The sequence below is a fragment of the Helicobacter cholecystus genome, assembly GCF_003364215.1.
GTDB lineage: Bacteria > Campylobacterota > Campylobacteria > Campylobacterales > Helicobacteraceae > Helicobacter_G > Helicobacter_G cholecystus.
Genome location: NZ_NXLU01000006.1, coordinates 1 through 92,504, shown reverse-complemented (window position 1 = coordinate 92,504; position 92,504 = coordinate 1). Strand labels below are relative to the sequence as shown.

Genomic DNA, 92,504 nt, shown 5'->3' with positions numbered 1-92,504 from the left:
CCTGCGACCAATCGGTTATGAGCCGAGTGCTCTGACCAGCTGAGCTAAAGATCCGAATTTTTTTGGGGAGGGCGTATTATACTTAAGATCAAATCGAAAAGCAAGTAAATTTTCTAGAATTGCTAACATGATAATAAAAGTTAAAAAGCTTGTTCCTCCATAGCTAAAGAGTGGAAGAGGTAATCCTACAACAGGTGCAAAGCCAATAGTCATAGCAATATTAACACTCATATATACAAAAAATAATATCCCCACACAACTTGCCACAACTCTTAGAAAATAATCTTTGAGATTAAGGAGTGTGTAAGAGAGAATATGAAAGATAAGGATCATATAAATTGTGATTAATGTTAATCCCCCAATAAATCCAAAACGTTCTATGTAATAGGCAAAGATAAAATCGCTTGTAGCAATGGGGAGAAATTTGAGCTGAGATTGTGTTGCTTGATTTTTTTGCTTTCCTCTTGCACCTCCAGCACCAATGGCGATGATAGATTGTGTGACTTGATGGGAGGGCTTTTCTCCTAGAAAATCATGAATACGTTTTTTTTGATAATCTCTAATTCCATATTGATAAATAAGTGGAGAAGAGATTGAAAAAACAATGATGAGTGTGATCCAAATTTTTTTATTCACCCCAATTAAAAATAAAGCTCCAAATCCCATAAAAAGCACAGTAAGTGCAGTTCCAAGATCAGGCTGTTGTAAGATGATGAAAAAAGGAACAAGAATAAAGGCTGAGATTCTAAAAAATTCTCTCCAATCATATCCATCTTTAGGAGGTGGATTTTGTCTAATGACAAGGGCAAGCATAAGCATTAAAGCGATTTTAAAAATCTCACTGGGTTGAATTGAAAAAGAAGTAAAGGGAATTTCAATCCAACGTTGAGCACCTAATTTTTTTGTGCCTAAAAATTCTACAAGGATCAGCAATCCCAAACAAAACCAATAAAAAAAATAAATACTTTTTGAGAGTTTTCTAAAAGGGATAAAAAAAACAAAATATGCAATCATAAAGGACCCACCAATATAGATGAGTTGTTTATAAACAAGAGAACTCCCAAGCTCATAAATCAAAAATAAAGAGATCCCTATAATAGGCAAAATAAGCACGGGAATCAAAAAATCAAAATGTGCTAAGATTCTACGATTAAAAAACAAAAACAATCCTAAAAAGTCTAAAGTTATTATCAATGAAAAAGTTTATTATAACTTCTAAAGATATAGATATCAGTGAAAAATTAAGATTAGACCACTTTCTCACCTCTGCTTTGCAAGAGAGTAAAAGCCAAGTCCATCAAGTGATCAAAAAAGGGCTAGTTTTGCTTAATTCTAAGCCTTGCAATAAAAATGGGATATTTTTAAAAGAGGGGGATTGTCTCTGTGTTTTATCTCCCCAAAAAGAGGAGCAAGAGAGTAAAAGTGATTTTATTGGTGAGATTGCTATTTTGTATGAAGATGAAGATGTGCTTGTTTTAAATAAGCCCCCACATCTTGTAGTGCATTCGGCTCCAAGTGTTAAGGAGGCGACCTTAGTGGATTATCTTAAAAGCAGAGGATTTAAGCTTTCAAATCTTGCAGGAGAAGAACGCTATGGAATTGTCCATCGTCTTGATAAACCCACAAGTGGCGCTATCGCAATTGCTAAGAGTAATCAAGCTCATAATGTGCTGAGTGAGCAACTTAAGCATAAGATAATGGGACGCTATTATTTAGCAATTACAGATTTGCCCCTTAAAGATAGGGTAGATGTGGAGTGCAATATGGGTAGAAATCCTAATCATCGCTTAAAAATGGCAAAACTCTTTGAGGGACGTTATTCTAAAACAAGCTTTATCCCCTTGCTCCAAGGAAGAGAAGGGTCGCTATGTGTGGCTAAACTCTATACGGGCAGAACACATCAAATTCGCCTTCATCTTGAAACTCTCTCTCGCCATATTTTAGGTGATGAACTTTATGGAAAAAAAGATCACACCTCTTTGCGCTTAATGTTGCACGCTTATATGATGTATTTTACTCACCCCATTTCAAAAGAACCTATATTTATCCAAGCCCCACTTTTTGAAGATATGATAGGATTCTTAAAACAAAATTTTTTAATGGAGGAAGTGAATGAGGCTATCTCTAAAAAACATATACTGCATTGTTTTGGGGATTGTTTTTAGTGGATGTGCAGATTTATTTTTTAACCCAACAACTAATTTATCTCTGGTTCCTTTAAGTGAAGTGAGAATTATGCCTGATGTAAGCTCCATTGCTTTTGAGTGGAAGCTTAATGAAAAAGATAAAAGTATTAAAGGTTTTGTCATCTATCGTAAGGCAAAAGAAGAAAAAGAGTTTAAACGCATAGCTATTATTGCTAATCCTTTTGCAACGCATTTTGTAGATAAGGGATTAAAGAATGAAAGCATTTATTACTATCAGTTTGCAACCTTGGGAGCTAATGATACGATTTCTGCACGATCTAAAATTTTTGCAGCCAAAACTTCTTTTATCCAACCCTTAGAAATGGCTTATGCAAGTAAGGATACTCCAAGAATGATTAAAATCCTTTGGAATCCCCATCCTAATCCAAGTGTCAATGGCTACATTATAGAAAAAAAGATTGATGGGCAGTGGAGAGAGATTGCAGAAGTGTCCAATCGCTTAAATATTGAGTATTTTGATACAAATTTAGCTGATGGAAGCACTTATGAATATCGTGTGGCAAGTATTGATTTTAATGGGATTAAGGGGCGTTATTCTCCTGTGGTTTCAGCAACAACAAAATATCCCCCAGCACCTTTAAATAATATCACTGCCTCAAAAGATGTTCCCAAACTCATTATCATCAAATGGGATGCTTCAAAACAATCTGATATTTCACATTATGCAATTTATGCCTCACAAGAAGAAAAAGGAAAATATAAAAAAGTAGGGGAGAGTAAAAATACTTATTTTGAGTTTAAGACAGAAGATAATGGTGCGGTATGGTTTTTTAAAGTTGTGGGAGTTGATGAATATGGGATTGCAGGATCGCTTGCCCAAGTGCCTGTAATGGGGGTTTCTCTCACTCCTCCCCCTCCACCTGTGATTAAGGGGGCTAGTGTTGTAGATGAGAAGGCTGTGATTGGTTGGGAAACTCCAAGTTCAAGGGTAAGCGCAGTTTATGTTTATCGCAAAGAGGGGAGTTTTGGAAATCCTCTTAAGTTTAGGGTTGCAAACAATGAAACAAAGTTTGTGGATAAAGAAATGGAGAAGGGAAAGACATATACATATTGGGTAGAGTTTGTTGATGTCAATCAAATTCCAAGTGAACCTTCTCAGACCTTTAAGCTTACGCTTCCTTAAGGAATCTTATGCCTCACGCTCTCGCTTCACAAGTTTATCTTCCCCCATTTCCTTTTGAAAATGAGGGATATGAGTTTAAATACTTTGTTGAAAAACTCAATGATCCTTCTCATAGTTTGATTTTTACACGTTTTGGGAAATATGAATTTTTTATCCAGAAACGCTTTAGGCATAAGCATAATGATTATATTTTAAAGTGTGAAAAACTTTCCCACTCTATTCCTACAGGGATTTATAAGGGTGCGATTAGAGCACTTTGTGCTTTTTTTAAAGAATATATTACACATCATAATCTTAATAATGATTCCTTGCGTCAAACTTTGCAATCCCCTTATCAAAAAAGTATTTGGGATTTTTTAAATTTCTCTACACCCTTTGAACTAGAGATTGGCTTTGGGTCAGGACGTCATATTTTACAAAAAGCCAAAACTAACCCACAGACCCTTTTTGTAGGTATTGAGATTCACACGCCTTCAATTGAGCAGGTATTGCGACAGATTGAAATTTTGGGATTAAATAATCTGTATATTGTTAATTTTGATGCAAGAATTTTTCTTGAGCTTATTGCTTCAAATGTGGTGGGAGCTATTTATGTGCATTTCCCTGTTCCTTGGGGTAAAAAACCCCATAGAAGAGTGTGGAGCGATCGATTTTTACAAGAGAGTATGAGGGTTTTAAAAAAAGGAGGGAGCTTAGAGTTAAGAAGTGATGATGAAGATTATTTTAATTATGCTTTAGGCATTTCACTCAATCACTCACTCCTAGATCTTAGAGTAAGAAAAAATTTTAATCATAGAGTTGTAAGTAAATATGAGCAACGATGGAGAAAGCAAGAAAAAAATATTTATGATCTTTTTGTGTATGCTTTGAGTGATTCAGAGCCTAGGCAAGAGATTGAACGTTTTTGTTTCCCTGAAGTGCAAAAACTAAAGAGAAGTTTTGATACAATCCCTTTAAAAGTTATTCAGAAAGATTTCTTTCTACACATTGATAGTATTTTTCAACATTCAAATCGTTGCGTCTTAAAACTCAGTTTTGGAGATTTTAATCAACCACAAAGTAAGTTTGTTGTAATTGATGATGATGGCGCAAGGTATATCAGTGCAGATCCTTTGCCAACTTTGGCAAGCTATCAAGCTCATCAAGAATTATTAAGGCAAATAAGGAGAGATAATTGAGTGCAATCATAGAGGCAAAAAATCTTGAGCTCTATTATAAGAAAACAGAGCCAGTCATTAAGAGTGCAAATTTTATGATCAATAAGGGGGATTTTGTTTTTGTTGTTGGAGAGAGTGGAAGTGGAAAAAGCACTTTACTTAAATCTCTTTATGGTGCGCTTAAGATTAGAGGAGGGGAGTTGAAGGTGGGGGGGATTAATATGAAAGCTCCTAGTAATTCTGATATTTTAAAACTTAGAAAAAGTATTGGAATTGTTTTTCAAGATTATAAACTGATTGAAGAGTGGAATGTAGAGGATAATGTCAAACTCCCTTTGCAAATTAATGAATACTCCAAAGAAGTTTGCAATCAACGCACACAAAAACTCCTTAAGCATACCAATATGGCACATAAAGCCTCAAAATATCCTTTAGAGCTTAGTGGTGGAGAACAACAGAGGGTAGCAATGGCAAGAGCACTTGTGCATAACCCTTTTTTAATCCTTGCAGATGAGCCTACTGGAAATCTTGATGAGTATTCAAGCTCTTTAGTATGGAAGCTTCTTAAAGGAGCTAATGAGCAGCTTGGAATTACAGTGCTTGTTGTTACACATCAAATTCCAAGTATGCTTGATATAGTAAGTAAAAAAATCCTTATTGATGATGGAGTAGTTTATGAGGTTCATTAAACAACACCTTTCACTGATTTTTCCCCTTGTGATGTTGCTCTTTAGCCTTGAGAGTGCAATGCTTGTCAATCGTGCAGTGCTAGAACATGAAAAAAAGCTCTCCCAAGATTACTCTATTGTCATTGCATCAAAAACACCTATTAGTTTTACACAGCTTCAAAGCAAGATTAAAGAAGTCAAAGATATGCGTGAGATTGATCCTCAAGTGGTTTTAAAAGAATTAGAGCATACAATTTCTGCTGAAAATTTAGATTTTCTTAAAAGTCAGCTCCCTTTGTTTTACTCTATTACTTTGTTTATTTTTCCTAATCAAAGCGAGCTTAAACGCATTAATACGGCCTTACTTTCTATCCCTGGGGTACAAAAAGCTGAACTTTTTGCCAAAACGCACTCTAAGGTTTATCGGTTACTTTTATTGCTTAAAAAAAGTATTTTATTTTTTGGTGGATTATTGGGGATTTTAAGTATTGTGCTTATGGTTAAACAAGTTGAAATTTGGCATTTACAACACTCTAAACGTATGGAGATTATGAGCTATCTTGGAGCACCAAGTTGGACTAAAAATAAGATTTTATTCAAGCTTGCTATTATAGATTCGTTTATTTCATCTTTCTTTGTCATTGTGGGGATTTTTTATGTACTTGAAAGTCAAGAGTTTTATACACTTTTTACTTCACTTCAAATTGATAATGTGATTTTTACACCGGTGAGAGATTTTCTTTCACTTTTGCTTGTCTCTGTTGTGATTTCAGTGCTTTCAGCGATTATTGTTATTGTGCGACAAAAGGATTATTAAGTTGAAAAAGTGTTTTATTCTTTTTTGTTGTTTTACTTTTTTGGTTTCTTCAAATATCGATAAAGATATCAAAAAAAATCAAGCCAAGATTGCTAACACAATTAAAGAACAAGCGCGTATTAATAAAAAAATCCAAGAGCTTGGAGAGGAAATTACTTCTCAAAATACAGAGATTAATGCATTGATCAGTCAGATTCAAATTTTAGAAAAAGAGATTGAGGATAATCGTGGGAGATTCTCTGAACAAGAAAAAGAGCTTAAGATCACACAAGAAAAACATCAAGAGCTCCAAGAACGTGATGCAACAATCCAAAAGCAAATCACAGCCTTGATTACCCAAGAATTGGCTTTTAAAGTGATTGCCAATAAAGAGCAAGTAAGTGGAGTTGAGGATATGCTCTTAGAAGAGCTCTTTAATACACTCAGTAAAAATGCAAAACTTCAAATCAACACTCTTACAGAAGAAAAAAAGATTTTGAGTGAAAATATTCAAAAATATTCTAATGAAATTAGAAAGCTTCAAGGACTGATTAAAACCCAAGTGGATAAACGCAAACAGCTTGCAGAAGGAATAAAAAAGCGTAATAAAATGATTGAAAAATTTGAGGGAGATATCCAAAACTATAATCAAAAGCTTTCTCAAATTGTCCAAGAGAGAGAAAGTCTTGATGAGATTTTAGAAAAACTTAATATTAAAAAAAGAGATATGCAAGAGCGTGAAAGACAAAAAGCTTTAGCAAAAGCACAGAGTGAGGATAAAAAATCGCTCAATGCTCCTTTAGAGGTTAAGAAGGTGGGAAGTTCATATCGCCAAGTTTCTACAACAAAATATAAGGGAAGCAAAACAATTGCACCTCTAGATTCTTATCGAATTGAACAGCGTTTTGGGGCATATTTTGATCCTGTATATAAAATCAAAGTCTTTAATGAAGCTTTGGTTTTAGCACCGAAGAATAAAAATGCCAATGTGAAAAGCGTTCTTGGAGGGAAGATTGTTTTTGCAAAAAATACTCCTATGCTTAAAAAAGTTGTCATTATTGAGCATCCTAATCAGATGCATACTATTTATGCTCATCTTGATAAGATTGCACCAACTGTAAGACCAGGATTAAGAGTCCCTAAGGGATATGTGATTGGAAAGGTGGATGATAGGCTTAATTTTGAGGTTACAATTAAGGATCAATATATCAATCCTTTAGAATTAATCAAAAAATAATTTAAAATTTTAAACCTTTTGTCGATATAGACATATCAATCTAGGTTCAAGGAGGAACAAATGGTAGAAATGCAAAATAACCTATCCGCATTTGCTCAAGATAGAATTATTGATTTAGCAAAGCAATATGGAAAAGAAACTTCTTTATCTCCTAAACAAAAAGAAATTCAAACCCAACTTGATGAAGGAGAGAAAAAAAAGCTCAAAGAAGAATTGGTTGAACTTACAAAAAAACTCAATAATGAAATGAAGGGCTTAAATACAGATGTAAGCTTCAGTTATAATGACACGGTTGAAGGATTACTTGTAACTGTAAAAGAGGCAGGTGGAGATAGAGTAATTAGAGAAATTCCCTCAAAAGAAGCCATTGAGCTAATGAAAAAGATGCAAGATCTTGTAGGAATTATCTTTGATAAAAAGGGATAATTCCTTTTAAGTTCTCTAAGGTAGGTTAAGCTTATGGCAATGGGAAAACTCAGCTCTCTAGGTGTAGGAAGCAATGTTTTAAATTATGATGTCATTGAAAAGCTCAAAAAAGCTGATGAAAAAGCAATGATTGAGCCAATTGATAAAAAGATGAAGGACAATATCGAGAAGCAAGCAGAACTTAGCGGTATTATCGGAATGCTTAATGGAATGCGTGGCAGTGCTCAGAGTCTTTCAGATTATTCAACTTATATTGGGCGTAAGGTCAATGTCCTTGGAGATGCAGTACGTGCTACAGCAAATGCAGGTGTACCTATTCAGGATATTAATATTGAAGTCAAGCAAATTGCAAAAAATGATATTAATGAGGTGGGGACAAAGTTTGAAGATCGTAACAGTGTGTTTTGTGAAGAGGATACGACTTTAGCCTTTTATGCACGCGGTCAATATTTTAAAATTCCTATTAAAGCAGGAACAACTTTAGGCGAAGTTGCTCAACTTGTCACAGATAAATCTGGTGGAAATGCAGTGGGTGTAGTGATGAAAACAGGCGGAGCCAATCCCTATCAGTTGATGATTAATTCTAAACAAACAGGGGAAGAGAATAAAATTTATTTTGGTTCTACTTTACAATCTGATGAAATTGCTTCGGGACCTCAAGAGCTGGGTGAGGGGGATTTGGAACTTGTGCTTAAAGATGTAAATGGATTGGATCAATCTGTAATAGTTACGATGCCAAAAACAGAAGAAAATGCTAAAAGTTCCCATAATGCAAGAGCCTTAAAAGAAGCAATTAAAAAGGCAATTGAAGAGAATGCTGAACTCTCAGAACTTTTAGGAAGTGATATTAATATTGGAGTGGGTTTAGGAGGAAAATCTCTTGTCATCAATGATAGAAGAGGCTATCAAATCCAAGTTTTTGGGAACAAAGCTAAAGAAATTGGATTTAAAAAGACAGAAACTCCTGTTGAAAATCTTGTGACAAGCTCAAGTGCAGTTGAGGGTGGGAAACTTACAGGAAACATAAATATTAATGGAATTCCACTTAATCTTGCAGAATTTACACAGAGTAAAAATACTGGGGAGCAAAATGCACAAGCCATTGCTCAAGCAATTAATAATATTGCAGGAGTTTATGCCTATGTTAATGATAAGGGGGGGTTGGTGATTAATTCTGATAGTGGGGAAGTGTATATTAAGACTGAAGATGAAGCAAGTCGTGAAAATTTAAAAAAACTTGGATTATCTGAGGGAACTTTTGCGCAATACAGCAAAACCCAAGAGCAAACCTTTAAGCTTAAAAATATTCAATCAGCCCAAGATGCTGAGTTGATTTATAATGGAGTAAGTATTACACGAGGTTCAAATACAATTAATGATATTGTTGCTGGAGTAAATCTTGAACTTGTAAGTACAACTCCTGAAGGAAGTCCTGCAACAGTCAGTATTACTGCTGATAATGAAACAATTATTGAAGATATTAAGGGCTTTGTAGAAAAATATAATGAATTGATGCCAAAGCTTGCAGAAGTTACACGTTATGACCCTGACACTCAAACTGCAGGAATTTTTAATGGGGTGAGTTTTATTCGTATGATTCGCTCCAGTGTGAATAAAATTTTTTCAATGAGTTCAGGAAGTGGGTTAGAAATTCAAAGTTTGATTAAATATGGATTGAGTATTGACGATAATAGTAAAATGAGTTTTGATGAGTCAAAACTTCGTAGTGCCTTAAGTGCTAATCCTGACGCAGTCAGAGAGTTCTTTATCGGTATGGATAAAACAGTCTTGGGAAAAGAAACTCGCGTAGGTGGAGTTTTTAGAGTTTTAAATGAGGATTTAGATTCCATGGTTAAAGGGTCAAATTCTACTCTTAAACTCTATGAACAATCTCTTACAAGAGATGATAAGCGTTTGCGTGAGGATAGAAAAAGAACTATGGAAAGGCTGAATGCTCGCTATGACAGTATGGCGGAGCGTTTTGCAGCTTATGATAGTCAAATTGCCAAAACCGATAATTCTTTCAAAAGTGTTCAGATGATGATCAATCAGGCAACAAAAGGAAAATAAGAAGGAATAAATGATGGTCAGAGGGAATGCCTATAGTCTTTATCAACAAAGTTCAGTTTCAATCGAATCTCCTGCAAAGCTTATTGAAATGCTTTATGAAGGGATTTTACGCTTTGCTTCTCAGGCTAAACGCTATATTGAAGCAGAAGATATTGAAAAGAAAATTTACTATATTAATCGGACGACAGATATTTTTAGTGAGTTAATCAATTCTCTAGACTATGATCGTGGGGGTGATGTTGCCCACTATCTTTCAGGACTTTATACTCACCAAATTAAGCTTTTAGCCCAAGCAAATATTAGAAATGATGGTGAGAAAATTGATACAGTCATTCGTGTAGCAAGAGGTTTGCTTGATGCGTGGAGGGAGATTAATCAAAATGAATTGGCTAGATAGTTTGAAGATTGCATTACTCCTTGAGGATTCTCAAAAAGCCTTTGAACTTAGCACTAATCTTCCCTCTGAAGGCTTTAAAAGTTTAGAGGAAATGCTGATGGCAAGAGAAATGATTGCCCAAACTACAGAGCTTTTGAAAAAAGAAAAAGAGCGCTTAAGAATTGCAATGCAACAAATCAAAACAGCTCAAAAATTTATTCAAGAGTAGGGGTTTTTGAGAGTTTTTTTTCTTAGTGGTTCAGATACTGATGTAGGTAAAACCTTTATTGCATCCCAACTTGTTGTATATTTTCAATCCCTTGGGCTTAAAGCCCTGACTATTAAACCCATTGAAACTGGCGTAAGAGATTTTCCCTATGATGGATCAGTGCATTTAAAAGATGCTCAAAAACTCTTCCCCAATATGCTTATACAAGATATTGTGCTTTATACCTTCCCTCTACCAGCCTCACCCTTTGTTGCAGATACAGAGAAAAGAATAGATTGTGAGAAGATTTTTTCTCATATTGCAAGTTTTCAAGATAAATTAGATGTTTTAATCATTGAGGGGGCTGGAGGAGTGTTTGTCCCTATAAAAAAAGATTATTTTATGCTTGATTTTGCCTATGAGCTTCAAGAGAAATTTAACAGTGAGGTGATTTTTGTTTGTGATGATGCTCTAGGGATGATTAATCGCCTCTTAAGCGGTCATTCAATTCTAAACAGCCATCGATTATCTCATCATCTTTATATTAATCTTAGAAATGAAAAAACTTTTCAAGAAATTTCTTTGCCTTTTTTGCTCAAAAGTTCTCTTATCTATAGCCTAGAGCTAAAAAATCTTGTTACTTCTTTAAAGGTATTTGAGTAGAATCACGCTTTATTTTTACTTTCAAGGATTGTAATGGATTTTCTCTCTCTCGCCAAAACCTATCAAACTCCGCTTTATGTGTATGATTTTGACAAGATACAAAAGAATTTTTTAGAATTTAAAAATGCTTTTGCAGGGAGAAAATCACTGATTTGCTATGCACTGAAAGCTAATTCTAATCTTTCCTTAATCGCTCATCTTGCCTCTCTTGGAGCAGGAGCGGATTGTGTGTCTATTGGGGAGGTTAAACGCGCCTTGCTTGCTGGAATCCCAAGATATAAAATTATCTTTAGTGGTGTAGGTAAAAGAGATGATGAGATCAAAGAAGCTCTCAAAGAGGATATTTTATTTCTCAATCTTGAAAGCTATGAAGAAATGCGTAGGGTAGAGAGTATCGCTCACTCTTTAGGGGTAAAAGCTAGAATTTCAGTGCGGGTTAATCCCAATATCGATGCTAAAACCCACCCCTATATTTCTACAGGGCTTTATGAAAATAAATTTGGCGTAGAGCTTGAGGTGGCAAAAGAAATGTATCTTTGTGCTAAGGCTTCTAAATATCTTCAAGCAGTGGGTGTGCATTTTCATATCGGTTCTCAAATCTGTGATTTGGGTGCAATTACACAGGCTGCTCAAAAGATTGCAGAGTTTTTAAAATCACTTCTAGCCCTTAAACTTGAAATTAAGTTTTTTGATATTGGAGGGGGTTTGGGGATACGCTATGAAAATGAAGAGATTATTAAGCTTTATGATTATGCCCAAAGCATACTCTCTAGCCTTAAAGATTGTGAACCTACAATTATATGTGAGCCAGGGAGAAGGATAGTAGGGGATAGTGGATATTTTCTTACTCAAGTGATTGGAGAAAAACGCAATAAGCATAAACGTTTTGTCATTGTTGATGGAGGAATGAATGATTTTATACGCCCCTCACTTTACCAAGCTTCTCATAACTCTTTTGTAGTGGGGAAAGAGAATGAAGATACTTTAGAGTGTGACATTGTAGGACCAATTTGTGAGAGCGGGGATTATCTGGCCAAAAATACTCAGCTTCCACTCACTCAAATTGGGGATTTGATTGTGTTTAAGGATGCTGGGGCTTATGGATACACTATGGCAAGCAATTATAATACTCGCCCACGTCCTGCAGAAGTTGCAATGATGAATCAAAAAGTCAAACTTATTAAAAATAGAGAGAATTTACAATCTTTGTGGGCAGATGAGTGGGAGCTTTTAAAATCATGACATTAGAGGATTTGAGAAAAGAGATTGATAAGCTTGATGATGAGATGATCGCACTTTTAGAAAAAAGGGTGCAAGTTGTTAAACAAATTGGCAAGCTTAAAGTTAAACTTAATCAAGAGGTTTATAATCCAAAACGTGAAGAAGAGATTCTTAGACGTTTGCAATCTCTCAGTTCCCTTCCTCCTCATCAAATCAAGATGTTTTATCAAAATATTTTTACACTCACTAAAGTTTTACAAGAGGAGAAATTATGAATTTTAAGCCTATCGTTTTACAGGATAAATCTCTGCTTGATGCATATTTTGCACCAAAAACAGAACATCCATTTTCAGATTTTAACTTTAGCAATCTTTTTATTTGGCGTTTTGCAAGGGAAATTAGCTATTGTTTAAATAATGATTTTTTGCTCATTAAGACTTGCTATCCTCAAGATGAACCTTATTTTTTCTATCCCTTCTCTCTTACCCCTAGAAGTGAAAAAGAGAGAAAAGAGGTTTTAAGCACTTTACTTACCCACTATCCTAAAGCCACTTTTAAGTCTCTTACTCAAGAGCAGGCACAGGAATTAGATAAATTTTTTCCTTCAAGATTTACACTCTCTCCTAATCGTGATCGTTTTGATTATGTTTATAGTATTTCTGAGCTTATTAACTTAAGTGGTAGAAAATATCATAAGAAAAAAAATCATCTCAATAAATTTTTTCAATCCAACCCTGATTTTAGTTTTGAACTCCTCACCCCTCATAATGCCTTAGAAGTAGAGAAAACTTATGAGCGATGGTATGAGGATAACCCTCTTAAAGATGAGGCATTAGAGAGCGAGAAGAGGGGAATCTTCTCTTGTTTGCAAAATTTCTCTTCTCTTGATATTGTGGGAGGTTTGATTAGAGTCAAAGGTGAGATTGCAGCATTTGCATTAGGAGAGGCTGTGGATGCTCAAAATGTTGTGATACATATAGAAAAGGCAAATATAGCTGTTGCGGGGATTTATCAAGCGATTAATCAGCAATTTTTGCTTCACGCCTTTAGCTCTTATATTTGGGTTAATCGTGAAGAGGATTTAGGGATTGAGGGGTTAAGAAAGGCAAAACTCTCCTATCAGCCTTCTGTTTTACTAGAAAAATATGAAGCCAAGTAGTGTTTTTGGTCCTTTTGCTTATGAGGAGAAGATCTTAGAGCTAGTTGCTTATGATTATGAGGGATTAAAGGAACTTTTTTTTAGAATTGAGGAGTTAAGGCAGAAATATTTTTGTCTTGGATTTCTTGCTTATGAGGCTTATAAAGCCTTTGATGATCACTCTTTTACTTCTACAACCCCCTTAGCGTATTTTGGAATTTTCTCATTTCGCTCATCTTTTACTCCCCCTAAAAGCAATGATGTTTTCACTCCACTTTTTCCCCAATGGATTGCAAAGGAAGAGTATTTACATAAGATAGAGCAACTCAAAGAGCAAATTAAAGAGGGTAATACCTATCAAGGCAATCTCACTACAACTTTTTACTGCTCTAGCACTTTGAGCTCTTATGAGATTTTCCTCTCACTTTTGTACAAGCAAGATACACATTATCGTTGTTTTTTGCCTACGCCCTTTGGGGATGTGATTTCTTTCTCTCCTGAGCTATTTTTCTCTATTCAGAATGAAGACATCATCACAAAACCAATGAAAGGCACAATGCCAAGAGGCCAGAGTGAAAAAGAAGATCAAGCAAATAAAGAGTTTTTAAGAAATGATCTAAAAAATCGTAGTGAAAATGTAATGATTGTAGATTTACTCAGAAATGATCTGAGTAAAATTGCTCAAAAAGCTAGTGTAAAAGTGCCCCATCTCTTTGAGATAGAGACCTATCCTACACTTTTTCAAATGACTTCAACCATTACAGCCAAACTTAAGAAGACAGAGCTTTTAGAGGTATTTCAAGCACTTTTTCCTTGTGGATCTATTAGCGGTGCACCCAAGAGAAGCACATTAGAGATTTTGCATAGGCTAGAGGGAAAAGAGAGGGGGGTATATTGTGGGGCATTGGGGGTGGTGGAAAAAGAGAGGGCACTCTTTTCAATCCCTATTCGCACCTTATTCAAGCAAGAAAATAAAATCAGCTATGGAGTAGGAAGTGGGATAGTATGGGATAGCGTGGGGGAGAGTGAGTATGAAGAGTTAAAAACTAAGATGAGCTTTCTTTCTGTCAATTTTGATTTGATTGAAACAATGCTTTATGAAAATCACAAAATCCCATTTTTACAAAAACATCTCTCTCGTCTGTATTCAAGTGCTCAAGCTTTAGGTTTTTCTTTCCCAAAAGACCTAGAGCAAGAGCTTAGAGCTTTAGAGTTTGAAGGAAAATTTATCTTAAGAGTGACACTGAAAAGAGGGGGAGAATATACATTGCATATTCAAGAATTTATCCCTCACACAAGCAATGCCATTATCTTAAAAAAAAGAGAGGGTAAAAGTGATCTTTATCCCTATAAAACAACTTATCGTCCGTGGGCTGAGGGAATAGAGTATGGCAAGGTTTTTGATGCAGTGTTCTATGATGAGAGAGGTTATTTGAGCGAGGGTTCACGCAGTAATTTACTCTTAGAGATAGAGGGAAAACTTTATACTCCAAAATTTGATGGAAACTTTCTAAAAGGGATCTATAGAGAGGAAATGATTAGGTGTGGGCAAGTGAGTGAGCGTGAGCTAAAAGTTGAAGATTTAAAGAGTGCAAGTAAAATCTTTTGTGTAAATTCTGTAAGAGGCAGGGTTGAGGTTAATTTGATTGAGATATACTCTAAACTTTCGTAAAGTCCCCATTTGGAGCATAGATTGAGAGTTGGTGTTTCTCTAGTATTATCTGCTTTATTTTTGCAAGTTGTTAGTGCTGAAATCTGTCCTACGGCTAAGACAAACGAAGATTTACAGGTGAATGCAGGGAGTATTTGTGAAATCTCTAACATCCAAGAAGTCAAAGATAAGGTTACTAATGATGGAACAATTATCTTTACTTCTAGTAGCTCAGGGATTACTTTTGATGGCACAACTCCAACACTGAGTATTGGAACCAGTGACACAGCTAGAGGACTGATTGAAGTTAGAAGTGATGCCTTTATTGATGCCTCAAAAACAACTACAAGTAATGGGGAATTTAAGATTGAGGGGCAAGATATTAACATTCATCAAGATCGCTCCCTCACTCTTAAAGCAACCAAAATTACTTTTGGTGATTCTAATAAATCTGTTGGCGTAAGTGGAAATAGCTATGTAGCAAATTCAACAAGCTATAAGAATTTAATTTTAGATACAACAAGTGAGATTACACTCAAAGATCTTTCTCTTACTCATGTAAGAATGAGTGGTATGGCTCTTAAAACACTCACAAATACAAAACTTACACTTAAGAATTCTTATATTACCAGTGATACGGATCTGACAATCAAAAGCGATACCTCCAATGCCTCAACTTTTGTCATTGCTAAGGGAAGTGTCAATACAATTTCTGCTCAAAAAATTATTTTTAATTCAAATAATGCGACCCATAGCTTTAAAGGTGAGGGAATTGTTGACTTCCAAGCCAATGAGATTACGCTTGGGGATTCAAGTGTCACAGCCACACTTAAGCAAGAAAAGAGTGAAAAAGAAGGGCAAACAAGTGTGGGATTTATCGCTGATAACAAGCTTTTAGCCACAAAGCTAGAAGTTGATGGGCTTAAAATGCAAGTGATTAAAAATAGCGAAGCGATTTTAAGCAATGTCAATTCTACCTTTAAGGGCGCCACACTCCAAGCCTTAGATAGGGACAATAAGGATCAAATCCTAGTGATTGAAAATGGCAATAGCACTCCAAGCACTAGTGGGAAGATTGAAATTGGGACAATTCAAATCAATGGGGAGCAAGAGAGCATAACAAGCTTTATAGGCAGTGAGATTAAAATCTATGGCCAAGAGATTACGATTAATGGTGATGCCGACAAGTCCAATACTTTGGTGCTTCAGAGCATTAATGATGCAGGAAATATCACATTAGGAAAAAAGAATACTGATTCAGCTACTCCACCACCCCCAGCAACAAACAAAGATGGAGAAGTTATTATTAAGGGACAAACTTCAACCTCTAAAGATACCAACTCTAGCAAGATTCTTCAACTCAAAGGTGCCAATACAATCATTGGTGGAAGTGTGACACTCCAAGATTTAAGCATTCAAACTCATAGCCTTAAAGAGGGAATGGTATTTTCTCAAGGAAGTGATGGAGAACTCACTCTTAAGGGCATTACTCTAACTTCAGGAATTAAAGATACTCAAGATAAGGGAAATTACCAATCCCTTAGTTTTAGCTCAGAGAAGATTGGAAAAATGACATTCAGCGACTCTGCCTCCACATTTAAAGCTTCAGAATTTGCCTTTGGTAATCAAGAAATTACATTAAGCAATAGTTCTTCAGGAAGTTCTGCTAGCTCTACAAATGGAGCTATTTTATCTTTGTATGCTATGGGGAAAACTTCTCTTGATTCAAATTTGGGTGAGGGAATGGGAGTGTTTTTATTTGATAATACAACCATTAAAGACAATTCCAATGCCAAACTTGCTCTCTACAGTAAAGAGGGGGCAAAAATCATAGCTCATCACCTTATCCTTGATGGTGTAAGCCTTCAAACCTATGCTTTAGGAAGTGTAAGAGAAAATACTAAAAACCCTATTGATCTCTCTTTGGCAGGCAATGATCTCACCATTAAAAATAATGTCAGCATTGAGACGCAAAAATTTCTTTATGCAGAGGGTAAGCAAGGCATTGGTTCAGATATTACAATCATAGGAAGCTCTAGCACTAATGCTTTGACCCTCAAAGCAGATGAGGATTCAGACTCCTTTACTTTAGGGGGAACAATCACACTGGATAATTCAGGCAATGGAGGGAGTGGCTCTCTTCTTAAAATTGAACTTAATGGTAAAAAAACAGAAGATAAGACTTTGGATTTAATCATTAATGGAGGGCTTACAGCGATTGGAAAAGTCAATGGTGGCTCTAGTGTTACAACCACTCTTAAGGCAAAAAGCTTTAACTTTGGCGAGGGGATTGTGGTGAGTTCGATTAATGGAACTCTAAGTTTTGAATCAGCTGATAGTGGGGAGATTGATCTTTCTAGAGGTGAGGTGATTCTTAAAGGGCTTTCAAATGCTGAGGCATCAATCACTAAGAGTAATGGAGGGGCGCTTAAGCTTGGAGATGTTTTTGCACTAGGGAAAACAAAAATAGAAAATGCAACCTTTATGGATTCTCATGTGAGTGTTGAATCTTATGGAAGTGGAGCAGATACTTTAACGCTTAAAAATACTTCAGAGATTTCAGAAATTGCAAGTATTGATCTTAAAGATGCAAAGATTGAGGTTAAAAGTGATAATAATGGAGGGGTGCTTAAGCTTAATAATGGAGCAGTGATCACCTCAAGAGGGACTTCAGAGATCAATGCTTCAAGTATTAGCACACAGAGTGGCACTTACTCTTTAAATATTCAAAATGGCACGTTGATTCTTAAGGAAAACTCAAGCTCTGCTTCTAGCTCTTTAGGCTCTGTGACCTTGGGGGTTGAGGGAGTAGGGGGAGGAAATTTGATTATGTCAAATTCTTCTTCTAATAACGACTTTTCAACCCCCCTCATCACTTCTTATAAAGACTCCACCATTACTGCAAAGCAATTGAATTTTAATGATAAGGCGATTGATTTCACTTCCACAGGAGGGGAGCTTAAACTTATTTCAAAAGATACCAATAATGGGGATACACTCACAATCAAAAGTGGGGTGATTAACCTCAACAATGGAGCATTGGGCTATTATAAAAGCAATGGAGTAACAGAGTTAAAAAATTTAACACTGCATAATGGGGACTCATCAGTCAGTATTAATTCTCAAGGAGATTCTTTTATTCAAGCAAATGAGTTGGATTTATCTAAAAATACAATCACCTCAATCGGAGGGTTTTTAAAACTTAGGGGTTTAAAAGATAATTCTTCAGTGGGGAATGTAACTATTGGCGATCATGGGGGAATTTCTGCACTTAAAAATGAGACTTATACAACACTTAAAATTGCCCAAGATAGCTCTCTTACTCTTCAGGCTAATGTGCCTTTTACTTCAAGCAACAATCTTTTAGGTGGTGGAAAGTTTGGAGTTTTACATGCTAAGAGCTTGGAGTTTGAGGGTAGTGGTGGGGTGGATAATCCCCTTATAAAAATTGAGATTTTGCAAAAGCCTATTGTTGGTGAAGAAGCCTTTACCTTAAGGGAAGGAAAGCAGGTTGTCGTAGAAACAAGTGAGGGAATTTTTAAAGGAGTAAATGGCAACACTAGAGATGATGTAACACAAAATAAATCTTCTATTAGTCTAGATGATATTCTTCTAGCACCTACAGGCTATCAATCTCTTAATCTCACTGCCCAATTTCTTGATGCTCAAGGAAAAGAGAGTACGCAGGAGGCAAAGAGTATACAAGTCACTCTCAAAGCCCTTGGAGGCAGTGCATGGGATAAATCAGAATCTATTAGCGATCCTCTTGCACAAAAGCAAATGCAAACCCTTATAAAAACAGGGAGAAATGAAGAAATCCTAGATAATATTTTGTCCTCAAATAATGCCTTTAAAGCTGGATTTTCTGTGCTTATTGAACAAGGAGATGTGGTGAATGTTGGTAATGCACTCAATTATATCAGCGACACTTACACATCCCTTGCCAATAGTGTGATTTATAATGATCGTATCCAAACTCAACTTACCCAAATGCGTTTTACAAATATTGTCAATCGCCTTGCCCGTGGTAAAAATCCCTATAAGGGACAAGAAGAACTTGCACGTTTTATTCGCTCTTATCATAATGTGGCCTATGCTTTGAATGATGAGGAATTACCAAACCAAGAAGATATTCTTAACAAGGGTGAGCTTTGGGCAAGTTATGATGGATCAATGGCTACGGGAAATGGGGCAAATAGCATTGTTAATGGGGTGATGGTGGGGTATGACTATGATTTAAGTGAGAATATTTTGCTTGGAGGCTTAGTGCAATATGGCTATGGCTCTTTTGATGGAAACTATCTTCATACCTCTTCTAATAATGTGGCATTAGCACTTTATACAAGAATGTATTTTGGGAGCAATGAGCTTGATATTATCGTATCTGAGAATTTCGGATTTAATACTACAAATATCAAAGTAGGGGCAACAATTATGCCCCAACAGCTTAATGGAGCGATGAAATATGATTTATTTAAAACCACAGCATCACTGCTTTATGGTTATACTTTTGATGTAGGTGAGGAAGAGAGCCCTTATTATCTTAAACCCCTTGTAGGCATGGAGCTTTCTTATCTCTATGAAAAAGAAGGAATCAGTGATTCTCTTGTTCCCCTGTATGCTTCTGCAATGCATGCATTTAAGACAACTTTGAGTGTGGGAATGGAGATGAGAAAATATTTTAGCCCTGAGAATTATATTTTTCTTATCCCTAGGGTTATGCGTGATCTTTATAATGGAGGAAGTGATGCACAAGTGGGATTTGTGGATGTGAAAAAAATGACCTATACTCCAAACTATGCATCTGCAACTTCTTTGGAATTGCAAGCAGGAGGAGAGGGTAAAATAGGAGAAAATTTATCAATCAATGGGAGTTTAGGCTTTAGGCTAGGGGTGGAAAAAACAGAGTTGCTTACTAATTGGAGCGTAGGCTTAAAATATAAGTTTTAAGGATTGAGATGTGAGAAAAAGTTATATTGCATTGAGTTTAGTTCTCTCTCAAGCATTATGTGCAGATACAGATTTAATCGCAGATTTTGGGAATAATTCAACAAGTCTTAATGTAACAAAGCCCAAAAATTCACAAGTTCAAAGAGATCAATCTCAACAGGACCTTGATCAAAAGGCAGTCTATGGAGTAGATTGGAGTGGAGGCACAAGCTATCTTAATTTAAAAACCAATGACTTAACTTTTAGCTTCAAAGATGATTCACGCACAGCACAAAATCTTGTTTTAAGTGATGGACTTACAATTAGAAATAATGTTGCCTCAAGTGGTGAGAGCAAGACTCAAGCTAAAATCACTATTGCTAAAGATGGCAGTTCTCTTAAAACTCTTCTTATAGGACAAAACTCTGCACCAAACAATAAAATTACAATTGGCAGTGATATTAATTTATTGCTTGAAAGCTTTAGTGATGTTAAAGTGATTTCAAATCTTTATCTTGGAATAGGTTCAGTCTTTGATGTTTCTAATATAGATACTTTTAGTAATAATGGGGGAATTGTGCTTGAGGGAAGTGATTCCACGCTTAAGGTCAAAGATACACTCACTAATAATGGAGTGATAATGATGAAAGAGGGGTCAAAGATTACTTCTATTTCAAATCTCTCGATCACTGCTAATTCTCAAGATCAAAAAAATGGCTCAATCCTCATTCAAGGTAGTGCAGAAATTAATTCAGGAGTCAAGAATCTTACAATCACAAATCAAGATATTACTTTGCAAAATCTTGTAAGCAAACAAGATGGAAAAATTACTACTACCCCTTCAATCCTTGCACTTAAAAGCACAAATAATAGTGGTACATTGACATTGGGGGATAGCAATAAGGAGGTGAGTATTACAGGAGAGATTGGCAATCAAGACCCTAGTAATATTTCAAACTCTGAGATTCCTCAAGGAAGTGAAATCGGAAAGCTTGTGATTGAAGGCTTTAGTGCCATTGATCTTAAAAATGCAAATTTTAAAAATATTACTCTTGAGAGCACAAGTGTGAGTAGCCTTGATTTAAACATGGGAAAACTTAGCTTAGAGAATACAAGCATCAAACTCTCATCAACTTCAACACTTAAAAATAGTGATACGAGTAATCCCTCCACAATCACACTTAAAAGCCATAACAGTATTAGCGTAGGGGATGAGGGGACACTTAGCATTACAGGCAATCATAGTTTTTCAGGTGAGGGGACACTTGATTTTGTGGGAAAAGTGATTAATTTAGGGGATAGCTTAAATTTAAGTACTACTGGTCTTCAAGGATCTGTAAAAATTGGAGTGAGTGCAAAAGAGAAGATTGCAACAAATAATTTCACACTTACAGATCTTACTCTCCAGGCCATAGAATCTCAAATCACTAATACTTCAATCACCCTCTCAAATGCCACTTTACAAGGCATTAATCATAATGCAGAGCTTTCAGAATTAAACATTACAAAAAATGGCAGTAATGGAAGTATCAAGGTTTTAAATGGTCAAACAGCTACACTTGAGGGAAGTGGGATTGTCTTAAATGGACAAGATATGAGTTTAGAGAATTCTGGGAGTGGGAAAACCACCTTGATTTTAAAGGCAGGAAGTGGGGGAATTACTTTTAATGGTGGAGAGAATGGATCAAAGATAGAGGGCAAAAGCTCTGATATGAGTAAAAATCTTCTTTTTCTCCAATCCTCTTCCTTGATTACTCAAGGAAAGGTGACATTAGAGAATATCGTTGTGATGAGTGATAGAGATGTAAGTATCATAGGGACAGAAGCAAAAGATACAAATGGAAGCAAAGGATTATTCATCACTCAAGGCTCAAACTCTAATGCCTCAACACTCTTTATTGGAAATCAAGCAAATGGAGAAACAAGATTTTATACCCTCACTCTTGCCTCCCAAGGATTAGAAGAAAATCAACAAGCCTATGTTAAAATTGATGCAGGGAGTGCTAATCCTAGTGCGGTAGATTTTCGAGCTTCAAGCTTTATATTCCAAAATCAAGAGATTGATCTTGCTACAAGTGCATCAGGGACAAAATTAAGGCTTTTTGCCTATGGAGATGGTCTAATTGATGCAAAATTTCTAGAAATGAAGCAGGGGAATCCTTCAGCACAACTCTCAAGCAGTGGGGCATTTAATTTCTCTAATACTACTTTTAGCGATGGGAGCTCATCAAAGGTAGAATTGTATGCAGGAAATGGGGGGGTTCATCTGCTTCCAATTAATCTTACACTTAAAAATGTTTCCCTTGACGCCAAGATTATTGATGATAATGGCGGAAATAATTTTAATACCCTCAATCTCTCAACAAAGGGTTCAATCAATATTTTAGGAACTTCTACAATAGAGGCCAGTAAGTTTGTTTATGGAGATGAGCAAGGCATTGGTGTGGATTTATTGATTGGAAATGAGAGCACTAAAGGAAGTCTTGTACTTAAAGCAACTAGCGGGAGTGAAGAGAATTTTGCTATTGGGGGAGAGATTGCCCTTGATTTGAGAGGAAATGGTGGGGCTTCAAATGTCGATATTGAAATTACTAATGGCACAGCAAAAAAACTCAGTGACAATACTTTGGGATTGACTTTTAAGGGAGGAGGATTGAGTATTATTGGAAGCAATGGTAATCATTCCTCCACTTATACATTTAAGGCAAAGACTTTTAAATTTGAGGAGTTAAAAGAGGGGGATCATACTCTCATTGCCTCTCCTTTTATTAAGGTGCAAAATGCACAACTCACACTCAATGGCGATTCAAGTATGAGTGAAATTGATGTAATAGGAACAACTTACTTACTTGGAGACTCTGCTGGATCCTCTGAAACTAAGCTTCTTGCTACCAATAATGGAAATACAAGTGGAGCTCAAGTCACTCTTAAGCTTCATGATATAGAGGCCACAGGTAAGGCAAGTATTGCAGAGAATAAACTCAGTTTTGAAAATAGCAATATTAAGGTAAGCAATAGTGATAACTCACAAGGATTGCTTCTTGTGGATAAAACTACTTCAAGTAATGGAAATGCTATTTCTGGAACTATTAACTCAATCACTCTTGAGAGTGGAAAATTGCAGATTAAACAAGATTCAAGTCAAGCTGAAATTACTCTTAGGGCTGATGCACTTCTAACCTCTAGTGGGATTTCATCACTGAGTATAAAGAGTATTAAGGTTGCAGAGAGTGGGCTTTACTCTCTTAAGGTAAATGATGGTGTATTCACACTCACAGAAGAGAGTGCAGGCAGTGGCCTTGGGGCAATCACTTTAGGAAGTGAGGAAACTCCTTTAAATGGGGCAGGAGGAATTTTTGAATACAAAAAGAATGGAGGTTATAATTCTCTTACATTTAAAGATCATCTGACTTCTTATGGAAACTCTTCTATCATCGCAGATACTTTCACACTTAATGCCAAGGAGGATCAGAGCAATTATGCCCTAAGCTCTACAGGGGGAATGCTTACATTTCAAGCACAGCAGAGCACAGATCCTTTAGAAATCACAACAGATCTGACACTTAAAAATGGGGGCTTTAAATATGTGGATAAAGAGGGGCAAAATGCAGAGCTTAGATTTGGAGCCAAAAGCAGTATTACCTCAAGCGGTGAGAGTGTAATTGAGGCAAAAAATCTAGATATTAATGGGGTAAATCTTACAAGCACCCAAGGGACTTTGAGTCTTAAGGGCATTAACTCTAGCACAAAGGTGGGGAAGGTGAGTGTAGGAGATGCTGGGGTGCTAAGAGCACAAGGGGGTAATTCTAGACTTGCTACACTTAGAGTAAATGATAGCATTGCTTTAAGTGCTTCAGTGCCTTATATCACTCCAAGTGAGCCTTTGGGAAAAGGGGTTTTTGGGCAAGTTGTTGCAGAATCGATTCTTTTTGAATCTCAAGACACTTCTTCGCTCATTACTCTCTCTCTTACCCAAGCATCACAAACAAGTACAATGAGTGATTCTCTTTTTGCATTACGTGAGGGGGGGATTATATTGATTGATACAAATAGCGGGATTAAGAAAAAGATTTCTAGCGCAGAGTATGGAAATATTACTTTAGAAGATGTAAAAAGTAGCCTTGGAGCCTTTTCCTCTATCTCTCTTACTCCTTATTTCAAATATGGCACAGATCTGCAGGGTAAAGAGATTGTAGAGGATTTGATGCTCAATCTTAAAGTCACTCAAAATGATGTAACCCAACTTTTAGAGAGCATTAAAGACCCAAATAAAAAAGCACAAATGCAGTCTCTTCTTTCTTCTGGAAATAATGCCTTAGTCATTCAATCCATTATGAACTCAAAAGATAATCCTCTTAAAACAGGTATGGCACTTTATATCTCTAATGGAAATGTTGAAATTGTTGCCAATACTTTAGAGTATGTAACGGGGGCATTTATTGGGCTTAATGATAGTTTATACGCTTCTCATAAAATTGCTAATGGGCTGAATATGGTTAAGGCAATTAATGTAGAAAATCGAATGGTGAGAGCAAAAAATCCCTATCTTGCTAAGCTTGAAGTTGCTAAATTGCTTAAACGTGCTATAGGTGTAGCTTATGCAAGCAATGATGATGAGATTTTATTAGAAGAAGAGAGTGGGATTAAAGAGGGTGAGCTATGGGTAAGTTTTGATGGAGCAATGGGATTTTCTAAAACTTTAGGGAATGTGAGTGTTTATGGCTTTAGTGGAGGATATGATACCCTCTTAGGGGAGCAGAAAAACTATTTACTCGGATTTTATTTTGGTTATGGTTATGGTGCCTATAGTGCAAATTTTACAACCAACAATTCTCATAATGTTTCTTTAGGTTTTTACTCTCGTATGAGTTTTGAGAATAATGAGGTTGATTTGATTGCTTCTCAGAGCATTGGTTTAAATACAGCCTCTATTGATTATGGTGCAACAAACTCTTATGTGGCTCAAATGCTTAAACAGAGCATTAATTATAATTTCTATACCACAAATATTGAAGCACGTTATGGCTATGTCTTTAATGTAGGGGAAAAAGAAAGTCCTTATTATTTCCGCCCCTTTGGAGGGATTAATTTTGCAATGGTGATCAATTCTGAGGGAAGAGGAGATGGAGAAGCAGCGATTGGAATAAATTCTTTAACTACTTATCAATTAGGGGTGAATATGGGAGTGGAAATGAGGAAATATTTTGGAGAGAATTATATTTTCCTTCTTCCTATGCTTGAAAAAGGCTTACTTAATGATGGAAGTGGCACTAAAATTGGATTTGTGGGATCTGCAAGTATTGGATACAATCTCCCTTACACTGTGGATACAGCAATGTCAGTATATCTTGGGGGTCAGGGAAATGTGGGCGAGAATATTGCAATAAGTGGTGGAGCAGGAGTAAAGGTAGGATTACAAAGTAAAGAGGTTTCAACTAACTGGAATGTGGGAATTAGATATAAATTCTAGTGCTCACTTAAAAGCCTAATTTGCTCTATGCTTTGAGTGAAATTAGGCTTTTTAAGATTTTTAATGGGCTGAAGCATTTGGGGGTTTTTTTCAAAATAATTTTGTAAGATTTCAATCTTTTTGGCAATATCCTCATAATAGTTTTGGGCCATTTGATTACGTGTGCGATTTTTCTCCCAGCTAAAGCCTTTGTTATAGGATTTAATCATAGCTTTCCAATTGTTCTTTCTAATCTTTTTCCAATATAAAAGTTCCTCTAATGCAATTTGACTAGCAAACTCTAGATCACGAATAAGCCGTTCTGCAACCATATTGCGTCTAAAAGAAGTGTTTTGCTTTTTGTAATGACGTTTAATGACATTAGGAAGATAAGCATGATAGATTCCAGCAGAAGGGTCATCAAAATTGATGCGATACAATCCTGCGCAAGATTCTTTCCATGCAATTGCAGCCATTGTATAGCCTAGATCATGGTTTTTCCCATAATGGTAGGCATAGCGAATGGTTTGAAGCTGATCTTTATCAAACTTTTGGATGTTTATACAAGGATCATCAGTGTTTGCATAAAGCACCAAGAATCCGCATAAAATGCAAGAAAATAGCAGAATTTTTTTCAATTTAAGCCTTTTTGTTTAGATAAAATTATCACTAAAAAAAGCCAAATATCGACACAAAGGATAGTTTTTGAAAACAGAAGTGTTAATAGAGATTTTAAGTGAAGAGCTTCCAGCTATTCCTTTTCTTAAAGAAGAGCCAAATATTTTGCAAAAATGGAATAAGAAGCTTGAAGAATATTTTTTATCCAGTGAATTTGAATTTTTTTATACACCAAGAAGAATGGTTTTACTTTGCAGGGAATTTCCACTTAAGCAAGAAGATCAGTATATTGAGCTTTTTGGTCCTCCTGTAGAGATTGCTTATATTGATGCAGATAAGAGCAAGGGATTGAGTAAGGCAGGAGAGGGATTTGTAAAAAAATGTGGGGAAGGTGAAATTTCTACAATAAATAAAGAGGGCAAAGAAGTGCTTTATTTTAGTAGAGTAAAAGAGGGAAGGAAGAGTTGTGAGCTTTTACCCAATATGATTAAAGAGTGGTTAGAGTCTTTAAATTTTGGAAAAAGTATGAGATGGGGGGATTTGAGTGAGAGTTTTATTAGGCCTATTCGTAATATTGCAGTGTTGTTTGGAGGGAAAGGGATAGAGTTTGAAATCTTTGGGATTAGAAGTAGGCTTGAAACTTTTGTGCATCGTGATTGTGGATTTGAGCCCAGAGAGTTTAAGAGCATTGAAGAGTTTAAGAGTATTCTCTTAGAAAATGGTATAACCCTTGATCCTAAACAAAGAGAGAGTAAGATTTTAAAAGATTTTAAAGCCCTAGAGGTGCAATACAAAATTGAAATTGAAATTGATGCGGAGCTTTTGGCAGAGGTGGTGGCCATTACTGAGTATCCAAGAGCCCTATTGGGAGTGTTTGATGAAGAATTTTTAAGTTTGCCCCAAGAGGTGATTATCACTTCAATGAAAGAAAATCAACGTTACTTTGCTATTTATAAAGAGGGCAAACTCTATAATGGTTTTATTGTAGTGATTAACTCCATGAGTGAATCCGTCGAACAAATTATTAAGGGAAATCAAAAAGTTCTTAGAGCAAGATTGAGTGATGCAATGTTTTTCTATCATAATGACCTTAAGAGACCATTGCAAAGTTATGATTTAAGCAGGATCTCTTTTGTTGAGGGGCTTGGGAGCATTGCAGATAAGGTAGAACGTGAAAGCAAGATTGCAGAGTATCTTTTTACGCATAATGCATGCAATCCTGATTGCTTAAAGAGATTGCTAGAGGCTGTAAAAATTTCAAAGTCTGATCTTCTTTGTGAAATGGTAGGAGAGTTCCCAGAACTTCAGGGAGTGATGGGTAAGTATTATGCACTTGAAGAGATGAAAAAAGGCGTCCCTCTAAGAGATGAGCAAATTGCAAAAAGTATAGCAGAGCAATACCTTCCTAATGGAGAGGGGGATAGATTGCCTAGTGATAAATTTAGCTCCATTGTTGCACTCTCCTATCGCCTTGATAGTATTTTTGCGCTCTTTAGTATAGGCAAGATTCCAAGTGGCTCAAAAGATCCTTTTGCGCTTAGACGATCTGGAAATGCGATTATTAGAATTATTAATGAGCAAAATATTGCTTTAAGTTTGCATGCTTTACAAGAGATGGCAAGACTTTGTTCTTATACAAGCTTTGATATAGAGAGAGTGTGGGGGTTTTTATTAGAGAGAATTGAGGGTGTCATTAAAATTAATGCTTCAATTTTGCGGAGCGTGATTGCTGGAAAAGAAAGAGAATTAGGAGGCATTATTAAAAAAGCTCTTGCATTAAATGAAGTCTTTGAAGGGAGTGATAAGGAGGCTTTGATCTCTACATTTAAACGTGTTGCAAATATTACAAAAGACATGAAGGAAGCTAAAGCAGTTTGCAAAGACTTATTAGAAGTTAAAGAGGAAAGAGAGCTTTTAGAATTTGCCTATAGAATTAAAGAACAAGAATTTGCGAACATTTTAGAATATATTCAAGCACTTTTTACGCTCAAAACTCCACTTGAAGCATTTTTTGACCATGTGATGGTCAATGTTGAGAATGAAGTTTTAAGAGAAAATCGTAAGGCATTGATCTATGAAATTTATGAAATGTTCTTAGAAGTAGGAGATATTAAAGAAATTGCTTTTTAATCATCAAAGAGTGGGTTAAATCATTGATAAAGATCAAAAATTAGAGTTTTAAAAAATCTACTCTTGGTCGATATTGTAGGAAATTATAAATTTAAGATTATTTTTTAGGAGTAAGGATGAAAAAGATTTGCACTAGTTTGGTTTTAGCGACATGTTTGGTTGGAGCTTTGAATGCAGCACCAGTAAAAAAACCATCAAGCAATGGAGCAAAGAATCTTCAAAAAGGTTCAATCACTAATGGTGTAAAAGCTACAGGGAGCGTTCAACGTTGGATGCTTTTTAATGAAGGGTCAATTGGAGGGTCTTGGAGCAAAATTGGAAAAAGTGAATTTGTTTCACTTGATTTTGGCTATGCAACTTCTATTACAACAATTGCTACTGCTGGTGGATTAAGAGGGATTTTTGGTGTAAATTTTGAATTCCCTCTCTATCTCTCTGCAGCAGGATATTCCAATGCTTTAAAAACTGATAGAAATTTTTCTGATGTATTAGGATGGGGAGCAATTGTTCCTTTGAGTGTGGGAATTGATGTAGGTGGATTTCAACTTACAGGACTTGTAGGATATTCTTATCATAGTATTAAAGAAGAGTTTAATGGCAATGGTGTAAGTAACGCAAAAATGCTCACACAATATCATGGTGTTGTTTATGGTGCTTCATTGGGATATCGAATCGCAAATATTATCAATCTTAAAGCCCATGCACTCTTTGGGAAGCTAAAGAATGATTGGAGAAGCACAGAGAATGAGGTTCTTCGCCAAGAAGAAGTAACAAGTAATAAAAAATATAACTATATGAACCTAGGAGCCTCTGTCTCTATCGTATTTTAATCTCTAAACCCCTCCAATGAGGGTATAGAGCTTAAAAAGGACATTGACACAAAGTCCTGAAAGAATCCCTGCAAGTGCATCATCTCCGACAACACCTAACCCCCCCTTGATTTTTTTGTCAATCATTCCAATTAAAGAAGGCTTTGTAATATCAAATAATCTAAAAAAAGCAAAACATAATACAATGCTTATCCAAGAAAAGGGTGTGATTGCAAGAGCAATCCATACTCCTACAAGTTCATCAATGACAATATGTTTATCATCATGAATCCCTCTCATAGCCTCATAAGTATCAATTTCCTTAATTGCAATTCCTGCAATTAGAAGTGTGAGTAAAAAAAGTGTATTGTGCGAAAATGCAACAATAGGAAGAGCTAAAAGAGTGGCTAAAAGAGTGCCAACTGTGCCAGGAGCTTTGGGTGAAAGCCCACTATAAAAAAGTGTAAGAAAACAAAAGCGTATTTTATTTGACATGACAGAGTTCAGAGAGCCTTTCATAAAATTTTTCATCTTCTTCTTGAATGAGGCCATTTTGTATCATTAAATCTTGATAAAGTTTATTGAGCTTCTTGAGTTGGTTGGGAAAAAGATAGGCCAAAATCATAGCAGAGACCTCTTTGCGTATAAAAACTTCTGGCGGCATAATTCCCATTTTTAAAAGCTCAAAAAAGTTTTTAGAACTATAAGCGATATGGTGATGGGGTCCATGAGGGCAGATTTTTGTATTTTTAATGGTGTTACAAGTATCACAATAAATATATTCACTCAAAAGTTTAATATCAAGGTTTATTCCTTGGATTTGATCCATAATTGTGCAGATTTGATTACCTTCATAAAATGTGCTTAGATCGGAGCTCCCAAGACTTGCTACAAATTCTGTGCAACCATAGTTTTTGCAAATAAGAGCATTAAGAATCATCCGATTTTGTCCTGCTAAAAGATAAGTATAATCAAGCGGAACAATAAGAATTTTATGTGAGGGTAAGAAGTTTTCTACCACATATTGCACACTTTTTAATCTTAGAGGGTAGGGGAGAAGCCAGCTATTGTGGTGGGGAAGAAAAATAATTAACATATCATTGTGCATAAGTGTTTCTTGTAGGATTTTTTCATGCACCATATGGATGGGATTAGCATTAAGCATCACACCACAAATCTTTTTTGCTTTTAAAGCTTTAATTTTTTCTTCAATAAGTTTTTTGATGGAATTAATTTTTTGACTCTTAATAGTGTAATCTCCATAGATTCCAAAATTTCCAAGTCTTTGATAAATTCTTGCAGTATCAGTATGTCCCATATCCCCACCCATAATCTTTTTGATACGCTCATCTTTATTGATGGGAAAAACTTCTTTAACAAGCATTTCTCCTACTTTGGTTTTTTGCACATAAAGATCAACCTCTTCTCCAATTTGCAAGCTTTTCATTACCTCTTGATTGCGTCGCCCATTGGGGCTAAGAATCAAAGGGGAGGGGAAAGAGCATCCATTAAAAAGCCCCGTTTTATTGACTTCTTGAATTTGTTCTTGATTCATTAACCCATTGACAGGTGTTAAAATCCCTTCTTTAACCATTTCTAAGATAGAAAAGGCTTCTTGATCAATATGTATCTGTTTCTTTTTTTCGTTCAAGTCTATACCTTTTTCTTTTTTCCCATAAATTCTTACGACTAATTCCCATTTTCTCTGCTAATTTTGCATCAGAATAAATATTTTCAAATTTTTGAATCACTCGCTTTTCATACTCCTTGATTGGGAGAATATTTCCCTCAAGATCCGAAAAACTTTCATTATAGGCTAGATCAATAACTTGAGGGAATTGTATGTCTTCATCAGTAATAATTGATACAATAACATTTTTTCCAGAAATTTTATTTAATAATTCTTTAAATTCATTCTTTTTTAGATTCTCTGAATGTGTAATGTATAAAGTAATGTCTTTGGAAATATTTTGCAATATGTCTTTCCAGCGATAAAGTTTAAGAGTTGAAAATTTTAGGGCGAGCTTCCTTTCTTTTGCATATTTAATGACATAAACATCTACTGCTTTTTGAGAATTGCTTTTAATCACAAAGGGTGGATGATATTTGCTTGTATCCATTAATGTTATTTCACTTTCTAAGAAGGAAAAATATTCTTCATAAAAAATAAGTTGGCGTGTCAGATTAAGATAGTCTTTTTGATGATTAATTTTTCTTATAAGTTCATCAATCATAAAGGGTTTAAGGATGTAATCTTTTGCTCCAGCTTTAAGAGGTTTTGTTACAGTGTCTTCACTAACATAGGCAATCATCATAATGATAATAGCCTGAGAGTTTTGGCGAATAAACATTTCGCAAAGTGATCCTCCGGCATTAGAAGAGAGTAAAATAATATTAAATTTATCTTTTTGCATAGCTTCATGAATTGTTGAAACGATATGGCATTCATAACCTAGACTTCCTAATCTTGTTGCAATACTTTGAGCTAAATAAATCTCATTTTCTATCACCAATACAGTCATTGTTTGCTCCAATCAATAAATTGCATATTGACACAACTTATAACACAAACTCCCTCACCTCTTCCAACAAAGCCCATTTCTTCTCCTGTGGTTGCCTTAATATTAATTGCATGTTTAGGAAGATGAAGGAGGGTAGAGAGCGAGGATTTGATTGCATCTTTGTGAGGAGAGATTTTAGGAGTTTGGGCAAGAATGCTCAGATCAAGATTGATGATCTCATACCCTACAGCACGTGAAAATTCAAAAACTTCTTTTAAAAGAAGCTTGGAATCTGCATTTTTAAAATTCTCCTGTGTATCAGGAAACCACTCTCCAATATCTCCAGCACCTATTGCACCCAAGATTGCATCAGTGATTGAGTGCAGGAGCACATCCCCATCGCTATGAGCTTTAAAACCGAAATCATAAGGGAGTTGCACACCTCCTAAAACCATAGGTTTATTGGGAGTAAATGCATGGATATCAATTCCTTGTCCTACAAAATTCATCTTATCAGGCGGTGGAAGGGTAAGAGAAGAGAGTTCGTAGCTATAGGTGAGTTTATTCATAAGCGGTGAACCTAGAATATAGCCCACTTTTTCTCCAAGAGCAGTAATTGCACTGCTTTCATCGCCAAAATCACCATTTTGCAAAGCTTTTTTAAGAATCTGTGTTTTAGAGAGTTGAGGAGTTTGGATTTGTTTAAGATGATCACGGTTAAGATAGCCGTTTTTAGAGCAAAAGGTTGTATCAACGACAGGAAGATAAGGTGCTACACAACACAGAGTTGGATCATTGCTTAAAGCTTTAAATAAAGAATTAATCACTTCTTCTTGGGGATTGTAACGAGCAATATCGCTAATAAGCACATAGGGGGTTATAACTTCTTTAAGAGCATTAAGAATGGATTGGGTTCGTGTTTTTCCTCCACACACAATAGGATAGGATGTGTAGTTTTGCATAAAAAAACATTCTTTATCAGATGCAGTTAAAAAAATATTATTAAAACCAAAGCGGATAAATTTATTTAAAACTTTCAGCCACAAAGGATCACAACCACTTCTTAACCATTGTTTTTTAGGTAGATTTGATTGTGAGCAAAAACGAGAGGAATCCCCAGCCCCCAAAAGAATTAATGTTGTATTTTCTTTAAAATGTGATTTATACTCCATTGATTTTTACCCTCTAGGTTATTAAAATCTTATTAAATTGAGTTATTCTACAAGATATTTAAAAGCTTTGTATAATTATTGCTCCAAAAATGGGCAAAGAAATAAAGATATATTACAAAAGGAAATGAAATGAAAGAAAAAATTCAAGAAGCGCTCAAAGGAGTGAAATATTCTAATTTTGATAAAGATATTTTGACCTTCGGATTTGTAAAGAACATTGTTTTAGAAAATGATGGAGCAAAAATTTATCTTGAAATTCCTTCGAGTTCACCAGAAGTTTCAAATATGCTTAGAGATTCTATTCTTAAAGCACTTCAACCCTTAGGATTAAGTGAAGTATTAGTTGAGATTAAAACCCCACAAGTGCAAGAAAAGAAAGTAGAAAAAAAGAATATTGCCCCACAAATTAAGCATTTTGTCATGATAAGTTCAGGGAAGGGGGGAGTAGGAAAATCTACAACTAGTGTAAATCTTGCTATTGCACTTGCTCAAAGTGGGAAAAGAGTGGGATTGCTTGATGCAGATATTTATGGGCCAAATATTCCCAGAATGCTTGGACTTAATCAAACACGACCCCAAGTGAGTGAAGAATTAAAAAAACTTGCACCCCTCAAAGCTTATGGGGTAGAGATGATGAGCATGGGTGTATTGTATGAGGAGGGGCAAAGCTTAATTTGGCGAGGACCAATGATTATGAGAGCAATTGAGCAACTTCTTACGGATGTACTTTGGAGTGAGCTTGATGTGCTTGTGATTGATATGCCACCAGGGACAGGTGATGCACAGCTTACTTTGGCTCAAAGTGTGCCTGTGAGTGCAGGAATTACTGTAAGCACTCCTCAAAGTGTGAGTTTAGATGATAGTGAAAGAAGTTTAGATATGTTTAAAAAACTCAATATTCCTATTGCAGGAATTATTGAGAATATGAGTGGATTTATTTGTCCAAATTGTGGACAAGAGTATGATATTTTTGGTAAAGGAACAACAGGGGCATTGGCTACTAAATTTGCTACTGAAGTTTTGGCACAAGTTCCTCTTGAGCCACAGGTTAGAGAAGGAGGGGATAGCGGAAAGCCTATTGCATTTTTTCAGCCTACAAGCAAAAGTGCCCAAGAGTATCTAAAAGCTTCTCAAAAGCTTCTTGCATTTCTTGATGAGGTAGAGAGTAGGGGTGGTGTGGATAATGCTTCTATTCAGCCTACACAAGATCATTCTCATTTACATTAAATTATCTCCTCTTTAAGAGGAGATTATTGATAAGAATTTATCCTAAAATAGCGAAGAAGAGCATAAAATAATAAGATTCCAAAAGGAATAAGCACTCCTATTTCTGGGTGAATAATGCCTCCAATACTAAATTTTGAAATTGAAAAGAAAATTCCCCAAATCACTAGAGATAAAATCACCAAGCCAAAAGTAAGTAAGGCAAGATTACCATATCGTGCAAGCGAGGGGATGTAAGATGCAATAATAATGATGCATAAGGGCACAAAGAGAGGGATTAAAATAAAACTGTATAAAATTGCTCTTACTTTTTCAAAATCAAGTTTTTGAGAGATGAGAATCTTGGCTGATGTGATTGCATCAATGATAGAAACTGTAGGACGATCTTTGCTAAAGGTGTCAAGAACTTTAGGACGAAAGTTACGCAAAATTTTGAGTTCTTTGAGTTTTTTTTGTGTAAGAATATCTTCATTATAAGAGAAACGATTATTGTCAATTCCAATGATTTGTGCGTTTTCAAGAACCCAATATCCTCCAGAAAATATAGCCTTGTCTGATTGAATAAAGGTTGTAAGCTTTCCATTTCTTAGTTCAAATACTTTCAATCCCTCAGCTTTATTGAGTAGAGGAAAAACTTTTTGGAAATACACATAATCATCATTATATTTTACAAAAATATCCTCTTGTGCATTTTGCAGAGCATTCTTATTAACAATGACCTCTGCTTTTTCTTGTGCATAAACAAAGGGGGTGGTATTCAATCCAATATAACCCAGGGTAATGCTGAGACTTAAAAAAAGTACAGGAGAGAGAATTTTACGTCTTGAATATCCCAAAGCCAATAGTGCAGAGAGTTGGGAGGTTTTAAGAAAACTTACATAAAATAAAATACTTCCCAAGATTAAAGAAAGTGGAAGGGTGTAATTAAGTGCATAGAGTGCATCATAAACAAAAAATAAGATTAAAAAGTTTGCAGAATCAGGAAGTTTATCGGCATATTTGATTGTATCTGCACCTATGAAAAAAAATTCCAATCCCAAAAAAATAATCAAAAAAAACTTTAAATAGTTTTTTCCAATAAAAAAGAAGGCTTTCATATTTTGACTTTGTGGGTATATTTATTTTGCAAGAGTATAAGATCTTTTGAAGTCAGAAATTCTTGCAGGGCTTGAGTACAAGAGGAAATAAGCTCCGTAGGAGAAGAGGTAAAATCACTCAGCACATAAGAGGCAACATCTTCTTTTTTTTCAGGCCGTCCAATTCCACATCTGGCACGATAGTATTCATTTCCACAAAGTCTATCGATAGATTTTAATCCATTATGTCCACCATTTCCTCCCCCAAATTTAAAGCGTAATTCTCCTGATGCTAAATCTAAATCATCATGCACGACAAAAAATGTTTGGACCTTAAAATAATTTTTAATCATTTGCACTGCTTCACCAGAGCAATTCATAAAAGTGGCAGGTTTGCAAAGGATAAAATTTGGGTTTTTTGCAATAAGGGATTTAAAATTTTTATCCTCTTTAAAAATAAGAGAAAAATTTGAGGCTAGGTTGTCTAAAACCATAAAACCTATATTATGACGATTATTTGTATATTGTCGGCCAGGATTCCCCAGTCCGACAATAAGAAGAGGTTGCATATTATTTGGCTTTAATTACACCAACAACGGCAACAGAATCTTTTTCAATGATTTTTACACCATTATGGGCAGGTAAATCTCTAATCAGGATTGCATCACCAGTATCAAGATCTGTTACATCTAGATCATAGAAGTTAGGAAGATTTTCAGGCGCAGCTTCAACAGCTACTCTTTTTTTAGAGATCATTAAAACACCTTTATTTTTAAGACCTTTTGCACTCCCATGAGTTTTTACAGGAATTTTGTATTTTGCAACAACACCCTTTTGAGCCATCATTAAATCAACATGCAAAAGATCATTAGTGATAGGATCTTTTTGATATTCTTGAACAACAACATCAATTTCTCTTCCATCTACTTTTACAGGGAAAATCAAAGTTGTTTTACTTTTGACTGCCTTGATAAAATCATTGCGCTTAAATGCACAATGGATATTTTCTTGCCCTTTTCCGTAGATATTGGCAATTAGATAACCATCATTCTTCAACGCTTTTGCGTTTGATTTTGAAATACTCTCTCTAATTTGTCCTTCTAGCATTTGCTATCCTTTCTTTTTTGTAAAATAAAAGAGCTAATTATACGCCATATTTCTTTAAATTTTTAGTGGATTTGAAATGGAAAAAAAGGTTATAGTTATATTTCTGAAAATATATGCAAGCAACATTGGATAAATTTTACAATGCAAAGGAAGAAATATGGGAAAATGGCTTATGGCTATTGCCATTGTATTTGGGTTTTGGGGATGTTCAAAAGATGTTAATCCTTATGAAGGTTTTAAGGCTTACTATTTTGGAGATTATCATAAAGCCTTTCAGATCTATAACCAAGCTTGTATGTCTGGGGATTCTTTTATGTGTTACAACGTAGCGGGGATGTATGAGAATGGTCTTTCTGTTAAAAAAGATACAATGAAGGCATTTAAACACTACACACAGGCCTGTAATGCCGGAGTTGCAATTGCATGCAATGCTGCTGGAAAAATGCTTAAAGAAGGGGTTGGGATTAGACAAGGTCTCTCAAGAGCTGTACAATTTTATATTCTTGCTTGCCAGAATGGAATGGCCTTAGGTTGTTATTCAGCTGGAACAATGTATTACAACAAAGAGGGTGTTCAAGAAGATAAACCTATGACTAAAGAGTTCTTTGGAAAGGCATGTGATTTGGGTGATGAAAAGGGGTGTGATATTTATAAGCGTCTGAATGAAGCGGGATATTAACCCTTTTAGAGTTTTATAATTTTTGCTCCAAATCCTCCCATTTGAGGGGGAGCATCATCAAAGCTTACAATTTTTGGATGTGTAGAGAGAAAGTCTTTAATCACTTTAGAGAGGATTCCACCTCCAATTCCATGATAGATTACAACTTCATCATATCCTGCAAGCAAACAATCAGAAATGAATTTATCGGCCTTTTGTAATGCTTCCTCTGCTCTCAATCCATGCAAGTCTAAGCTGATTCCTACAGGGTTTTTTGGAAGAGTAGTTTTGCTTTTAGGGCTTGGAAGTGGCGTATTAGATGCACTACAGGCCTGAAGCATATGAGCCTGCACTTTAAGCTTAAAACCATCATCGCATTCTATAAGATAGAGTGAGCCACTTTTTCCCTTGATTACTCCGCGACTCTTACCGTAGCGAATCCGATCTCCTATTTTAAACTCTTTTGGAATTTGGGTTTGCTGGATTAGGGGGGTATGTGCTTGTTTGAGAATGGAGTTGGATTTATTCATATTTTGATGCATTGCACTTAGGGTTTTAGCTTCTTTTTTAAGTTCTTTTAAGGCTTCTTGGTAGATTTGTTCTAATTGGTGTTTTTGTTTTTGAAGCTCTTGAGCATTGTTTGTAATTTGCTCTTGAAGTTCAATGTATTTCTTATGTATCTTTTGATTTTGTTCTTGAAGTTTTCTTTTTTCTTCATGAAGTTCAAGTTCTAAGATTGTGGATTTTTCTATAAGGGTATTAAGTTTTTGCTTATCTTCTCCATAATGCTCCCTTGCTTTTTGAATCAAAGAAGGGGGAATGTGGTAACGCAGAGCTGTTTCAAAAGCATAGCTTTTGCCAATACTGCCTTTAAGAAAGCAAAAAGTAGGAATTTGATTTTTTTCATCAAAAAGTGCTGCATAAAGCTCTGTTTGAGGATGAGAGGCCATAAGAGAGGCTAGACGTTTGTGATGTGTGGTGATGATAATCTTTGCTCCCTTATTTAAAAAGTGCTCTAAAATTTCTTTATATAAGCTTGAGGCCTCATCAGCATCTGTCCCTAATTCAATTTCATCAATGGCTAAAAGCAGTGATGGGGTATTAAGAAGAGAAGAGATTTCAAGCATTCTTCCTGCAAAGGTGGAGATATCATCTTTACTGCTTTGCGGATCAGAGATAATGGCATCAATATGCTTAAAACTTCCAATCCTAGAATGTGATGCATTAATTTTTTGAGGGAGAAGGTATTGGGTGAGGAATACGCTTGCGAGGACGGATTTTAAAAGCATTGTTTTTCCCCCAGCATTCACCCCTGTAATCATTAAAAGGTTTTTTTTAAACTCCAAGTTGAGGAGTTTTGGATTTTTGAGATTAGGATGAGCATAATCTTTAAGAATGATTTCTGAACCATGATGCTTAAAGACAAATTCTAAATTTTTTTCTCTTGCAAACAGAATTCTTGCATACAGATGATCAAGCTGATCAAAGGCTTTATTGATAAATTTTAAAAATACCAATTCTTTGCTTAATTCTTTGCTTAATTCTTTACAAATTGAGTAAATTTGGGTTTGATAAAGATCTTTAAGATTACTCTCTTTTTCTTTGAGTTTAAGAATACTCTCAGGGCAGAGGTAAAAAAATCCATTTCCAGAACGAGAGAGAATCATTCCTTTGATGAAGTGATTAAACCCTGCTTTGAGTAAAAGACATTCACTATTATTGATGAGATGCACCTGTTTATCGACTAAATAAGGGGCAAGAGAGGTTTGAGAAAGAGTGGAGCTAAGAGAGGATTTAATTTGAGATTGGATAGAATTAAGAGAAGATTTGATTTGGTCAAGTTCAGGAAAAATTCCCTCTTTAATCTCTCCATCCTCTTGAAAAAATCTCGCTATTTTAACAAGATTGCTAGGAAGATTGATTTTATCTATCCACTCCCTAAAAACCCCTATCTTAGGAAGTGAGTTGAGAGTTTTAATTGCATGGAAAAAAAGAAGGATTTTTCCAAATTCAAAAATATCCTCTAAGTGTAAAACCCCATTTTTTTGTAAATGTAAAAGTTGAGTATCTAAATTTTTAATTTTAGGAGGAGTAGGGAGGGTGAGGGGTTCTAAATCTTTAAGGAGTTGAGAGTAAATTTTATAGTCTCCCTCAAATGCAATACTTTTTTCTCTGGCGAAAAAACTACTGAAAGAATGAAGAAATTCATTGAGATCAAGTTTTTTAGCTAGGGATTGGACTTTAGACATGATTTTCTCTAAGCTGATAGGTAATATCTCCAGCACCAAATCCAATGATTAATCCCTTATCAAGGATTTCAAGAAGTTTGTCTTCCTCATAGAGGTAAATCTTGCCTTCTTTTTGCTGGATATGAGAGGCAAAAGTAGGTGTATAAGAGGAAAAGAGTGTGGAGAAGTCAATCTCAACATGCTTTTCTCCAGCTTTCCATACAGGCAAAATAATCAAGCGATCACAGCCCTTAAAACATTGGATGAATGCTTCTTGGTTATCTAGGAATCTTGAGTATTTATGAGGTTGCCAAATACAAATTACAGGAAGATTTTGATGAGCCTGTGTATAAATTTTAACTGCTTGAAGGGTGGTTTTAATTTCTGTGGGGTGATGAGCATAATCATCAATAATAATGCAAGGACTTTTGCTTACAATATCAAAACGTTTTTTAATTCCTTTATAATTTTTAAGATTATTTTTAATATTTTGGAGTGGAAGCTCATCAAGTGAGGCTAAAATTGCTAATGAGGCATTGAGTGCTGTATGTTCCCCAAATCCCCATACCTCAAATTCTCCAAAATCTTTGAGGCAAAAGCGTGTGTAGGGATGATCATCTCTAAGAAAATAATTAATATTTGTAATATCGCGTTGGGGATAAAGGCGAATAGCCTCAATGTCAAGTTTGGAAAGAAAGGGGTCATCCATATTAATCACACGCTTTTTAGCTTTAAATAAAAAATCCTTATAGCATCCATAAAATTCATCTAAATTATGGTTGTAGTTCTCCATATGTTCAGGCTCTGTATTAGTGACAATTGCACAATATGGATTGGAGTTTAAAAAGCTTTTATCACTCTCGTCTGCTTCAAAAATAAGACTTTGACTTGGAACTTCTCGTACATTACAATCAAACTCCTTACTCTCAGCCCCAATAATTGCTCCAAAATGTGGAAGAATACTACTTAAAATGGCTGTGGTCGTGCTTTTTCCATGGGCTCCACAAACACTAAATACTCTTTTATCTTGTAGGATTTTCTCCAATGCATCTTTTCTAGAAAGAATAGGAATATTTTGTTTTTTTGCTTCTATGATTTCGATATTATCAGGCTTGATAATTGCAGAGTGGATGATTAAATCTTGTGCATCTATGGCATCTTTTGTATGAGGGATTGTAATCTTTGCTCCATCTTTTTGGAGTTTTTTAACATTTTTATTTGTAGCAATATCTGACCCACTAATTTGCACACCCTGAGATTTCAAATAACGTGCAAGTCCTGAGATTCCAATCCCGCCAATACCAATAAAATGCACTTTCATTTATCCTACCTTTTTAAATATGTTTTTATTGTGCTTAATGCTTTTTTGATGATATTCTCTTCATATACTAGAGCAATTCTTACAAAGCCACTGCCTTCACCCTCCGAACCTAAGAAACTCCCAGGCAAGAGCATAATTCCTTCCTTGTGATAGAGAGTTTTACAAAACTCTAACTCATCACCTACTTTTAGCCAGATGTAAAAGCTATAAGGAGAAATGAAGGTGTCATCAAAAACTTCTCTTGCAATTTTAAGATTTTTTGCATAGATTTGACGAGTGTTTTCACTGCTAAGATTCCAAGCTACCCTAGAAGCCTCTTGTAAGGGGAGGGGAATAGCACATCCACAATAGGTGCGATAAAGTCCATAGTGCTTAAGTATTTCTTCATCTCCAGCAATTAGCCCACTCCTTAATCCAGGAGCACAAGAGCGTTTAGAGATGGAATTGAGTGCTAAAATATTTTTAAAATTTATATTTCCTTCTGCAATACAGGCTTGCAAAATACTATGAGGTGGAGTGTTTTCATAAATTTCACTGTAGCATTCATCGCTTAGGATAACAAAATTATATTCTAGAGCCAATCTTACCCATTCTCTTAACTCATCAAGAGAGAGTGTTGCACCTGTAGGATTGTTGGGGGAGTTAAGGATAACAAGTTGAACCTTTTGAAGTTGTTCTTTATTTAAAGAGGGTTTGAAGTGGTTGCTTTCTCTAAGTGGCATCAAAAAGACTTTAGCCCTGCAGGCAAGAGCTGAGCCTTCATAAATTTGATAAAAAGGATTGGGATATGCCATACAAGGATTTTTCTCTCCAAAAAGTAAAAATTGAGGGAAATTGAAAAGCACTTCTCTTGTACCAAAAGTTGGAATAATTTGACTTGGGGTAAGTGAGAGGGCAAAGCGTTTTTGGATAAAGTGCAGTTGAGCTTCTTTGAGATAATCTTCACCTTTACTTTTAGGATATTTTTGCAAAAGAGAGGTATGGGCTTTAAGGGCATTTTGGATTTGTATAGGGGTTTGAAACCTGGGTTCACCAATGGTGAGATTAATGATTTCTTGGGTTAGAGGGGTAATATTTTCAAGCAATTTATTTAATTTCTCAAAAGGATAGGTTTGAAATTGTGTTAACACGGTTTTCCTTCTTATAAAGATGGTTATCAAGCAAAATTAAATGTTATTTTATAATGAAAAAAGCAATAGAGCCCCGACTATCCTCCAAGGGAAGGAAAGAGAGATAGTCTAAGTTATAAAGATTAAAGAAAATATTCAATAAGATTAATCTTAGTAGAATAATCAACCCTTATTAAGGCTCTATGATATTTCTTAAGAAAAGAAATATCATAAAATTTTACTTAAATTTAGATAATTAAGATTAATGGGAATTTATTTTATATTGATTAGAATGAGGATAAACTAAGCAGTGTTTTTTCTAAAACTCTTGATTTTTTATAAAAACCTTGCTAAAATCTCAACCTCATAATTGCGGGAATAGCTCAGTGGTAGAGCACAACCTTGCCAAGGTTGGGGCCGCGAGTTCGATCCTCGTTTCCCGCTCCATTTTAAAAATAAGCTCTTTGATACAATATTAAATGTGCTTAGAAGCCCGGGTGGTGGAATGGTAGACACAAGGGACTTAAAATCCCTCGAACATTGCGTTCGTGCCGGTTCAAGTCCGGCTTCGGGCACCATTTTAGTGTGGCGACATAGCCAAGTGGTAAGGCATGGGCCTGCAAAGCCTTGATTCCTCGGTTCGAATCCGAGTGTCGCCTCCATATTTAGTTTTTATCGGGAGATGGCTGAGTGGTCGAAAGCGGCGGTCTTGAAAACCGTTGAGGGTCACACCTCCGGGGGTTCGAATCCCTCTCTCCCGGCCATAATCCTCTGTTTACTCTCTTAGAGTTTTTGATTTCTCTTTTTTAATTTTGCTTATCTAGGAAAATAGGGTCACTAAAGCTATTGGCATGGATATTGCTGAAGGCATTTTTAAGAGAGACAAAGAAATTTGGATTTTCTTTTTCAAGTTCCGCAAGGAAATTTTTTGTTGCCTCTCTTGCAATAGGCGGTTTATCTGATCCTGGTCGACGTGCAGGGCAGGTGCAAGCTGGAGCTGTGGGAACATTTTGAGAGAGAACAAAATCTCTTGTTTGTCGCTCACGCACATGAATAAGAGGACGAATGACATAGAGTCCATTTTCTGCTTTGTAAATGGGTGCCATACTTCTTAAAGCTCCATTATAAGTAAGATTCATAAAAAAACTTTCTGCCGCATCATCAAGATGATGAGCAATTGCAACTTTGTTATAGTTGAGTTCAAGTGCTTGAGTATAAAGTGCTCCTCGACGCATCCTAGAGCAGAAACTACAATATGAACTTCCTTCACGTCTTTTTTCCACAATCGTATCCATAATAGTAGTGTAATAGACTTGATGATTGATTCCTTGTTCTTTGCAGAGATTCTCTAGCCAGGTATAATCTTCCCCCATACCATAATGGACAGTCATTGCAAGGTATTCAAACTTAAAAGGGGCATGACGTTTCATTCTTTCAAGCAAACAAGCCAAAAGAATAGAATCTTTTCCACCGCTTAATCCCAAAAGAACTCGGTCTCCCTCTTTAATCAGATTGTAAGCCGCATTTGTTCGTCCAACAGTGCTTAAGATTTTTTTACTGATTTCATAAGTCATTTAAATTTCTCCTTAATGGCCTCTTCATTGATAATCTGTGGATCATATTTGATACAGAGTGTATCTCCTGCTAAATAAAGATCCTCTATTCCATTAAATCTTGAAGCCTTATTTAAATCTTTAATCCCTTTTAAGAAGAGTGTTTTGCATTTTTTAGGATTTTTTAATCCTAGACCTAGAGCAAGAATCCAAAGACAAGAGATGAGTGCTATAAGTAAGGAGAGCCAAAAAATTCCAATATAATTATAAAGTACCCCCCCTAAAACTGCCCCCATAAATGAACCTAAGAATCCAAAAGTAGTAAATAATCCAAGTGCAGAGCTTCTTTGAGAAGCCCTAGGATATTTGCTTGCTAAAGATTGCATAATCGGTTCGTGAATATCAAATCCAATGAAAAATACAATGATTCCAATCACAAAAAGCCAAAGAGATTGGATGTAATCTGAGTAGAAAAAGAGTACAAAACAGAAAATAAAAGCAATAATTCCAGCAATCATCACATTTTTATAGTGTCCATATTTTTCTGCAAAAATACTTGCAGGAGCCATTGCTAAAATCCCTATTATTCCAGCAGGTGCGTAAAATTTCCATAAATCGCTCTCAGAGATTGCAAAATCTTTATGAAGCACAAGCGGGATAATGACAAAAGCCAAATTTGCAAGAGCTTTTTGCAGAAATGAACTCATATACATCATCCATAAATTTTTATCTTTAAGATAGTGTTTTAAATGTGTATCTGATAGGTAAGAGTAGGTAATTTTGGAAGATTTTGGAACCTTAAAAAGTAAAATGAGTAAAGAGAGCAAAGAGCAGAGGGCTGCAATATAAAAAAGGACATTTAGCCCAAAACTTCCCCCAATAAGAGGACCAATAAGCATTGAAAGTAAAAAACTTATAGAAATTGCACCTCCCATTATTGCCATAGCTTTTGTGCGATGTTCTTCTGGTGTAAGATCAGAAATGAGTGCACTAATTAAAGAGCTAATTGCACCCATTCCTTGAATCAACCTCCCAGCAACGAGCCAGTAGATAGTTTCACTCATCGCACAAATTAAAGATCCAATGACAAATACAATCAATCCAAAGGCAATAATGGCTCTTTTATCAAATTTATCCCCCAAGATACCAAAAGGAGTTTGGAAGATAATTTGTGTGAGTGCATATCCTCCTACTGCAAGCCCAATCATTAGGGGTGTGGCTCCAAGTGAATTGACATAAACTGCAATTGTTGGAATAACTAAAAATAAACCTAAGAATCTAAGAGCAGAAATTAGACTCAAAGGCAATGTGGATTTGAATAAACTCATAGTAATTAGACCTTAAATTTGGAGGTTTTTGACTAAAATTTCGGCATTGTATCTAAAAAAAATTGACTTTTAAGAGGGAAAAATGAAAATTATTTTAGCAAGTGCAAATGCCAAAAAAATCAAAGAAATTGAAGCAATTTTAGGGATAGAAAAGATTATGAGTTATCAAGAGCTTCTTGGAGATTTTGAGATTATTGAAGAGGGTCAAAGTTTTAGCCAAAATGCGTGGATTAAAGCAAGGACGATTGAAAACAAAATCCAGAAGTTGGAGGGAGATTATTTAGTGATTGCAGATGATAGTGGATTATGTGTTGATGCTTTAAACGGCATGCCTATGATTTATTCGGCTAGATTTGCAAATATTAAGGCAAGTTTAAAAGAGCTTAGAGAGGGAGATTTTCAAATCCCTATAAAGGGGGGAAGTGATGAGGCAAATAATCTTAAGCTATTAAGCTATTTGTCAAAAATTGGAGGAGAGAGTGATGCTAAATTTGTATGCACTTTAGCAGTGTGTGGAAGAGTGAGAGGAGAGAGAGTGGAGGGGGAATTTTATGGAGAGTTGGAAGGAAAAGTGGTGAGTGCACCTCTTAATCCTAAGGCTTTTGGATATGATCCACTCTTCATTCCCAAAGGTTATACTGTTACATTAGATAAGATCAAAGAGAAAAACACTCTTTCTCATCGATTTTATGCATTGCAAAAATTTAAAGCCTTTTATAAAGAGATTTTATGAATGCTCTTTTTGCGACATATAAGCCTGCAGGAGTGAGCAGTAATCACTTTTTAATGAAGTTAAAGAGAAAGTATCAATTTCTTAAATGCGGATATTCTGGAACGCTTGATCCTTTTGCCTCAGGACTTTTGCTTGTGGGGGTTGGAAGTTATACTAAGCTCTTTGACTATTTGGATAAGAGCATCAAATCTTATGAAACTACGCTTTGGCTAGGGGTGGAGAGTGAGAGTTTGGATATTGAGCGTATTGAGAGTGTGAAGTGTGTTAAAGAGCTAGATAGAGATAGAGTGAATGAGATCTTAAAGAGTTTTATAGGAAAAATTAAATATATACCTCCTAAGTTTAGTGCCAAGCATATTAAGGGTAAAAGAGCTTATGAATTAGCAAGAAGCGGAATAGAATTTGAATTGCAAGAGTGCGAAATGGAGATTTTTGCAATAGAATTGCTCTCCTATAATCACCCTTTTATAAGTTTTAGGGTGGAAGTGAGTGAAGGGGCATACATTAGAAGTTTGGGTGAGATGATTGCTCAGAGATTGGGAGTAAAAGGAGCTTTAAGTGCATTAAAAAGAGTGGGTGAGGGGAGTGTGAAAATAGAAAGAGAAGAGATCAAACCGCTTGATATTTTCTCTCATCTTACACCTAAAAGAATTTCTTTAGATGAATACAAATGTGATTTTAAAAATGGAAAAAAAATAAAATTAAAGAATCAAAACCTTTTAATCCATACACCTTATTTGGTTATTTTTGATGATTTTTTCTCTATAATTGAAATTAATAAAAATCAAGAAGTCAAATATCGGTTAAATAGGATGCCTAGATGCTAATCTTGTCAAGAAAAGAGGAAGAAAGTGTAGTAATTGGAGATAATATTGTGATCAAAATCATCTCTATTGATAAAGGAAATGTTAAGCTTGGGTTTGATGCTCCGCCTCAGATGTTGATTTTACGCTCTGAACTTAAGGATGCGGTTGTATGCGAAAATAAAAGAGCTACAACATTTCTTAATCAAGCACAGCTTGAGGCTATTTCTAAACACATTAAAAAATGAAAATCTTTCCCAAACTCAATATTTTTTTAAATATTCTTCCTCCACTTGAAGGAGGAATGCACCCCCTATTTTCACGTTTTGTTCTTGCTTACGGGGAACTTTATGATGAGATGGAAATTTTGGAGGGCGTAAAGAATTTTGAGATTAAAGGAGAGTTTTCTTGCCCTATGCAAGCTAATCTCATCTATAAGGCTAAAGAAGCGCTTAAGAGAGAATTTCCTATGCATTGTACTTATTTTGAAAGTTTAAGAGTGGAGGTGCAAAAAAATATTCCACAAGGTGCAGGGCTTGGAGGAGGAAGTGCGGATGCTGGAGCATTTTTATGTGAAATGGCAAGAAGGTTGCAACTTCCAAAGGATATACTCAAAAATATCGCCCCCACAATTGGCTCAGATGTGAGTTTTTTTGTCAATGAGTTTGAGAGTGCCAATGTAATGGGAAGCGGAGAGATTGTTCAAGAATTTACAGAAAATACTCATTACACCTATGAGATTTTTACTCCTGAGATTTTTTGCAATACAGCTAAAGTCTATCAAGCTTTTGACTTTCTTTTACAAAATCAAAAAATTCAAAGTGTGCCCAAAGTAGATTTTCTTAATCTCTCAAGTATTGAGCTTTTATCAAGATTTTCTCCTTTAGAGCTTAATGATCTTTTTATCCCTGCTTTAAGTCTATACCCTCAATTAGAAGTAATGAGTAAGGATTTGGGAGAGGGGTGGTTTTTTAGTGGGAGTGGGAGTAGTTTTTTTAGAGTAAAGGGATTGGGATGAAGATGATTGCTAAAAATAAAAAAGCTTTTTTTGATTATGAAATTTTAGAAAAATATGAAGCTGGCATTGTGCTTAGTGGCTCGGAGGTGAAGTCTATTAGGGCAGGGAGAGTAAATCTTAAGGATAGTTTTATAAAAATTGTCAAAGGTGAAGCATTTTTATTTCATGCACATATTTCATATCTACAAACTACTCATACATTTTTTAGACCCAATGAAACAAGAGAGAGAAAGCTTTTGCTTCATCGCAAAGAGATTGATAAATTATTAGGGAAAATCTCACAAGAGGGTTTAACTCTTGTGCCATTAGTGCTCTATTTTAATAAACATAATAGAGTAAAAGTTAGCATTGCCCTTGCTAAGGGAAAAAATCTCCACGATAAAAGAGAGACCTTGAAAAGAAAAATCTTAGATCGTGAAGCACAAATGGCTTTAAAAAAATATAGATAGGATAGACAATGAAAGAATGGATAGATTATGGAGTGCTAGGATTTTTATGCTTTTTAAGTGTAGTTGTTGTAGGCATTGCATTGGAGAGAATCTGGTTTTATGCAACAATGCGTGTGAGTGATTATGATGATAAAAGAGTGCTTGAAATGGATTTGCATAAACGCTTAACTTTAATTGCAACAATTGGCTCAAATGCTCCTTATGTAGGATTGCTTGGGACTGTAGCTGGCATTATGGTTACTTTCTTAGAGCTTGGAAGTAATGCAGATACCCAAGGCATTATGGTTGGTCTCTCTTTAGCTCTTAAGGCTACGGCAATGGGGCTTATTGTGGCTATCCCCTCAATTGTGTCTTATAATTTTTTGCTTAGAAAATCAGAGGTGATTATCAAGCAATGGGAAATCTATCATCACCCAGAGCAAAGGGGTTAGAATGAAAAAAATGGATTCAATGAATCTTGTTCCATTTATTGATATTATGCTTGTTTTGCTTGTTATTGTTTTAACAAGTGCTACATTTGTTAATACCAGTAAGGTTCCTATAGATATCCCCAAATCTCAACAAGATGGCAAAGACTTGCAAGAGATTGAGAAGAAAGAAATTGTTATTTCTATTAATAAAGGTGGGAAATTTTTTTGGGGAAATGAGCTTGTTGCATTCTCTACTTTAAGCTCAAGAGTGGCAAGTCTAGATAAAAAGACTCAAATTACTCTTAAGGGTGATAAAAAAAGTGAATTTGATGCTTTTGTGCAAGTTATGCAGCTTTTGCAAAAAAATAAATTAGATAAAGTCTATATTTTGGTGCAAGATAAAGCAAAAACTTAGACAAAAAAAGGCATAATTACCCTTTTTTATTTCTAAGAATGAAGGATTGTAGATGAAAAGAACTTATCAACCTCATAACACTCCACGCAAGAGAACACATGGTTTTCGCGTAAGAATGAAGACAAAAAATGGTCGAAAAGTGATTAATGCAAGAAGAGCAAAAGGCAGAAAGAGACTTTCAGTCTAAGCAATGATAACACTTAAAAACAAGGTAGAATTTGACTTTGTTTATAAAAATGGTAGAAGGCATTATGGGGAGTTTTTTAATCTCTATGCCCTAAGCCTTAGACATTCATTCCAAAATAAAACATTTTCTTACAAAGAAAAAAAGATTTTTAATCATTTTCTTGGACTTCCCAAAAATTTAATATTTGGTCTTAGTGTTTCTAAAAAGGTTGGAAACTCTCCACAACGTAATCTAGTTAAACGCCGTTTTCGTGGATTTTGCCGCAATTATGCACATCTTTTTCCACAAATGATTGTAGTTTTTATGGCAAAAGAAGGAGTGCAAAAAATGCCCTACGTTGAGTTTGAAACAGAGATTTTAGAGTTTTTGTCCAAGACTAGAGGGAAACATCATGCTTTGTGCATTTGATTTGTTTTTAAAAAAGATCTTTTGGATTTTTATAAGAGTGTATCAGCGATTTATCTCCCCCCTTACACCCCCTTCTTGTCGTTACCATCCTTCTTGTTCCTCATATTCTTTAATACTTTTTGAATTAACTCCTAGTTTTTATGCTCTGTTTTTCTCTATAATAAGAATTCTTAAATGCAACCAATTTTTTAAAGGTGGTTTTGACTATCCCTGTATTAGCATTTTGCTAAAAAGAGTGGAGTATAAGCCAATCAAAATTTCTTATTGGTTAATCCCTTGTAAGAGTGTTGTAACCCCTTTGTTTGTTTGCAAGCCGATTAAAATTCGAGCCTATATCATTAAGGATTTTTTATGAACCCAAATCAGGATAATTCATTTTCAATGATAAGAATGCTTGGAGCTGTGGCTCTAACATTTGCTTTTTTTAGTGCCTATTCTTATTTTTTTCCACAAGAAAAACCCACGCAAATCCAAGAGAGTAAAGCAATCCAAGCTCCTAATGTAGAAAAACAACAAATACATTCCCCCACTCAAAATTCCCCAACATCACTAAAAGCTAAAACTCCACTGCTTAGAGTATCTTCAAAAGATTTTGAAATTGAGTTTGATTCATTGGGACGGATTGAGCAAATCTATCTTAAAGACAAAAAATTTGCTAAGCCACAAAGCCAAAATCTTTTTTCTAAGCTTTTGGGTAAAAAACAACAAAATAGATCTATTGATAAAGTGCCCTTGCTTGATAGTTCACTCACTCGCCCTCTTGAAGTAAGATTTGCAGATGATCAAATCAATCAAAAAGCCTTCAGCACCGCTTATAGCACACAAACTTCAGAGATAAGCATCACTGATAAGCCTGTAAGCTTTGAACTAATCCAAAATCTTGGAAGTGAAACTTTGAAAAAAACTATCACAATTTACCCTAATCTCAGCTATGAGCTAAAAATTACTTCTAGTAATCCTATGAGTAAATTTTTTCTCACCAATGGCGCAAGACCTGTTGCAGATAGTGATGAGTATGCATTCTTAGGCACAATTTTACAAAATGGTGGGACACTTGAAAAATTTGAAAAAGATGATGTTGAAGGTGTGGAAACTTTTAAAGATGTAGCATTTTTAGCAAGTGTGGATCGCTATTTTACAACCTTGCTTTATGAAAAAAAAGGAAAATTTGAGGTTTTTGTAGATGGTAAGATTCCTTCTATTAGTCCTATTGGATTTATTTTGATTGAGGGGAGCAAAGAGTTGGGGGGATATATTGGTCCAAAAAATTATCAAGATCTCAAAACCCTTTATGCACCGCTTGGAGATGTTGTTGAGTATGGTCTAATTACATTCTTTGCTAAACCTCTTTTCTTACTTTTAGAAGTTTTGCATAATCTTTGTGGAAATTGGGGTTGGGCGATTGTATTGCTTACAATCCTTGTGCGTATCGCGCTTTTCCCGCTTAGCTATAAGGGAATGATTGGAATGCAAAAGCTCAAAGATTTAGCTCCTGAGATGAAGAGAATCCAGACTCAATATAAAGAAGATCCTCAAAAAATGCAAAAGCATATTATGGAGCTTTATAAGAAAAATGGTGCAAATCCTTTAGGAGGATGTTTGCCATTACTTCTTCAAATTCCTGTGTTTTTTGCAATCTATAAGGTTCTTTATTGTGCTGTAGAACTCAAGGCTGAGCCATGGATTTTTTGGATTCATGATCTCTCAGTGATTGATCCCTACTATATCTTACCGCTTGTAATGGGTGCAACAATGTATATTTCACAGATTATGACACCTGCAACCTATACTGATCCAATGCAAGAGAAAGTTTTTAAACTCTTACCATTATTTTTTACAATTTTCTTTATTATTTTCCCATTTCCAGCAGGTTTGGTATTGTATTGGAGTGTAAATAATGTTCTTTCTATTGTTCAACAAATTATTATTAATAGAATTGTCAAAAAACAAAAGGAATTAAAACAATGAAACGATTCAGTGCAGAGAGTGTCCAAGAAGCAATCAGTAATGCAGCAATTTATTTTGGATGCCCAAAAGAAGATATAGAATATGAAATTGCTATTGAGTCTTCAAAAGGATTTTTAGGTATTGGACGCAAAGATGCGGTGATTGTCGCTAGAAAAAGAGAAAAAGAAAATTATCCTGAGTTCAAAGAGGTATTTAAACCTCAACAAGAAGAATATACAGTAGATAAATCCTATTATGCTCAAAAAGATACTTGCACACAGATTGAAAAAAACTTCTTCCAAGAGCGTCTTACTTCCAGTCAATTATGTGATGAGATTTCACAAGAAGTTGATAAGCTTTTTGCACTCCTTCCTTATAATATTGATTCTGTTAAAGTAAGAATGGAAGCTGAAGGGATTGTAAGCATTGAGTTTAGCGGTGAAGATTGTGGGTTACTTATTGGTGAGAAGGGATATCGCTATAGCTCTATTTATCATCTTTTGGCAATTTGGCTTAAAAAAGAATATGGGATGGGATTAAGATTAGAGATTGCTGATTTTCTTAAAAATAAAGAAAAACGCATTGAGGAGTATTTAGAAGAGAATTATGATCAAATCATCTCTCGTACATTTTTCCAATCGCGCACTTTTGATCCCTTAACTGCAAATATTGCACTCAGAAGATTTCGTGAAGCTATGCCTGATAAATATATTATTATTAAACAAATCTCAGAGGTTGAGAGTGTGATTTCTATCAATGAGTTTAGAACAAAATAAGTCTACAATTGCTGCTATTAGCACACCTTTAGGTGGAGGGGCAGTAGGGATTGTGCGTTTAAGTGGCGATAAAAGTCTTGAGATTGTTAAAACCTTGAGTAAAAACTCTGCTTTCATTCCACGCTATGCCACGCTCACAACACTTTATGATAGAGAGGGTGAAATTCTTGATGAAGTGATTGTGATTTATTTTAAAGCTCCCTATAGCTATACCAGAGAAGATGTTGTTGAAATCCAATGCCATGGGGGAAATATGATGGTCAGACGAATTTTGGATGAAGTTTTGTATTTGGGGGTGAGATTGGCTCAGAGTGGAGAATTTACTAAACGAGCCTTTCTCAATGGCAGACTTGATCTCTCACAAGCTCAAGCTGTGGCAAAACTCATTGAGGCTAAAAGTATTCAAGCCCAAAAAACTCTTCTTAAACAACTCAAGGGTGAATTAAGCGTCTTTGTTGAGCAAAGTAGAGAAAGTCTTTATGAGGCATTAGCCTATAGTGAGGTGATGATTGATTATAGTGAAGAGGATATTCCAGAAGACACCCTAGATCTCCTCAATCAAAAGATTGATACGCTTTATACAAGACTTGAAAAAATCTTATTTCATTCACGCTCTAGAGTGGGAATTTTTGAGGGATTTTCTTTGTGTATTGTAGGAAAGCCCAATGTTGGAAAAAGCTCTTTACTCAATGCTTTGCTTCTTTATGATCGTGCCATTATTAGCAATATTGCAGGAACTACAAGAGATACGATTGAGGAGATGTTAAATATTGGAAGCACTCAAGTGAGATTGATTGATACTGCTGGGATTAGAGAGAGTGACGATGAAATTGAAAATATAGGGATTGCAAAGAGTAAGGAGGCAATGGAAAAAAGCGATATTATACTTGTTGTTTTTGATGGTTCAAAAGAACTTGATGATGAGGATGAGAAAATCATTGATTTGCTCAAAACTCAAGATAAAAAAAGGATTATTAGCATTTTTAATAAGAATGATTTGCCTCAAAAAGTTAGAAATTCTTTACCCTATCCCTCCTTTTGCCTCTCTGCACAAAATAAGGAGATTGATGAACTTGTGAGCTATTTGCAAGGTATTTTGCAAGAGAGTGAAAGCGATGAAATACTCCTTTGTGCAAGCAATCAGATTCAGAGCATTGAGCAAACTTTAGACTTTTTGAGTGAGGCAAAAGAAATGCTTCACAAGGGTTGTTTGGAGCTGTTCTCTTATAATATTAGAGATGCTATTGAAAGTCTTGGAAAAATCACTAGGCCCTATGAAAGCACAGATTTGCTCGATAAGATGTTCAGTGAGTTTTGTTTGGGGAAATAAAGCAAACACTATTTTTATCTTTCTTGTTTGCACCTTTATGTCTCAGTGATAAGATCTCCATATAGAATACATCTTTTGAATATAAAATTTTAAGATTTTAGTTCTTTCTTTATTCTTCTTTCTTTGAAACTATTAATTAAAATACAAAGTAAAGTTTTGAGTTGTAGGGTTAAGTTTGTTGAATTTCAGTATTAGATTTATATAATCACTGAGTTAAGGATATACCAATGATTGAAAAATTTTAAATTAAATATCTTTAGTATCAATGAGTATTTACACAATACAAAAACTAGGCAAATACAAGTTAAGGCATAACCCTAAAGTTGCTTTAAATACAATTAAATCCTATGCCTCTATCCTTAGCTATTTTTTTAAATAATATAATGATTTTCTATGTAATTTTTCTTTTTTATGGAGAGACAATTTTGTGCAGTAGAAGATTCGGAGGGGAAGGGGTGAATTTTCACACAACTTATCTGCAAATATAAGCCAAGTAATACAGAAATGAGTATAGAGGTGCATAATTTCTTGGTATAGAAAAGAGATGTATTCATAGAAAATATCCTTATAGAATCTTTAATTTAAAAAGTTAAATTTTATTAAAATCTTAAAATCCGTGAATTTGAGTGAATTGTAGAGGATTGATAAAAATTGCAGTAAGTTAATCGATATGCAAACTATAGAGTAATTTTAAATAACTTTTTGATGAAGTCTAAGGTATTGTGAGTGATTTTATTTATTTCTTGAAGATAATCTAATTTAAACAAGTAAGAGAAAATATTATGCAAGAAAAAAGATATTGATTGAAGAATCTTTGTTAGCATTTTAATTTTAGGAGGTTTGTATGCTATCAAAAGATATTCAAAAGTATTCTAAGATTCGCTATGAAGTTCGAGCTTATATGTGCTATCTCTTCTCTAGACATATTAAAAGTGGGGTTGTGATCCCGACACTTGAGCAAGTCACAAAAGAACTTGAAAAAATTGCTTTGGAAATCCAAATTTTTGATGCAATCTATATCCTTGACAATGAGGGAAACCAAGTTAGAAAACTTCATCAAGAAAGTTGTGATATCAGTAGGAGTTATCCCAATTATGCCGATAGGGCATATTTTTATGAGTGCAAGAAAGAAGGAAGATGCACTCTTACAGATCCTTATCCAAGTAAAAATGGTGGAAAGCTTGTTGTGACTGCAAGCTATCCAATTTATAATGAAAAAGGAGAGCTTGTATATATTGCTTGTATTGATGTTACATTGGATGAAGCTATTAAAATTGGTGCACCTACAAGGCTTTATGATATTTTTTCAAAAACTTCAAGTTTCGCCTATCTTGCACTCTCTTTTATGCTGTTTTGTGTTTCAGCTTTACTCTTTTTTAAGGGGGTTAATAGTTTTTGGCATGCATTGGTCAATTTTAGTAAATTGGATATTAAAGAAGTTTTTGAGGCAACAATTTTGCTTACTCTCTCCTTGGCCATTGTAGATTTGGTTAAAGCTATTTTTGAAGAAGAGGTATTGGGGCGTGACACAGGAGAAAGTCATCATGCAATCCATAAAACAATGATTAGATTTTTGGGTTCAATTATCATTGCCTTGGCGATTGAGGCATTAATGCTTGTGTTTAAGTTTAGTATCATTGAACCCGAGAAAATTCAATATACACTCTATCTTACAGGAGGGGTTGCACTCTTACTCTTTGGACTAAGTGTATATGTCAAGTTTGCCTATAGTGCAGTTAAAGATGATCGCAATTCAGGCAATGGTTAAAAGTTTTGTAAAAATAAATTGTGGCATAAGGAAGAAAAAAATCCTTAGCCTTTAGGGAGGGAATGATTTTATCTTCCCCTCCTAAAAATACATTAATCTTTACTCCACAGTTAAGCAGTTGCCCTAATTCTTCCTCTTGCCATTTAAAATAAAGCAATTCCTCTAGTTGCTCAAGTGTTCCAGCTTTGAAATATTTTTCTTCACAATGGCCACAGAGAGAAAGAAAATTTTTCATATAGTTTTGAGGATTTTTACGAAAACCTAAAAGTTGCATTTTGATAAAGGCAGTGCTTTGGGCTTGGAAAAAAGCAGGGGAGAGGAGATTGAGGGTTTGAATCCTTTTGCCCTTTTGAATACTCAATAAAGCCATTTTAAAAGCTCTAATTGCCCCATAACTAAAACCCGTGAGTGTAAAGAGATCTTGGGTGAGGGGTAAGTGAGAGAAAAGCTCCCTCTCATTTGTGAAGCAAAAACCACTAAAGTAGTGCATGAATTTGTGTAAATGTAAGGCTTTCTTTTTGCAATAGTATTTTTTGGAGAGTTTTTATCTCATCTGTATGCTCTTGTAAAAAGACATTACACTCTTGCTGTGCTTGAGATAAGAGCTTGTGATCATATTCAAAAAGCTTCTCCCCCATTCCATACTCAAGGGTGATTTTTTCACTCCACTGTTTTGCAATTTTAAGATCATTTTGAACACAGGTATAACTTTGATTGTAAAAAAATTTGAGTGCAATATAGCCAATGAGGTGAAGCTTTAGGGTATTGAGTGCTTGCTCTTGGCTTTGTATTTCTTGTTTTTCCCATATACTCTCTTCTTCTTGCAAAGAGATTTTGATAAAACCTATTTGAAATTTCAAAGCAAAGAGGGCCTTAGAGGCTTGATAGAGTGAAAGAATTTTCTTTTGTTCATTGGTAAGAAGGGGGGATTTTTTAAGTGAGAGAGTAAGCCTACTTTTAGCTCTTTGAATATCTTGCTCTTCTATAATTTTGCGCCCATCTCTAAGCATCAGTAATCCAGCTTCATTAACTAAGCTCTCAATCATAGCTCCACTAAAGCCTAAGCACTCACTTGCAATTTTTGCAATTGAAAAATTAAATTGTTTATTTTTTAAATAAAGGGTAAAAATCTCCTCCCTTTCTTTAGGGGAAGGCAAATCAATATAAATTTTTCGATCAAATCTTCCACTTCTAAGTAAGGCTGCATCAAGTGCACCCACATGATTTGTTGCTCCAAAGATAATGAGATTGGAGCTATCATTAAATCCATCCATTTCTGTAAGAAGTTGATTAAGGGTGCTTTCTCTCTCATCATTTCTTCCATTGCCTCTCTCTTTTCCCACAGAGTCAATCTCATCAATAAAGATGATTGCACTTTGGGCTTCTTTGGCTTGAGAAAAAAGTTCTTGGACTTTTTTAGCTCCTGAACCTACAAAGATTTGGGAGAAACTACTTCCACTTTGATAAAAAAATGGCACACCTGCCTCAGATGCCATTGCTTTGGCAAGCATTGTTTTTCCTACTCCTGGGGGTCCAACAAGAAGAATTCCTTTTGGCATTCTAAGTCCAAGTTTTTTATATTTGTTAGGGTTTTTAAGATAATCAAGAATTTCTTTGAGATCATTTTTGACTTCACTGATTCCTGCAAGGGAATCAAGGGTAATGCAAGAAGGGGTGAAAGAGGGAGTAATGATAGAGGTTTTACTTTCTTTTTGAGTGGGTAGAGGGATAGGAGTGGAGTGAGTAGAGAAGAGCTTATGTCTAAGCAAAAAGACAACAATTCCACTTACACATAAAAGAAATAAAATCAACACATAAGTAAGCCATCGACTTTTTTCTATGATTGGATCTTGGATTTGGGCTAGAAGAGAAGGATTTCTAAGGATTTTGTAATTTTGCCCTTGGGCTTGAAAATACAAATAATGAGCATCAACTTCAAACTTTTGAGCATTTTGTATAAGGGAGTGGAATTGGGCTTGTCCAATGGTTTGATAATAGTCTTTAAAAGAAAGAAAAAGAATCATTGCTAAAAATACGCCAACAAGAGAGATGCCTAAAATGAGTTTTTTCATCTTTCCTCCTTTAAAAAAGTTTGATTATAGTCTTTTAAAATCTCATACTCAGTAATTTGAAGCCATTGATTTTTGGGGGCTATAGGAGTGTGAATTTTTATTTTATTATAGAATTGATCCAATCCTATAGCTATGCCATCTGTATAGCTTTCTACTAAAACCTCAAGTTTTTGTTTTTGCTCTCTAAATGCAATATTTTTTTTACTAATGAGTGCTTTGAGCTGATGCAATCGCTCTTTAGCAATATTGCCATTAATTCTTGGCCCAAGTTTGCTTGAAGGTGTGCCATCTCTTGGACTATAAATAAAAGGGTGGATGTGAGTGAGTGGAAGGAGTTTTAGATGATTATAAGCCTCTTTCCATATTTCTTCACTCTCTCCAGGATGCCCTACAATATAATCACTTCCTATTGCAAAGCCTTTGGAAGCAATTTTGGACAATAAGGATAAATCACTCTCGAAACGATTGACCCTATTCATTATCTCAAGCATCGTATTATGAGAGTGTTGCAGAGCAATATGAAGATGTTTTTCTAAGAAACTCTCTCCTAAAAGCTCTAAAAACTCTTCATCAATTTGACTAGGTTCAAGTGAGCCAATACGGATACGTTTGATTCCATCAATTTTTGCAATTTCTTTAATGAGTTTGGCTACTGAAGTTTGAGTATCTTTCCCATAACTTCCCATGTTTGTTCCAGTCAGTACAATCTCTTCAATTCCATTTTGTGTTAAAAGAGAGACTTGCTTAAGGATAGAGTCTTGGGGGAGACTGCGTGCTTTTCCACGTGTAAAAGGGATAATGCAATAACTGCAAGCAAAATCACATCCTTCCTCAATCTTAATAAACGCACGACTTTTTCCTGCAAACTCACTCACAAGGGTTTGATCAATATGCTTTTCTTCAGGAGATGAGGTAAAGAAAAAAGGCTTTTTTTCTTGTAAAAGACGATTGATATTTTCCTTATGAGCGTGATCGAATACTCCACGCACCAAGGTAGAAAACTCTTTGCCTTTAGTTTTAACTCCACATCCTGTAAGATAGAGTGTTTTATCTGTTTTACTCATTTTGTTTAGATAATTTTTAACTCCACTGTCTGCACCATTGGTGACACTGCAGGAATTCACCACAATAATATCTGCCTCACTCTCTTCTTGTGTGACTTCAAAATCTTTGAGATTTTCAATCATCACCTGTGTATCAAAAACATTGGTACGACATCCAAAGGTTTTAAAATAGACTTTTAATTTCATTCTTCCTCGATATTTTAAGGATTATTTTGATGAGTGTATCTCTCCCATACCCCATCACTTCCAGTATTAATAAGTTTTGTTGTTGGGTAGGCGATTTTGATATCACTCTCTTTTGCCAAAATTTCAATAATTTCGCCACAAATATTGCTTCTAAGATTAAGTGTTGCATAGACATTGCTTTGATACCAAATAGAAATCCTCATTCCATTGGGTTCAATCATATTAAATACTCTTGGTTCAAGGCTAATACGTTTGATTGAATAATGTTCTTTAAGTCTCATCATACGCTTTTTACCGATTTCAGTATGCGATTTTGAATGCTTTCTGGCAACCTCTGTTGCAATCTCAATTGCCTTTTTATAATTGCTATCAAAAGTGACTGTAAAATCAATCCCATCCCAAACTGTGGACATTCCTCCATGCGTATAGTTTGAAATAATGGCTGTAAAAATAAGATTATTGGGGATAAGAATGATTCTTCCCGCTCTACGGGTTTCCATATAGGTATTAAGTGTTACATCTTCTAAGAGAGTGATTCTTGTCATAGAGATATCTAAAATATCTCCAACATAAGTTGTATTATCCCGATGAACGCGGATTCTGTCTCCAACATGCAATCCTCCACCAATAATAATGACAAACCAGCCCAAAAAGCTCATAAATAAATCTCGCATTGCAAAAGCAAGACCTGCTGATACAAATCCTAAGAATGTAACAAGATAGGTAATATTATTAAGGTAGCTTAAGAGTAATACAAGGGCAATAATAAAAATATTAACAAAATTGACAACCTTATTTGCAATATATAAACGCTCTTGATCAAGATATTTTTTTAAAGCAAATTTAATAGCCAAGGCAGCACAAATAATAGTTAGACAAATGATAAAAACATAAATGATTTTGATGACTTGTTGTTGAATTTGCTCATTGAGTTTGCTAATGATATCATTAGCTTTTCTGAAATATACATCTAAAGAGGTTTCTAAGATTCCTTGAGCAGACTTCAGTTCAATTTCAATATTTTGGATCTTTTGAATTTCATCAAGCAAAATAGGACGCTCATCTTTATCTTCAAGTTTAAGAAGAGTATTAAGAAGGGTTTTTTTGTCTTGGAGTGTCATAAGTGTTTCTTTAAGAGTAGCGAGGTTGTTGCGTAGAATTTTCTCTTGATTTTGAATTTGTTTAATAAAATCCTTTGCTCCTAAAATTGCAAAAGGATTAGTAACTGTGGGGATTTTTTCTATATCTTTAACTTCTATAAGTTCTTGATAAGGGTTTCCCTCAATCTCACCAAAAAATACTTTTTGGCGCTGGAGAGTTTCAAGACGATTATTGAGTATTTGGAGCTGATCACTGTTTTTTGAAGTAGGTTTTATACGTTTAATTTGCCACTCAAGTGCCTTAATTTGATTTGTGATTGAGATATATTTTGCATGATTACCGTATTTGTATATCCAGACATTTTGATCAGCATTAAGTTTAGTATCTAAAATAATCATTTCATTTTTGACTGATTTAATTTTTTCTTCTATAGTCTGATCTTTGACTTGATCTTTTGCAAATAAAAAAACAGATATCAAGCAAATATATAACCACTTCTTCATTTAAACTCCTTTAAAGTTGCCATAATTTCTTCTTTTTGAGGATAAGCAAATTCAAAACTTCCAATCTCTTTTGGAAGTATAAATTTTATTTGCTGATTTTGTGTCTTTTTATCTAAGAAAAGTGCATTAAAAAATTTGGAAATATTAGGGATCTTGTAGTGAGTAGGGAGATGATAGAGTGAGAGCAAATCAATGATATCTTGAGATTGAGAAAAGCCATTAAAAAGAGATGCCAGAGTATTGGCCATAACCATTCCCATACTGACTGCCTCCCCATGCAAATATCGCTTATAGTCTCCTTCTTGTTCAATGATATGTCCAAAGGTATGTCCATAATTAAGAGATGCCCTAAGATTGCTTTCTCTCTCATCTTCTCTTACAATATAGGCTTTAAGAGAGATGCTTTGAAAAATAACTTCTTCTAAATTTTTTTTAAGAAAATGGGGAGAAAAGAGAGAGTAAAAGAGAGAGCTATCAAAGCAAATTGCTATTTTTATTACCTCTGCAAGCCCTGAATTAAATTCTCTTTGAGATAGGGTAGAAAGAAAAGAGGGAGAGATAAAGACTTTTGAGGGTTGATGAAATAGACCAATAAGATTTTTTCCCTGTGGAGAATTGATTGCACATTTGCCCCCTACGCTTGCATCTACTTGAGCCAAAAGTGTTGTGGGGATAGAATAAAATTCAATCCCTCTCATATACAAACCGCTTGCAAGTCCAACAATATCACTCACTACTCCACCTCCTAGAGCAATCATCAAGCTTTTTCTATCAAGCTTACAAGAAATAGCGTATTCTAGGAGAGAAAAAAGCTCTTTAGCACTTTTGCTTCCCTCACCACTAGGGAGGATATAGGAAAAAACTTGTGGAGCTTTAATACGATGAAGAATATCTTGTAAATATAAAGTAGCAACAATTTCATCACTAATAAGCAATACGCTTCCTTCATGCCCAATTTCTGAAGGAAGATTAAAGAGAATATTTGAGTGGTGCAGATTAATTGTTTTCATGAGGGATGGGAATATAGATTTGAGGGAATTTATTCAAATCTGCGCTTAAGCATGTGGTATCCGTAGAAGTGAGCTTAGTGAATAGTGAATGTGTGAGGGTATGACTAAAGGGTAGGAATTGTAATGCAGGTCTTTTAAGACTTTGCAAATAAAAGATAGGATTTTTATGATTGGATTGAGTGTATTTAAAAGGAGCGTTAAAGACTGCACAAATAGATTTAAATACCTCAAAGCATTGGGTGTGATAATTTCCATCTACATCATAGTCATACATTTCAAAACTAAGTTCTAGCTGAGAAGTAATATCCAAAGCCACTGAGGCAATATTTTCTATTTCGTGTTCCCCTAAAAATACAAGAGAATCCAAACATTCTTGAATAGAGATTTGGGTGGTTTTAAAAACAGGTGAGGAAAGTTCATAAAGTTGTGCCCTATGCTCATTAAATAGGCGATGATGCAAGATTATTAATCCAATCCTTTTGGCTTTATCTAATTCAATAACCTCTCCTAAGTCCTTATTGTTATATTCAATAATGCAATGCACCTTTTGATCTTGAATACTTTTTAAATGTGCAATAAGCTCAAAACTTTTAGGATGTAAAAGTGTGATATATAATTGATTGGAATTAAGCTTTTGATGCAAAAATAGAGCTTCATCTAAATCCCTTAAAATTTCATTTTCACTCATTATATCTTCATCAAGATAGAGAAAAATATCTTTCCCAAAAGGGAGAGGAAATTGTCCAAGAGAATTTGTAATTTGGCGATAAATGTTTCCTAAAATTACAGGATCACCGATAGCTAAAAGTTTATCATTGGGTTGGATGCTTAGAGAATAAGAGCTAAGCAAAAGCTCATTTTTACGATAAATTCCTGCAATTTTCCAATCTTTTTGTGCAATAGAGCCAACTTGACGATGGCAATATGCACTCCCACTAGGCACCAAAATCTCTGCAATCTCTCCTTTTCCTAATCCAAAATCCCAAATCGTGCTTGGAGCATTGGGTAAGAAGGTTAAAAGTTTGCTACTAATAATAGAAGGGATAGAAACCTGCTCTAAAAATTCATCCTCTACCTTAAGGGCTTTTGCAGAGTTTAAAACAATGGGAACTTTTGCAAAGAGTGAGCGCAAGAGTGTATAGACTTCTTTGCGTTCATCAACATCACAGAGAATGAGAAAAAATTGATCAAATTCACCGTTAAAGGTTTTTTGAAGTTTAAAAAGTGAAGTAGGATCGGCGTAGAAGAATTTGAAATTATCAGGATAGGTTTGAGGGATGAGGTTTTGGTCTTGGGTGAGGATTGTATAGTAATTTGAGCTGTGATATTGTTCAAGGATCTTATCTAAGAAGTTCTTAGCAGTTTTTCCCTCTAAAATCAGTCCAATTTTTTTCATATTTGCTTAAAACCCCTTGGGAATGATGTTTGTAAAAGATAGAATTATACAAAATAAAATAAAAGGAATTTAATGAGGTTTGAAGTCTGCAATCAAGATTATCATGCACGTGCACTAAAACTCACATTTTCACATGGAGAGGTTTTAACGCCGATTTTTATGCCAGTAGGCACACAGGGGGTGATTAAGGGATTGGATTATATTGATGTGCAAAGTCATTTAAATGCAAAGATCATTTTAGCAAACACCTATCATCTGTATTTGCGAGTAGGGATTGAAAGGATGAAGACTTTGGGAGGATTGCACCATTTCAGTGGATATAGCGGGAATTTTTTAAGTGATAGCGGAGGGTTTCAAGCCTTTAGTTTGGGTGGAAAGAGAAAAGAAGGGGGGATTGAGTTTGCCTCTCACCTTGATGGCTCAAAGCATTTTTTTACTCCCTCTAAAGTGCTGGATATCCAATATGCGCTCAATAGCGATATTATGATGATTTTAGATGATTTAGTGGGCTTACCTGCGAATGAGAGACGAATCTTGCAATCTATTGAGCGCACAACACAATGGGCAAAGCAAAGTTTAGATTACCATGCATTGCAAAAAGCTCAAGGCAAGGCACAAACAAATCATATTTTTGCTATTGTGCAAGGAGGAGTGAGTGAGCAATATCGTACAAAAAGTGCTACAGAGCTAAGAGAGCTTAGAAGTGAAGTGGATGGGGTGACCTATGAGTATGATGGCTATGCAATAGGAGGATTGGCTGTAGGGGAGAGCAGTGAGGAGATGTATGCTACGCTTGATTTTACTCTCCCACTTCTGCCAACACATAAACCAAGGTATCTTATGGGGGTAGGGACACCTGAGAATATCATTGAGGCAATTTCTAGAGGGGTGGATATGTTTGATTGTGTGATGCCTACGCGTAATGCAAGAAATGCTACAATTTTTACAAGTTTTGGAAAACTCTCTATCAAATCTTCTCGCTACGCACTTGATGAAAATCCACTAGACAGTGAGTGTGATTGCTACACTTGCAAACATTTCTCAAGAGCCTATCTGCATCATCTCTTTAGATGTAATGAGCTCACCTATCATCGCCTAGCCACAATTCATAATCTTAAGTATTACCTTAATCTCACTCAGGGTGCAAGAGAAGCGATTATGCAAAATCGATTTAATGAATATAAAAAAGAGTTTTATGCCAAAAGAGAAATATGCAAAGATTAATGATTAAGAAAGTATTTATTTGCCCTCTTTTTTGAAATTATGGTTTTTTCATATATTTTTCAACTTTGAAAGTATTCTAATAAAGGGAATTTGCTTTAAAAAGATTGTTAAATATGAAAATAAATAGACTATAACAAACTTTATCTCAATACTGAATACTATAAAATTATATTTTATATTTCTTTAAGTTCTACACTGCATTTTGCAATTTTTTTTACTTGTCCCTCAAAGCTAATTTGCTCATTTTTAATCTCAAAAAGCAAATGTTCACCCGATGGGGGAATAAGGGTGACTTGATTATTTTTAATTTCTCCTTTTTCATAGAGTGATGCTACTACACTAGCCATCCCTGTCCCACAGGCTAAGGTGATATCTTCTACTCCACGCTCATAAGTTTTGATTTTATAGCCTTTAGGAGTGGGGAAAACAATATTGACATTACTATCATACTGAAGTCGCAAATCTTTCATAGAATGGATACAAAAGTTTTCAAACTCTTCTTCATCCTCTAGGAATTTTACTAAATGAGGTACGCCTGTATCAAAAAAATTCCAACCATTATCTTGATTGAGTGCAAAGATCTTATAAGTTCCAAGATTGCTAGAGACTCTATAAGGGAAGTTTGGATGTGTAATTTCCACTTCTATCACACCAGCACCACTTAAGAATTGATGTTTTTGTGGAGCAAGAGAATGTAAAAATGCATATAATCCCACACATCTGCTCGCATTGCCACACATTTTAGCTCTTGAACCATCACTATTATAAAAATCCCACTCATAGGCATATTGTTGATGAGGTTTAAGAATGACTAATCCATCAGCCCCAATTCCATTATGCCTATCACAAAGTTTAGTTGCAAGTTCTGAGAGATTGATTGAAGAGGGGAGAGTATGGGTAATTAAGAAGTCATTTCCACTGGCACTGTATTTTTCTAAATTAAGCATGATGATCTCCTAATTCTTTGATATAGAGATGGGACTGGGATTTGGGAATAGTTTTACTTGTAGGCAGGGAGAGAATTTCATAGCTTTTGCTTCCTGTGAGATAGACAAGCTTAATAATATCTGCAACCTTAACCTTTGCACTGCTTTTAACAACCTTACCATTCAGTAATACAACACCACTTTGACACATATCTTGTGCAACACTGCGACGTTTGAGAATATTTGTAGAATTTAAAAATTTATCAATTCTCATTAACGTATCCTTTTAGCCTGGGTTCTTGTGAGTTTGTAGATTTTTGAGGGAGAATTTTGAAAAAATCCTCTCTTATCCTCAATGATTATATCTGCTTTTTGCAAAGCAAAATCAAGAGAAAAGCAAGAGGCAGTAGGGTTTGCACTTGAGGAGTAGAGCCATTTGTAAAAATGCAAAAATCTTAAATGAAACTCATCTTTAATCACTCTAAGTGCAAGTGCATTGGGGTAGATAAAGGTTGTTTTTTTTGCTTTACGCACAAAGTTTTTGTGAATTTCTGGAATTCGTGTGAAGCTTCTTAAAGTCGCCAAGCAATCTACTTCAAGTAAAACTTTCTTTCCCTCCCTTCCTTTTGCAGAGTTGATATGCTCTGCATTTTGAGAGAGAAAGCCTACAGTTGTATCACTTTGAGCTAAAAAAAGCATCTTAGCTTCTTAGGAAATCTTGCAGCGCTTTTGCAGAATAGGGACTATTGGCTGAGAGTTCTTTAATCGCACTGCAAGCGGCTTTTGCTTCTTCAATGGTTGTAAAATAGGGCACTTGGGATTTGAGTACTTGCTGACGTAAAAGTCGTGTGTCACTTTTATTGCTTCGCTCATCACTGCTATTAATCACCATTGCAATTTGGTGGTTTGTGATAGCATCTTGAATATTTGGTCGTCCTTCGCTTACCTTTAATATAGATTCACATTCTACTCCTGCATCAGTGATTGCCTTATGTGTGCCACCTGTGGAGCAGATACTAAAGCCAAGAGAGATGAAATCTTTTGCAAGGGAGGCCGCAAAGGGCTTATCTAAATCTTGTAGAGAGATAAAAATCTTTCCGCTTGTAGGAAGTGTATTTTTACAAGCAATTTGACTTTTTGCAAAGCTAATTCCAAAATTTTGACTAATCCCCATGACTTCTCCAGTGCTTTTCATCTCAGGGCCCAAGAGGACATCCGCACCATTAAGTTTATTAAAAGGAAAGACAGATTCTTTTAAGGCAATGTGTTTAAGGGTTTTATGCTGATAGATCCCATCTTTATACTCTAAGATATTGAAGTGATCATAAAATTTAAGTGCTTCAGGAAGATTGCCTTGCACCATCACTCTTGTTGCAATTTTTGCGAGTGGCATTCCTGTGGCCTTGCTGACAAAAGGCACGGTTCGGCTTGCTCTTGGATTGACTTCAATCAGATAGATTTGATTATGGTGGATAGCATATTGCACATTCATTAATCCCACTACACCAAGTTTGAGTGCAATTTGAGTGGTGATTTTTTGGATTTGAGAGATAAGGTCATTAGAGAGTGAGAAGGGAGGGAGAGAAGAGGCACTATCACCGGAGTGTATCCCTGCTTCTTCAATATGTTGCATAATCCCCCCGATATATACATTCTCTCCATCACTAATGGCATCGATATCTAACTCAATAGCCCGATCAAGGAATTTATCTACAAGCACAGGAGAACTTTCACTCACTTTAACAGCTTCTTCCATATAGGCTCTAAGCTCTTCATCGTTGTGCACAATTCTCATTGCTCTCCCTCCTAATACATAACTTGGACGAACAAGAACAGGGAATCCAATCTTACTTGCGATACTATGGGCTTCTTCTTTATTGAATGCAATGCCATTTTGAGGCTGTTTGAGGTTGTTGGCTTCCACAAACTCTGCAAATTTCTCTCTATCTTCTGCTGTATCAATGACCTTGGCTGTGGTTCCAATGATTTTTGCACCAATTCTTGTAAGTTCTTTGGCAAGTTTAAGAGGGGTCTGTCCTCCAAAATGTACAATAATTCCATCAGGATTCTCTCTTTCAATCACACTTCTTACATGTTCAAAATCAATAGGTTCAAAGTAGAGAATATCGCTTGTATCATAATCTGTGCTCACTGTTTCAGGGTTGCAGTTATACATAATGCTTGTTATTCCCAAATCTTTGAGTGCAAAAGAGGCATGAACACAGCAGTAATCAAACTCAATCCCCTGTCCGATACGATTAGGACCCCCTCCAATAATCATCACTTTTTTCTTTTCTTCTTCTTTAATTTGAAGTTCTTGTGTGATAGGAGAGAAGCGACCAATAGAAGAGTAAAGATAGGGTGTGAGGGAAGGGAATTCTGCAGCACAAGTATCAACTTCATAATAATTTAAAGGCAGATTTAACTCTTTACGTGCTTGATAGACTTCATTTTGATTAATTTCCAATCCATCGTTTTTGTTGATAAGATAGGCAATCATTTTATCACTAAAGCCCAATGATTTGGCCTCTTGCATAAGAGAGTAGTTTTGCAGGATTTCTGTATTAATTTTTGATTCAAAGGAAGTGATTTCTTGGATTTGGGAGAGGAAATAGCGATCAATGTTGCTTAGAGAATAAATCTCTTCAAGACTTAACCCATGTCTAAACCCCTCAGCAATGTAGAGAAGTCTAGAATCATTGGGACGTCTGATCTCATGTTTGATTTTTTCTATATCTGAGCTAATGGGATTAAAACCAAAAAGACCATTTTCTAGACTACAAAGTGCTTTTTGAATACTTTCAGCAAAACTCCCTCCAATAGCCATAACTTCCCCAATGCTTTTCATGCTTGTTGTGAGGGTAGAATCTGCTGTGGGAAATTTCTCAAATGTGAAGCGTGGGATTTTGCTTACAATATAATCAATGCTTGGTTCAAAACTTGCTGTTGTCCCTGTGATATCATTTTTAATTTCATCAAGAGTAAAACCTACTGCTAGAAGTGTGGCAATTTTAGCAATAGGGTAACCTGTAGCCTTACTTGCAAGAGCAGAAGATCGTGAAACCCGTGGATTCATCTCAATAACAATCATTCTTCCACTTTGAGGATTTATGGCAAATTGGACATTGCTCCCTCCTGTATCTACGCCAATCTCTCGCAAAATTGCAAATGAGGCATCCCTCATTCTCTGATATTCTTTATCAGTTAGGGTTAGGGCGGGGGCGATAGTGATACTGTCTCCTGTATGCACACCCATAGGATCAAGATTTTCGATGGAACATACAATGATGCAATTATCATTCTTATCACGAATGACTTCCATTTCATATTCTTTCCATCCTAGAAGCGATTCTTCAATGAGAATTTCATTAATAGGTGAGGCATCTAACCCATTTTTTGCTAGAAGTTTAAATTCATCAATATTATAAGCCACACCGCTTCCACCTCCTGCAAGAGTGAAACTTGCTCGGATAATTAGAGGGAATCCAATTTCTTTGGCAGCATGAAGAGCCTCTTCTTCATTATAGGCATATCGAGATTTTGGTAAATCCATACCGATTTTGAGCATGGCTTCTTTAAAGGCTTGGCGATCCTCCCCTTTTTTAATTGCCTGTGGGTTAGCTCCTAGGAACTTCACACCTTTAAGCAATCCTTTTTCTTCCATACTCATTGCAATATTTAAGGCAGTTTGTCCTCCCATTGTAGGAAGAATGGCATCAATATTTTCTTTTTGGATAATATCGCTAAGGATTTCTTCAGTAATAGGTTCAATATAAGTTCTATCTGCAAATTCAGGATCAGTCATAATTGTAGCTGGATTGGAATTGACAAGGGTAACTTTATATCCTAACTCTTTAAGCGTTTTAGCAGCTTGAGTTCCTGAGTAGTCAAATTCACAAGCTTGTCCGATAATGATCGGTCCTGAACCAATTAGCAAAATATTTTTTATATCTTCTCGTTTTGGCATAGTCCCTCTTTGTGTGTGGAATGAAATTTTTTAAGATTTTACAAAATAAGTGCTTAAAAAATGTTTTGAAATTTAATGATTTTTTCAAGATTTCTTGTGTAACATTTCATTTCTCTTTGCAGACCTATGCAATAAGAAGCTAGAGCAACGCTTCAGGGTAGGAATACAGCAGAGCACTTTGGCTTTTTGTGTGCCTTAGGTATCTGCATAGAGGCTTCTTAAGTGATAAAATTTCCCTAATTTTTTAGCAAGGATGATGATGGATTTCTCAGTATTTCAACATGCTTATGCCATTAGTGGTGGGATTGGAAGTGGAAAAAGTAGTGTGTGTGAAATTCTTTCTTCTCTTGGTTATACAGTTTTGGATGCAGATAAAATTGCTCATGAAATTTTAGATAACCAAAGCAAAAAGATTGGGGAAGTTTTTGGAAGTGAGCTGATTGGGGAAGGAAGAGTTAATCGCAGAGCATTGGCTAAAATTGTTTTTTCTTCTAAAAATGAGCTTGAGAAATTACAAAATTTACTTAATCCCTATATTTATGAAAATCTTTTTTCCCAATGTCAAAATTTAGAGGAATCTAAAAGGCCTTATTTTGTAGAGATCCCCTTGCTTTTTGAGCAAAGAGAGGTTTTGAATTTTAGGCATAAGGTTTTGGTAGTTGGAAGAGATATTACTCAAAGAGTAATGCAAAGAGATGGGGTGAGTGAGGAAGAAGTGCGAGCAAGGATAAAAGCTCAAATGAGTGTAGAAGAGAGAAAAATGTATGCAAGTGAGGTGATAGAAAATTTTGGCTCTAAAAATGAGCTTAGAGATAAAATTTTGAAGTGGGTAAAAGGCTTAGGGAATTAGAGTTTTTAAGGTTGTGTTGGAAAAACTCTTTTTAAAGATTGATATAAAGCTTGACTTAAAAATATAAGAGATTTATCAATTCCTAGGATAAAACTTTTTGTGTCGATGAGGTATTTGAATTTCTTATGCCTGTTGCGTGTTGGATTGATATGTTAAAATTTTGCTTGATTTTTAAGATATTTAATAATATTGTTAAAAAATATGAATTTTTTTAACAATAAGGTAAGGGCAATGAGAGAAATGAGCTTTCTTTGGCCGTTTTACTCAAAAGCTCTATGTAAATATGTAAAAATAAAGATTTGACAATGAAGCCTTTAAGCAATAGTATTTGACTTGGTTGGAAATCGAGTGTTCATCTTAAAAATGTGTAAAGTCAAATCAGGATAGAGTAGATATAAATTCTAAATGCAAAAGATGAAGGGCTCTTCTAGAGAGTGTCATCAAATCATTTTATAGAGATTTTATGAGAAAGAATTAAAGAAGTATTTTCTAAAGGAGACTCTAGAAATCCTTGATTCAATGAAGTTATAATAGAGGTCCTTTGAGTATATTTTATAAATTTCTCACTCTTTATTTTTCCCACCCTTTTTTATTTTCCGCAAAATTCTTAAAATGCATAGAGGGGATTAGAAACGATAAGCTAGTTCAGCATTAAGTCCTCTAACATCAGGGCTTATCACATATTCAACAGAGATTCCAAGATCTCTCATTGGAGTAAAACTTGTCCCGATCAAGAAATTAACTGGAAATTTTTCAATTTCAACAGAGTAGTCTTGAACCAATCCACCTGTAGATGCACTCAAATCTTTTCCTTTTGTTGCACCAAAAAGCTCAATTTTTTGCACACCAAAATGAGCAGTCATTACTCCTTCAAGAGAATAGCCAATCCGTGGGGCAATATACATAAATGGCTTTTGCACAAAGCCTTTAACATTATTTACTAAATCATCAAGTTGGGCATATCCTCCAGCAATCATACAGGAGAGGAAAAATCCTTTATAACCAATGGCTAAATTTGTGCCCCCCATTGCTGCAAATCCATCGAGAACATTGCGAATCGTTCCTACTGGAATTGTGATAGAGCTCATGGGTTGTTTAAAACTTTCTGGAAGACTTGATTGTAGAGAGCCTGTAAGAATATCTGTAGCTACAATGGGTTGATCAAAGGGGATGGTGGCATTTCCAACATTAGTTTCTTGTTCCATATGTAAATAAGCAACAGATCCAAAAATTTGCATAAAGGGGAAAAGCCACATATCAGCCTTAAAGCCAACAGCACTTGTTCTTACCTTTATACTTCCCTCAGAGAGGATCCACTCTTTTTGCCCATTACCAAAAGATTGATTGAGTTTTTCTTGTAGATTTGTAAAAAAAGCTTCACGATTTTGTGCAGCTGTTTTACCTTTTTCTCCTTGCCAAATGAGTCCTTTAGAAAATGTTTGTCCAAGGATGGGTAATGAAATCGTATTTCCAAATAATAATCCATCACTTTTAATTGCAGCTCCAATTAATCCATCAATGGTTGGATTCCCAAAGCTTGGGAGCTGAGCAGTGCCATTTTGAACAGAAGTCAGATAAGTATTTAGACTAGAACCAAGTTTTCCTCCAAGATTTTCCCCCATTCTCCCATTAAATCTTTTAACTTTATAGTTTTCATCCATAAAGCTTCCTATTACTGATATACCAAGAGGATTGGGGAGTGTGCCAAGTTCGATATGTAGGAGAGTCTGAAGAAAAGGAAGTACTTCTGCCGTCTTTGGAATAGAACTTTTAATGGGATATTTCATTAATTCTACTGGAACGGTTTCTCTTGGAACTTGAAGTTCTAGCTCTTTTTCTTTAATTTTGTCAATCAAGCTTTTTTGTTGATTATCAGCCAAAATTTTTTTATTGCTCAAAGTTGTTGTATCTTGAAGTAACCTTAATGTTTTATATTGAGTAGCTTCAAGAGTATAAAGTGAAAATAAGCCAAAAATTACAAATCTTTTTTTCATTTTTTCTCCTAATTTTTATTTAAACCTTTATGATAGCAAAAAACTCGGGGGGGGGGGGGTAAAATATTTTGATTAAAATTTGAAACTCTCAAAATAGAGCTCTTTAGCTTTTTTATAAGAAATATTAAGAGAATTAATTTGGATATTTTGCTCTTTTGGAAGAGGAGAGGCGATGTTGTGGAGAGGGAGAGCATATGAAAGTGCCAAATCTTTAAGCTCTTCTGCACATTCAGAGCTTAAGATCATAAGACTTTGAGTTTCTGAGAACAATAATTTATCTTGAAGAGGGGAGAGAGGCAGGGGGATTTGAGCATTAAGAGAAAGCTCTGAGAGAAGTGCCATTTTGCATAGTGCAATTGCTACACCACCGCGTCCTACACTCTTTGCACCTTTAAGGAGGTGAAGAGAGTGAGCCTTAAGGACAAATTCCCATACTTTCCTTTCATAGTCTAAATCAATCTTTGGTGGGAGTCCATAAGGATTAGGATTAGAGAGCTTTGCAAGGAGTGAGCCTCCAAATTCTTCACTGATTTCTCCAAGTAAAAAGAGGGTATCTTTGAGTGAGAATTTTGAGCTTAGTGTATGATGAGCATCCTCTGCTACTCCTACACTTACAATAGTTGGAGTGGGGTAGATATCTTGATCATTGGTTTGATTATATAAAGAAACATTTCCACTGACTACGGGAGTTTGAAGCACTTTGCAAGCCTCCTTAATACCCTCAGTGCTTTGTGCAAATTGCCACATTACTTCAGGGTTTTGAGGATTACCAAAATTAAGACAATCACTGATTGCTAAAGGCATTGCACCTCTACTGACGCATTTTCTTCCAGCAAGTGCAACGGCAATTTTTGAACCCTCTTTGGGATCAAGATAGCAGTAGCGAGGATTGCACTCACTTGCTATTGCTAAGGCAACATTATTTTGCTTAACTCTTAAAAGACTTCCATCAAGTTTTCCACTGCCTAGCAGTGTATTTGTTCCAATGCTATTATCGTATTGCTCATAAATACAGGCTTTATCTGCAATTTCTGGGTGTGCAAGCATAAGCTCTAAGATTTCATTAGGGCTTAGTCCATCTCCTTGATATTTTTGCATTGCAGTTTGTTTAAGATAAGTAGGCTTTTGCACAGGACGAGAGAGGATGGGGGATTTTTCACTTAGGGGATCAATGGGAATATCTGCACATAGCTCATTATGCCAGTATAACTGCATTCTTCCACTCTGTGTCACCTCTCCTATCAAAGCAACATCAAGGTCGTATTTTTTAAAAATCTCAAAGATTTTTTCTTCACATCCTTTTTTGCCACAAATAAGCATTCTTTCTTGAGATTCACTAAGCATGAGATCATAAGGATTCATTCCCTCTTCTCTCATGGGCACTTTATCAAGATGTAAAATCATTCCACTCCCACTCCGTCCAGCCATCTCAAAGCTAGAGCTTGTTAAACCTGCTGCACCCATATCTTGAATCCCTACAATCAAATCAGCTTTAAAAAGCTCTAAGCACGCTTCCATCAAAAGCTTTTCAATGAAGGGATCACCAATTTGAACGGTTGGACGCAAAGAAGTGTTTTCTTGGGTGAAACTATCACTACTCATAACTGCTCCCCCTAATCCGTCTCTTCCAGTTTTACTCCCTACATAAATTACAGGATTACCTACACCGCTAGCTTTGGCATAAAAGATTTCATTTTTTTTGACAATCCCTAGTGAGAAGGCATTCACAATAATATTTCCATTGTAACAAGGCTCAAAACTTATCTCCCCTCCAATAGTTGGTACGCCTATGCAATTGCCATACCCGCCAATTCCTGCAACAACGCCTTTGAGTAGAGCGCGTTGTTTTTTACCAACCTCATCTTCTCTTTGAATCTCTCCAAAACGCAAACTATTGAGTGAAGCGACTACTCTTGCACCCATTGTAAAAATATCTCTCATAATTCCACCCACACCTGTAGCTGCACCTGCATAGGGTTCAATAAAACTTGGGTGATTGTGAGATTCGACCTTAAAAACAGCACAATAATCCTGACCAATATCAATAATCCCCGCATTCTCTCCTGGTCCTTGAACAACCCAAGGAGCAGAAGTGGGGAATGCGTGAAGGTATTTCTTGCTTGATTTATAGCTACAATGCTCACTCCACATTGCAGAAAATATTCCAAGCTCGATAATGTTAGGTTCTCGCCCTAAGATTTCTAAAATATTTTTATAATCTTGTTCATCAAGTTTGTGTGATTTAAGAGCAGAGGGGATATCAGGGATTGTGTAGTTCATGTGATCTCCTTTTTAATCATAAGAAAATTTTATCAAAGTAAAAGAGTGTTTGATAAAAATAAAACTAAAATTTCCAAAAGGTATAGCTGAGTAATAAGCTCATTTCTTTAAAATATTCAAATGTAAGTTCTCTATTTTGATACCAACCCTTAGTGAGTTGGGGCTTGAGTGTGAGCGAGATAATGTGCTCTTTGGCAATTTCACTTCTTAGACCAATATTGAGATTGGTGATAAAAAAGGAGTTGTGGGTATTAAAGGAATGAATTTGTCTATATTCTTGCTCAGTCCATCTCCCCCCAATCCCCACTCCAAACATCAAAAGAAAAGAGAGGGAAGGAGTTTGCACAAGATTAAGTCCCACATCAATATTAAAGAGTGTGTCAATGAAATATCCTTGTGAGCTTTGAGCCTCCTTGCTCCAATTTTTTAGATAGGCATAAGAGAGATTTGTATAAAGATAGCTTCTTCCCCAATCATTATCATAAGTGACTCCTGCCCTCAAATCAATCATTGCAAAGGCTTTTTTATACTCTAAAGAATAATTTACCCCACTTCCTGCTCCAACAAACCATCTTGCAGGAGAAGAGGATGTTTGAGAAATGGGGGTCTTAGAAGTAAAAGGAGGGTGTGTTTTTTGAGATTCTTGAGTTGCTAGAGATGTTTGTTTAATGGATTGTTTAGAGTTTTTGGGATTTTCTTTTGTAGAGCAAAAAAGTAAAGAACAAATAGCTAAAAAGATACATACCGCTCTCAATCAATCTCCTTAAAATTAAAGTAAGAATTATAGCGTTTTGTTTTGAATTAAAATTATGATAGAGGGTTTAGTCTGGATTGGTATTGTAGGACTAGACTAGAGAATGCCCTTAAAGAGCATTGATGGGGCAAGCTTAAGTTGTAGGGATTTATGAGTTTTTATCTTTTTATGCATCCTTTGTGTGGCTAGATTGTTTAAGGTTTAATATCAATTTCTTTTTTAGCATAGATTCCAAGCTTTTGGAATCTACTCTCCAGATTTCCCCTGCCTTCTGTGAGTTTTTTTGCCAAATCTTGATGCACATCGCAGAGCGTGTCTTTAAGTTTTGCAATTTTATTGCAATCTTCAACAATCCCTAAAAACTTCTCATAAAATTTCTCAATCTCTTGAAGTGATTGGGAAACATTTTCACTTTTATCCATATTAATCCAAGTAATTTGAATGGTTTTAAGTGCCATAAAAAGTGTGTGAGGGGTGGTGAGATAGATTTTTTTATCATAAGCATATTGGTAGAGTGAAGGTTTGGCTTCTAGGGCAAGATCAAGGATATTTTGGTAAGGAATGAATAAAAGAACAAAATCATAAGAAGAAAGTTTGTGGTAGGGTTTTTTACTGAGTTCCTCAATCCTACAACAGAGGTTTTTTGCTAGTTCATCTTTGACTTCAAGTCCTACTTCCTCAAAACTAAAATCACTGGGAAGAGAGAATTTAGCATCAATAATGATGCTTTTATCTTTTTCAAGATAGATGATTGCATCAGGGATATAACGTGATCCTTCAAAAGAGAGTTGTTCTTGGAGTTTATAATGCTCCCCCTCAATTAACCCACTATTTTGAAGCACACTCTTAAGCTGAATTTCTCCAAAATTACCCCTAACTTTTTTATCCCCTTTTAGGATTTGAGCAAGTTTTTGAGCATTTTCACTCATTGCATTAGAGTATTTAAACATATTTTCAATACTCGTTTTTACGCTTGTTTGATTTTCAAGCAATCGCTTGTTGTAGTTTTGGATTTCTTCTTTGAGGGGGGAGAAAATTTCATTTAAGAGTTTTTTAGAATCTTCATTAATTTGATTTTGATTTTGTGCAAAAAGGGCTTTATTTTGAAGTGAAAAATTTTGAGTAAGCTCTTCTTTGAGTGTAGCAAGATTGCTATTGTATTTATTTTCAAGTTTTTCAAGATTTTGAGTGTATTGCTCTTTAAGTTCATTTTTTTGTGCAAGTAAAGAGTTTTGAGTTTCTTCAAGATTTTTAAGACTGTGGTTAAGCTCAAGTTTAAGAGAAGTGATAAGTTCTTTTTGGGATTGAGAAAGATTTTGGAGTGTAAAATTTTGGGATTGGAGATTTTTATTTTTTTTGATTTGAAATAAGAGCACTATAAGAGTGCTTATGAATGCGACAATAAATAAAGTGCTAAGAATATAAGAAAGCATGATTTCTCCTAATAAAGTGATAGAAGGATTTTAGCAATAAAAATTATGAAAGACATTAAAGAACAAAGGTCACTAAATTGTTTATTTAATTTTTATTAATGAAATATGTTGATGATTTCTACTTTTAATTTTTATAGAAGGAGAAAAAATGAAAAAGATTTCATTTTTAGTTATGGTTTTAGGTGCTTGGCTTTATGCTGAAGTTAATCTCTATGGTCCAGGTGGTCCTCACACTGCACTTAAGGAAGTTGCAAAAGTATATGAGCAAAAAACAGGTGTAAGGGTCAATATCAATTTTGGTCCACAAAAGACTTGGCAACAAAAAGCACAGCAAGATGCAGATATTCTTTTTGGAGCATCTGATCAATCAGCAGTTGCTATTGCCACAGATTTTGGAGATAAATTTGATCCAAAAGAGATTAAACCTCTTTATTTTAGAGAGGCAATTATTCTTACTCAAAAAGGCAATCCCTTAAAGATTAAATCCCTTAAAGATTTAGCAAAGAAAAAGGCAAGAATTGTTGTGCCCGAAGGTGCTGGAAAGAGCAATACTTCAGGAACTGGTGTTTGGGAAGATATGATTGGAAGAACTAAGGATCTTAAAACAATTGCAGATTTTAGATCCAATATTGTGGCTTATGTTCCAAATAGTGGAAGTGCTAAAAAACTTTTCTTAAATAAAGAGGCTGATGTATGGATTACTTGGCTTGATTGGGCAAAGAGTAATCCTGATTTTGGTGAAGTTGTAAAAATTGAAAAAGATTTGGTGATCTATCGAACCTTTAATGTTGTTGCAATGAAAAATGCTTCTAAGGAAGCAGTCGATTTTGTTGCATTCCTCTCAAGTAAAGATGCTGAGAAGATCTTTAAAAAATTTGGTTGGAGTAAATAATCTCTTCTCCAAAAAAAAGGGGGGGGGATTAAGAAGGGATATCTTTTTTGGGAGGTTTTGTACTTAGATACAAGAAGATAATCCCTAAAAGTGTGGCAACAAGAGAGCTAAATAAAACTGAAAGTTTAGCTAAATCTACCATGGTTTTATCCTCATAAGCTAAAGTTGCTACAAACATTGACATTGTAAAACCAATTCCCGCTAAAAATCCTGTAGCTAAAATGTGTCCATAATTTAGTCCCTTAGGTTTGATTGAAATATTAAACTTTTGGCTAAGATATGTAAAAAGCAAGATTCCAATAGGTTTACCTAATACAAGTCCAAAGAATATTCCCCACATCATAGGTTGAGCAAAAAGATTGCTTCCTGCTGTTATTTTTACTCCACCATTAGCAAAAGCAAAGAGTGGAACAATAAAATATGCACAAAGGGGTTGAAGTGCAATCTCAAGCCCCAAGAGTGGATTTTTAGCATAATAGGAATACTTGCCTATACTGTCTAGAATATGCACATAATGGCTCATCTTATGGATATCTACTTCTTGGTCTTGATTGTTATGAAAGAATTTGCTAATGGCTTTTTTACTGGATGTAAAAAAGCCATCCTCTTGTGCCTCATCTTTGGTTTGAGATAACTCTTGTAAATCTAATTTTTTCAACTCTTGAAGCATTTTTTGGAAATACATTTTATTCAGTTTTGTTTTTCCAGGGACACAGAAAGCAAGTAAAACGGCAGAGATAGTAGGATGTATCCCACTGAGGAGAGTGGAATACCAAAGAAATGCTCCAAAGATGAGATATAAGAAGATGTATTTTGTATCTTTATAATTAAGATATATTAAACCTACCAAGCTCACAGCAGCCATACATAGCCAAAAGATCTCAATATTTTGCGTATAAAAAATTGCAATAATGATGATAGCCACTAAATCATCGGCTACTGCAAGAGTAACAAGAAAGATTTTTATTACAGAGGGAATACGTTTTCCAAGCAAGAAAATCACTCCTAATGCAAAAGCAGTATCCGTACTCATTGCAATTCCAAATCCTGAGCTTGAAGTAAGATTATGGTTAAAGGCAAGATAGATTGTAATAGGAATAATAATTCCCCCCAATGCTCCAAACATTGAGAAGCTCATTTTTTTAAACCCCATTAAATCCCCATATAAAATTTCCCTTTTCATCTCCAGCCCTACCATTAAGAAGAAAAAAGACATTAAAAAATCATTAATTAGGTGTATTAATGTAATTTCTTTTTGAAAATCATTAAAAGAAAGAGTGATTTTACTCTGCCATAAAGAAAAATAATGTTCAGCTGTAGTGGGAAGATTTGCTAATATCATCGCCACAATCACGCAAATAAAAAGTAATATTCCCCCAAAAGATTCATGTCCTATAAAGTGATATAAGCCTTTTTGCAATCTATCTTTAAGATAGAAAGTATTTTTAACTCCCCAATCGCTTAAAACAAATTTTAAGAATCTCTCCATCGATAATCCTTATTCTTTAAAATTTTCTATAAAATTTTAAAGAATAAAAAGAACAATAGATTAAATGAAAAGTCTCTTGAAAAATATAATCCAATCAAATATTCAAGATAAAAATAGAAAACTCTAAGACCTTGTTATATCGTTTTGTAGGGATTATACCTAGAGGTATTTTTAATTCAATGGATCAGTTCCGTCTTTGCTGTAAAATTTCTTGTATAATTTTAATTTAAGAATTTATATCCATTGAGTCTTATGAATAGATAGGATTCAGAACTAAAATAGGATAATCCAAAACTTTAAGCTATAAAATTTTAACTTAATATTTTAAAAAAATATTAAGTTATTTAAATCTATACAAGAACCCAAGAGATTCTTTTGAAATTAAAAACTTCAAATTTTTCTATAGGATAATAAAGTTTTTAAGTGAAATATAGCCTGTAACATTGTATCATTTTAAGTTTTGCAAATTTCGCATTGGAGAGAAAAATGAAATACATCAAATTCTTCAAAGAGCTCAACAATAAAGATGTTCCTATCGTTGGTGGGAAAAATGCAAGTATTGGAGAGATGTTTCAAGAATTACTTCCTGTAGGGATTAAGGTTCCTAATGGATTTGCCATTACAAGCGAAGCATATTGGTATTTGCTTGATAGTGCCGGGATTAGAGAGAAGATTGTTTCGCTTCTGCATGGAGTTGATACAACAGAGATTGATGTATTAAAAGTTAGGGCTAAACAAATTAGAGATTTAATTTTTACTACTCCATTACCTAATGATTTGCGTGATGAGATTTTAGAGGCTTATAAAATTTTGAGCACTGAGTATGGAATGCAAGAAGCAGATGTTGCTGTGCGAAGCTCGGCAACAGCAGAAGATTTACCTGATGCTTCATTTGCGGGTCAGCAAGATACTTATTTGAGTGTAAAAGGACAAAGTGAACTGATTCATTATGTTAAATCTTGTTTTGCATCGCTTTTTACAGATCGTGCAATCAGTTATCGTGCTTCAAGAAATTTTGATCATTTTAAAGTTGCCTTAAGTGTGGGTGTGCAAAAAATGGTAAGAGCAGATAAGGGAAGTGCAGGGGTAATGTTTTCAATTGATACAGAGACTGGATTTAAAGATGCAATTTTGATTACTTCAAGTTGGGGATTGGGTGAGAATGTTGTAGGTGGAAGTGTCAATCCTGATGAATTTTATGTGTTTAAACCCACACTCTTAGAGGGGAAACGCCCTATTATTAAACGTCAGCTTGGACATAAGCATCAAAAAATGGTTTATGCACCAAGGGGAAGCTCGCATCCAACTAAAAATATTCCTACAACTCAAAAGGAATATGACACTTTTTCAATCAGTGATGAAGATATTCTTAAACTTGCTCGTTATGCAATACTTATTGAAGAGCATTACAGTAAAGAAGCAGGTGAGTATCGACCCATGGATATGGAGTGGGCAAAGGATGGTGAGAGTGGAGAGATTTTTATCGTTCAAGCACGTCCTGAAACTGTGCAAAGTCAGGTACTTAAAAAGGGTGGAGGACAAAGTGTGGAGAAGTATCGCTTCAAAAAACCTGTGGATAAAGGGGAGGTAATTTTAAAAGGAATTGCAATTGGTGGGAAGATTGGAAGCGGTAAGGTAAGAATTATTAATGATATTGAGCATATGGGATCATTCAATGAGGGCGAGATTTTAGTCACTGATAATACTGATCCAGATTGGGAACCTGCAATGAAGAAAGCTGCAGCAGTGATTACAAATCGTGGAGGGAGAACTTGCCATGCTGCAATTGTTGCTAGAGAAATTGGTGTGCCAACAATTGTTGGGGCATTAGGTGCAACAGAGAGGCTTTATAATGGAATGGAAGTGACCATCTCCTGTGCTGAAGGGGAAGAGGGCTATATTTATAATGGAATTCATCCTTATGAAGTAGAAACCTTTGAACTTTCACATTTTGAACAACCTAAAACAAAAATCTATCTTAATATTGGAAATCCAGAAAAAGCCTTTGATTTTTCAAGATTCCCTAATAATGGTGTGGGATTAGCAAGAATGGAGATGATTATTCTTAATCAAATTAAAGCTCATCCTCTAGCACTTGTGGATATGCAAAATGGTAAAAATATCAAGAATCAGGAAGAGATTGAAAAGCTAATTAGTGGTTATGATGGGCCAAAAGATTTTTTTATTAAAAAAATTGCAGAGGGAATGGGAATGATTGCTTCAGCCTTTTATCCTAATCCTGTAATTGTAAGAACAAGTGATTTTAAATCCAATGAATATCGTGGAATGTTAAGTGGAAGTGAGTATGAACCTCATGAAGAAAATCCAATGCTAGGGTATAGGGGGGCAAGCAGATATTACTCTGAGCAATATCGCAGTGCCTTTGAATGGGAGTGTCAGGCTCTTGCAATGGTGCGTGATGAGATGGGGCTGACTAATCTTAAAGTGATGATTCCCTTTCTTAGAACTCCCGAAGAGGGTAAAAAGGTCCTAGAGATTATGCGACGTAATGGCTTAGAGCAAGGAAAAGATGGGCTTGAAGTGTATGTGATGTGTGAATTGCCTATTAATGTGATTTTGGCTGATGAGTTTTTAAGCTTATTTGATGGTTTCTCCATTGGTTCCAATGATCTTACTCAGCTTACTTTGGGAGTTGATCGTGATGGAGAGCTTGTCAGTCATGTTTTTGATGAAAGAAATCCTGCAATGCTAGAGATGTTTAAAAAAGCAATTGAAGCCTGTAAGAAAAATGGGAAATATTGTGGAATTTGTGGGCAAGCACCCAGTGATTATCCAGAAGTTGCGGAGTTTTTAGTCAAGCAAGGAATTACCTCCATTTCTCTTAATCCTGATTCAATCCTAAGTACTTGGGAGAGAATCTTAAAACTTGAAAAAACTCTTCAAGAGGGAGAGAAATAAAGAGAATGAAAAAATATGTTGTAGCAGTTGTAGGTGCAACAGGTGCAGTAGGAGAGGAGATTTTTAAGGTTTTAGAGGAAGAAAACTTTCCTGTTGAAAAACTTGTTCCATTAGCAAGCAGCAGAAGCGCTGGAGTGGAGATTGAAGCTTTGGGAAAATCTTGGAAAGTCCAAGAGCTTACTCATGATGTATTTGAAAAAGAGGGTGTGCAGATTGCTTTTTTCTCAGCTGGAGGAAAGGTAAGTGAGGAATTTGCTCAAAGTGCAACTAAAATAGGTGCGCTAGTTATTGATAATACGAGTTTTTTTAGAATGCAAGAAGATGTGCCTCTTGTTGTTCCAGAAGTAAATTCAGAGGATATTGCTCAATGGAAAAAGAGTGGAATTATCGCAAATCCAAATTGTTCAACAATCCAAATGGTCCAAGTTTTATCTCCATTGCATCAAGCCTTTGAGATTGAACGAGTAGATGTGAGCACTTATCAGGCTGTGAGTGGTGCAGGAAAAAAAGGAATGGAAGAGTTAGTAGAACAGATGCAAAAATTCTTTGCATTTAATCTTCAATCTTGCGAGGCTAAGGCTTTTCCCCATCGCATTGCGCTTAATCTTATTCCTCAAATTGATATATTTATGCCCAATCATTACAGTAAAGAGGAGATGAAAATGATTAATGAAACTCAAAAAATCATGCATGCCTCTTTTCCTATAAGTGCAACCTGTGTACGCGTTCCTGTTCTTAGAAGCCATAGTGAGAGTATTACGATTAGATTTAAGAAAAAAGTGGATTTACAAAAGGCAAGAGAAGCACTCTTAGAAGCTAAAAATATTGTTCTTTTAGATGACTTGGAGCAAAAAATTTATCCAATGCCTTCAATTGCTACAGATACAAATGAGACTTATGTAGGTAGAGTAAGGGTGGATAATTTTGATGAACATATTTTGCATCTTTGGTGTGTTGCTGATCAACTTAGAGTAGGTGCTGCAACCAATGCCTTAAGGATTGCACAACAATGGATTAAGTTAGAGGATTTTTAATGTTGCATAAGTTTTTTGAAAATATTTTATGGAATGCAAGACTTTTTATTATTTTTGCAGTCGTATTTTCTATGGTGGGTTCAATCTTGCTCTTTATTGTAGCAAGTATGGATATCATTAAGGCTGTAGGAGCAACTTATAAGTACTATATGGGAATGCTTGCTGAAGATGTGGATATTCATAATATTTTACTTAACACAATCATTATGGCAATTGATTTATATCTTATTGCTGTTGTGCTTTTGATTTTTGCATTTGGTTTGTATGAGTTATTTATTGCAAAAATTGAAATTAAAGATGAGCACAGTTCAAAGGTTCTTGAAATTCATACACTTGATCAACTTAAAGATAAGCTTGCAAAAGTTATTGTTATGGCCTTAATTGTGGCATTTTTCTCAAAAGTACTTAATATGGGATTGCAAAGTTCCCTTGATATGCTTTATTTTGCAATTTCTATTCTTGGACTTTCATTGGGGCTGTATTTCTTGCATAAAGACAGTAAGCACTAAGATTTTCTTGCAAATTCTCGCACTGCTTCATCTAGCTCTCTAATCTCTTCTAAATTCTTTAAAGTTGGAAGAGAAGAGAAGCGATCAATACTTTTAAATATAATCTCAGATATTCTCCCAAAAAGAAATTCTTCTTTTAGAAATCGCTCAACAGCCACTTCATTACTTGCATTCAGAACAACACCTAATTTTGGGTTAGATAAAATCTTCTCTTTAAGATGCCATAAGGGATAGCGTTGTGTATCAATCGATTCTAAAGAGAGAGAAGAGAGATCAGAGAGGGTAATTTTTGGGAGAAAAGAAGTTTGAGAAGCAAGAGTAGGGTTAAGAGCATAGGAGATGGCCAAAGCCATATCAGGCTTTGCTAAATGCGCACTCATACTTCCATCAGTGAATTCAACTAAAGCATGAATAAGGGATTTTCGCTCAATAAGTGCATCAATATGAGCACATCCAAAAAGCCAAAAGGCTTCAAGAATTTCAAAGAGCTTATTCATCATACTCGCAGAATCAATAGTAATTTTTGCACCCATACTCCAATTAGGGTGCTTGAGGGCATCACTTGGGGTTTGAGTAGGGATTAAAGAGAGAGGTGTATCACGAAATGCCCCTCCACTTGCAGTAATGAGCAATGAATTAAGATTCTGCGAATTTCTCAGCAAATACCAAAGACTAAAATGTTCACTATCAATAGGAATGAGTTTGCTCACATCAAATAACCAACCTGCAGTGACTAGGCTTTCTTTATTGGCAAGTGCAACTTGCTTTCCTAAAGCAAGAGAAAATAAAGTTGGTTCTAATCCCACAAATCCAACTAAAGCATTTAAAACTAAAGAAGAGGAGCAGAGGCTAAGTGCTTCTTTAATTCCTTCATTGCCAAAAAATACTTTTGCTCCCTTGCTATGAAGTTTGTGTAAATCATTTTTATCCCCAATAACAACCAAAGAAGGGGAGAATTCTTGAATTTGTTGATTAAGTAGATTAATATTTTTTCCAGCAACTAAAAGTTCAATGGAAATATTCAATTTTTTAGCAACTTTAAGCGTGGTTTGTCCAATAGAACCCGTGCTTCCCAGTAGAGCTAGAGTATCCAAAACTTCAAGCTCTTAAAAATGATAGAAGGAAATACATTACAATTCCTCCAAAAAAGATTCCATCAAAACGATCAAGTACTCCTCCATGTCCAGGTAAAATACTCCCACTGTCTTTAACATCAGCTTCTCTTTTTAGATAGCTTTCAAATAAATCTCCAAAAATAGAAGCAACAGAAACACCCACAGAGATAAGAAGAGAGGCGGTAAAACCTCCACTAGGTCCAATCCCTGCAATACTTCCTACAACAATTCCTAGTGCAATCCCTACTCCTGCACCCTCAATTGTTTTTTTAGGAGAAGTGGGGGTTAAGGGATTGCGTCCAAAAAGTCTTCCACCAAAATATGCCCCTGTATCTGTAAAAGCAACACAAACAATTAGCCAAACAAGCGATGAAAGCCCATAGGCTCCCATATCTTTATAAAGTGCATAAAGCACTAAAAAAGGAAGAGTGGGATAAATAAAGGGAAGAATTGTTTTTGGAGAAATTGAGCGTCTATAAGCTAACCAACCTGCATATGCTATGGCAATAAAGATGCCACAAGAAATGGGTGAGACATTAAAATAGGCCATGACCCAAATACTTAGCGCACTCAAGATTAAAATCATAGAGGGTTTGAGTGAAAAAAGCTTAAGAGATTCAATAAATCCAGCAATAAAGCACACACCCAGTAAGCCCCAAATAATTAAAGGGTGATTGATCACAAAGGCAATTGCAATCACTGCAATGAGCACCCCAGCTGTAACATAACGTTCTTTTTCACTTAAGATTTTTTCTACAAAACCTGACATGCAAATCCTTAGAAATTGGAATTTTAGGTTATAAGAGATAATTATAGACAAAAACATAATGCACTAAAAAGGCTTTTGATATAATTTTTTAAAAAATATTTTTGAGGCTATGAATGGAATATGATGTAATCGTTGTTGGTGGGGGACATGCAGGGATTGAAGCAAGTATTGTGAGTGCAAGAATGGGAGCAAAAACTCATCTTTTGAGTATTCTTGTAGAAAATATTGGTCTTGCAAGCTGTAATCCTGCAATTGGTGGGCTTGGAAAGGGGCATTTGACAAAAGAAGTTGATGCTCTAGGAGGGGTCATGGGGGAAATTACGGATGCTTGTGGAATCCAATATCGCACACTTAATGCCTCAAAAGGTCCTGCTGTACGGGGAACAAGAGCACAAATTGATATGGATGCATACAGGATTTATGCTAGAAATTTAGTGCTTAATACCCCAAATCTTAGTGTTTCTCAAGAAATGGCAGAAGAGCTTTTAATTGAAGAAGAGGAGGGGGAACAGAAGGTAGTTGGAGTTAAAACAAATATTGGAAAAATTTATCAAGCTAAAAAAGTTATTCTCACCACAGGAACCTTTTTAAGAGGGCTGATTCATATGGGGGAAGTGATGAGTGAGAATGGAAGAGCAGGAGAGAGTGCAAGTAAAAATCTTACAGATTCATTGCTTAAACTTGGACTTGAGGTGGGGAGATTAAAAACGGGTACTTGTGCAAGGATTGATGGTAGAAGTATTGATTTTAGCAATCTTGAAATCCATCATGGAGACACTCCCCCGCCTTGCTTCAGTTATAAAACTAATCAAAAAACTTTTAATCCTAAGCAATATCCTTGTTATGTAACTTATACTAATGAGAAAACTCACGAAATTATTCGTTCTAATTTTCATCGCGCACCAATGTTTAGTGGCCAAATTCAAGGTGTTGGGCCACGATATTGTCCAAGCATTGAGGATAAAGTCAATCGTTTTGCAGATAAAGAGCGTCATCAATTATTTCTAGAACCTCAAACTGCGCATGAGAGGGAATATTATATTAATGGACTCACCTCTTCACTTCCCTTTGATATCCAAGAGCAAATGATTCATAGCATTAAGGGATTAGAAAATGCAAGAATTACACGTTATGGCTATGCAATTGAGTATGATTATGTCCAACCCACAGAGCTTTTGCATACACTTGAAACAAAAAAGGCAAAAAATCTCTATCTAGCAGGACAAATCAATGGGACTACAGGCTATGAAGAGGCTGCTGCACAGGGGATTATGGCAGGAATTAATGCCACTCTTTCGCTTGAGAGTATGCGAGGAAAATTTGGAGATCTCAAAGAATTAATCCTTAGGCGTGATGAGGGATATATTGGAGTGCTTATTGATGATTTGGTGACAAAAGGGACAAAAGAGCCTTATAGAGTCTTTACTTCAAGGGCTGAATATCGCTTACTTTTAAGGGAGGATAATGCACTTTTTAGACTTGGAAAATATTCTTATGATTTAGGATTAATGAGCCAAGAGGAATATACTAAACTTCTTAAAGATACTCAAGATATTCAAAGAGGAATGGAGTATCTTGAACAAAATCCACTTACACCCTCTAAGCAAACATTAAATTTTCTTGAGGCATTGGGAGAAGAGGGAATAAGTGATAAATGTCTCGCCACTTTAGTTGTGGGACGTGATAGTTTTGACAATACTAAACTCAAAGCTTTTGGAGAAATTTTTGAGAATATGAGCGATCGTGCATTAGAGCAAATCCGTATAGAATCCAAATACTATCACTACATTGCTAAGCAAAAAGAGATGGTGAGTAAGATGGATGAGATTTTAAGTGTGGAAATTCCAAAAGACTTTGTGTATGAGGGGATTAGTGGCCTAAGTCTTGAAGTGGTGGAAAAACTCAGTAAAATCCACCCCAAAAATCTTTTCCAAGCTTCACAAATTAGCGGTATTACCCCTGCAAGTATAGACATCTTGCATCTTTATATTCATCTCAGAAGCAAGAGTGATCAAAAATAAGAAGCTTTTTTAAGCTCCTTTAGAGCGAAGGAGGGAGAGAGGGGGATTTTTGAGATGGGGGAATGGGAATAGGAGTATTGGACTTTTCAGTAGGAGGAATGGGAATAGGAGTATTGGACTTTTCAGTAGGAGGAATGGGAATAGGGGAGTTAGATTTTTGTTTAGATTCAAGCTCAGGAATTAGAGGTTGCTGGGATTGTGTTGGAGCTTGGGGTAGAGTTGGCTTATATTTCTTTTGCTGATTATTTTTTTGATCATTATAAAAAACCTCTTGGAAGTTTTCTTGCTTTATAGGATCGAGTTCTTGGGCTTTCCATACGATCTTTGTAAAATCAATTTTTTTAAGATCAATTTTTCGAATCTGAGAATTATGCATTGTGCGATAATAAAACTCTTTTTCACTTTGATTGCTCACTGCACTCCATTGTGTTGCACTTGGAAGGGTTGGGGGGATTTTGTTTTTATCAGTGTATTCGCTTCCAATAGGTAAATCAAAAAGATTGAGAAGATGAAAAGCTTGCGTGACTGCCTCATAGGAATTGTTTGTGATGGGTGCAGTGTTAAGGAAAAAGGCAGCACGCACAAAGCGTGAGGGTGGTGTGAAATCTCCCGGCAGTCCCAACATTGCACTACCTGCACCAACAGGAAAGATATTTTGTTTTTGCATTTTAAACGATTGTGCACTTCCAGGTCGTAAATTTACATAATTATTAAGATTTGTAAGTTGCCATGCATAATCAGGAGAGTTTGTAAGAACCCCAATGCTATTTTCATAAATATGCACTCTCCCTTGCATAATTTCAATTACAATTCTTCCTCCCTTAGCATCATTGACTCTCCAATGAGCTGTTGGTAATGCCTTTCCATCTTTTTCAAGCATAAATGGGACAACCTTAATATGCTTAAATGCTTCTTTAACTTCCTCAACACTTGAAAAGCTTGAAAGAATATATTTGGTGAGTTCCATATCTGAAATACTGATGATGTCATCTTTGCTGTCATAAGGAGCCAAAGAACCATAATGGGTAAAATAGAATAACCCAGCATTAAGTCCTGCCTCATTGATCCCCTCACCAATAAAACCATCATTTACAACACTAATGCCCACAAAGCCATATTTTGCCCGCCAACTCATTCCATTTCTACCCTTAGGTGTGAGAGATCGAAAATCTTGATTGCGAGGGGAGAAAATAAGCTTACTTTCTAGGGGAAATTCTCCCCACTCAATGGTTCTTGCTTGGATATGTTGATTATTTTTTGTAGTGATAGAAATTCCTGTACAAGCTAAAATTTGAGAAGATGTTATTGAGATTGCTAAAAGTAGTGATAGGGATTTTCTCATTTAAATCTCCTTGTTGGAAAAGGTGTAAAAAATAAAATACATTGAAACACTAAGATAGCCTTAAGTGTGTATTCACTCCAAGTATGAATTTCTTGAAAATGTGGAGTGATTGTTGCAGATTCCCCAAGAGCTTGAGCTTGAATAATATAAGAACAGAAGTAAAATACAAAAATGATGCTTAAAACTGTAATACCTAAATTAAGGAGAATACGCAGATAAGCACCTTTATAATTTAAGAGTTCATAAAGAAGACAAAAGCCACTGACACCTAAGAGAATATAGCCAAATTGGGAGAAAATATGACTCATAATGATCCCACTTTGGAAATGACTTAAAATCTCATCAAGATCTTTAGGATAAAAAATTGCAGGAGCAACGACAATGCCTAAAATCAACTCGATTCCAATAATACCAGCAAGTAAAAATTGATAAACTTTTTGCATATTTCATCCTTTCCTTGATTGCATTTATTTTACACTATCAGGCTTGATTTTTTTGTTTTATTACTTATTTTTGGGATAAAAATGCATTCTAAGTGTGTGTTAAAATCATAAAAATAATAAAAATCAAAGAGGTGAAAATGAAGCAACAAGATATTAAAACTCTTCATATGTCAATTCTTGCCTCTCCTAACCTTGCAAATTTTAGTGGAGTCGTGCATGGTGGAGAACTTTTAAAACTTCTTGATCAGGTTGCCTATACTTGTGCAACACGATATTGTGGATGTGGCGTTGTAACCTTGAGTGTAGATCAAGTACTTTTTAAGCAACCTATCCCTATTGGATCTTTAATGAATTTTTATGCAAGTGTCAATTATGTAGGGAAAACAAGCTGTGAAGTTGGAATCCGTGTTGAATTTGAAAATATTAAAACACGAGAAGTTTTTCATTGCAATAGCTCTTATTTTACAATGGTTGCAATTAAAAATGATGGATCAAAAACACAAATTCCTCCATTTATTCCCCAAAGTGATGAGGAAAAGCGTCGATACCAAGAGGCGCAGGAACGACGAAATAAAAGAATGATGCACTGATGCAAAATTTGAGGCAATGGAGGGATTTGCCCATCAAGCAAGCCCCAATTTATAAAAATATTCAAGAACTCACTGAAGTTGAGCAAGAGCTAAGAGGATACCCCCCTCTTGTTTTTGCAAAAGAGGTTGAGCTTTTAAAAGAAAAAATCATTAAAGCCCAAAATCAAGAAGCATTTATTCTGCAAGGTGGGGATTGTGCTGAGAGTTTTGATCGTTTTAGTGGAGCAAGAATTAGAGATTTTTATAAGCTTTTTTTGCAGATGAGTGTGGTTTTAGGGTATTCAAGTGGAATGGAGATTGTTAAAATTGGGCGAATTGCTGGTCAATTTGCCAAACCAAGAAGTAATGAGATTGAGCAAAGAGAGGGGGTAAGCTTGCCAAGTTTTAGAGGGGATATGATTAATGCAGTGGGATTTAGTGCTAGAGAAAGAGAGCATGATGCAAAAAGAATGCTTAGGGCCTATCATCAATCCAGTAGCACCCTTAATCTCTTGCGAGCTTTTAGTAAGGGAGGAATGGCAGATTTACATTTAATCCAAAAATACAATCTTGATTTTGTCACTCATAATCCTTTGGGGCAGAAGTATCAGAGTTTGGCCCAAGAGATTTCACAAGCCTTGCGTTTTGTGGAGAGTTGTGGAGTCAATATCAGCAAGGCTAATGAATTTAGTGAGTTTTTTACAAGTCATGAGGCCTTGGTGTTAAATTATGAGGAAGCATTATGCAGAGAGGATAGTTTAAGCGGTGGGATTTATGATTGCTCTGCACATTTTTTGTGGATTGGTGAGCGCACAAGTGAGAGTGAGGCTCATTTAAACTTTTTGCAAAAAATTAAAAACCCTAAAGGCATTAAAGTGGGACCAAATATGAAGCTTCAAACTTTGCTTAAGATTTTAGATACTCTTAATCCTTGCAATGACAAAGGAGAAATTGTGTGTATTGTGCGTATGGGGGAAGATCAGATACTCCAAAATCTCCCCCCTTTACTTAAGGGGACAAAGAGTAGAAATATTTTGTGGATTAATGACCCTATGCATGGTAATACAATCAATGCTCAAGGTATGAAAACGCGTCATTTTCAAAGTATTTTTAATGAAATTAAGCACTTTTTTACATTGTGCAAAGAAGAGGGGGTTTATGCTGGAGGATTACATCTTGAAATGACTCAAGAAGATGTGAGTGAGTGCATTGGCGGAAGTGTAACACAAGAGGGATTGGGGAAAAATTATCTCACACAATGTGATCCACGATTAAATGCCACACAATCCCTTGAACTTGCTTTTTTAGTTGGAGAGATACTTAAGAAATGATTGCGCTCATTGATAATTATGATTCTTTTACTTATAATATTGTGCATTATCTCCAAGAGCTTGGGCAAGAGGTTGAGGTCTTTGAGGCTAGAAATATAGGAGAGCTTTCTTCTTTTTCACATATCATCATCTCTCCTGGTGCAGGCAAACCTTCTGAAGCTTTAGAAAGCTTAGAGGTCATTAGAACATATGCAGGAATTAAGCCTATTTTAGGAATTTGTCTTGGGCATCAATGTATTGCACATTGCTTTGGTGCAAAGGTGCAAAAAGGGGATATTCCTATTCATGGAAAAACTTCAAAACTTACATTTCTTTCACACTTTCTTTTTAAAGGATACAAACAAGATATTGAGGTGATGAGGTATCACTCATTATGTGTGAGTGATCTAGGGGAGGAGCTTAGAGCTATTGCGTGGAGTGAAGATGGAGTCATTATGGCATTAGAGCATAAGACATTGCCTCTATATGGGGTGCAATACCACCCAGAATCAATCCTCTCTACAAATGGAAAAATCCTTCTATACAACTTCATCTCCTCACATCAATAAGGGTATTTTTCTTAAAGTCTAAAAAATCCTCTCTACACCTCTCCTATATACAAAACAAAAACAATTATTTAAGATTCAAAATCTCAAATGTATTTATGAATTATGGGGCGCCATAAGACAGGGATTTTCTTTACAATGATACAGGATTGACTTTTTTCTTCTCTACTCTATTAATTTCTATTCTTTCTTACTTTAAATAAAAATAAATCTTTATAAAAAAAGAATAGATTATCTTAATTTTATATATTTATAAATTTAAAAGAAGATATTTCTTATAAGAATAAAAAATCTAGAAACTATTTCTTAGGTCTTTCAATAATGAGATACAAGAGGACTAAGAGTTTTATACAGATATAAAATGAGTAATAATTGAAGTAATAGAATAATTCAAATAAATTTGATATTTCTTTAAATTTACCCCCCCCCCCCGTGTTTTTTGTGTTATAGTTATTTTGTTTCTTAATCAATAGAAAACAGAAACTTAAATTATTGGAGACATCATGGAAAAAACGATTCATAAAAAGCAAAGTTTAAGAAATAAAAATTCTTTCAAACCCATTGTGGCAAGTTCAGTTGCAATGATACTGGGGATGAATATTGCAAGTGCTCATCACACATCAGTTACAGATGAGACTTTAGTCAATCTTATTCATAAGTTTGATAATCAAACGGGTAATCCTGCTCACCCACAAGATAACTATACTCAAAGAATTAGTGCAAGTGGCAAGAGCAATAGTAAAGTTATTGTCGCTGAGAATGTTAATATCAATGATTCTATTAGTGCAATTGAAGCTAGAGATGATACAAATATAGTTGTTGTTGCAGGAAAGGCAAATATTGGTGGAAAGATTTATGCACAAGGTTCAAGAAATTATTTTGTCTTTGGAAAAACTGAATTAGGGGGCATTGCAGGTGAAACTGTGAATATCAAAGATGTTGAAGCCCGCAACAAAGGGGGTTATAATGGAATGAATATTATTACGGCATTAAATAGTTCTTTTATGACAGATATAAGCAATGTTAATGCAAAAGAGATTAACACAACTAAAGTTTTACAAGAATGGAAAAATAGTGCAAATCAGGCTAAGGTTAAGCTTTCTGTTGATGGGACTATTCAGGCGATCCAACAAGATAGTTATTACACAATGAAACTTGCCTTTAATTTGATTAATGTTCAAGAGCTTATGGTGGGAAAAGTAAATTCTCAAGATAATGCAATCTATGCTAATCTAGGGGCTAATGGTATTGCTACAACTAAGCTTACAGTCAATGGAAATGTTATGGCTTTAGAAGGAATCAATGAAATCCATTTTATACAAGATAGCCAAACTCAATCTAGTGGTAGCTCTATAACCTTACAAGAGAGTAAAATAACTGGAAATGTAGCAACATATGGTAGAAGAAATATTATAGCGTGGAATATCTTTGCAAGTGAACACCTTAACTTTTTAAATAAAATTGAAGATGATACGACTAGAACAGCTTTTAAAAATTGGTTAGATGCAAACAACCAAGCCAATGCTAAATTGATTATAGAGGGAGAAGTTCGGTCTGATTGGCATTATGGGCGAAATATCATTAATGTCAAAGAACTTGAAATTAAAAAAGGAATCAAAGCTATAGAAGGTGGTTCTAACTTTATCTCTGCTGAAAAAGCTATAATCAAAGGAGATATCTATGCAGAATTGACAGGCTCTCCCAATGCAATCTTTATAGGTAAATCTACCCCTACTGCCTCTGTCACTCGCACTACTTTTGATGCTTCCTCTACCGCTTCTAGCACTATTACAGGAAATATCATTGCTATAGGTGGTTCTAACTCCATTATCCTTGAAGATGGGACTTGGACTCCTTACGCTAATCTTAGCGTCACAGAGACGAATAAAAATTTTTCTACTCAAGTTCAACTTAGCGATAATAGTGGTATCCTTACAAATCGTAATGGAACAACCAATCTTGTCTTTAGAAAATCTAATCCCTCAACAACAAACACAGTACTCTCAACAGCACAAGTAAGTTCAGATACTCCAATGATAATCCCTGTGTATAAAATCATCTCTTCAGGAAATGCTCAAACAAATATTGTCACTCAAGGAAATTTGCTAGTCTCTTATCATATTGCCTATGATTCTATTGGTCAGAATGGAGCCATCAACTTGATCTTTGCACATAGTAATGATAATGCAGCAGATTCCTTTAATACAACAAATACATATGATAGACCAATAGAGAATATAGATACAACTGATGCAGTGGATATAGCCAATAATAAAGTTTTAGGTAAAACCTATAAAGATGGAGTCAAACTTGCTCTCTCTGATAAGCAAGTCAGCATTGGAGATACTCAAAAATCTTTCTTAGAGACT

General features: G+C 35.3%; 79 protein-coding genes, 4 tRNA genes and 1 other RNA gene. 51 read left to right on the top strand and 33 right to left on the bottom strand.

The genetic code is table 11. The annotated features are described in order from the left end of the window. Positions 1–15 precede the first annotated feature (15 nt). The gene (locus CQA62_RS05490) at positions 16–1,161 is read right to left on the bottom strand and encodes an FtsW/RodA/SpoVE family cell cycle protein (RefSeq protein ID WP_115585132.1); all 1,146 of its coding nucleotides are present in this window, start codon (positions 1,159–1,161) and stop codon (positions 16–18) included. A gap of 32 nt (positions 1,162–1,193) precedes the next feature. Here CQA62_RS05490 and CQA62_RS05485 point away from each other — a divergent pair, with 32 nt between their 5' ends. Genes CQA62_RS05485 through CQA62_RS05405 form a run of 17 tightly spaced genes read left to right on the top strand, consistent with a single transcriptional unit; the run spans position 1,194 to position 25,340 of the window. Further along, a complete protein-coding gene (locus CQA62_RS05485; RefSeq protein ID WP_104723416.1) occupies positions 1,194–2,165 on the top strand; it encodes an RluA family pseudouridine synthase in 972 nt (323 codons plus the stop codon). Continuing rightward, the gene (locus tag CQA62_RS05480; RefSeq protein ID WP_104723414.1) at positions 2,113–3,330 is read left to right on the top strand and encodes a fibronectin type III domain-containing protein; all 1,218 of its coding nucleotides are present in this window, start codon (positions 2,113–2,115) and stop codon (positions 3,328–3,330) included. Before CQA62_RS05485 ends, CQA62_RS05480 begins: the two co-directional genes overlap by 53 nt. Positions 3,331–3,338: 8 nt before the next feature. Beyond that, complete coding sequence (gene trmB, locus CQA62_RS05475; RefSeq protein WP_104723412.1) at positions 3,339–4,508, top strand: tRNA (guanosine(46)-N7)-methyltransferase TrmB; 1,170 nt, start codon at positions 3,339–3,341, stop codon at positions 4,506–4,508. Continuing rightward, a complete protein-coding gene (locus tag CQA62_RS05470; protein WP_104723410.1) occupies positions 4,505–5,176 on the top strand; it encodes a cell division ATP-binding protein FtsE in 672 nt (223 codons plus the stop codon). The genes trmB and CQA62_RS05470 overlap by 4 nt, the downstream gene beginning before the upstream one ends. Beyond that, on the top strand, positions 5,163–5,972 hold the full coding sequence (locus CQA62_RS05465) for an FtsX-like permease family protein (RefSeq protein WP_104723408.1): 810 nt from the start codon (positions 5,163–5,165) through the stop codon (positions 5,970–5,972). The genes CQA62_RS05470 and CQA62_RS05465 overlap by 14 nt, the downstream gene beginning before the upstream one ends. Position 5,973: 1 nt before the next feature. Continuing rightward, entirely contained in the window at positions 5,974–7,188 is a 1,215-nt protein-coding gene (locus CQA62_RS05460; protein WP_104723406.1) for a murein hydrolase activator EnvC family protein, read from the top strand. A 60-nt stretch (positions 7,189–7,248) separates the two neighbouring features. Continuing rightward, positions 7,249–7,614 (top strand): flagella length regulator FlaG, encoded by a 366-nt coding sequence (locus CQA62_RS05455; RefSeq protein ID WP_324753719.1) that lies wholly within the window; start codon positions 7,249–7,251, stop codon positions 7,612–7,614. 33 nt (positions 7,615–7,647) lie between these two features. Beyond that, the gene (fliD, locus tag CQA62_RS05450; RefSeq protein ID WP_104723404.1) at positions 7,648–9,684 is read left to right on the top strand and encodes a flagellar filament capping protein FliD; all 2,037 of its coding nucleotides are present in this window, start codon (positions 7,648–7,650) and stop codon (positions 9,682–9,684) included. Positions 9,685–9,697: 13 nt separating this feature from the next. Next, positions 9,698–10,081 (top strand): flagellar export chaperone FliS, encoded by a 384-nt coding sequence (fliS, locus tag CQA62_RS05445; RefSeq protein ID WP_104723402.1) that lies wholly within the window; start codon positions 9,698–9,700, stop codon positions 10,079–10,081. Next, positions 10,065–10,289 carry a hypothetical protein gene (locus tag CQA62_RS05440; RefSeq protein ID WP_104723400.1) on the top strand — a complete coding sequence of 75 codons (225 nt, stop codon included), beginning with the start codon at positions 10,065–10,067 and terminating at the stop codon, positions 10,287–10,289. The genes fliS and CQA62_RS05440 overlap by 17 nt, the downstream gene beginning before the upstream one ends. 6 nt (positions 10,290–10,295) lie before the next feature. Then, positions 10,296–10,931, top strand: a complete 636-nt coding sequence (gene bioD / locus CQA62_RS05435; RefSeq protein ID WP_104723398.1) for a dethiobiotin synthase — start codon at positions 10,296–10,298, stop codon at positions 10,929–10,931. A gap of 33 nt (positions 10,932–10,964) precedes the next feature. Beyond that, complete coding sequence (lysA, locus tag CQA62_RS05430) at positions 10,965–12,173, top strand: diaminopimelate decarboxylase (protein ID WP_104723396.1); 1,209 nt, start codon at positions 10,965–10,967, stop codon at positions 12,171–12,173. Next, on the top strand, positions 12,152–12,427 hold the full coding sequence (locus CQA62_RS05425; RefSeq protein WP_147288249.1) for a chorismate mutase: 276 nt from the start codon (positions 12,152–12,154) through the stop codon (positions 12,425–12,427). Before lysA ends, CQA62_RS05425 begins: the two co-directional genes overlap by 22 nt. After that, positions 12,424–13,311, top strand: coding sequence for a DUF2156 domain-containing protein (locus CQA62_RS05420; RefSeq protein ID WP_104723392.1), 888 nt, complete (start codon positions 12,424–12,426; stop codon positions 13,309–13,311). The genes CQA62_RS05425 and CQA62_RS05420 overlap by 4 nt, the downstream gene beginning before the upstream one ends. Beyond that, complete coding sequence (locus tag CQA62_RS05415; RefSeq protein ID WP_104723390.1) at positions 13,298–14,962, top strand: chorismate-binding protein; 1,665 nt, start codon at positions 13,298–13,300, stop codon at positions 14,960–14,962. Before CQA62_RS05420 ends, CQA62_RS05415 begins: the two co-directional genes overlap by 14 nt. 21 nt (positions 14,963–14,983) lie before the next feature. Beyond that, positions 14,984–19,891: an autotransporter domain-containing protein gene (locus CQA62_RS05410; RefSeq protein WP_104723388.1), complete on the top strand. Its 4,908-nt coding sequence runs from the start codon at positions 14,984–14,986 to the stop codon at positions 19,889–19,891. Between the two features lie 10 nt (positions 19,892–19,901). Next, entirely contained in the window at positions 19,902–25,340 is a 5,439-nt protein-coding gene (locus CQA62_RS05405; RefSeq protein WP_104723386.1) for an autotransporter outer membrane beta-barrel domain-containing protein, read from the top strand. On the opposite strand, the gene CQA62_RS05400 is transcribed toward CQA62_RS05405, so the two are convergent. After that, positions 25,337–25,957 carry a hypothetical protein gene (locus CQA62_RS05400; protein ID WP_104723384.1) on the bottom strand — a complete coding sequence of 207 codons (621 nt, stop codon included), beginning with the start codon at positions 25,955–25,957 and terminating at the stop codon, positions 25,337–25,339. The genes CQA62_RS05405 and CQA62_RS05400 overlap by 4 nt on opposite strands. A 67-nt stretch (positions 25,958–26,024) precedes the next feature. Between CQA62_RS05400 and glyS the strand changes: the two genes are divergently transcribed. Together glyS and CQA62_RS05390 are read left to right on the top strand one after the other, a co-directional pair. Then, positions 26,025–28,067 carry a glycine--tRNA ligase subunit beta gene (gene glyS, locus CQA62_RS05395; RefSeq protein ID WP_104723382.1) on the top strand — a complete coding sequence of 681 codons (2,043 nt, stop codon included), beginning with the start codon at positions 26,025–26,027 and terminating at the stop codon, positions 28,065–28,067. A 116-nt stretch (positions 28,068–28,183) separates the two neighbouring features. Continuing rightward, entirely contained in the window at positions 28,184–28,897 is a 714-nt protein-coding gene (locus CQA62_RS05390) for a hypothetical protein (protein WP_104723380.1), read from the top strand. 3 nt (positions 28,898–28,900) lie between these two features. Here CQA62_RS05390 and CQA62_RS05385 read toward each other — a convergent pair whose 3' ends face one another. The 4 genes from CQA62_RS05385 to CQA62_RS05370 are packed head-to-tail and all read right to left on the bottom strand — an operon-like array spanning position 28,901 to position 32,549. Next, the gene (locus CQA62_RS05385; RefSeq protein WP_411681988.1) at positions 28,901–29,395 is read right to left on the bottom strand and encodes a phosphatidylglycerophosphatase A family protein; all 495 of its coding nucleotides are present in this window, start codon (positions 29,393–29,395) and stop codon (positions 28,901–28,903) included. After that, complete coding sequence (locus tag CQA62_RS05380) at positions 29,361–30,527, bottom strand: sulfate adenylyltransferase (RefSeq protein WP_104723376.1); 1,167 nt, start codon at positions 30,525–30,527, stop codon at positions 29,361–29,363. The genes CQA62_RS05385 and CQA62_RS05380 overlap by 35 nt, the downstream gene beginning before the upstream one ends. Further along, positions 30,496–31,398: a response regulator gene (locus CQA62_RS05375; protein WP_104723374.1), complete on the bottom strand. Its 903-nt coding sequence runs from the start codon at positions 31,396–31,398 to the stop codon at positions 30,496–30,498. Before CQA62_RS05375 ends, CQA62_RS05380 begins: the two co-directional genes overlap by 32 nt. After that, positions 31,395–32,549 carry a bifunctional 2-C-methyl-D-erythritol 4-phosphate cytidylyltransferase/2-C-methyl-D-erythritol 2,4-cyclodiphosphate synthase gene (locus CQA62_RS05370; protein WP_104723372.1) on the bottom strand — a complete coding sequence of 385 codons (1,155 nt, stop codon included), beginning with the start codon at positions 32,547–32,549 and terminating at the stop codon, positions 31,395–31,397. The genes CQA62_RS05375 and CQA62_RS05370 overlap by 4 nt, the downstream gene beginning before the upstream one ends. Before the next feature lie 129 nt (positions 32,550–32,678). Between CQA62_RS05370 and CQA62_RS05365 the strand changes: the two genes are divergently transcribed. Continuing rightward, positions 32,679–33,776 carry an Mrp/NBP35 family ATP-binding protein gene (locus CQA62_RS05365; RefSeq protein WP_104723370.1) on the top strand — a complete coding sequence of 366 codons (1,098 nt, stop codon included), beginning with the start codon at positions 32,679–32,681 and terminating at the stop codon, positions 33,774–33,776. A gap of 23 nt (positions 33,777–33,799) precedes the next feature. Here CQA62_RS05365 and CQA62_RS05360 read toward each other — a convergent pair whose 3' ends face one another. The 3 genes from CQA62_RS05360 to CQA62_RS05350 are packed head-to-tail and all read right to left on the bottom strand — an operon-like array spanning position 33,800 to position 35,956. Continuing rightward, positions 33,800–34,870, bottom strand: coding sequence for an LptF/LptG family permease (locus CQA62_RS05360; RefSeq protein WP_104723368.1), 1,071 nt, complete (start codon positions 34,868–34,870; stop codon positions 33,800–33,802). After that, the gene (pth, locus tag CQA62_RS05355; protein WP_104723366.1) at positions 34,867–35,418 is read right to left on the bottom strand and encodes an aminoacyl-tRNA hydrolase; all 552 of its coding nucleotides are present in this window, start codon (positions 35,416–35,418) and stop codon (positions 34,867–34,869) included. Before pth ends, CQA62_RS05360 begins: the two co-directional genes overlap by 4 nt. A 1-nt stretch (position 35,419) precedes the next feature. Then, a complete protein-coding gene (locus tag CQA62_RS05350; protein WP_104723364.1) occupies positions 35,420–35,956 on the bottom strand; it encodes a 50S ribosomal protein L25/general stress protein Ctc in 537 nt (178 codons plus the stop codon). 157 nt (positions 35,957–36,113) lie between these two features. Between CQA62_RS05350 and CQA62_RS05345 the strand changes: the two genes are divergently transcribed. Beyond that, positions 36,114–36,635: a tetratricopeptide repeat protein gene (locus tag CQA62_RS05345; protein WP_115585131.1), complete on the top strand. Its 522-nt coding sequence runs from the start codon at positions 36,114–36,116 to the stop codon at positions 36,633–36,635. A 5-nt stretch (positions 36,636–36,640) separates the two neighbouring features. Here CQA62_RS05345 and CQA62_RS05340 read toward each other — a convergent pair whose 3' ends face one another. Genes CQA62_RS05340 through CQA62_RS05330 form a run of 3 tightly spaced genes read right to left on the bottom strand, consistent with a single transcriptional unit; the run spans position 36,641 to position 41,293 of the window. Further along, positions 36,641–38,863: an endonuclease MutS2 gene (locus CQA62_RS05340; protein WP_104723360.1), complete on the bottom strand. Its 2,223-nt coding sequence runs from the start codon at positions 38,861–38,863 to the stop codon at positions 36,641–36,643. Continuing rightward, positions 38,856–40,163 (bottom strand): UDP-N-acetylmuramate--L-alanine ligase, encoded by a 1,308-nt coding sequence (murC, locus tag CQA62_RS05335; RefSeq protein ID WP_104723358.1) that lies wholly within the window; start codon positions 40,161–40,163, stop codon positions 38,856–38,858. The genes CQA62_RS05340 and murC overlap by 8 nt, the downstream gene beginning before the upstream one ends. A 5-nt stretch (positions 40,164–40,168) precedes the next feature. Further along, a complete protein-coding gene (locus tag CQA62_RS05330) occupies positions 40,169–41,293 on the bottom strand; it encodes a succinyldiaminopimelate transaminase (protein WP_104723356.1) in 1,125 nt (374 codons plus the stop codon). A gap of 351 nt (positions 41,294–41,644) precedes the next feature. On the opposite strand from CQA62_RS05330, the gene CQA62_RS05325 reads away from it, so the two are divergent. The 4 genes from CQA62_RS05325 to CQA62_RS05310 all read left to right on the top strand — a co-directional run bounded on the left by CQA62_RS05325 (position 41,645) and on the right by CQA62_RS05310 (position 42,036). After that, positions 41,645–41,719, top strand: a tRNA-Gly gene (locus CQA62_RS05325). A gap of 44 nt (positions 41,720–41,763) precedes the next feature. After that, positions 41,764–41,850 (top strand) — tRNA-Leu (locus tag CQA62_RS05320). Between the two features lie 9 nt (positions 41,851–41,859). Beyond that, positions 41,860–41,934: transfer RNA gene (locus CQA62_RS05315), tRNA-Cys, on the top strand. 14 nt (positions 41,935–41,948) lie between these two features. Next, positions 41,949–42,036: transfer RNA gene (locus CQA62_RS05310), tRNA-Ser, on the top strand. Between the two features lie 42 nt (positions 42,037–42,078). On the opposite strand, the gene CQA62_RS05305 is transcribed toward CQA62_RS05310, so the two are convergent. Together CQA62_RS05305 and CQA62_RS05300 are read right to left on the bottom strand one after the other, a co-directional pair. Next, positions 42,079–42,846 (bottom strand): tRNA 2-thiocytidine biosynthesis TtcA family protein, encoded by a 768-nt coding sequence (locus CQA62_RS05305; protein WP_104723354.1) that lies wholly within the window; start codon positions 42,844–42,846, stop codon positions 42,079–42,081. Then, positions 42,843–44,153: an MFS transporter gene (locus CQA62_RS05300; protein ID WP_104723352.1), complete on the bottom strand. Its 1,311-nt coding sequence runs from the start codon at positions 44,151–44,153 to the stop codon at positions 42,843–42,845. The genes CQA62_RS05305 and CQA62_RS05300 overlap by 4 nt, the downstream gene beginning before the upstream one ends. 82 nt (positions 44,154–44,235) lie before the next feature. Between CQA62_RS05300 and CQA62_RS05295 the strand changes: the two genes are divergently transcribed. The 14 genes from CQA62_RS05295 to CQA62_RS05230 all read left to right on the top strand — a co-directional run bounded on the left by CQA62_RS05295 (position 44,236) and on the right by CQA62_RS05230 (position 54,397). After that, positions 44,236–44,886, top strand: coding sequence for a non-canonical purine NTP pyrophosphatase (locus CQA62_RS05295; RefSeq protein ID WP_104723350.1), 651 nt, complete (start codon positions 44,236–44,238; stop codon positions 44,884–44,886). Further along, on the top strand, positions 44,883–45,713 hold the full coding sequence (gene truB / locus CQA62_RS05290) for a tRNA pseudouridine(55) synthase TruB (RefSeq protein WP_104723348.1): 831 nt from the start codon (positions 44,883–44,885) through the stop codon (positions 45,711–45,713). Before CQA62_RS05295 ends, truB begins: the two co-directional genes overlap by 4 nt. Beyond that, positions 45,707–45,937, top strand: coding sequence for a carbon storage regulator (locus CQA62_RS05285; RefSeq protein ID WP_104723346.1), 231 nt, complete (start codon positions 45,707–45,709; stop codon positions 45,935–45,937). The genes truB and CQA62_RS05285 overlap by 7 nt, the downstream gene beginning before the upstream one ends. Continuing rightward, the gene (locus CQA62_RS05280; RefSeq protein ID WP_104723344.1) at positions 45,934–46,707 is read left to right on the top strand and encodes a 4-(cytidine 5'-diphospho)-2-C-methyl-D-erythritol kinase; all 774 of its coding nucleotides are present in this window, start codon (positions 45,934–45,936) and stop codon (positions 46,705–46,707) included. The genes CQA62_RS05285 and CQA62_RS05280 overlap by 4 nt, the downstream gene beginning before the upstream one ends. Then, positions 46,704–47,156, top strand: a complete 453-nt coding sequence (gene smpB, locus CQA62_RS05275; protein WP_104723342.1) for an SsrA-binding protein SmpB — start codon at positions 46,704–46,706, stop codon at positions 47,154–47,156. Before CQA62_RS05280 ends, smpB begins: the two co-directional genes overlap by 4 nt. An 8-nt stretch (positions 47,157–47,164) precedes the next feature. Then, positions 47,165–47,587, top strand: a complete 423-nt coding sequence (exbB, locus tag CQA62_RS05270; RefSeq protein ID WP_104723340.1) for a TonB-system energizer ExbB — start codon at positions 47,165–47,167, stop codon at positions 47,585–47,587. A gap of 1 nt (position 47,588) precedes the next feature. Continuing rightward, positions 47,589–47,981: an ExbD/TolR family protein gene (locus CQA62_RS05265; protein ID WP_104723338.1), complete on the top strand. Its 393-nt coding sequence runs from the start codon at positions 47,589–47,591 to the stop codon at positions 47,979–47,981. A gap of 52 nt (positions 47,982–48,033) precedes the next feature. After that, positions 48,034–48,168, top strand: a complete 135-nt coding sequence (rpmH, locus tag CQA62_RS05260) for a 50S ribosomal protein L34 (RefSeq protein ID WP_027327788.1) — start codon at positions 48,034–48,036, stop codon at positions 48,166–48,168. Between the two features lie 3 nt (positions 48,169–48,171). After that, positions 48,172–48,576, top strand: a complete 405-nt coding sequence (gene rnpA / locus CQA62_RS05255; RefSeq protein ID WP_104723336.1) for a ribonuclease P protein component — start codon at positions 48,172–48,174, stop codon at positions 48,574–48,576. Continuing rightward, a complete protein-coding gene (gene yidD / locus CQA62_RS05250; RefSeq protein ID WP_104723334.1) occupies positions 48,560–48,931 on the top strand; it encodes a membrane protein insertion efficiency factor YidD in 372 nt (123 codons plus the stop codon). The genes rnpA and yidD overlap by 17 nt, the downstream gene beginning before the upstream one ends. Then, positions 48,928–50,544 carry a membrane protein insertase YidC gene (gene yidC / locus CQA62_RS05245; protein ID WP_104723332.1) on the top strand — a complete coding sequence of 539 codons (1,617 nt, stop codon included), beginning with the start codon at positions 48,928–48,930 and terminating at the stop codon, positions 50,542–50,544. Before yidD ends, yidC begins: the two co-directional genes overlap by 4 nt. Further along, a complete protein-coding gene (locus tag CQA62_RS05240) occupies positions 50,541–51,299 on the top strand; it encodes a Jag N-terminal domain-containing protein (protein WP_104723330.1) in 759 nt (252 codons plus the stop codon). The genes yidC and CQA62_RS05240 overlap by 4 nt, the downstream gene beginning before the upstream one ends. After that, complete coding sequence (gene mnmE / locus CQA62_RS05235; RefSeq protein WP_104723328.1) at positions 51,280–52,629, top strand: tRNA uridine-5-carboxymethylaminomethyl(34) synthesis GTPase MnmE; 1,350 nt, start codon at positions 51,280–51,282, stop codon at positions 52,627–52,629. Before CQA62_RS05240 ends, mnmE begins: the two co-directional genes overlap by 20 nt. 844 nt (positions 52,630–53,473) lie before the next feature. Next, on the top strand, positions 53,474–54,397 hold the full coding sequence (locus CQA62_RS05230) for a PDC sensor domain-containing protein (RefSeq protein WP_104723326.1): 924 nt from the start codon (positions 53,474–53,476) through the stop codon (positions 54,395–54,397). Here the strand turns inward: CQA62_RS05230 and bioV are convergent. The 6 genes from bioV to CQA62_RS05200 are packed head-to-tail and all read right to left on the bottom strand — an operon-like array spanning position 54,366 to position 61,729. Then, positions 54,366–54,887 (bottom strand): pimelyl-ACP methyl ester esterase BioV, encoded by a 522-nt coding sequence (gene bioV / locus CQA62_RS05225; protein WP_104723324.1) that lies wholly within the window; start codon positions 54,885–54,887, stop codon positions 54,366–54,368. The genes CQA62_RS05230 and bioV overlap by 32 nt on opposite strands. Further along, positions 54,874–56,469 carry an AAA family ATPase gene (locus tag CQA62_RS05220; RefSeq protein ID WP_104723322.1) on the bottom strand — a complete coding sequence of 532 codons (1,596 nt, stop codon included), beginning with the start codon at positions 56,467–56,469 and terminating at the stop codon, positions 54,874–54,876. Before CQA62_RS05220 ends, bioV begins: the two co-directional genes overlap by 14 nt. Further along, complete coding sequence (gene mtaB / locus CQA62_RS05215) at positions 56,466–57,719, bottom strand: tRNA (N(6)-L-threonylcarbamoyladenosine(37)-C(2))-methylthiotransferase MtaB (protein WP_104723320.1); 1,254 nt, start codon at positions 57,717–57,719, stop codon at positions 56,466–56,468. The genes CQA62_RS05220 and mtaB overlap by 4 nt, the downstream gene beginning before the upstream one ends. Before the next feature lie 14 nt (positions 57,720–57,733). Next, complete coding sequence (locus CQA62_RS05210) at positions 57,734–59,323, bottom strand: mechanosensitive ion channel domain-containing protein (protein ID WP_104723318.1); 1,590 nt, start codon at positions 59,321–59,323, stop codon at positions 57,734–57,736. Beyond that, the gene (gene aroB, locus CQA62_RS05205; RefSeq protein WP_104723316.1) at positions 59,320–60,333 is read right to left on the bottom strand and encodes a 3-dehydroquinate synthase; all 1,014 of its coding nucleotides are present in this window, start codon (positions 60,331–60,333) and stop codon (positions 59,320–59,322) included. Before aroB ends, CQA62_RS05210 begins: the two co-directional genes overlap by 4 nt. Continuing rightward, on the bottom strand, positions 60,320–61,729 hold the full coding sequence (locus tag CQA62_RS05200; protein ID WP_104723314.1) for a potassium transporter TrkA: 1,410 nt from the start codon (positions 61,727–61,729) through the stop codon (positions 60,320–60,322). Before CQA62_RS05200 ends, aroB begins: the two co-directional genes overlap by 14 nt. 72 nt (positions 61,730–61,801) lie before the next feature. Here CQA62_RS05200 and tgt point away from each other — a divergent pair, with 72 nt between their 5' ends. After that, positions 61,802–62,953, top strand: coding sequence for a tRNA guanosine(34) transglycosylase Tgt (tgt, locus tag CQA62_RS05195; RefSeq protein WP_104723312.1), 1,152 nt, complete (start codon positions 61,802–61,804; stop codon positions 62,951–62,953). A gap of 173 nt (positions 62,954–63,126) precedes the next feature. Here tgt and dapF read toward each other — a convergent pair whose 3' ends face one another. Genes dapF through carB form a run of 4 tightly spaced genes read right to left on the bottom strand, consistent with a single transcriptional unit; the run spans position 63,127 to position 67,846 of the window. After that, a complete protein-coding gene (gene dapF, locus CQA62_RS05190; protein WP_104723310.1) occupies positions 63,127–63,900 on the bottom strand; it encodes a diaminopimelate epimerase in 774 nt (257 codons plus the stop codon). Next, on the bottom strand, positions 63,893–64,153 hold the full coding sequence (locus CQA62_RS05185; RefSeq protein WP_104723308.1) for an RNA-binding S4 domain-containing protein: 261 nt from the start codon (positions 64,151–64,153) through the stop codon (positions 63,893–63,895). Before CQA62_RS05185 ends, dapF begins: the two co-directional genes overlap by 8 nt. After that, the gene (locus tag CQA62_RS05180; protein ID WP_104723306.1) at positions 64,153–64,578 is read right to left on the bottom strand and encodes a Sua5 YciO YrdC YwlC family protein; all 426 of its coding nucleotides are present in this window, start codon (positions 64,576–64,578) and stop codon (positions 64,153–64,155) included. Before CQA62_RS05180 ends, CQA62_RS05185 begins: the two co-directional genes overlap by 1 nt. Position 64,579: 1 nt before the next feature. Next, positions 64,580–67,846 carry a carbamoyl-phosphate synthase large subunit gene (gene carB / locus CQA62_RS05175; RefSeq protein ID WP_104723304.1) on the bottom strand — a complete coding sequence of 1,089 codons (3,267 nt, stop codon included), beginning with the start codon at positions 67,844–67,846 and terminating at the stop codon, positions 64,580–64,582. Between the two features lie 115 nt (positions 67,847–67,961). Between carB and ffs the strand changes: the two genes are divergently transcribed. Both ffs and coaE read left to right on the top strand, forming a co-directional pair. Next, an RNA gene (gene ffs / locus CQA62_RS05170) (signal recognition particle sRNA small type) lies at positions 67,962–68,059 on the top strand. A 46-nt stretch (positions 68,060–68,105) separates the two neighbouring features. Then, entirely contained in the window at positions 68,106–68,696 is a 591-nt protein-coding gene (gene coaE / locus CQA62_RS05165) for a dephospho-CoA kinase (RefSeq protein WP_158653668.1), read from the top strand. Between the two features lie 626 nt (positions 68,697–69,322). On the opposite strand, the gene CQA62_RS05160 is transcribed toward coaE, so the two are convergent. From CQA62_RS05160 to CQA62_RS05145, 4 genes are all read right to left on the bottom strand, one after another. Next, positions 69,323–70,690 carry a hypothetical protein gene (locus CQA62_RS05160; RefSeq protein ID WP_115585130.1) on the bottom strand — a complete coding sequence of 456 codons (1,368 nt, stop codon included), beginning with the start codon at positions 70,688–70,690 and terminating at the stop codon, positions 69,323–69,325. 72 nt (positions 70,691–70,762) lie between these two features. Continuing rightward, positions 70,763–72,970: a phosphoribosylformylglycinamidine synthase subunit PurL gene (gene purL / locus CQA62_RS05155; protein WP_104725186.1), complete on the bottom strand. Its 2,208-nt coding sequence runs from the start codon at positions 72,968–72,970 to the stop codon at positions 70,763–70,765. 64 nt (positions 72,971–73,034) lie between these two features. Continuing rightward, the gene (locus CQA62_RS05150; RefSeq protein WP_104725185.1) at positions 73,035–73,724 is read right to left on the bottom strand and encodes an outer membrane beta-barrel protein; all 690 of its coding nucleotides are present in this window, start codon (positions 73,722–73,724) and stop codon (positions 73,035–73,037) included. Positions 73,725–73,918: 194 nt separating this feature from the next. Further along, a complete protein-coding gene (locus CQA62_RS05145) occupies positions 73,919–75,157 on the bottom strand; it encodes a DNA recombination protein RmuC (RefSeq protein ID WP_104725184.1) in 1,239 nt (412 codons plus the stop codon). A 148-nt stretch (positions 75,158–75,305) separates the two neighbouring features. On the opposite strand from CQA62_RS05145, the gene CQA62_RS05140 reads away from it, so the two are divergent. Continuing rightward, positions 75,306–76,049: an extracellular solute-binding protein gene (locus CQA62_RS05140; protein ID WP_104725183.1), complete on the top strand. Its 744-nt coding sequence runs from the start codon at positions 75,306–75,308 to the stop codon at positions 76,047–76,049. Positions 76,050–76,077: 28 nt separating this feature from the next. Here the strand turns inward: CQA62_RS05140 and nhaA are convergent, their stop codons facing one another. Next, positions 76,078–77,538, bottom strand: a complete 1,461-nt coding sequence (gene nhaA / locus CQA62_RS05135; protein ID WP_104725182.1) for a Na+/H+ antiporter NhaA — start codon at positions 77,536–77,538, stop codon at positions 76,078–76,080. 486 nt (positions 77,539–78,024) lie between these two features. Between nhaA and ppsA the strand changes: the two genes are divergently transcribed. From ppsA to CQA62_RS05120, 3 genes are read left to right on the top strand one after another with little or no spacing between them, the layout of a single operon-like run. Beyond that, positions 78,025–80,457, top strand: coding sequence for a pyruvate, water dikinase (ppsA, locus tag CQA62_RS05130; protein ID WP_104725181.1), 2,433 nt, complete (start codon positions 78,025–78,027; stop codon positions 80,455–80,457). 5 nt (positions 80,458–80,462) lie between these two features. Then, on the top strand, positions 80,463–81,491 hold the full coding sequence (locus CQA62_RS05125) for an aspartate-semialdehyde dehydrogenase (RefSeq protein WP_104725180.1): 1,029 nt from the start codon (positions 80,463–80,465) through the stop codon (positions 81,489–81,491). After that, complete coding sequence (locus CQA62_RS05120; RefSeq protein WP_104725179.1) at positions 81,491–82,000, top strand: YqhA family protein; 510 nt, start codon at positions 81,491–81,493, stop codon at positions 81,998–82,000. Before CQA62_RS05125 ends, CQA62_RS05120 begins: the two co-directional genes overlap by 1 nt. Here the strand turns inward: CQA62_RS05120 and dxr are convergent. Further along, a complete protein-coding gene (gene dxr, locus CQA62_RS05115; protein WP_104725178.1) occupies positions 81,997–83,094 on the bottom strand; it encodes a 1-deoxy-D-xylulose-5-phosphate reductoisomerase in 1,098 nt (365 codons plus the stop codon). The genes CQA62_RS05120 and dxr overlap by 4 nt on opposite strands. A 4-nt stretch (positions 83,095–83,098) precedes the next feature. Beyond that, positions 83,099–83,884 (bottom strand): phosphatidate cytidylyltransferase, encoded by a 786-nt coding sequence (locus tag CQA62_RS05110; protein ID WP_104725177.1) that lies wholly within the window; start codon positions 83,882–83,884, stop codon positions 83,099–83,101. A gap of 113 nt (positions 83,885–83,997) precedes the next feature. Here CQA62_RS05110 and mnmG point away from each other — a divergent pair, with 113 nt between their 5' ends. Next, the gene (mnmG, locus tag CQA62_RS05105; RefSeq protein ID WP_104725176.1) at positions 83,998–85,905 is read left to right on the top strand and encodes a tRNA uridine-5-carboxymethylaminomethyl(34) synthesis enzyme MnmG; all 1,908 of its coding nucleotides are present in this window, start codon (positions 83,998–84,000) and stop codon (positions 85,903–85,905) included. Between the two features lie 19 nt (positions 85,906–85,924). On the opposite strand, the gene CQA62_RS05100 is transcribed toward mnmG, so the two are convergent. Further along, positions 85,925–87,247, bottom strand: coding sequence for a linear amide C-N hydrolase (locus CQA62_RS05100; protein ID WP_104725175.1), 1,323 nt, complete (start codon positions 87,245–87,247; stop codon positions 85,925–85,927). Further along, positions 87,244–87,690 (bottom strand): DUF4149 domain-containing protein, encoded by a 447-nt coding sequence (locus tag CQA62_RS05095; protein WP_104725174.1) that lies wholly within the window; start codon positions 87,688–87,690, stop codon positions 87,244–87,246. The genes CQA62_RS05100 and CQA62_RS05095 overlap by 4 nt, the downstream gene beginning before the upstream one ends. A 137-nt stretch (positions 87,691–87,827) precedes the next feature. Here CQA62_RS05095 and CQA62_RS05090 point away from each other — a divergent pair, with 137 nt between their 5' ends. The 4 genes from CQA62_RS05090 to CQA62_RS05075 form a co-directional block, all read left to right on the top strand. After that, entirely contained in the window at positions 87,828–88,280 is a 453-nt protein-coding gene (locus CQA62_RS05090) for an acyl-CoA thioesterase (protein ID WP_104725173.1), read from the top strand. Beyond that, positions 88,280–89,590, top strand: coding sequence for a 3-deoxy-7-phosphoheptulonate synthase class II (locus CQA62_RS05085; RefSeq protein ID WP_197720403.1), 1,311 nt, complete (start codon positions 88,280–88,282; stop codon positions 89,588–89,590). Before CQA62_RS05090 ends, CQA62_RS05085 begins: the two co-directional genes overlap by 1 nt. Then, positions 89,587–90,138 carry an anthranilate synthase component II gene (locus CQA62_RS05080; RefSeq protein ID WP_104725171.1) on the top strand — a complete coding sequence of 184 codons (552 nt, stop codon included), beginning with the start codon at positions 89,587–89,589 and terminating at the stop codon, positions 90,136–90,138. Before CQA62_RS05085 ends, CQA62_RS05080 begins: the two co-directional genes overlap by 4 nt. A 500-nt stretch (positions 90,139–90,638) precedes the next feature. Continuing rightward, a partial coding sequence (locus CQA62_RS05075) for a hypothetical protein (RefSeq protein ID WP_147288248.1) occupies positions 90,639–92,504 on the top strand: 1,866 nt, incomplete at its 3' end.

Excerpts from the sequence above, each read along its gene's own strand:
- CQA62_RS05365 (WP_104723370.1), top strand. The coding sequence starts at position 32,679 with ATGAAAGAAAAAATTCAAGAAGCGCTCAAAGGAGTGAAATATTCTAAT.
- yidD (WP_104723334.1), top strand. The coding sequence starts at position 48,560 with ATGCTTTGTGCATTTGATTTGTTTTTAAAAAAGATCTTTTGGATTTTT.
- CQA62_RS05480 (WP_104723414.1), top strand. The coding sequence starts at position 2,113 with ATGAGGCTATCTCTAAAAAACATATACTGCATTGTTTTGGGGATTGTT.
- CQA62_RS05385 (WP_411681988.1), bottom strand. The coding sequence starts at position 29,395 with ATGAAAGGCTCTCTGAACTCTGTCATGTCAAATAAAATACGCTTTTGT.
- CQA62_RS05375 (WP_104723374.1), bottom strand. The coding sequence starts at position 31,398 with ATGACTGTATTGGTGATAGAAAATGAGATTTATTTAGCTCAAAGTATT.
- murC (WP_104723358.1), bottom strand. The coding sequence starts at position 40,163 with ATGAAAGTGCATTTTATTGGTATTGGCGGGATTGGAATCTCAGGACTT.
- CQA62_RS05140 (WP_104725183.1), top strand. The coding sequence starts at position 75,306 with ATGAAAAAGATTTCATTTTTAGTTATGGTTTTAGGTGCTTGGCTTTAT.
- CQA62_RS05370 (WP_104723372.1), bottom strand. The coding sequence starts at position 32,549 with ATGGAGTATAAATCACATTTTAAAGAAAATACAACATTAATTCTTTTG.
- CQA62_RS05280 (WP_104723344.1), top strand. The coding sequence starts at position 45,934 with ATGAAAATCTTTCCCAAACTCAATATTTTTTTAAATATTCTTCCTCCA.
- CQA62_RS05200 (WP_104723314.1), bottom strand. The coding sequence starts at position 61,729 with ATGAAAAAAATTGGACTGATTTTAGAGGGAAAAACTGCTAAGAACTTC.
- CQA62_RS05230 (WP_104723326.1), top strand. The coding sequence starts at position 53,474 with ATGCTATCAAAAGATATTCAAAAGTATTCTAAGATTCGCTATGAAGTT.
- bioV (WP_104723324.1), bottom strand. The coding sequence starts at position 54,887 with ATGCACTACTTTAGTGGTTTTTGCTTCACAAATGAGAGGGAGCTTTTC.
- CQA62_RS05420 (WP_104723392.1), top strand. The coding sequence starts at position 12,424 with ATGAATTTTAAGCCTATCGTTTTACAGGATAAATCTCTGCTTGATGCA.
- CQA62_RS05085 (WP_197720403.1), top strand. The coding sequence starts at position 88,280 with ATGCAAAATTTGAGGCAATGGAGGGATTTGCCCATCAAGCAAGCCCCA.
- fliD (WP_104723404.1), top strand. The coding sequence starts at position 7,648 with ATGGCAATGGGAAAACTCAGCTCTCTAGGTGTAGGAAGCAATGTTTTA.
- CQA62_RS05440 (WP_104723400.1), top strand. The coding sequence starts at position 10,065 with ATGAATTGGCTAGATAGTTTGAAGATTGCATTACTCCTTGAGGATTCT.
- exbB (WP_104723340.1), top strand. The coding sequence starts at position 47,165 with ATGAAAGAATGGATAGATTATGGAGTGCTAGGATTTTTATGCTTTTTA.
- dapF (WP_104723310.1), bottom strand. The coding sequence starts at position 63,900 with ATGCTTAATTTAGAAAAATACAGTGCCAGTGGAAATGACTTCTTAATT.
- CQA62_RS05080 (WP_104725171.1), top strand. The coding sequence starts at position 89,587 with ATGATTGCGCTCATTGATAATTATGATTCTTTTACTTATAATATTGTG.
- CQA62_RS05090 (WP_104725173.1), top strand. The coding sequence starts at position 87,828 with ATGAAGCAACAAGATATTAAAACTCTTCATATGTCAATTCTTGCCTCT.
- CQA62_RS05285 (WP_104723346.1), top strand. The coding sequence starts at position 45,707 with ATGCTAATCTTGTCAAGAAAAGAGGAAGAAAGTGTAGTAATTGGAGAT.
- CQA62_RS05340 (WP_104723360.1), bottom strand. The coding sequence starts at position 38,863 with ATGTCTAAAGTCCAATCCCTAGCTAAAAAACTTGATCTCAATGAATTT.
- truB (WP_104723348.1), top strand. The coding sequence starts at position 44,883 with ATGAATGCTCTTTTTGCGACATATAAGCCTGCAGGAGTGAGCAGTAAT.
- CQA62_RS05300 (WP_104723352.1), bottom strand. The coding sequence starts at position 44,153 with ATGAGTTTATTCAAATCCACATTGCCTTTGAGTCTAATTTCTGCTCTT.
- CQA62_RS05240 (WP_104723330.1), top strand. The coding sequence starts at position 50,541 with ATGAAACGATTCAGTGCAGAGAGTGTCCAAGAAGCAATCAGTAATGCA.
- purL (WP_104725186.1), bottom strand. The coding sequence starts at position 72,970 with ATGAACTACACAATCCCTGATATCCCCTCTGCTCTTAAATCACACAAA.
- CQA62_RS05415 (WP_104723390.1), top strand. The coding sequence starts at position 13,298 with ATGAAGCCAAGTAGTGTTTTTGGTCCTTTTGCTTATGAGGAGAAGATC.
- yidC (WP_104723332.1), top strand. The coding sequence starts at position 48,928 with ATGAACCCAAATCAGGATAATTCATTTTCAATGATAAGAATGCTTGGA.
- ppsA (WP_104725181.1), top strand. The coding sequence starts at position 78,025 with ATGAAATACATCAAATTCTTCAAAGAGCTCAACAATAAAGATGTTCCT.
- smpB (WP_104723342.1), top strand. The coding sequence starts at position 46,704 with ATGAAGATGATTGCTAAAAATAAAAAAGCTTTTTTTGATTATGAAATT.
- CQA62_RS05350 (WP_104723364.1), bottom strand. The coding sequence starts at position 35,956 with ATGCTAGAAGGACAAATTAGAGAGAGTATTTCAAAATCAAACGCAAAA.
- mnmE (WP_104723328.1), top strand. The coding sequence starts at position 51,280 with ATGAGTTTAGAACAAAATAAGTCTACAATTGCTGCTATTAGCACACCT.
- fliS (WP_104723402.1), top strand. The coding sequence starts at position 9,698 with ATGGTCAGAGGGAATGCCTATAGTCTTTATCAACAAAGTTCAGTTTCA.
- CQA62_RS05390 (WP_104723380.1), top strand. The coding sequence starts at position 28,184 with ATGAAAAAGATTTGCACTAGTTTGGTTTTAGCGACATGTTTGGTTGGA.
- CQA62_RS05305 (WP_104723354.1), bottom strand. The coding sequence starts at position 42,846 with ATGACTTATGAAATCAGTAAAAAAATCTTAAGCACTGTTGGACGAACA.
- CQA62_RS05360 (WP_104723368.1), bottom strand. The coding sequence starts at position 34,870 with ATGAAAGCCTTCTTTTTTATTGGAAAAAACTATTTAAAGTTTTTTTTG.
- pth (WP_104723366.1), bottom strand. The coding sequence starts at position 35,418 with ATGCAACCTCTTCTTATTGTCGGACTGGGGAATCCTGGCCGACAATAT.
- trmB (WP_104723412.1), top strand. The coding sequence starts at position 3,339 with ATGCCTCACGCTCTCGCTTCACAAGTTTATCTTCCCCCATTTCCTTTT.
- lysA (WP_104723396.1), top strand. The coding sequence starts at position 10,965 with ATGGATTTTCTCTCTCTCGCCAAAACCTATCAAACTCCGCTTTATGTG.
- mnmG (WP_104725176.1), top strand. The coding sequence starts at position 83,998 with ATGGAATATGATGTAATCGTTGTTGGTGGGGGACATGCAGGGATTGAA.
- CQA62_RS05465 (WP_104723408.1), top strand. The coding sequence starts at position 5,163 with ATGAGGTTCATTAAACAACACCTTTCACTGATTTTTCCCCTTGTGATG.
- CQA62_RS05345 (WP_115585131.1), top strand. The coding sequence starts at position 36,114 with ATGGGAAAATGGCTTATGGCTATTGCCATTGTATTTGGGTTTTGGGGA.
- coaE (WP_158653668.1), top strand. The coding sequence starts at position 68,106 with ATGGATTTCTCAGTATTTCAACATGCTTATGCCATTAGTGGTGGGATT.
- CQA62_RS05180 (WP_104723306.1), bottom strand. The coding sequence starts at position 64,578 with ATGCTTTTTTTAGCTCAAAGTGATACAACTGTAGGCTTTCTCTCTCAA.
- nhaA (WP_104725182.1), bottom strand. The coding sequence starts at position 77,538 with ATGGAGAGATTCTTAAAATTTGTTTTAAGCGATTGGGGAGTTAAAAAT.
- CQA62_RS05185 (WP_104723308.1), bottom strand. The coding sequence starts at position 64,153 with ATGAGAATTGATAAATTTTTAAATTCTACAAATATTCTCAAACGTCGC.
- CQA62_RS05100 (WP_104725175.1), bottom strand. The coding sequence starts at position 87,247 with ATGAGAAAATCCCTATCACTACTTTTAGCAATCTCAATAACATCTTCT.
- CQA62_RS05210 (WP_104723318.1), bottom strand. The coding sequence starts at position 59,323 with ATGAAGAAGTGGTTATATATTTGCTTGATATCTGTTTTTTTATTTGCA.
- mtaB (WP_104723320.1), bottom strand. The coding sequence starts at position 57,719 with ATGAAATTAAAAGTCTATTTTAAAACCTTTGGATGTCGTACCAATGTT.
- CQA62_RS05120 (WP_104725179.1), top strand. The coding sequence starts at position 81,491 with ATGTTGCATAAGTTTTTTGAAAATATTTTATGGAATGCAAGACTTTTT.
- carB (WP_104723304.1), bottom strand. The coding sequence starts at position 67,846 with ATGCCAAAACGAGAAGATATAAAAAATATTTTGCTAATTGGTTCAGGA.
- CQA62_RS05110 (WP_104725177.1), bottom strand. The coding sequence starts at position 83,884 with ATGTCAGGTTTTGTAGAAAAAATCTTAAGTGAAAAAGAACGTTATGTT.
- CQA62_RS05160 (WP_115585130.1), bottom strand. The coding sequence starts at position 70,690 with ATGAAAAAAAGATTTGTAATTTTTGGCTTATTTTCACTTTATACTCTT.
- CQA62_RS05455 (WP_324753719.1), top strand. The coding sequence starts at position 7,249 with ATGGTAGAAATGCAAAATAACCTATCCGCATTTGCTCAAGATAGAATT.
- CQA62_RS05220 (WP_104723322.1), bottom strand. The coding sequence starts at position 56,469 with ATGAAAAAACTCATTTTAGGCATCTCTCTTGTTGGCGTATTTTTAGCA.
- rnpA (WP_104723336.1), top strand. The coding sequence starts at position 48,172 with ATGATAACACTTAAAAACAAGGTAGAATTTGACTTTGTTTATAAAAAT.
- CQA62_RS05145 (WP_104725184.1), bottom strand. The coding sequence starts at position 75,157 with ATGCTTTCTTATATTCTTAGCACTTTATTTATTGTCGCATTCATAAGC.
- rpmH (WP_027327788.1), top strand. The coding sequence starts at position 48,034 with ATGAAAAGAACTTATCAACCTCATAACACTCCACGCAAGAGAACACAT.
- CQA62_RS05125 (WP_104725180.1), top strand. The coding sequence starts at position 80,463 with ATGAAAAAATATGTTGTAGCAGTTGTAGGTGCAACAGGTGCAGTAGGA.
- CQA62_RS05485 (WP_104723416.1), top strand. The coding sequence starts at position 1,194 with ATGAAAAAGTTTATTATAACTTCTAAAGATATAGATATCAGTGAAAAA.
- aroB (WP_104723316.1), bottom strand. The coding sequence starts at position 60,333 with ATGAAAACAATTAATCTGCACCACTCAAATATTCTCTTTAATCTTCCT.
- CQA62_RS05295 (WP_104723350.1), top strand. The coding sequence starts at position 44,236 with ATGAAAATTATTTTAGCAAGTGCAAATGCCAAAAAAATCAAAGAAATT.
- CQA62_RS05095 (WP_104725174.1), bottom strand. The coding sequence starts at position 87,690 with ATGCAAAAAGTTTATCAATTTTTACTTGCTGGTATTATTGGAATCGAG.
- tgt (WP_104723312.1), top strand. The coding sequence starts at position 61,802 with ATGAGGTTTGAAGTCTGCAATCAAGATTATCATGCACGTGCACTAAAA.
- CQA62_RS05265 (WP_104723338.1), top strand. The coding sequence starts at position 47,589 with ATGAAAAAAATGGATTCAATGAATCTTGTTCCATTTATTGATATTATG.